Genomic DNA, 115343 nt, shown 5'->3' with positions numbered 1-115343 from the left:
GGCCCTACTTTGCCTGTTCCAAGCAGTCCGCTGTCCGTTGGGAAGAGTGTCGGCTTTGTTCCGGGGAAAACTTCCAAACAATCATACTCCGCATAACCCACTTTTTTCGTAAAACGAACTTTGTTTACCCCTGCCTCCAGGTATACATTGGCGGTTGCCATGCCCCAATTGTTCCAACCGGAATTAATCACATAGAAATTGGTTGCTCCGCCTCCATTGATCTGCAGGGAATCCAGAGCCCAACCGCCTATGCCTGTCCCCGTGCGGGCTGCCAGGACATAATAGCCGGCGTTCTCCACCGTAACGGTAAACTCAATATAACTGTCGAGGTTATCTTTGAATCCGACTTTCTTGCCGCCGGATGCGCTTGCCTCATCCACGACTCTCGGGCCGTTGGCCAGCAGCGCGTCTTCCGCTTCATATCGAGACCTGGACTGTTCCCCGGAAGGCAGTTGGATCGGAATATTGGGGTTTGCCGGTGTTCCGAAGTTAGGCGTGTTATCTGAATTCCAGATGAATTTTTGCGTTCGAATATTGCGGTCCCACCCGGCTCCCCGATGCCGTGCGGTATGATAAATAATCCAATCTTCACTTCCGTCAGGGGATTTCACGAAGCTGGCATGGCCCGGTGCATAGATACCGTTACCGCTTTGGAAGATTGGGGTATTCTTCTTTGTCCAAGAAGTCGGATCCAACAAATTGCTGGAAATGGAAGCCGTAATGAGTCCGAGACTGTAAGTATCCGTCCAGCTTCCGCTTGCCGAATATACCAGATTAATCGTATTGCCTTTCACGATAACTTCCGGACCCTCATTCACCTTAGGATCGGTGTTGGTCTCCCAAGGGTACGTGGGGGAAGAAATCAGCACCCTCTCCGATCCGATTGTCCAAGGATTGGTCATTTGGGCTATATAGAGGTTTTGTTTGACATTCGTCGTGCCTTCCCAACCGGACCAAATGAAATACTTGATGCCGCCTGCTTCAAGAACCGTTCCGTCAATGGCCCAGCGGTCCGTGGAGTCGGAAATCTTCCCTTTGAACGTCCACGTTCCGGTGAAAGGATCCGCACTCTCATTTTCAAGTACATACATGCGATGGCTCTCATTACGGCCGTCATCCGCCGCGAAATAGATATACCATTTGTAATCCAAATAATGAAGTTCAGGGGCCCAAATATTCTGACTGTAAGAAGTATTCGCCGGCGGAGTCCAGACCACTTTGGAATCTCCCGCATCCACCCCCGTAATGGATTTGGATCTCCACAGGGTCACATTGCCGCCTGTCGTTTTCGTGAAATAATACCAGCCATCGGGATGCTTCATCATCCAAGGATCGGCACCATCTTGCATGATCACGTTGAAAAAGTTGTTCGTTGTCGTCGCCTGCGCTCTAGCGACTCCTTGCGGCAATAAAACGGGAAGAGCCATTAACAAAACCATGATGCCGATCAGAAGATTTTTCACAGCCCGATTGTTCATTCCCATACCTCCTATTATTGTCTTCACTACTTATTCAACATCTCAGGTGAAAGTAACGCCTATTAAAAAAATTCATATTAACAATAAAAAAAGGATCTCACTTGGACAAGAGGGTTATTTTATCGTTTCAAGTTGCTTTCTGTTGTTCATTGTCTTTTCAGGTTTCTTTCACGGCAAAAGTGAAATCGCGGCATCCCTTAAGCAAACGTTTTACATATAGAAAGAGCCGCCCGGCGGGCGGCTCTCGTTCATTTTCGGTGCATCTTCACTTCGAGGAACAGCTCATTGTAATGAGCCAGCATACGTTTTCCGAGATTCCGATAGATCTCCAGCTTATTCGTCAATTCGGGCGCCGGGTAGAACCGCTCGTCCCCCGAGATTTCTTCGGGCAACAATTCGAGCGCCTTCATATTGGGAGTGGCGTATCCGACGTACTCGGCATTCCTTGCGGCATGATCGGGATCAAGCATGAAGTTGATGAACTTATGGGCTCCTTCAACGTTTTGGGCCGTCTTAGGAATGACCATGTTGTCGAACCACAAATTCGAGCCTTCCGAAGGTATTACATAATCCAGATTATCGTTCTCCCCCATAATTTCCGACGCGTCGCCGGACCAAACGACCCCTACTGCCGCCTCCTCGTTTGCGAGCAGCATTTTGATCTCATCTCCCACGATCGCCTTCACGTTCGGCATGAGGTCTTCCAGCTTGTGCCGCGCTTCCTGAAGATGAGTTTCATTCGTATCGTTCAAGGAATACCCCAAACTGTTCAGTCCAAGGCCGATGACTTCGCGGGCCCCGTCGACCATCAGAATTTGATTCCTTAGCGAAGGATCCCACAAATCGTTCCAGCTCGTAAGTTCCCTGCCGCCCAAAAGCTTGGAGTTGTACACGATGCCGACAGTACCCCAGAAATAAGGCACCGAATAACGATTGTCCGGATCGAAATCCAAGTTGAGATACCGCGGATCGATGTTGTTCAGATTCGGGAGTTGGGAATGATCGAGCGGCAGCAACAGATTGTCCTGGGTCATCTTGGCGATCGCGTATTCCGAAGGAACGGCAACATCGAAAGTCGTACCTCCTTGGGCGATCTTCGTCATCATGGCCTCGTTCGAATCGAACGTTTGATAGATCACCTTAAGCCCCGATTCATTTTCGAATTCTGTTATAAGCTCCGGGTCGATATAATCTCCCCAGTTGTAGATCGTCAGAGTATGGCCGTCGGACAATCCTTGGGCGGAGTTCAGCCGGGCAACGAGATACATCAGGACGAATGCCGCCGCAAACACGACAGTAAATAATCGGACTAGCGGTTTCACGGCAGCGGCGCCCCCCATCCCGGACGGCGATTTCCGCGGCGGTTCATCAAGTAGTAACCGACCACCAGCGCCAAAGTAAAGAGGAAAATCAGAGTCGAGAGTGCGTTAATTGACAAGGAGATGCCATGTCGGGCGCGCGCGTAGATTTCAACGGACAATGTAGAGTAACCGTTGCCTGTTACGAAGAAAGTAACGGCAAAGTCGTCCATCGAATAGGTCAGCGCCATGAAAAACCCGGCAAAAATGCCCGGACGGATGAATGGCAGGACGACCCTGCTCAGCACGTACCACCCGCTTGCTCCGAGGTCCCTTGCCGCATCGATTAAAGTAGGGCTCATTTCGCGCAGTCGGGGCAGCACCATCAGAACGACGATCGGAATGCTGAACGCAATATGTGACAGCAGTACCGATATGAAGCCCAGTTTGATTCCGGCCATCGTGAACAAAATCAGGAAGGATGCGCCGATAATGACGTCCGGACTTACGATCAGGACATTGTTCACGGTGAGCAAAGCGTTGCGGTTACGACGGCGGCGGATCCGGTTAATCGCCAGCGCGCCCATCACTCCGAATAGGGTGGAAATCGCGGCAGACAGAAGAGCGATCACAACCGTATTCAGCACAATGACGAACAGTCTCGTATCCTGAAAGACCTCTTGGTACCACTCGAAAGTGAAGCCTTCAAATCCGTGCATGGTTCCACCGCTGTTAAACGAGTAGAACAACAAATATAGGATGGGGGCATAGAGAATCAAGAAAACGACAAAGAGATAAGCATTGGCGGGTGTGCCGTTCCTGCTACGCATCCTTGACCCCCCTCTTCCGCTCGCCGGTTGCGATCATGACAAGCGCCATTACGATAATCAATACGACGGCGATCGCCGAGCCCATTCCCCAGTCCTGAGTGACCAGAAAATGCTGTTCGATGGCCGTTCCGAGCGTGATCACCCTGTTGCCGGCAATGAGCCGAGTGATCATAAACAAAGAAAGTGCCGGAATGAATACGGCTTGGCATCCCGCCTTTACGCCGCCCAGTGTCAAGGGAAAAATGACGCGCCGGAAGGTAATCCAGGCCGATGCTCCCAAATCGCGCGAGGCGTCCAGCAAAGAAGAATTCATATCTTCCAAAGCGTTGAAGATCGGCAAGATCATGAACGGGATAAAAATATACACCGATACAAAAATGAAGCTAAAATCGGTAAAGAGAATCTGATGCGTTCCAAGTCCCAACGTTTCCAGTATGGCATTCGTTAAACCGTACGTGCCGAACAAGCCGAGGAAGGCATATGTCTTCAGCAGCAGGTTAATCCAGCTCGGCAGGACGATGAGCAGCAGCCATAACTGCTTGTGCTTGGTACGGGTTAAGGCATAAGCGGTCGGATAGGCCACGAGCAAAGAAAAGAGCGTAATCAGCAAGGCGTACCAGAACGAGTATAGCGTCATTTTCAAATAAATCGGAGACAGAAACTTCTGATAGTTGGTAAAAGAGAACTTTCCTTCAATATCGAATAAGGAATAATAAACGATCAGCGCAATGGGTGCCGCAACAAAGAGCAGCATCCAAGCGGCATAAGGAATGAGATAGAAATTCCGCGTTCTTCCCGTCATGTGGAAGCGCCCCCGCTCTCGGAACTCTCATAGGCTTCCAGCCGCCGGTCAAATTCCTCTTCCGTTTCTCCGAAACGCATGACATGAATGGCTTCCGGATCGAAATCAAGGCCGATTTCCGCTCCCACATTAACCCTCTTGGTCGAGTGAACCAGCCATTCGTTGCCGGACTCATCGTAGCCGATGATTTCATAATGGACACCGCGGAAAAGCTGGCTGTCTACGCGCACCTTCATTTTCCCGCGGTCCGGTGTTGTAATTTCCAAATCTTCCGGCCGAATGACGATCTCTACAGGCTCGTCCGAAGAGAAGCCTCCGTCTACGCACTCGAAAGTCCTTCCGGCAAACTCTACCAGAAAATCACGGATCATGCGGCCGGGGACGATGTTCGACTCCCCGATGAAATCCGCGACGAATCGGTTGATCGGTTCGTCGTATATATCCGTAGGCGACCCTGTCTGTTGGATGATCCCATGATCGAGGACAAAAATTTCATCGGACATCGCCAAAGCTTCTTCCTGGTCATGCGTAACGAAAATAAATGTGATTCCCAAACGCCGTTGAAGCTCGCGAAGTTCATACTGCATTTCGGTCCGCAGTTTGAGATCCAGCGCGGACAACGGCTCGTCGAGCAGCAGAACCTCCGGCTCATTGACGATCGCGCGGGCGATTGCGACCCGCTGCCGCTGACCTCCTGACATCTCGGAGATGGCGCGTGTTTCGTATCCTTCAAGATTGACGAACCGAAGCGCTTCTTTCACTTTGGCGTCGATGTCGGGCTTTTTCCATTTTTTCACCCGGAGGCCGAACGCTACGTTCTCATACACGTTCAAATGCGGAAACAAAGCGTAGTCTTGAAATACGGTGTTGACTTGGCGCTCGTTGGCGGGAATGCGGTCGATCACCTTGCCTCGGAAGTGAATGTGACCTTCCGTCGGTTCTGTGAATCCCGCGATCAGGCGCAAAATGGTCGTCTTGCCGCAGCCTGAGGGTCCGAGCAAAGTGTAGAACTTACCGCTTTCAATTTCGAAGCTCACATCGTTCAATATCGTTTCGCCGTCGTATTGTTTGGTGACGTTCTCGAAGCGAATAATCGGTTTCTTGTTCATCGTCCCCTCCAAAAATCGTCATTCTCAATATTTAACCATAGAAATTATTATACAGCGCGCAAATAAAACCTCAATGCATTCTTGCTTATCCAGTTATTTCTGAGCAATAAAAAATCCGCGCAGCACGCGGATAATCATCATAATTAAGTAGATTTCATACGCTCAAGCGCTTCTCGTGCTTTGAGGACAGTCGGGTCGTCTTCCACCGTCTGCGTTTCCGCGCCGTAACGTGAATGCTCGTAACACTTGGTTATTTCCCACACTTCACGCGTCGCTTCGTGGCCTGTCAATTGCTGCGACTCAACACGCTGAGCATATTCCCGCGGTGTCTCACCTGGAGTGATCGGCCACCCTTTCGTTTCCAGCCATCTGAGCATTTGCTGGTAGATTTGCCGAATCGGTGCCGTTGTCGAGAGGAATTGCAGACTCGGATTCGCCGACCATCTCATCCGTTTGATCTGGACCTCCGGTTGAAATGTCGTTTGCCGCGCTGCTGCTTGCACTCTATTGTTGTTGTTGAATACATACCAAACGGCGACCACAGCCAGCATAACCGCGAGCAAGAAAGCCCAGTCCGGGATATTTGGCGCGTGGTAATCCCATTGGACCCTTTCAATTGCCTCTTGGTTTGGGCCGGCCTCGTTAGGCTGCTGCGGCTGAACTTTGGAGAAAACGCTCTGCATCCATACAATCAGGGGATCCAGCCACTTCATGAGCGGGACGATAAGGTAAAGCGGCCCAGTAGCCACGAATGGCCATGCGGCCATCACGAGCAGGACCGCCAGGATGAGCCCGGCCGGCAGAAGCGTGTTCCGGATCCGAAAATGCCAAGTTCCACGCAGCGTTCTTTGAACGAGCAGCAGCACAAACAACCGGATGCCGAAACATGAAATAGCTGCCAATGGAATCAAGACCGGTGACACGATGTCCCGAGCCGAGGCTGTGTGGAAACTGGGCACCGTAAGGAAGGGAATGACGATGGATTCCATCAGAAAATACCCTCGGCACAACCGCTCCATCGTCTCCTGTTGGTACAAGATCCCGCTTATGCGATGAATAAAAATGAAACCGATCACCGCAGCACCGATTAGAAACCAGGAAGTTCCCAGCCGTGCGATTATGGGTACAATCACTGCGACCACAAGCAATGCTCCTGCTGCCTCCGCGCCCCGGGATCCGAGGCTGCGATTCAACCATTTTATCAACCCTACACATAACAAAAGTAAGACTGGAAATATCAGAAATATCGTTATCTCGCCGAACTGCTTCATCATGCCGGAGAGCAGGAGCATCCAGCACAGGAGGACGCAACCTTCAAAGAACACGTACACCAAAGGAGACAATTCTCTCTGACTCATGAGGCCGCCTCCTTGTCTACTGCATCCGAATACGCAATATTCTCGGTTATCGCAGGAACGCCAGGCAGGTTCCATTTATTGTCGTCCCACAACATGTTATACACGATGAGGTTTTTATATTTTCGCTGCCATTCGTTGGCCGCCCTTACGGCTTCCGTATCCCAGTAGGAAGTCAACAGAAGCACGGTGTCTCCCAGCGCCGCATAGCGGGAGGCCGAGCGGATCAGATCCGCCATGGAGGACCTTGGGTGTTCGGATACGGAACCCATCCGGTTCGCCAAACGTGCCAATTGAACGGGACCTGAGGCAGCAGGTTCATGGAAGCTCATCGCCATGCTGTCATGCAGGTTGGTAAGCAATCCTACCGATGTTTCGTTCTCCATCAGCTTGGCGGAAATCTGCAGCAATCTTTCGCACATCGCGTCGAGGCGATGCTTATAGACGGTCTTCCAATACAAGTCGAACATTTGCCCGTTAAATAAGATCAATACTTTGGAAGAAGTCGTGTGACCAAATTGCTTCACCATCAGTTCTCCGGTTCTGGCGGTCGCGAGCCAATGAATTCCGCGCAGCGGGTCTCCCGCTTGATAAGGGCGAACCCCTACGAATAAACTCGGATCTTCGTGATAGAATCTCTTTGTACGGATTTCCCCGAGAAGCTCCGTCAACGTTCTCGGTAAGGCCACAGGCTGCAGGCGCCGCGGACGAACGACGGCGCGGGCATGTACATAGACGGTGCGGTATTCTTTGCGAAGGCCCAACGCATCCGTGAACTCGAGATCCGCCTCCTGCCACTGCGCTATTCCCCTGCGCACCGCATATACCGTGAACGTCACTTCAGCGATTTGGCGAGGCATTAAATAGAAGTGGACCTCGACATGATCCCGTCCGTCCTCTTCCCTTCCGCTGCGGATTTGCTCCGGCAGCTTCATCGACAGCTTGACGCGCGGGCAAGGCAGCCTCGTTGGGTTGCTGAACTTGCAGCGGATCGTAACGGGATCTCCGATATCTACAAATACGTCCAATGACTCCATCGCCACGGTAATGTGCGGATAAACCTTTCTTCCCCAATATTCCGGCGCCGCCCACAAGCAAAAGACGACGATCACCATCAAGAACCATAAAATTGTCCACATGGCACCGGTCTCCACTTCCGATTAGGGTGTAATGGCCAGCTCGGAAGGGACTGTAATCCGTTCCAAAAGCTCCAGCAGCGCCGACTCTTCCGTTTCCCCGCGCGCTCGGCGGTCGGGCGTAAGAACGACGCGGTGCGCAAATACGGGAACAACGCTATGTTTAATGTCGTCTGGGATCACAAAATCCCGTCCGTCCATCCAGGCCAGCGACTGGGACAGCGCCATCAGGGACAAAGCCGCACGAGGACTCGCCCCGATCAGGAACGTTTGCTCCTCTCTCGTAGCGCGTACGATATGCAGCAGGTAGTTTTGCACATCCGGCGTGAGCAGCACCTTTTTGCATTGCTGACGGATGCCGGCGAGCAGTTCCGGGGTGATGACGGGCTGCGGTTGTTCCGGCTGGGTACCCGTGCGGAATCTTTGAAGAATCTGCCGTTCTTCCTCGAGTGTAGGATAGCCTAATTTCACCTTCACGAGGAACCGGTCCAGCTGTGCCTCGGGAAGCGGGAACACTCCTTGGGATTCTAACGGGTTTTGTGTCGCAATAACGAAAAAAGGCTTCGGGAGAGTCAGAGTGCTGCCATCTATGCTGACTTGGCCTTCCGCCATCGCCTCCAGCAGCGCCGATGCCGTCCTTGGTGTGGAGCGGTTAATTTCATCGAACAGCAAAAATTGCGTGAAAATGGGACCTTTGCGCAGCTCGAACTCTCCGGTCTGCGGACGGTAGATCATGCCGCCGAGCAAATCCTGAGGCAGCAGATCAGGCGTCGCCTGCACGCGATGGAAGTCGGCTTGGAACGTCTGGGACAGCGCCTTTGCGAGCGTGGTTTTACCCGTGCCGGGGACATCTTCAAGCAGTACGTGTCCTTCCGCCAGAAGAGCGGCAACAATCATTTGAAGCGGTTGCTGCTGACCGATCACCTGCTTATGAATTTCTGTCATCATGCGGGAAATGAACTCTTTAGCCTGCTGTTCCGGCATATGAAGCCTCCTAAGAATGGCACGATTGGGAGTTTATATTAAAATCATCATACTGGACAGCAGCAGCCTTGTACATGTTACCTGATATGAAAAAAAGCTGCTTTGGCAGCTTTTTAGAGAATGGCAACACTTGACGCCTTATCTCACCATTAAAGATAATATGCCTGCCGCGATTAACGGTCCTACTGGCACTCCCTTTAAAAACGCGACGCCAATGACGGTTCCGATGATCAGCCCTGTAACGATCGCTGGCTGCACAGTCATTAAGTGCACGCCGCGTGCTCCCAAATATGCGACACCGATCCCTACACCGATTGCTGCAATCGACTTCCAATGGACGAAGGACTGCAAAAGCTGTTGCCAACCTACCGCACCCGTCGCGAACGGTGCCAAAATGCCAATCGTCAAAACAATGATCCCAATATTCAACCCGTTCTTTTGAATCCAAGGAAACGCTTCTTCCATTCGAGCCGACTTTAATAACAGCAAGAACAGGGAGGCAACCGTAATCGAATCATTTTTACTCAGAATTCCGAGTAAAGCCAGAAGCAGCAATATCATCATGGGCATATTCAAGTAATGCATAGAGCTTCCCCTTTCATTTCTCAGCTCATTTTACATTACTCTTTGTTCACATATAGTTTAGGACTGATACCTCCAAACAAAAAAGCAGCTCTTGGGCTGCTTTTGTTGCTGAGGGGGTATATCCTCCCTGTCGATATTCGGCAGATCATAGACAGTTACGCGTTCACGGCATACTTAGCCAGAACGTTCTCATAAGCGCTTCTAGGACGCAGTCCCACCAGCTTTTCCACCGGTTCACCATTGTGAAACAAGATCACGGTCGGCATCGACATCACCCCGAAATGACTTGATGTTAAAGGGGATTCATCGCAATCCACTTTCAGTATGGTAAGCTTCTCTCCATAGTTTTCCGACAACTCATCCAGAATTGGCAATAATACTTTGCAGGGCGGACACCATGTTGCACCGAATTCGACCATTGTCGCGCCGTCATTTCGGATCCCCGATTCAAAAGTAGCATCATTCACCGCTTGTACGCTCACTTACGTTCCTCCTCACTCTGATGTGTTCGTTCGAGCAAAATGGAGTCGATGCGGTCAATTAGATTTTGCTTGATGTGGCTTAACAATTGGATTTGCGCGTCGATTTCCTTGAGCTTCTGCTGGTAAATCGGCAGTACTTCGTCGCAAAAGGCTTCCTTGTTCTTCAGGACGCATTGCAGGAACCCGGCTATTTGTTCTGTCGATAGTCCAAGATTCAAATACAATTGGATCGTGCGAACTTGATCCACCACGAACGGCGAGTACTCCCGGTACCCGTTGTCATGGCGCAACGGAACAAGAAGACCTTGCTGTTCATAGTATCGAAGCGAGCGGATACTGACCCCGGTCCGTTTCGCCAATTCACCGATTTTCAACCTGCATCTCCTCCTCTCTGCTCGGGATGAACTCATTTTAAACCCTAACATCGATGTAAGAGTCAAGAGGAAATAAACCTGCGTTTAACCTAATCCGATCCAGTCAGAGCTTGCGACCGATTTCCAGCGATCTCTGACGGCATGATATTGATCGGATGGAAGCGGTCCCTCGGAGAGGAGACGGGAATTTTCATCCCACCGATTGGGATTGGCCGTACCGACAATGGCTGTATGCACACCTGGGGAAGATAAAGTGAAACGAAGAGCAGTTCCGACAGCCTCTGGTTCGGAATTTGTGAGAAAATCGTAGTCCAGTTTCCGTAACCGCTCCCAATAACGAAACTCGTACGCTTTCTCATCCGGTTTATTCGTATGCCGCCAAGCGACATTGGCGATTGGCCGTTTGATCACAACCCCCATTTCCCGCCGCATGGCCTTGGGGATCGTGAGTTCGAGCGCTTCTTGATCGGCGATGTTAAGCGATGTCATAAGCGAATCGAAAAAACCGGATTCTACCGCGTACTTGGCCGCTAGGTGGTCGCCGCTATAGCCGATGAAACGGGTTTTGCCTTTTTCCCGGGCGCGCCTCAATACTTCGATCACTTCGCCGCGGCGCAATACTTCTTCCGAACAGCTGTGAAGATGGATGACATCGATATAATCCGTTTTCAACCGTTTCAGACTGCGATCGATGCTTTGCTCCAGCATGGCCGGGTCCCAATCGGCTCCGTCAAGGCCGGATGCGTGACCGCATTTGGTAAACAAATAATAGTCGCTACGACGATGAGCGACGGTTTGGCCGATCAGCTCTTCGGAGTTCTTATAACACTCCGCCGTGTCGATTACATTGAGTCCCGCATCCAGCGCCCGTCCGAGCAATCGCTCGACTTCCGCCGTGCTTTTGCCTTCATAGCCGATTTCCGAACCGCCGAATCCCAGCACACTGACTTTCATCCCTGTCTTCCCGTAAGTGCGTTGTTCCACTGGAAGGCCCTCCCTTAACGAATGTGCCTCCAGTATAATCAACTCTATCAAAAATACAAAACCCAATCGTGTCCGGCAATTATTCATCCATTCGGATAACCACTTTCCCTTTGGCGCGCCCTTCTCCAAGATACCCGATGGCTTCCGCGGTTTCTCCTAACGGGTAGCACCGGTCAATCACCGGTACGATTTTGCCGGCTTTGAATAAATCCTTCAGAACATCTTGGTCCATGTAGTTCGGTTTATGTATGAGAAGTCTTATTTTCTTACACATGGTACGGCGAATAAACGGTCCTGTTAACAAGGCTTGGAAGATTCGTCTTGTTGCCCCTCCGATCATGACATAAGTGCCGTTGGGAGATAATGCGCGCTGGCAATCGAAAATCGACCGGTATCCCGCGACATCAAGAATCAGATCGAAATGCTGTCCGCCTCGGGTGAAATCCTCTTTGGTATAATCCATGACATGGTCGGCGCCAATTGCTCGCAGCATCTCTAATTTTCCTGCTTGGTCAACGCCTGTTACTTCCGCTCCGAAACATTTGGCTAGCTGCACTGCGAATGTGCCCACGCCGCCGCCGGCGCCATTAACTAAAACCTTGTGCCCTTCTCGAAGTTCTCCTAACCGAAGCCCCTGCAAGGCCAGCACTGCCGCTTGCGGGATGGCCGCCGCTTCCTCGAAAGACATTTCATCCGGCTTCAGGGATAAGGCATTTTCATGAACACATACATACTCCGCGAACCCTCCCCAACCGCATCCGGAAATGTCCCCGAACACCTCGTCACCCGGCTGAAACCGCGTAACTTTTGGACCAGTCGCTTCAATCCGTCCCGCGACATCCGCTCCGAGTATTTTATATTTCGGTTTTAGAAGCCCGCCAAGACGCGCCAAAAACGGTTTGCCTCTCACGAGATCCCAGTCCCAAGAATTTACGGAGGCAGCATGTATTTGAATCCGTACTTCATTTTCCTTTGGAACAGGTTTCTCTACCTCTTCGAATTTAAGAACGTCGGTGGTTCCGTATTTGGTGTACACAATCGCCCGCATGCCATCACTCCCTAAAAATTAAATAAAGCGCCAATTCGGATTGAACCGGAAGAGCCTTGCAGGCCTATGCCCGGCATCCTTCGTGAATTGATCCGTTTCCGTCACCATTCCGGCTATTTTCCTTCTGAAGGCGGCAGGAAGCAGTTCTTTTCCCAAAATCACCTCGTAAACCTGCTGGAGCTCAGACAAGGTAAAAAGTTCCGGCATGAGATTGAAAGCAATATCGGTATACTCGATCTTATTCCGGAGCCGCTTGACAGCATATTGGATCATTTTCGCATGATCAAATGCAATCCCATTGGATTCTATGAGGTCACTTTCTATCCTGGAGGACTTGCCAGTCTTCTTTTCCATTACTTTGACTGTCGCATCGAGGATGATTGTATCGTTGCTGAACGTCATTTTTACCAAATACTCGTTTGCGGCATCGTTCCCCTGCGTTGTCCTCTTCTCATCATGCAAACTGTATGTTAGGTCGAACCATCTTGCATCGGCTGCATCATCTCCAGCCTTTAATTCAAGCGACGTGCTGTCCACGAGTGCCATATACGAACAGCTCACAACCCGAGTTCGAGGATCCCTGTTCACTTCTCCCCAGGTATAAAGCTGTTCCATATATACATTGTCGATATTGGTTTCGGACCTTAGCTCGCGCAATGCAGCATCATCGACGCTTTCATCATGGGTTACGAAGCCTCCCGGCAAAGCCCATTGCCCTAAATAAGGGTGAACTCCTCTTTTCACCAGAAGCAGCTTCAATGACTTATTCGGAAGTTTTCTATAGTTTTCTTCTTGTTTATCCACCACAGTGAAAATGAGCATATCGACCGTAACCGACGGCCTAACGAAAATACTGGGATCGTAAGTCTGTAAAAACTCTTCTTCGGTAAGGCCCTGTCTGTCTCTAAGCGGAATTCGTTCCATGCGATCACCTGACATTCACTGAAATTTTTTGTTATTTTCATTTTGTTATTAACAAGTAGTTAATTTCATTTAATCTGGAAAGAAAATATTTGTCAATGTTTTCAATCCAACCACAAAGAAAATAGCATCGCCAACAAACATACATGAATGAAAACTGAAAGTTTGCTGAATGTCCGGAAGAATCGCTTAGAATGATTACGGCGTCACTGAAAAACAAAAAAACGCCCTTGATCGTCCTTTCGAACGAACAAAAGCGTTGGCCGGGATATGTATGACAATTGCGTGTTATTTGGGCTCTTTAACGAATCGCTTCCGATAATCGCTAGGCGTGTGCCCGAGGATTTTCTTGAATGTATTGCTGAAATAAGCCGTGTCCATGAAGCCTAACCGTTCGCCGATTTCGGTAATGCGCAGCGACGTATGCTCAAGCAGTCTGGCCGCTTCCTTCATTCTGACTGAGGTTACATAGTCCGTGAATGTCATCCCCGTGGTTTGTTTGAACAGTTTGCTGAAATAGCTCGGATTTAAATGCACGAATTTCGCAGCCTCAGCTGATGTTATGTCATATAAACGTTTGGTCTCGAGATAATATAGCACCTGCTCTACCGCGGACATTTCCTCCGGTATGATATCTGCGGCGGAACTCCCCTTGGGCGCGGATTGTTCCTTCCTCTTGATCCAAGCGCTGATGCATCTGGTCAACTCTTCCGCTTCCACCGGCTTCAATAAGTAGTCGATTACCCCCTCGCGAAGCGCTTGCTGCGCATACGCGAAGTCATCGTGGCCGCTGACCAGGATGACGTCGGTTGGATAACCGTTGCTTTTAATATCTTTCAAGAGCGCCAATCCGTCCATTACAGGCATTCGGATATCTGTAAGGACCAGGCTGGCTTCATTGGATTTAAGCCAATCCGAGGCTTCAAGTCCGTTAGAGGCTTCATGTACAATGAAGAGCGGCAGGTCCAACTTTCCAATGACTTTCCGTAATGCCGTACGAACCCATTTCTCATCTTCTACCAACAGGATTGAGTAAGATATCAGACATCACTCCTCGAACGATCGATCACTTGAACGACAGTCTTCCCGCGGCATCGTCTCGCTTAAATTAACACATTACAAAGAGTAAAAAAAGAGCACGCCTATGCAGGCATGCTCATGGGAAATTTCTGAGGCATTCACCATTCCGCTACGGTTCCGTCTTCTTGCCGCCACACGGGGTTTTTCCATTGATGACCGATAGCCGCCATTTCGCGGACTTTGTCCTCATCGACTTCAATACCGAGGCCCGGCCCGGTCAAATTTTTCACAAAGCCGTCCTTGTATTCAAACACAAGCGGATCCTTCAAATAATCGAGCAAGTCGCTTCCTTCGTTATAGTGAATCCCGAGACTCTGCTCTTGAATGAACGCGTTGGGCGTGCAGGTATCCAATTGCAGACAAGCCGCAAGCGCGATCGGACCGAGCGGGCAGTGAGGGGCGACCGCAACGTCATAGGCTTCGGCCATCGCCGCGATTTTCCGAGTCTCCAAGATCCCGCCCGCATGGGATAAGTCCGGCTGAATAATGTCCACAATGCCTTCCGCCAACAGTTCCTTGAAGCCCCATCGGGTGTACATCCGCTCGCCCGTCGCGATCGGACAAGAAGTATACCGGGCGATTTCCTTCAGAGCTTCATTGTTCTCCGGAAGCACCGGCTCCTCGATAAACATGGGACGGTACGGTTCTAATTCCTTGGCGAGAATTTTGGCCATGGATTTATGTACCCTGCCATGAAAATCAATGCCGATCCCCACGTCTTTGCCGACGGCCTCGCGAACGGCGGCAATTCTTGCGATGGCCGCGTCCACCTTGCCGATCGAATCGATATAATGGAGCTCCTCCGTCGCATTCATCTTGACAGCCGTAAATCCAAGCTCCACCTGCCGCTTGGCTGCCATGCCGACATCGCTCGGACGATCTCCGCCGATCCACGAATATACCCGCGTCTTCTCCCTGCAAGCTCCCCCGAGCAGATCATAAACGGGGGCATTATAGAACTTCCCTTTGATATCCCATAACGCTTGCTCGATTCCGGAGATTGCGCTGGACAGGATCGGGCCGCCGCGGTAGAAACCAGCGCGGTATAGAACCTGAAACATGTCTTCGATTTTCATCGGATCCCGGCCGATCATGTAATCGCTCATTTCCATGACCGCAGCACGGACGGTATCGGCTTTACCTTCTACAATCGGTTCGCCCCAGCCGATGATTCCTTCGTCCGTTTCGATTTTCAAAAACAACCACCGCGGCGGTACCTTAAACAGTTCCATTTTCGTGATTTTCATCGAGTCCACCTGCTTTCATAAAAATTGATCCCGGTATTCCTGCGGCGTCATGCCGAAGCTTTTCTTGAAAGCATGATTAAACGAATGCGGACGCTGGTAGCCCAAATGAGCCGCGATTTCGTAAATTTTGTCCGTACCCTTTTTGAGCATATATTCCGCCTTCTCCATACGAATTCGGTTCATATAATCGCTCAGATTTTCACCGGTTTCCAGCTTGTAGATTTTCGAGACGTAAACCGGATGCAAGAAGACGTGCTCGGAAATGGATTGAAGAGAAACGTCCTTGTGGATGTTCTGTTCCACGAAGTTTTGGATCTGTTTGATTAAGGATGATCGGGAATGATTCGTCTCCCGGTCGGCGTCCTCCCGGATACGTTCCAGTCCCCGGAAAGCCCATTCCTTTAATTCTTTCGCGGAACGGAACCTCGTTCCCTGCATCATGAGGCTGTAGTCGTCCCCGATGAGCGCGTTTAAGGTACGCCCGTTCTTATGCGCGATATAAGAATAAGAAGATGCGATGGAAAAATAGGCTTCGAGCAAATGTTCCGGGGAATCGGCGCACTTGCCTTCCATCTCGTGGAAGGCGGCTCGCAGCTTTTCTTCGGCGCTCTGCCATCTGGCGGCTTCGAGCAGATGGATCAGTGTCGGCGGCTCGTACAAGCTGTTCAACACCGGAACTTCAGCCTGCTCACCGGTCGGCTCGTCCAGCCGGATGAAAAGCTCTTTGACGCTGCCGATCCGCTGCCGGAAACAGGACACCGAGCGATCGTAAAGTTCCCGGATATCATCCGGGAACTCCCCCTGTCCGCTCACGAGAACGGAGATTTGACCGTTTAAATACGATCTCACCGTCGACTGCAGCAGCGAAGCGGTTCTTTCGAACCAAGCGGGATCGGGTGAAAGATTTGACATTCTAGGCAACATAACGAATACCAAATAATCGTGTGTGTCCTTTGTTTGCCAGTTTACATAATGTTCCCCGAACAACTCCTCGACGATATTGCCGATCGCGTATTCCATCAAGGACAAGCCGGTCGGGCTCATGTCCTGGAACTCCTCGAGCCGGATCATCATCAGTTCGAAGGATTCGGCAGGAATGGCGGGAAAGCCGAGCATGTCCATTTTTTCTCGCAGCTCGGCTTCCGGCATTCTTCGGCCGAGGAGGAGATCGTCAAGTAGACTTCCCCGAAGAACGGGCAAATTCTCTTTGAGCGTCTTGGCCAGCCGTTGATGGGACACGACCGCTTCCCATTCCGCATGCACCTTCTCAATCACTCTTCGGATCGTAGAGAGAAGCTCCGCTTCCTTCACCGGCTTCAGAAGGTAGTCTTCGGTCTGATGCACGAGCGCTTCTTTGGCATATTGAAATTCCGAATAGCCGGAAAGCAGGATACATTTGGTCTTCGGCCAGCGCCGCCGGATTTCGGCGATGAGCTGCAGGCCGTTCATCGCAGGCATTCGAATGTCGGTCATGACGATATCGATGGAGAATTGCTCCAGAATCGACAGCGCTTCCGGACCGGAATACGCCTTGTACACCTGCTCGACGCCGAGCGACTGCCAATCGACGGTGCTGTGGAAGCGGTCCACAACGTGGATCTCGTCATCCACGATCATCAGTTGTACCATTGTTACCCCCTTCCCCAGGACTGCCGGCTCCTGACGCTCCGGAGCTTCGTGTCCAATTCAAGATCACTCTTAATCCGCCTCCGGGAACGTGCTCGAATGTTAGTCCCGACGCTTCACCGAACTGATAGCTGAGCCGCTGATGCACGTTCCAGACGCCGCAGCCGATTTCCTCCGACATAGGCTCCGTCAGTTTGGCGCGCAGATGGGCTAATGCCTCTTCCGACATGCCGACGCCGTTGTCTTCGACGATTATCCTATTCAACTCGCCGTCCTGTTCTCCCGTGACCGTTATTTTTCCACCGTCCAGCCGGAATTCGATTCCGTGAAGGACCGCGTTCTCCACGATCGGCTGCAGAATAAGCCGGGGGACCCTTTCTTCCCACATCTCCTCTGGCACCGAAATCTCGTACTCCAACCGTACCATTCGCATCGTTTGAATGCTCAGATAGTTTTCGATCAGCTCGATTTCGTCCTTCAGGCGCACCGTTTGGTTTTCGACCCGGGTGGTGTAACGGTAATATTCAGCCAGGTTTTCACCCATCGCGATGACCGAATCCCAGTCTTCGACCTTGGCGGAATTGATCATGAAGAAAAGCGAATTATAGAGAAAATGCGGATTGATCTGCGATTGCAGCTGTTTGAGGGCGGCTTCGCGCGAACTGATTCTCTCCGCGTATACCACCTCTACCAGCTGCTGGATTTGACCGGCCATTTCGTTAAAGCGCTGGATGAGGTATTGGAACTCATTCTTCGCCCGGTAGTCGATCCTCGCCGACAAGTCTCCCCTCTTCATCCGTTGCACACCTCGGATGATGTTTTTGATGGGAATCTGCACGTGCCGGTACAACAGGAACGAAGCGAAGACGCCCATAGCCAGCAGTAGCGCGATCGAACCGTAGAACAAATTGCTGGTCTTGGCGATCGGAGACAAGATTCTCTGCTCGGGAACATAGTCCACCAAATACCATCCGAGCTGGCGGGATTTGACGTAGCTGACCAGGATCTCCTGATTTTCGATCACCATCCGCTGCTGCCCTGAGTCGGACAAGGCTTCACCGGACAAACGTTCCCGGATTTTATTGACTGTGTGCGGTTCGGAAGTGCTGTTCAGAATCGGTTCGTAGCCCAGATGATAAAGGAACGGGTCGCTCTGCTTATCTTTCTTGGAAACGTCCAAAAGGTTGCTGATATTCTGCACCGGAAACCGGACTTGATAAACCGCGTCTGCGTCGGCAAAAGTTCGAACCTTGCTCGGAACGCCGATTTCCCGGATGAAAGATCCGACCGTATCTCCCCGCGAAGAATCCTTCTCATAACTCCAGGCGGTATGGATCGGATCGCTCCAGGACCCCTGCCTGCCTGTTCCATGTAGAAAGATATTGGTAGAGATCACTTTATGACTGCTCGGAATGAACACCGTCAGGTCGTTCGACCAGCTGCTCGATACGCTCTGCAGACCGAATTTCTCCGCGATGCGTGACTCGGCTTTCAGCGTTTCGGCAGCCGATCCGCCCTCCCGGTCCACGAATTCGCGAATATGCGGGTCGAGACTCAAAATGACCGGGAACATGGAAAGATTCCCGATCGCCGAGTCCATCTGGTAGAGAAAGAAACTGAGCCGGTTGAGGTTCGAGGATTCGATCTCCTCCCGGATAACTTGATTGGCCGTACGGTTCGAGATTCCGTAGAGCAGCAGGATCGGGATCAAGAGAAGCAGAACCATGATGAGAATCTTGTTGAATATATTGAGTCGATACCGCACCATGATTCCGCCTTCCCCGTCATCCCTGCTGTCTATTGCGCCATCTTAACCTTTAACCGCTCCCGCCGCCAAGCCGCTGACGACATAACGCTGAGCCAACAGCGCGATAATGAGAACCGGAAGCGTGATGATACAGGCGGCCGCCATCAGAGCGCCCCAATTGATTTCCGAGTAAGACATAAAATTAAACACGGCAACCGGAAGCGGCTTCGTCTTGTCCCCTGCCAAAATAATCGAGAACATGAAATTGTTCCATGAAAAGATGAAGGACAGCAGCGACGCCGTAATCACTCCCGGTCCGGAGATCGGCATGATGACCCGCAAGAAGACCTGGTGATGATTGCATCCGTCAATGAGACCTGCTTCCTCGATCTCCTTGGGGAGCGCCTCGAAGAAAGAAATCATGATCCAAATAATGAACGGCAGTCCCACCAGCATGTGGCTCAGGATCAGCGCCGTGTAGGTGTCGACGAGATGGATTTTCGAGAACAGAATGAACCAGGGGATCAGGAAGGTGATCCCGGGGATGATCCTGGCCACCAGAATCACCAGGCTCAGCTTGTGCATGTGATGTCTCGCGATGGCATAAGCGGCCGGAAGCCCGAGCAGCAGCGCAAGCAACGTGGAGCCAAGTCCGATGATGAGGCTGTTCACGATGTACTTCAAGAAGTCGTATTCTTTAAAAACACTCGTATAATTATGTGTCGTCGGCTTAAAGAAAAGCAATTGGCCTTCCGACATAATTTGCGATTGGGTTTTGAAAGAAGCCAGCAGCATCCAAATAAAAGGGAACGCGAAGGCGAGCAATACGAGAGCCGTAAGCAGGCCGAAGATGAGCGCGGCTGTCCGTTTTCTTTTAGTCATACTGGCCCTCCATTCTCTTCCTCATCCAGATCATGAACAGTGTGAGGCCCATGACGAGTCCGAAGAACAGGACCAACAGAGACGAAGCCGTTCCGAGCTTGAAGTATTGGAAACCCAATACATAGCCGTAAATATTCAGCGTTTCCGTGGACAGGTTGGGACCGCCTTGGGTCGTGGCATAAATAATGTCAAACGTTTTCAAAACATCGATTAAGCGAAGCATAGCGGCGACCAAAATGGTCGGTTTCAGGAGCGGCAGCGTGATGGAGACGAATTTGCGCCATCTCCCCGCCCCGTCCACGTCCGCGGCTTCATAGGGTTCGCTTGGAATCGTAGCCAGTCCCGCCATGACGATCAGAGCGATCATGGGTGTCCATTGCCATACGTCTACAATAATCAGCGAAGAAAGTGCCTGATTGGGTGAGGCGAGCCACAGCAGCGGCTTCAGACCCATGGATTTGAGCAGCATGTTTGCCGCGCCGATCGTCGGTTCGTAAATGAGAAGCCATACCAATCCCATTGCCACCGGCGTGGCGACCATGGGCAGCAGAAATACGGTTTTGACAAAATTTTTACCCCGGAACTGCCTCGAGAGCAGCATAGCGATCGCCACGCCCAGGATCACTTCCAGCACCATTGCCACTAAGGTGAAAGAAATCGTATGACCTGTAGCCTTCCAAAATCTTTCTTGCGTCAGGAGGGTCTTATAATTATCGAACCCCACCCACTTCGGCGGGGTAATGGCGGACATGCTCCATTCGAAGAAACTGATCCTGACTGTATAAAGAATAGGAAAAAGCATCATGACCAGGACAAAAATAACGGCAGGGAGCACGTAAATCCACTTCAAGTTGCGGTCAAACCAGCTGGTGTACAAACCGGCTCTCTCCTTTCTCCTAGATCAAAAGGGTCATGTCGAATGACCCTTTTGATCGTTTGGCTGTTGTCAGCCTTTATTTGTTTTTGTCCTGATCGATGATCGCTTGCAGCGCTTCGTTGGCCTTGTCGGCTACCGGCTGGATATTCTTCTCGCCCGTCATGATCTTCTGGACGATTTCTCCGACGGCGTCGCGAGCTTCGCCAACGTTGATGACTGTCGGACGGTCATGGTCGACTCCGCCCTTGACGCTTTCCTTGATTACAGCAACAAGCTCAGGCGGGAATCCGGTTGTGCCTTCCGGGTTATCCCATACGGAGGCGCGCGCTCCGGGATTGCCTTTCTCTTGCGTCTTCAGCACGATTTCTTTGCTCGTCGCCCATTTGATGAATTCCCATGCCGCTTCTTTGTCTGCCGATTTGGCGTTGACCGCGAGGCCCCAAGAAGTGATGTTGTACGGCTTGGAACCAGCAGATCCGGCAGGGAACGGAGCGAATCCGACCTTGTCGGCGACCTGCGATTTCGCCGGGTCCGTGGCATTCTTATAAAGCGAGTTTGCATCGGTTAGGAAAGCGACTTTCCCTTGTCCGAAAATACCGAACGCTTGCGGCCAAGACATGTTGAGGACTCCGGGAGGACCGTAGTCTTTAAGCAGCGTTCCGTAAGTCGTAAACGCCTTCACCGCTTCAGGTGTATTGATCGTCGCCTTGTCGTCCTTCAAGAAGTCTGCGCCTTCCCCGTAAAGGAACGAGGAGACTTGGGTAACCAGCGGAGAGCGCTGCCCACGCGCAACGAAGCCGTACATTCCTTTGCTCGGATCGTGAAGCTTCTTGGCTGCCACGACCAGTTCATCGATCGTCTTCGGCACTTCGATACCCGCTGCTTGAAGCAGATCTTTGCGGTAGTAAAGAATTTCTTGCTCCGTAATGATCGGGATGCCGGCAATCTTGCCGTCCACCGTGGCCGTACCAACGGCAGATTTGGAAATGTCCGCAAAATCATAGTTCGGATCTTTGTTCACATACTCATCCAACGGATGAAGCCATCCGTTCTTGAAGAACAGCTTGCCTTCCTGGAGCGGACGGAACATGAATACGTCGGGAGTCTCCGAACCGGCGGTGAATTGTACGGTCAACTTCTGCGTGAGCTGATCCTCGAAGAAGCTTTCCACGTTCACTTTCATCCCGGTGGCAGCTTCGAAATCCGGAATCAGAGGCTTGATCGCCTCAGCCCACGGATGGTTTGCCGTTACCAGATTAATCGACTTGCCTTCGAACGGTTTGGCAGCCGCGCTGCCCGATGCGGCCGGCGCCGATGGCGAATTGCTTCCCGATGCCGAATTGTTGTCGGAGTTTCCGCCGCAACCGGCCAGAAGCGATGCGGCCAGCGCCAGCGTCAATCCGCCGCCGAACCAGCGTTTTCTACTCTTGTTCATTGTAACCCTCCATCTGTATGTTTGGATGCGCTTTCGTTCTTAGCATAAAGAACCATGTGGAGAGTGGATATAACGAAAACTTAAGATTGATAACAAGGAATTAATGACTTCGAGGAACCTCGCATACAAAAGACACCCCTTATAGTTTCATCGGTAACACTTAGCCGTGTTTTCCATGTCTACAATAAAGGGTGCTTTTTATGACGTATTGAGGTTATCCGGCAAAAATATGGCGGCCGATTTTCAACTTCTGAGGACGCGACCATATCCATTCGCTGGTTGCCGTGTCCGGATTGAAATAGTAAAGGGAGCCTTTGGAAGGGTCCCATCCGCGGACTGCATCCAGTGCGGCCAGGTAGGCGGAACGGTTCGGCGTCAACCAGAATTGGCCGTCGTTTACCGCGGTAAATGCCCACGGCTGGAATACAACGTCCTGAATATTGCTCGGGAACTTGCCCGACTGAATCCGATTCATGACGACCGCAGCTACGGCTACTTGGCCTTTATACGGCTCTCCTCGGGCTTCGCTGTAAACTACCCGGGCGAGAATGTCCATCTCCTTCAGGTTTAAGGAGTATTTTCTCAGTTGTTTCCACGTCTTGGCTCCTGCCACTCCGTCTACCGTCAGCCCGTAAGCTTTCTGGAACCGGATCAACGCCGACCGGGTATGAGCGCCGAAATGGCCGTCCAACGGCTGGTTAAAGTAACCCATCGCCTTCAATCGATACTGCAAGTCCCACACGTCGCCGTTCGAAGCACCGGCTTTCAACTTCGTTGCCGCATCGGCGGCAGGTATAGAAATCGAGGTGCCCGCAAGAAGGAGCACCAAGAGGATGGCGAAGATTTTCGTTTTCAAAATGATCGTCCCCCTTTGCTTGTAGCATTATAACGGGGAACGAAGGCCTAGGACAATGGTCACATTTTGGAAAGCCGGTCGTTTTCAAACGCGGAAATAAAAAAACAGTCGCCGGACGGGAAACTGACCAAAACTCCGACTTTCATATCTTTGCTGGTGAAGTCGTTGCGCAGCTCCTCCACATTGTCCGCATAAAACATCAGTGAAGGTGTACCAAGATTAGGCCGGACGAATTTTTCGCCACCCAATCTTTATTTGTGCAAAACAATGCTCGTTGCCGTGCCATCCGCTGGAGCGACTTCAATCCGGCAATGTAAATGGGAAAAAACAATTTAAACCATATGTACGGATCCTTACATGCGGGTAATTTTTTATAATGGAAGTAATTATCTTCAAGGAGGTCATTCTCATGAGAACGAAGACATATCGAGCCGCCATCCAAGCCGATAAGGGTGGAACACTTTTATGAAACTGTAAACGGTGTGCCCCCTTATAGGTGTTACTAAACACATAAAGGGGTATCTTATGTCATTTCCGGTAAAAAAATTTTTCTCCTATTACAAACCTTATCTCGCCGTTTTTATCGCGACATTGGCTTGCGCTTTCATTGCCACCGCTGCGGCCCTCGTATTCCCGCTGCTCGTAAGATATATCACGAAAGATGTGCTGGCGGGTGACTTGACCCAGGCCCTGAGCAAAGTGTACGAGATCGGCGGGCTGGCGCTTCTGCTCGTCGTGATTCAAAATGCCGCCTATTACTTCATGGACTACAAGGGTCATGAAATCGGCGCCCGCATGGAAAGCGATTTGCGCGCCGAGCTGTTCTCTCACCTGCAGATGCTGTCCTTCGACTTCTACGATAAGCAGAAGACGGGGCAACTCATGTCCCGGATCACGAACGATCTGCACTTGCTGTCCGAGTTGTACCATCACGGTCCGGAGGATTATATCAAATCCTTGGTTCGCCTGATCGGCTCTTTCTTCATTTTGTATTCCATTAATGCGCCGCTGACGATTGCCGTATTTTGCTTTTTTCCGATATTGGGCTGCTTGGCCTTCTATTTCAATAAAAGGCTGAACAAAGCTTTGCGGCGAAACAAAGAGCGGATCGGGGACGTCAACGCACAGGTGGAAGACAGTCTCGCAGGCATTCGTGTCGTTCAATCGTTCGCGGGTGAACGCACGGAGATGGAGAAGTTTAACCGGGAGAACCAACGGTTTCTGGACAGCCGTATTCATACGTATAAGACGGAAGCTGTTTTTTACAATGTGTTCGAGACTTTGCTGCAGCTGATTACGCTAACGGTTGTGTTCTATGGCAGCGTTAATATCGTCCATCAGCAGTTGGATTTAGCAGATTTGATTACCTTTCTGCTGTATATCGGTTTCATGATCGAGCCCATCCAAAAGCTGGCACATATGAGCACACAGCTGCAAGAAGGGATTACCGGATTCCAGCGCTTCATGGAAATCATGAATCTGAAGCCGACCATAGAGAACAAGCCGGAAGCGATCGTCTTGCCGGAAGTGCGGGGAGCAATCGAGTTCAGGCAAGTTACTTTTCGTTATGGGGACCGTTCGAATGATGTGCTCTCCAACTTGTCGTTTCGCGTGCAGCCGGGAGAGTTTATCGCCATCGTGGGTCCGTCCGGCGCGGGAAAAACGACCTTGTGCTCGCTCATCCCCCGTTTTTATGATGTGTCGGACGGAGAAGTGCTGCTGGATGGCGTCAACGTCCGCGATCTCGAGCTCACATCGTTGCGAAGCAACGTCGGACTCGTACAGCAGGACGTTTACCTGTTTGACGGGACCGTTCTGGATAACATCCGTTACGGGAAGCCGGAGGCCAGCGAAGAGGAAATTATCGAAGCCGCCAAGCACGCGAACGCCCATGAATTCATCATGAGCTTGCCGTTCGGCTATCATTCTGAAATTGGACAACGCGGTGTCAGACTCTCCGGCGGCCAGAAGCAGCGGCTTAGCATCGCTCGCCTGTTCCTGAAAAATCCGCCGGTTCTCCTCTTGGACGAAGCGACAAGTGCGCTGGATAACGAGAGTGAAAGTATTGTGAAAGAATCGTTGGATAAATTGGCTGAGGGACGAACGACGATCGTGATCGCACATCGGCTTTCTACAATCCGCAGCGCGCAAAGAATTCTCGTCCTGACGGAAGACGGAATCGTTGAACAAGGGACACACCACACCTTGCTGGCACGCGATGGTACGTACGCGAACCTATACGCCAAGCAGTTCGAATATCAAACGTAGATGTGCTCGCAAGAAAGGGCTGCCCCATGGGACAGCCCTTTTCGTTCAATTTGCCGCGGTTTGATAGGCAGCTTGTTTTAATCTTTCAATGTCCAGCTTGTTCATGGTGAACATCGCCTGCATGACGCGGTTCGATTTCTCGGCATCTTGGTCCTGCATCAACTCATTTAGAACGGTCGGAACGATTTGCCACGAGACGCCGAATTTGTCTTTAAGCCAGCCGCATCTTCCTTCTTCCCCGCCGTCTGCGGTCAGCTTCGTCCACAGCTCGTCGACTTCCTGCTGCGTCTCACAGCTGACGAAGAATGAAATCGCCTCGTTGAACTTAAATTGAGGGCCGCCGTTCAAGGCCATGAACGGTTGGCCTTCCAGTTCGAACGTCGCGGACATCAGCTGTCCGGCCGGTCCAGGCCCTTGTTCCCCAAAGCGGGTCACGCTCACGATTTTCGAATCATTGAAAACCGATACATACAGGTTAATGGCCTCTTCCGCTTGATCGATAAACCACAGATAAGGGGTGATTTTCTGAACCTTCTTCATTTTTCAGTCTCCTTTTATTTGGATTTTTGCCGTAAACTTATCAAGCGATTGATTCATGCCGATTTCGGCATATTTGGACATTTGTCCCGGCGTCCAGCCATGTTCCGTTATCTTCAGTTCGGTCCTGTTGCTGCCGACCGCTTTGAATTCGATTTCGAACTTCACTTCCTCCGGGAAATCCGGCGGCATGCCCGCTTGTGAAGGATGGATCGGATTCCCATCCTTGTCGGACAGACGTTGTGTAAACTCCAGACGCTCCAGAGGAACAATTTTGGTATAAACGCCTGTGGAAAAAAAATCCTGGCCGCCCTGTTCCTCCGGCGCTCGCATACAGAACAAGTATCGGCCGCCTTCGCGCAAGTCGATTTCGCATCGCGGGGAAGTATAATTCGCCGGCCCCCACCAAAGCGTCACCAGCTTCGGATTGGTCCAGCCTTGCCAGACCATCTCGACCGGGATGTCGAAAACGCGGGTGATGACGAGGTCCTGTTTGTTCGCGTTCGGGTTCATGATTCGGTTTCCTCCTGCCCGGTTTGCGCAGCGGCTTTATTCTGCATTTCAGCCTTCAAGACTGCTTCCAGCTTATCCAGTCGTCTGCTCCACCGCTGTCTCATGTTCTTGGTCCATTCTTCCAAATCCATCATCGTCTCCGTATTGATCCGATAAATCCGTTGCTGCGCCCTTTTTTCCACATGTACCAAATTCGCCTCGCGGAGAATCTTCAAGTGTTGGGAGATCGCCTGCGGACTGACTTCGAACCGGTTGTGGATCTCAGATGCGGGAAACTCGTCATGGTCGGCAAGCATCTCCATGATTTTGCGGCGGGTCGGATCGGCGAGTGCGGAAAATATATCGTTAGGCATACAGCTCGTGCTTTCCTCTCCTTTCGGTGTTCATGTGATCCCATGCGCTGTCGTTTCTTTTGCCGTATCGTTTGGATCGTTGATTTCACAATAAAGGATTTTCTTAATTAAGTCAATGCTTTATTACACACAAATTTATCGCCGAATTTCGTCGATTTCTTTCAACTGCGCCGGAGTAAGCGGTCCGAATTCCATCGCCTTCGCCGCTTCTTCCACCTGTTTGACGGTTTTTAAGCCGGGAATCGGGATCGTACAGCCGCTTTTGCCCCAAATCCAAGCAAGCGCACCCTGGACCAAGCTTCGTTGACCGGACGTCAATATTTCGCGCAAGGACTCCAGCATAGCCAAATATTCGGCTTTCGGCTTGCCGTTCTGAAAATAGAGAACCCATTCGTGCCGGCTCCCCCGCACGTCATCAGCCGGCAGTTGGGTCGCTGGATTAAACTTGCCGCTCAACAGTCCCATAGCAAGAGGGGAATTATTCACGCTGCTCAACTTATACTTCTCGCACAAATCCACCATATCGGATTCCCCGATCAGCACGTTAAAGGGATGCTGGATGGATGCTGCAGAAGAGCGCTTGGCGAATGCTTCAGCCCGCTCCGTATCGTCCGTGCTCCAGCCGTATGCGCGAATCCACCCTTTCCGTTCCAGTTGTTCCAGCGTATCGATTACAGAATCAAGCTGCTCGAACGGAACGCCTCCGGCGTGGATTTGGTATAAGTCGATATAATCAGTTGCCAGCCGTTTCAGCGAAGCTTCGCAAGCGGATCGGATGTAACTCGGTGTCACGTCCACTTTCGTGAAAACGTTGCGGCTAGCCGTATCGTAAGTGAAACCGAATTTGGTGGCGATGACCGCCTCATGCCGGCGTCCCTTCAAAGCTTGCCCGAGCACCTCTTCGCTATGCCCGGTGCCGTATACATCCGCCGTGTCGAAGAACTGAATGCCGAGCGTCAAAGCTCGTTCGATCGCACGAATCGATTCGCGATCATCAACCTCCCCCCAGCCATCCGGTAATCCGTCCAGCCAAAACGGACCGCCGATCGCCCAGCATCCGAATCCGAGCGGGCTCACCTCGATTTCCGATTTCCCCAGCCTTCTTTTTTGCATCATCTTTTACCACCCTTCCCTCACTGGATTTAAAGTTATTATAATGAGAGAAATTGGTTACTTTTAGCGCCACTTATCATGAATTTTTAGGAGCCAATCGGAGGTTTGCCATGTTCGGCATTTATGTGGATCGATCATCGGAAATGTCGGTAACGGCCCAGCTTTGCAGTCAAATCCGGCAAAAAATTGAGAGCGGCGAGCTGGTGACAGGAACGCGCCTTCCGCCTACCCGGAAATTGGCACAAGAATTCGGCATTGCGCGCAACGTCGCGATCGACGCGTATGAGCAATTGATCGCCGAAGGTTATTTAATCGGACAGACCGGCTCTGGAACTTTCGTGGCGGAAGGGATCCTGTCCATGGCTTCCGGCAATCACGGTGCAGCAAAGCCTTCCGATCGGGTCGCGAAATCGAGTCCGCTCGTTCATGAGGATACGATCCCGTTCTTGACCGGTACGCCTGATTTGCGGAGTTTCCCCCAAAAAGAGTGGGCCAAGTATTGGAAAGCGGCGGCGGAGGATAGTCCAAGTGTTCTTTTCGATTATGGAGATATTCGCGGAGAGGAAGATCTGAGGTCGGAAATTTCGGCTTATTTGTATCGAACGAGGGGGATGTACGGCTCTCCGGAACAGATCATGATCGTGTCCGGCTCTTCGGAAGGGTTCTCGTTGATCGCCAAAGCCCTGCGTGCGGAATTTGCAGCCATCTATCTCGAGGATCCGACGATTGAATTTACATCCAACATATTCAGACAGACAAACTATCGAATTACTCCGGTAGATGTCGACGAGACCGGTATGAAACTGCACGAAATCTCCTGCTTTCAGGACGGCCATTTGATGCTGCTCACGCCTTCTCATCATTTTCCGAGCGGCAGCATTTTACCGATCCAACGCCGGCAGCATGCGGTAAGGCTTGCTGAGAAAGCCGATTCCTATATCATTGAGGACGATTATGATGGCGATTTCCGCTTGAAAGGCGTACCCATTCCTCCGCTTTACACGTTAAATCCCGATCGGGTCATTTATGTAGGAACGTTCAGCAAGACGCTTGCTCCTGGACTGCGAATCGGCTTCCTGGTCCTTCCTCGCCGCTTGGTGAGCCATTTCGTGCGATTAAGGGAAGAACTGAACCTCCGTTCCCCCTCCGTCCCCCAAATCGCCCTCGCCCGGTTTATCCGGGATGGGCGATTGGATCGTCATATCCATAAAATGAAAGCCATCTACCGTAATCGCCGCACCTTGTTGATTGATGCTTTAAAGCGTCATTTTGGCGATGATGCCGTCATTCGAGGCGATGAAGCGGGGATGCATATCCAAGTGGAATTCCCCCTTGCCCCCGATAACATAGATTGGCTGCGGTCTGTGGAGTATGGAGTCAAGGTTCATGGTGTAGAAGACTATTGTTTGGTAAAAGGGCGCCGCACCCATCAAATTTTGCTGGGCTACGGAAATGTCCGTGATGAAGAAATTGACGAGGGAATCGGTAGACTGCACCGGTTTGTGCACGAATGGACGGACTACTTGTAGACGAGCCACCCCGCCCAAATCGCGAGCGCAACCCATACCAATATAAAAATGACGGCCATCGTCCAATTCTTCGGTTTCCCGTTCTTTCGTATTTCCTCCGCCTTCGCCTTGCAATCCGCCAACACGGGATCCGGTATCATTTTTAAAGCCAGCGCAATGCCAAGCGGAACCAAGATGAGATCGTCCAAATAGCCGAGTAACGGAATGAAATCGGGGATCAGATCGATCGGGCTGAAGGCGTAGGCCACGACTGCCGCGCCGAACACCTTGGCATACCAGGGAACGCGGGGATCTTTGTATGCCAAAAACAAGACAAAAATATTGTTTTTGATTTCTTTCGCTCTAGCCTTTAATCGTTCAATTACGCTCATCAATCCTCCCATCAACCGGCCTGTCTATTTATGATAAACCAGTGGAGCTTGACAATCCACGAAGCATATTCTGCTCATACGCGGAGAGGAGATGTGAACATGCCGAACGGGGTCATCATTTGGTTCACCGGACATTCGAAATCGGGCAAAACAACGCTGACCAAATCAATAGAGAAACTATTACAACACAGGGGCTGCAAGGCGATCCGGTTGGACAGCGATACATTGCCGATGGGCATCATCAAGCCGGAGGGTCACAGCTGGGAAGAACGACAGCAGCGGAAAAATGAAAATTTGATTTTCCTTTCGAAGCTGTTGATGGAGAACGGCTATTACGTCCTGATTTCCTCAGTCGGGAGATTCAGCAAATGGAGGGAATTGCTGAGAAGCCAAGTTTCCGACTATTTGGAAATTTACTTGAAGTGCCCGTTAGAAGTCCGTTTGCAAAGGGACGTTACCGGCAAATATGTCTCTCATCCCGATTATTTTCATGTTTATGAAGAGCCTGAAAATCCCGATTTGGCCATCGACACGAGTCGAGTCCCCATTCCCGAAGCCACAGAGCTCATCCTACGCCTGTTCACTGAGCGCGGCTATCTGCAAAACGGTGAATAAATCATCATTCATCTAGACAACCTGTCCAATCGTTCTCCTTCCATCCGAGTATACTATAGTACTTTGGTGAAAGGAGTTGCGGACTCATGAACCAGGGAATGGTCGTATGGTTCACCGGTTTGCCGAACTCGGGCAAATCAACGGTCAGCAGACTCGTCGCAGAGAAACTGGAAGCGATGGGATATGCGGTCGAACGTCTCGACAGCGATGAGCTTCCCCGTTCTCTGACCAAGGAGCTCAGCCCAGACTGGACAACCAGGCAAAAACAAAAATGTTCGAACCTCATCTTTATTGCCAAATTATTGTCGAAGTACAAGGTTATCGTCCTCATCGCCTCCGTCGGAAGATTCGAACAGATGAGAGTAGCGGCTCGAACCCAGATCGAGCGGTATGTAGAAATCTACTTAAAATGCTCTCTCGAAACTCGTCTGCAGCGGGATGACAAAACGAAATACGTGCGATATCCGGATACGATTCACTACTATGAAGAGCCCGCCTTGCCGGAAATGACCATTCCAACCGACCAATACTCGCCGGCCGAGTCCGCCTCAGCCGTCATTCAATACTTAATGGATCAAGGATACATTGCCGAACGGGACAATATGACGGAACATACGATGGATTAAATGAGGATAGGAATGGAGTCTGCCCGGATATGACGATTTATACGATCATTCCAAATCGCCTGTACGCGGGCGGAAAATTGGACCGTGGAGGCTGGCAATTTGTCGCGGAGCATATTCACGCCGTCTTAAACCTTCGCACCGAGCCGGATCAACCGCCAATTGACGTCACCGGACGATTGTTGTTGTGGGCGCCTATTTTGGATAAAGCCGCTCCTGATTTACACTGGGTCGTTGACAAGACCCGTCTGATGAATGTATTACTGGACAATGGAAACACCTTGTATGTTCATGACACGGCGGGCATTAATCGGCTGGGCTTTATTTTGACTGCATTCTACATGCAGAGATTCGGTTACAGCCGTGATACCGCGTTAGCGGTTCTTCGCCGGAAGAAGCCGGAACTGAATCCGAAGCCGCCTTATATGGCCTTGCTGTCTTGTTTTGAAAAGTATCTGCAAATGTTTGCCAAATTAAGGTATTCGATATGATACGAGCAGAAGTTCAATTAGACCCGGAGATCATTCAAACGCTGGTCCAGGAGCATTACGGACTTCCGGTTCTGTCGCTGCAAAAAGTAAGAGCGATCTATAAGGTGTTCACTCCTTACGGTGCGTTCGGCTTTAAGAATGCGGAAGAGCTTCCGGACTTGCCGTTGGTTGCCCGTTTACTTGACCGAATCCGACTGGGCGGATTTGATCGAATCCCTTCTTTTCTGCGTACGATCCGAGGAAGCTATCTTGTCATCCATGACAACCAAACTTATTTTATGGAAAAATGGGTCGAACTTCCCGAAGTCCCCAAGCTGAGTTACCCCAATTTGGCAAGCATTGGATGGGCTCTGGCCGATTTCCACCGATCCGCTCAAGGAATCATCCCCCCTACGGAAAGCCCCCGCTTCGAATGGGGGAAACGGAAAGGCTTCCTGGCGGAAGCGCTCCGAAAGCTACGACAATGGAAACGGTACAGGAACAAACCGGAGGAAAATAAAATACTAGATTTCCTGTTCTACCGGTGTAACTGGGCCCTGGAGTCTATTCGTTGCTGTTCACCGCAACGCTTGTCGGCCAGATGTCCGGACGCCGCTGTTTTATGTCACGCCGGATTGCATCATAAAAATATATTAGTCGACCATCAGAACAAGATATGGTTTATTGACTTTGAGACCTTGACGTATGCGGAACGGGTCATGGATCTTGCACAATTGCTGCAGTATCACGCAAGTGCTTATCGCTGGAACCCCGCCGTCGTCAACAGATTCCTTTATGCCTACATGTCTCGAATTCCTGCTCCGCTTGCGCCCGACGAATGGAAGTTGTTTTTTTCCTATCTCGCATTTCCTAGAAGATTTTATAACCGAATGGTCCGATACTTCGACAGCCTCGACCGCCCGCCGGAATTATTACTGAAGCTGCAGGAAACGATGGATCAGGATTTGGAGAAAGAATATTATCTGCAGAAGATTCAGGAATTTATCTCGTGAGAAGCGTCACATCCGAAAACGGTATCCGGCTCCCCACACCGTCTCGATAAACTGCGGGTTGGCCGAGTCCGTTTCGATTTTTTCCCGGATTTTACGGATATGGACGGTTACCGTTTGGGTATCGCCCATCGCGTCGATCCCCCAGATCCGTTCGAACAGCTGATCCTTGCTGAATACCCGGTTCGGGTGAATCGCCAGAAAATGCAGCAAATCAAACTCTTTGTTCGTGAGCGTAATTTCTTCGTCGCGGACGAACGCCCGCCGGGAATCCGGATCGAGCCGAAGGCCGCGGATTTCGACTTCGCTGGTCGCCCCTCGGCTTCCGATCAGCCGTTCATACCGGTTCATATGCGCCTTGACGCGCGCCACCAACTCGGCGGGCTTAAACGGCTTCGTCAAGTAATCGTCGGCTCCCAAACCCAAACCCCGGACGACGTCGATATCCTCTCGCCGGGCGGTGACCATTAAAATCGGGATGTCCATTTGTTCGCGGATTTGTTTGCAGACGTCGAAGCCGTTCATCTTCGGCAGCATGACGTCGAGCACGATGAGGTCATACTTCCCGGAAAGCGCCATCTCAAGGCCAACTTCCCCGTTGGCCGCAATATCGGTGTGAAATCCGTTGACCTCCAAATAGTCGCGCTGCAGTTCGGCAATGGTTCGCTCGTCTTCCACGATCAGTATTTGTTTCACGCTCTGTCACCTTCCTTCCTCACCGGCAGCAACAAAAGAATCCGCGTTCCTTGTCCATACTCGCTCTCCGCCCGAATCTCCCCGCCATGTTCCTCCATAATTTGCTTCGCGATGGCGAGTCCCAGCCCGCTGCCTCCGGTATCGGCGCTGCGGGACTGTTCCGCCCGGTAGAATCGGTCGAATACATAGCGGAGCGCTTCTCGTTCAATACCCGGACCGTTATCTTCAATTTGAATCCTCACGTGATGGCCATCGGAAGATGCGAACAACTGAATCCGTTTGTCTTCTTTGTCCATGTAATTTACGCTGTTCTGGATCACGTTGGACAGCACGCGTCTGAATTGGTCACGGTCGGCCAGCACCTGGGCGCTTGCTTCTAACCTGATTTCCGTTTCCAACCGGATGCGCATTTTCTCTAGCTCGAATTCCAGCTCGTCCGCCCAATCGGCTAAAAACGCGGCGATCGGAATCGGCTCGAACGAGAACGGCTGGCGTTTCAAATCCAGCTTGGAGTACAGGAAAAGCTGCTCGATCAGCCGGTCCATCTCCGCTGCCTTTGCCGAGATCGTGCGGACGTATTTCTCGATTTTGTCCGGAGAATCCGCCACACCGTCGAGTATGCCGTCGACATACCCTCTGATGGCGGTGATCGGCGTTCTTAAATCATGCGAAATATTCGAAACGAGTTCCTTGCGGTTTTCCTCATATTGAAGCTGAAGACGAATCGATTTCTCCAGCTGCGAACGCATCTCTTCAAACGCCACGCCCAGTTGGCCGATTTCGTCTTTCCCGCCGACGCCTACCTGAAATTCAAGGTCGCCTTCCTTAATTTTGCGGGTGGCTTTATGCAGCTTTCGCAACGGGCGGATAATGCTCTTTGACATGAAATAAGTCAACAAAGAGTTGGTCAAGATCAAGATGACCAAAAATGAGGTCAGCAAAATCGGCAAATACTTGCGTGAAAAATAAACGAGGGGCTGGACCTGTGTGACGACATACAGACTGCCGCTCTGACCGCTCTTTGGCACAAAGTCATATTGACTAAGCGAGAAAAACTCATTCCCGTACGACTTCGTGGACCATTCGTGCCGATATCCGGAATGATGAAATGCGGGCAGGCGGGATATGAGCTGCGTTCGTGTTTGAATAGCTTTGGACACGAAATACGGATTACCGTCGATGAGCACAATGACAAATTGGTCCCCGGTTTTCATTTCATCCGATAAAGTGGTCAGAAATCCGGGGTCGGTCACGAGCGCCGGGTTACGGGCAATCGTATGGTTGATCAGCTGATGATAGTCATGGTCGTCGATGCCTTCGATCTGAGTTTCATAGAAGCTTCTCAGATTTTGAAGATCGCCGCGAAAGACGAATACGAGCAGCAGCGCAGTCAACACAATGAGCACCAGCGGAACGACGAGCATCGCCGCATAGGAGAACAGCAATTTCAAACGGATGGACATCGGCTCTTATCTCCGCTTCAGTTAAACTCTTTGCGTTCAAACATAAAATATCCGAGCGTAAAAAACAAGATCATGCCATGGCCGGTGTAACTTGAAATTTGGCGGACGGCACGACCAAATAAAAGAGACTGATGAACCCCAGCAGCACGGCACTGGTCCAAAAAGGTGCCGCCGTATGCCCTCCCGCTGCCAGCCAGCTTCCGAGCAAAGGTCCGACGACAACACCCGCCCCTTCAATGGAGGTCAAGATTCCCCACCCCGCGCCCTGCGATTCCTGTGGAACATGGCGGGCCATCAACGCGTTCCAGGCCGGAAGCAGCGCAGCGTACGAACAGCCGATCACGATGGCGAGCGCCACCGCTTCGCCGAAAGATTGAGCGAAGCACAAACGCGCCAACGCCGCCGCAATTGCGCCAAATCCGGCGACCAGGAACCACTTTCCTCCGAACGAATCGAACAATTTCCCCATCGGAACCATTGAGACAACAGCGAACGCACCACCGGTCATCATGACGGCGGAGAATTCCGAATGCGTCAGTCCGAGCCGCTCTGTCGCAAATACCGTCAAGAATGGGACGAGCATGCCTCCGGCAGTCGTCTGCAGCAGCATGCCCGGCAGCAGGAATCCCGCTCCCTTGATTCCGTGCCACAACTGGTTCAGTTGCTGCCGCATCGGCATCATTTGCAATGATATCGAAGAAATCGGAACTTCCGTCTTCCGAACGACCAGCCAGCCGGCCGCGAAAGCAGCGGTCAATACGAGCATGGCCGCCTGATCTCCTAGATCCATCACAAAATTTAACAAAACGGGACCCAGTCCCAGGCCGGCGAGCCAATAAATGTACAACACGCCCATTTGCGAAGCTCGATTTTCTTCTTGTACCTGACTCAGGCAGACGAGCCAGACCGGTGAAAATCCGATCCCCAGCAAACACGACGCCGCAATGAGAATCCAACCGGCATGGGTGAACATCATCAGCGCGAACGCCGTCATCGCGAGCAAAAATCCGGCGTGCAGTACGACCTTGGCTGAGAAGCGATCCAGCAAAGCGCCCACGAACCCTTTGATCAGCGTATCGCTCAAATAATGAACCGACACGGCCAATCCGATCAGCGAAAGATCGAAACCCAACCGCGATACCGCATATTCGGGCAAAAAAGCGATCAAAAAGGCTCCCCTCACCCATTCCATCAGAAACAGAAGCACGGCGAGGCGAGTGAATACGCCCGGCCTTGCGAAAGCTCGTTTAATAATAGCCATGGGCGTGTGCAGCCTGCCTTTCCGCCGGTACTGCATATTTCCGCTTGCGATACGAATATTGTTCCATAATCATCAGCACGTCTGCTACGATGGACTCGGCGGCGTTAGGCCGATAAACGGCCTTCATCGCTCTCTCCATCCGTCTGCGGCCGGACTCGTGTTCCAACTGCCGAAGCCGCTCCTTCAATTCGGCCAAATCGTGGGCTGTATAAAGCGCGCTCTGAGAACGCAATACATCCGCGTTTCCTTCTTCTTGGCCGGGCAGCGGCCGGTAGACGATCACCGGCAGCGAAGCGGACAACGCCTCGGTCAATGTAATTCCTCCGGCTTTGGTCAACAGACAGGAGGACACCGCCATCAACTCTTCCATCTGCTCGACAAATCCCATGACACGGATTCGATTTTCACCTTCGTATGCCGTTTGCATTTCCTGCAGGAGCTTTCGGTTTTTGCCGCAAACGAGCAGAACATGGAATCCGGTATTTTCGAGTACGCCTTGGACCATTTTTCGAACATCGGAAAGTACGCCGTAAGCGCCTGCCGATATTAATACATAGCGGTTTTCAGGATTCAACCCGTATTTAGCGGACAAAGCCTGCTTATCCATAGGTTTACCGAACGCGTTCCGGATCGGAATGCCGCTGACGGCAATCCGGTTCTCTCCGATACCTGCGTCCGTCAGCGCCTGTTTCAATTGCTCCGTCGCGACAAAATACCGGTCGGTATGCGGATGAACCCATCTGCTGTGCAGCACATAGTCGGTCAATACGGTAAACGTCGGAATGCCGATCCCCTTTTCGCCGCACATCTCGGACATCGCCAAATAGGGAAACGTATGAATCACGGCATCCGGCCGCAGCTCCTCGATCACCTGCTTCATTTTTCTTTTCCCGATCGAGTGAAACAGCCGGCTGAGCTTCGGATCCGGATTCGCCCGGTTCGTCACCCGGTAGCTCCACCCGTACAGCTTCGGAAAATAGACGGTGCTTTTCAAATAAGTGAAGCGGGACAGCGCATTCCAATAAGGATGTGCCTCAGCCAACAAATCGATCATATGAATACGCTTGACTCCACGGGAAGCCAAAGTCTGTCTGATCGCTTTAGCCGCCTGGACATGCCCGTCGCCAAATGTCGAATAGATGATGACAATGCAAGGATCATGACTCACTCAGCCCACCCCTTTCTATTTCAACTAATAGGCCTTTAGTTTTACTTTATCGTCCAAAAGTAAAACCCGAGTGAATCAACTATTAAATGATTATTAACTTCGAGATTTCGGGTCCGTGTGCCGTTGCGGGGCGGAGGAGGCTTGTCCTATAATGAAGGCGCGTTTCGACACAACCTAAGGAGTGAAACTGCATGAACAGACGCTCGATCGCCAGACTCCTCATTCTGTCTCTTGCATTTGTTTCTGCTTGCACCGCAAAACAACCCGAGTCGGCCGGTCCGACCCAAACGTATGCCGCCGTCCCGACTCAAACCGCTGCCCGCCAAGTGAAAGCGGATCATATCGTGATCGTCATCGAAGAAAACCATTCCTACCGTTCCATCTACAACAACCCGAAGGCCCCGTACATGAATCAACTGATAAAAAGCGGCGCCAACCTGGCCAATCATTACGCCACACGGCATCCGAGCCAGCCGAATTATCTGGACCTTTTTTCCGGATCCAATCAAGGAGTCTTCACGGACAAAATGCCCAAAAAGACGTTCAACACCTCCAATCTCGCATCCGAATTGATCCAAAAAGGCTACACTTTCGGCGGCTATTCGGAAAGCTTACCGAAAATTGGATTTACAGGACCCTACGATTCCAAGTTCAAATATGCAAGAAAACATAATCCTTGGGTCAACTTCTCGAACGTCCCGTCCAGCGTCAACATGCCGTTCACGAGTTTTCCGAAAGATTATAACAAACTGCCGACCGTCTCCATTGTCGTGCCGAACCTGGACCACGACATCCACGACGGTACGGTCAAACAGGCCGACGACTGGCTGCGTAACAACTTGTCCGGTTACGTTAAATGGGCGCAGACGCATAACAGCCTGTTGATCCTGACATGGGATGAAGACGACATGAGCCAAAATAACCGGATACCGACCGTTTTTGTGGGGCCGATGGTGAAGAAAGGCGATTATAAGCAAAAAACGAACCATTATTCTGTCCTGCGAACGATCGAGGATATGTACGGACTGCCGGCGATCGGCACCAGCAAGAACGAAAAACCGCTCGCGATTTGGAAGTAGTTCATAAAAAGTTAAGAACCGGCCTGTATAGTAAGGGGAAAAATTGAAAGGAACCACACCCCTATGAACTTCAGTTTGTTTCAGACCATCAACGATTGGGCCGGCCGCTTCGTCTGGATGGACGATCTCATGATTTTTTGCGCGAACGATATTGTTTGGATCATGCTCGTGGTGTTGGCGGGACTATGGATGACAGGCAAAGCCGACAATCAGAAAGCCGTTTTTTACGCTTGTTTGACGGCTGCCGTTTCGCTGCTGATCGCAGCGTTCGCCATCTCTCCGGAAGTCAATCATCCGCGGCCGTTCGTCGGCCACTCCATCCATCAGCTGATTCCGCACGCGCCGGACGCTTCATTCCCGAGTGACCATGCGACGTTCGCATTTTCCCTTGCCTTCAGCCTGCTGTTCGTGAAGCGCAAAACAGGCGCGATCATGCTGGCACTCGCTGTGTTGACCGGATTCGCGAGAGTTTATGTGGGCGTGCATTATCCCGCAGATATTGCTGGGGCCATGGCGCTGTCCTTTCTGGTCGGCTACGCGGTTTGGAAGCTGAACGGCCGTGCCGACGCGCTTCCCATGTTCTTTATCCGAATCTACCGGAAACTTACCGCGAAAGTGACGTTCCTGCCCCGTCCATAACGAACACGAAGCCCCGCCTTTCGGCGGGGCTGCTCTTTTCGTCTTATTCCTGCTGTTCGCTCTTCTCAAAGTGATGGATCGGGCGGATTTCCACTCGCCATCCAAACTGCTCTCCAACCGCTACTTGAATGGCGGGATGCAAAGAAGCGACCCGGATCGCGTCCTCCATATCCCTTGCTTCGATCACGAACACGCTGCCGATCGTTTCCTTGGCTTCGGCGAACGGCCCGTCCGTAATCTTCACCTTTCCTTTCACCCGCTGCATGCTTTTGGTTTCCTTTCCCAGTCCTGCATCCATGATCACTTGGCCGCTCTTGTAAAAATCCTCGAGATGCGGCTCGCATTCGCTCATCACCGCGTTGATCTCCTGTTCCGGACGGGCATCCATTTTCGCTCGGTCGAAGTACCCCACACATAGAAATTTCACTTCGCATTCTCCTTTCAACTTTAGGATCGGGCACGTAAATCTGGCCTCTATGAAAGCGACGAACGGTAAACTGCGTAATCGACACAGACAAGCTTTGAAGTTGAAAAAAATCGGACGAACGTTGCCCGGGCATGTGAAACGGTCCATACTCCGACGCCCCGTCGCTAATATGATGTAAAGATTCACATCGGATTGGCGGAGGTGGAACATTGGACAGCATCAGTCATTTGACGATTGGCGCCACATTGGCCGGGCTTCTCGCGAATATATTGGACAAATACTCCTTTTCAATATCTATGGCTTTCGGCAGCCGCCGGATATTTCCTTCACCTTGTACTGGATTTGTTGAACAGCTATGGCATGCAAGCCGCCTATCCCTGCCATCCGCACAGAATGGCATATCTGTCAGGATGAAGCTTAAGGTGAGCAGAAATGCGTAACTATACGGCATTAGGCGATTCCATTACATTCGGCCAAAATGCCAGTTCTCGCTCCAAGGCGTACCCTTCGAGAGTCACGTCGATGTTGACGGCCCATGGAATTCAGACCCGTCTCACCGTGATCGCCGAACCCAGTTGGACAAGTGCCGACCTCGAGGCGGTAATCGCCGCGAACCCATCAGCCGTTGCGTGTTCCGACTGGGTAACAATCTGGATCGGCGGAAACGACCTGATTCCATACGGCTTGTCCATGATTGGAGGGCAAGAGGTGCCGATACAAAAGATCATGAACCGTTTTCAAAGTAGACTAGATCGAATCATCCGAACGGTCCGTGCCGTGGGCGCGAAACATATCCTATTGAGCACCCAATATAATCCGTTCCCGAACAGCAATATTGCGGTCAATGCCATTGGCGTCTTGAATAGGCTGATCGCTTCGTCCGCGGGAAAGTACCGCTGTCAGATTGCCCGCACCGACCAATGGTTCGCCGGTAACGAGCCCCTTCTTATATCCGGTTACCGTGACGGGCGGATCGAGGATGTCGCGCGCGGTTACGCGCCGGTACATCCGAATGATGAAGGCCATGAAGTCATCGCCAAGGGACTATTTTCCATGATATATCCGCTGATTCGCCGTTAAATGAACAGGCTGCCGTTGTCGGCAGCCTTTTTGATGTCGGTCAAGAGAAGAAAAACGGTTTGTTCGCGTTTTGATACGCGGGTGTGACAAGGCCGTGAAAATTGAAAGTTGTCGGTTCCCCGCATTTATGGCAATAGGCTGCCGTGGGCGGATTGACGCACCCGCAGCCCTTTTTCAGTATCCCGGGTTCGTCAATGCAACGGTTGACCAGCGGAGCGCCGCAATCCGTACAATACGCATCCTTCTCCCCGGGCAGCTTGGCGCAGCGGACACACGGTTGAATTTCTTTATCGGCCACCTAGCTCCTCCCCTTCTATAGTGCTTGACCTTGGACCGAGGAAGTCGGCTGATTTTCAGTAATCGGATTATCGACAACGTCCTGATCGAACAAGGTCGAAACGATGTTCGCTTGAAAGTTCACGCCAAACAGCTGGCCGTTCGCGAAGTTGTTTTTGCCATCCTGGCTCCATCCGTTCTGCGAAATTTCCCCGACAGCGATCGCGCTTCCGCGGTTGACGGAATTGACATTGATCGCTCCTGCCGCCAATGAGATAAAAACTGCCAAGCTTTCACCCCCCGAATGATGCGGAATCGGTTATATAGCCGTCTATTCGGGGTTTTCTTGCGTAATCCGAATATTTTTAACGACCGGAGAAGTATCAAGGATCGTCCCTGCCGTTTGAACCGGCGCGTCGACCCCATCATTATCGAATGTGATATTGGCCATACGGTTGACATGATTGATCCCCTGATGTTTTCCTCCACCGTAATTGTTTTTGCGGGTTGACCTCCAACCCAGCTGTATATTTTCGCCCAGACCGATCGCTGAACCGTTGTTTAAAGACTCGGCACGAAGGGATTGAAACGCGACGGAGGCTTGCTGAACGCTGTTCGGTTGCTCGGTCAACGCGATATGCCGGATATCTTGCACGGGAGCATCCACGATATCGGAATCCTGAACGATACTTAAAGAACGGGTCAAACAGCTGTTCTTCAAGACGCCGAAACCATAGTTGCTTTTTCCGCAACTGCTCCAGCCCCATGCCTGATTGGTGCCGATAAAGATACCCGAAGTATCTTCAATGACGTTTACCACCAATTTGTTCAAGATCACGTTCGCTTTTTGCTGCGGCAAAATCACTTCATTACCTCCCCTCCGCGAGTGGAGAGACTTCTGCCCATATTGTATTCCGGAAAGCCCAAAGGTTGCTTGATCGCCTAATAAAAAGACGCCGTTATTACCGGCGCCTGTGCTGATCCGTTAAGTTCGAACCCACTAACTCCTGTCTCGAATAAAAATTTCCTTTAACGGTTCGATGTCTTTGGATTTCGGCATTCGAATTTCCAATATTCCGTCATCAAAACGGGCTGTTGCACTAGAAGCCTTCACGTCGGCCGGCAATAATACCTCTTCGGTCCCGTGCGGGCCTTCAATATTTAATTTGCGCTTATTCAGGAACAGCCGGATGTCGGCGGGTACAACCCGCTCAGGGAAACGGCACCGCACGAAAACGGCGCGGTGGGTCTCAAAAATTTCGAAGTTGATCCTGCCGCTGGAATGCAAGGATGCACTGCCTAAGTCATTGAACAAGGTCTTTGGCATAAAACGGTTGATCGTATCCTGCACAAACCCTTCTACATCTCTAGGGTTCAATCCGTCACCGCCGAAAGGCATTTGATCCAACAACGATTTTTGGAATTGCCGCCAATTGAGCGCCCATTGCTTCCAATCGCCGTTCATATGTTCACTGCCCTTCCTCCATTCGATTACTTCACTTTATGTCGGCGTGACCGGATAGGATACCGCGCAGCCAATCGGGAACTTCCGAATCCGAGAGGTTCAGCATGTCTACAAAGTCCGAGTCGCTCAGCAGCGAGCGAATACCGGCTACCAAATTCCGGTCTCCGCTTACCGAACCGAAACCTTGCGTCAATTTTTGGTGATTTTCAAATGCCGTGGGCCAGTTATTCCCCATATTGATACAAGACGCGTTCTCCACCGATCCGATCCGAATGGAGCCGATCACGAATTGCGGAGATAAGAACGAGGACATGTTCGTCACCTCCGATTGTTCAAGCGGAAGCCGGATGGCGTTCGGGTAATGCCGGGTTCGCTTGCCGGTTCCTTGCTGACCTTCTTCTCAACCGTTGCTGTAGATTGCGGACTGATTTTCGTTCCGAAATTGTTGCCGAGATTCAGGGAACCGCTGAGATGCTCGATATCCAATCCGTCCAGCCGGAATTCAAGATTCTCCAGAACCGGCTGGTGAATATGCACGTGCTCGATCGTGACCTGCGGAAACTTGCTTTTTATCGTTTCCAGCGATTCTTCCAAGCGGCGGAACCTGGTCTCCAGACTTTGATATTGGGCTCGGACATCTTCCGCAAGCGTGATGTCGCGGTTCGGTTTCTTTCTACGGAAAGGGTTCATCACAGCATTACGGATTGTCTTTCGAGCCGGTATCCATACGGTCCCGGTCATCCAGCACACTCACGATATCCATAATATGAGAGTCTTCGCCGCCGATCGATCCGAAAGCCTGATTGCTTTTGGAAATATGCTTAAACTTGTAAATCCGGTTGCTGCCCGCGAACACACCAGAGGAAGAGGAAATGGTATCGATCCGGAACTCACTGAAAGATATCCGGCACATGTCTATACCTCCCTTACTTGCTCATCAACTGAATTCAACAGGGACATCTGTTTGTGCAGCCTGTATATCCATCTGCATTTCTACCAACAGCAGCCCTCTATGATACCGGGCATGGATCCCTTCTTTGGTGACAGGCTTAGGCAGCATCAAGTGCCGTCGAAATGTTCCGAAAAACCGTTCCTTAAGGGTGATCCGATTTTCGGTGACGGGATAAAGACAAGGGATTTCACCCGTAATGCATAATGTTTGTCCTTCCAAATCGAGGCGGATTTGATCTGGACTGTCCAGACCGGGGATCTCGGCGATGACGACTACGGTTGTCGAGGTATGGTATACGTCTATACGCGGGCCTCTGTTGGGGATCAGTTCGCCGATTTCGTGCCAGAAGTCTTCTCCGAGCACATCCACGGATTGGCTGAACAAATCTTTGGGCTTGTTTTCTTTTTCCTCACTCATTTCGCTTCCTCCCTGCCTCTTTCATATTTATGCCATATGTAAGCTAAACATGAAAAAGCCCGCCTCCCAAGGGAGAAGCGGGTCAAATCAGATTCGCCGGATACGGGTGTTTTAACGACGCTTTACCGGCTTATAGACTGCCTTGATAAAGTCGCCGAATACATCGTGACTGAAAGTAAAACCGCGGCTCAAATAAAAATTCAACGCCGCATCGTTGCCGTTGGAAATATAGATAAATACGAGATCGACATCCGGAAAGCTCTCCAGCCATTCCATGGCCTTTTCAAACAGCTTGGTGCCAAGACCCATATCGCGATAACCGTCACGTAAGTATAAGTTGCTCAAGCATCCGATCTTTTGGGGAAGCTCAATCCACTCGGGATAAAAGCCCTGGGGATTTTCCACATTTTCAATGGGAGCCCACTGCGGGTAAGAACCAGCATTTTTTTCCACTATATCTACCGTCGAAAACACATAGCCCACCGGTATACCGTTGTCTTTTACGACAATAACCTGACTTTCCAACGCACTTTCGTAGCTTTTTTTCATTCTCGTGTCGAAGTTCATGCTGTCGAATGCCTCTGGCGCCAGAACCGCTTTCGATTTCTGAAACGCCATGAGCTCGTTGCACAGCTCTCTGCAAGGCTCAATGTTTCCGTCACGGACGAATTCGATGGTTATGTTTTTCATATCTGCTCCTCATTGCCCTTCGACCAAGTCTAAAATACCTTTCGTATCCTTCACTATAGCAAACTCTTCATGCAGACTCACTAGCGCAAGTTGATGGATTTCTTCTGCTTGCGGCTCCTAAGTGTACTGTTTACTGCGTTTGTTAAACATCAACCAGAACAGCAAGAAACCGATAAAGGAAAACAGCGCCATCGTTCGATACAGGGCGGGGCCGCCATATTCATCCATGAGCCAACCGCCGAGCGTAGACCCGATGATGCCGGAGACGCCGAAAAACATGACCGAAAACACGGTCTGCCCCGTCGATTTCCATTGCTCGGGTACGATCGTATACAGATATTGAATGCCCGACACATAAAATAGGACGAACGTGACGCCCTGAAACATTTGCAGCGCAACAAGCATATACGGATCCGTCACCCAAGCGCTGAGCAGAAACCGAAGCGTGTACAGAGCGGCAGCGGCCGTCATGAAAGACACCTCACGGCCCGCCTTAATCATTCGTGCGCTTAAGGCGAAAAACAGCGTCTCCGTGAGGGTCATGACGAACCAAGCGAGCCCGGTGAGCCGCATGCCGCCGCCCAGACGGTCCATATAAAGGCCGATGAACTGATCGTTCATTTTTTGGGAGATGGCGACAATCAGAACGAAGAGAAAGAACGTCAACGAATGAGATTGCGTAAAGAAGCCTCTCAGTTGATGGAAGGCCGGACGTTTGGCGGAAGCTTGGACGTCTGCCATTCCGAACGCCAGGATCAACGTAACGGTTCCATAACTCATGAAGATCCAGGATAGACTGCTGATCCCCCAATGGCCTGCAATATAACCTGTCGCCAGAGAGGCAAAGGCGAATCCGAGAGCGCCGAACATACGAACGGAACCGTAGCTGATGCCCTGATGCCGGGCGGTTTGAAAATTAAGACTTTCGACCAAAGGATCCGTGCCCAGGAAAAACAAATTCATCAGAGCGACCATCATCGTATACATCCATAATTGCTCACTTTGAAAAACAAGGAATCCTGCGATGATGGAGGCCGAAATCAGCAGTAACAAAACTTTGCGGATCGTGCGAAACCGGTCGCTGACCATCCCCCAAATAGGCTGGGAGAAGATGCTGATGAAGCTGCCCATCCCGAGAATGAAGCCCAAATGGGTGTCGCTGAAACCGGCTTTCGTGCCGTAGACCGGCATGAAAGACAAGAAAAGCGAGAACAAAGAAAAGTAAACAAAGTTGAATCCTCTCAGGCGCCAAGGGATCGACATGCTGTGCTCCTTTAGTAGTGGCGTGACACTTTTCAATCGCCTAATATCTTTATGATTTATGATATAAAAAAACGAGTTTCAGAGCACGCAAAAACAAAGGGCTTCCCCGCAAAAAATGCGGACCCCGCATGAGGGTCCGCATTCCGCCATTTAGTTCCTGCCTGCTGCGTCATCCTGTTTCCCATAAGTTTCTTCTAAAAAACTTACAGACTGTCGAATTAAAGCTCTCAACACATCAAGATCGATATCCGCGGCTTTATTGATATATACACAAGCTTTTCCAGCGGTATGTTTTCCTAATTTCTTCAACAATTCCGCCCGTTCGTGATCGCCTGTTGCAAAATATAAACTGATTTTCCCTTTTCGAGGTGAGAAACCAACTAACGGCGCGTCGCCTTCATGCCCGGATTCATATTTGTAATGATACGAGCCGAATCCAATGATGCTGGGTCCCCACATTTTCGCGGTATAGCCTGTCGTTTCAGTATAAATATCTAATAGTCGATAAGCGTCCTCACGTTTTTGGGGACTTTCCACATTGGCAATAAACTCGATCACACTGCTGTCCGTTACTTTTGTCTTAAGTTCGTACATGAAGCATTTATCCTTTCCAACTATTCTTCCAGCAGACGGCCGATCTCCCAGTGGTATCCGAACGGATCTGCCAAGCGCCCTACTCGCCAGCCGTGCGACTCTTCGACCGGGTAAATCTCCGACGCGCCGGCTGTTAGAGCTTGCCCGAACACCGCATCAGGATCCGGCACCGTCAAGATCATCCGGATCGTTCCGTTACCCGGAGATTCTGGATTGAAGGAAGAATCCCCGCTCACCCAAAACTCCGCCCCGTGAATCGATAGCCTGGACACGCCGGATCCTTCCGGGTCCTCCAGGCGATACACTTCTTCCGCACCGAAAGCGAATATGTAAAATCGAACAGCTTGCTCGGCGTTCCGAACCGTCAGCCACGGAGCAATCGAATACGCTTGATTTCCATCCATCACAGCCCACCCCCGTATTTAGTTCCTATTATCATTTTCCACCTTCCCGGCTGAATTCCTGCATGAACGTACAGGCGGATCGGAGACAGTGGAATACACTGTTAAAGCGATTGATAGGGAGTGAGGTGATAGAAATGCGAAGAAAAAACGAGACTGTGCGAATCGAGGATGTGAAAGAATGGATCGATCAACCCGTTGCCGTAATTCTTCACGACGGCAGTTACTATATCGGGCGATTGAGACAGGTGAATGATAAAACGGTCACGCTTGCCGGCTACAAAAAGCTGGGGAAGTTACCCAAGTCTGCTCGTGCACGTTTGGATAAAACGAAAATTTCCGCTTTTTTTCCCGGGAATGTGCCTTTTAGTCCCTGGGGAGCCGGAGGATGGCCGCAGCCGTTCGGCTTTTCTCCTGCAGGAATGTTCCCGCCGGCAGGCGGAGGTGCAGGCAAAGGCGGCGGAGGGCTGTTGGGAGGAATCGGCGGTTTTTTCGGAACAATGAGAAAAATATGGCCGGGCATTCAGTTCGGCATGGGACTCGTGAAAACCATTATGCCGATCATGGGCAAACTGCTGTAAAAACTGGAGGCGCCTCACAGCGCCTCCAGTAACCATGTTTAAGCCCGCGGGCTTATTTCCGATTCTCCGTCGATACGTGGAAGGTAACCCCAAACTTGTCCTTCACCATGCCATATGAGGGGCTCCAGAATGTTTCCTGAAGCGGCATCAACACTTCTCCGCCTTGCTGCAATTTTTCGAAAATCTGTTTCGCCAAGCTCGCGTCGTCAACCATAACGGCGATCGTCACTTGGTTGCCGATCTGATGAGGGTTTCCGGGAAACGTATCGGAAATCATCATCATGGAATCGCCGAACTGCAGTGCGGCGTGCAAAATAAGATCCTTCGCTTCATCGGGAATCGGGTGGTTCGCATCCGCCGGCATATCGCCGAAGGATTGAACCATCAGCACTTTCGCATTCAACGCTTCCTCGTACCACGCGACAGCTTCCTTCCCATTTCCGTTCGTGATCAGGTACGGACTCAGACTCATTGACATAACCTATCATCTCCTTTGTTCTACCGGAATCTATCTTGCTCTCACACCTCACTATCGTAACAAAATTACCCATTTGATTCCAGCAGGCGGGATGAACCGGCCCAGCTTAACTTTTATAACGAATGTTAATGCCTTTTTCAGACAGCCGCTCCGAAATTTTGTCTCTTTTATTCGTTTTCAGATTAAGTTTCCAATCCGCATTTAATAAATCGATCGTCTCCTCGCGCAAATCCTCATACTTCTTCTTTCTTTTTTTGTACTGCGCCGCCAGGTTTCTAGCCGACAGGAACAGACCGGCCAGCATCGCGATGTACACCGCCGACATCGACATCGATAAGACAGATAAGGCATTTTGGATTGTCGCAGACTTTAAGCGAAACAACCAGCTTAATACAAAGACTCCGACTACGATCCCGCAGATGACGACAGCCGCATATTGGGCTTTCACCTGGTCGTATTTCTTCTTTCGCTTGACGAGTTCGTTCAAAATCATTTTAGTATCGTTCGAGATGTCCAAATCATCGAAATCGCCGGGAATCGCGCTCATCCCCATCACCCCGTTATAGAGTCCGGTTGCACGATTATGTATATGAATGAACAAAGCCGTGCATGTACACGGCTTTCAGCTGCTAAGCCTGCTTCTTTTAAGATGCGACACGATGTCAATGACCGTATCCAGCGGGTCCTCTTCCGTATTGCGCGCAAGTTCTGTGTTTTGCAATGCCTGGCCGATCTGTGTACAAACCCATTGCCAGATCGTTTCCGTTTTGTCCCTCATCACGATGTCCGTCAGCACCGCTTCAAACGCCGTCTTCACGAAGCGATCTCTTCCATCGGTTCTCGTTCCGACGTCATGCGAACGTGAAACCAATCGTTGTATTTGATTTCATATATTGTTTTCTCCATGATGTTCGCTTCCTCCGTCCACGGATAATATCCAGCGCAATGAAGCGCACCAAATTACGGAAGCTTCGCTCAATACCCCGTCCACCTCCGCTAAAGAAAGCAACGAGAACGACATCCAAATGAAATCCGAGCGGGCGGCTTTCCAGCACAATGACAGCATCGCATCGGAGAAGCTTCGCGGCGGCAAAGCGGATCGGATCTATCCCGACCCGTAACACGGCAGTAAAAACAGTTCGGGCCCAGGCCCGAGCTTTTTTATTTCGTTCGACCGTTCTGTAATAGTTGCAGCAAATAACTTTTGAGATCCACAATCCGGCGTCGATGAGGCATTGCGTCGGTACCGCAAATAATTAATGGGATTAAAGATTCTATCCGATGAAACGTTCCGTGCCCGCCGCCGCCCCGGTGAGCCGGCGAACTGTGACCGGCTAGTTCATATCCCGGTTTGGCGGTCACGACTATGAAATTACCTTTATGCGAATGCAGGGAAGCCCACAGTCTTCGCAATCCGTCCGGATATTCCCCGTATTGCAAACGGCCGTTTAGGTCTTGCGAGAGATCCAGTATTTTATGGTTCCCTTCTATCTCCCATGACTGATCGTACAGATCCGTCATCTTGCCATTGGACCGATAACGCAGTTCGCCGGATTCACCGACTTTCCATACTCGTACCCATTCCTTCTCTTTCCAAGCCACCAAGTCAATGCGGGACTCGGCTCTCAGAAGCTCCGCCATCTCTCTTAGCTGACGGTCGGCACCCTCCTGCAGGGAGTACACATAGGCCATCGTCTCGTTCACGGCTAAGACGACTTCCGTCTCGCGGTCAACAGCAGCTCCGGGTTTTAAGATGTGGTATGGTTTCAACAGTTCCGGAAGCTGCACGACCGGATCTTCATGTGACGGTACAATGGAGGACACACCGCTGTCACCTGTCACCATGATTACCGCCTGCTTAAGCGCTTGTTCCTTGGAACCGAATGCTTCCAACAAGGCATTAAGATGGCCGTCCAGCTTGATGACCGCCTTCAAATCAGGAGGACCTTTCCGGTGAATATGTTGATCCATGTCCGATAAATACACATACAGAAAATCCGGCAGCTGCCCGTTCTTGACCAAATGAGCCACCGTTTCGACCGCGTATTGATCATTAAACCCTAGTTTCCTGAAGAGTCCGTCGGGGAGATGTTTTTCTTCAGGAAACGGACTGTCTAATGCGCCGAAAGCCAGCACATCCGGTCCCTTTACGGTTATTTCTTTCGGCAATGAAGTGAGCGGTGAAAAATAGGCGGGCAAAGATAGCGTATGGCTTGCGATTCCGCGGTATATGATTCCGTTCACGGAACCGGATTTGAGTCCGCGTTCGGCCAATTCTTCGTAAATGGTGGCGGTGCTGGGATTCAAATGCTTGCCGTTCAAATTCCGGATGGCATCGATGAGCACTTGATCGATTCCTTGCCTGAGGATTTCCATTGGGCCTGTTCCATAATTGACGATTCTCTGTTCTTCCGCACAATACCAGATCAAGCCCGGAACGCCGTGCTCGTCCGGATACGTTCCTGTAAGCAGAGAACTGTCGATGGTGACCGACATTGTCGGGAACGCACTGACCAAATCCTTATAATACTGACCATGCTCAACCAAAAATTGCAAAGCCGGCAGCTCCTTGCGCTTGATCCCTTCGTCAACCGCTTGATACATCAAGGAGTCGGCGACAATGAACAGGACTTTTTTATGCTTGTCCATGGCGATCACCTTTAATCGTTTTGCTTAGAATACCCGATTTTAGAAATTAACCATTAACATGAGCAAAGGGCAGCCCGACCGCTGGTCGGACTGCCCTTTGAGCGTTCTTAATCGATTCGGATGACGGATTTAATAAAGCCGTTCGGCTTCGATTTGATCGCGTCGTAAGCCGCATCCACTTCTCCTAGGCTGTAGACGTTCGTTACCAGGTCCTTCATATTGAAAAGTCCGGCGGAGATCAGCTTCAAACCCGCTTCCATCTGTTTCACATGTACCTGATACCGGCGCTCGTGGGCGTTGATCACTGAGATCGCTTTCCAGTTCCAAAGCTCCATGTTGACGTTCCGCATGCCGCCCTGATGATAACCCACCACCGACAACGTCCCGTGTACGGCCGTCATATCGCCCGCAAGCTGCAGACCTCCTTGCGAACCGGTCGCTTCGACCACTACGTCGATTCCTTTGATGCCTTGATCCATATGCGCCCACTCGGTGACTTTATACTCCGGCTTCACGTTTTCCGGTGTGTAACACTCAACAGCACCGAAGCGGCGGGCTTGCTGAAGGCTCTCCTCCCGCATATCGACCGCGATAATGCGGCCCGCGCCTTTCAGCCGCATCAGCTGAAGGAATCCAAGTCCCATGAAGCCCGCGCCGATTACCGCCACATCGTTTCCAAGCGACACCGGCGTGCGGTCCGCGCCGCTCATCAGACAGGACAACGGCTCGCCCATGGCCTCCAAATCATCAAGACCGTCGGGAACCTTGACGATTTTGCGGTAATCCGCCTTCGCGAATTGCGCGAACGCATTTTGAATGAGACCCGTCACACGATCGCCTTCTTGAAATCCTGTGACGCGCGAACCGACTTTTTCAATGATCCCGACCGGCTCGTGACCGAATATCGGACGCTGCCCGCCGGCTTCCAGCCAACCCGCTCCTTCGATCCAAGGATGAAGCTCTGACGCGCATACCCCGCATACTTTTACGCGGATCAGCACTTCTTCCTCGCTGATCGACGGTATGTCCACCTCCACCATTTCGTTCTTTTGGGGTCCGACAAGTGCACTCGCTTTCATTTTCATCCGATTTCTCTCCTCTGCTTGGATCGATGGCTTTTCTCCTACTGTGAATCATGATGATCGATAATAAAAATTCTCGCGTTGTACCGTTCCGGAATTGAAACGCTCAGCTGCGCCGCAGCCTCATGCCACCGCCATTCACAGACGCCGTTCGAAGGGTAACCGAGCCGCACGGATACTTTTCGGCCGGCGGCGTGAGGCATGGGCAGCAGGCACTCTTTCGTGCTGCCGACAAGCCTCCATACCGCCAAGCAGCTCCTGTCCGGAAGGCGCAGTCCCAATGCTGTCCAGCCATCGGTAAATCCTCTTATTTTCCTAGCGGAAATGCTTTATGCGGTTCGTTGATAAACGGCCTTGCCTTTTACGTAGGTGGCGTGGAGCTGCAGTTCTCCGTCGAGAATCAGAAAGTCTGCGTCTTTGCCGACGTTGAGCGACCCTTTCCTGTTGGCCGCGCCGCACTCCGCTGCCGGCACGAGAGTGAAGGCAGCAAGAACCGTCTCAAGCGGAAGCCCAGTGAAATCGATCACATTCCGCAGCGCCTGGATCATCGTGAGGGTACTGCCTGCCAGCGTATCGCTGCCGGTTAAGGTGATCATCCCTCCCGCCATCGTACTGCCGCCATATACGCCGTCAGGCAAGCCAGCGTAGACCACTGAATCCGTAATGACGCACACTTTTTTCGGAGTCTTGACGTCGAATAACATTTTGACCACGGCAGGATGAACATGTACTCCGTCGGCGATCAGTTCCGTAGTAAGCTCCGGAATCATCAGCCCGGCTCCCGCGACACCCGGATCGCGGTGATGAAGCGGGCGCATCCCGTTAAAATGGTGCGTCGTGTGACGGCACCCCAAGGCGACCGCATTTTTCACTTCTTCGAATGTGGCGTCGGAATGACCAATCGATACCTGGACGCCTTGTTCGAGCAGCCAAGCGGCCAATTCGAACCCGCCCGGAATTTCCGGCGCAAGCGTGACAAGCCGCATGGCGCCTCCGGCCGCTTCAAGATAGATCCTCATCTCGTCGATGCTTGCGGGACGAAGATCCGACGTTTGAAACGCCCCTCTCCGCTTGTCGTTCAGAAACGGGCCCTCCAAATGTACGCCCGCGATTTCCGCTCCCCCGACTCCGAGGGACATGGCTTTCCGAATGTTATGAAGTGCCGCAACGATCTCCTCTTGGGTACCGGAAGCCGTTGTGGCCAGGAAAGTTGTGGTGCCGTGGGCGGCAAAGTACCGACTCATTCCGTCCAGTTGCTCATAAGCCGGCTTCATCACCTCAAATCCGTTCCCGCCATGCACATGCACATCGATCAGGCCCGGAATCACTTTCCGCCCCTGCAGATCGACGAACCGCTCGCCTTCCTTCGGACGAACCGGCCCGAACTCCGGTCCAATGTCTTGAATCAAACCATCTGCGCTGACTCGCATATATCCGTTTTCGATCACGCCCTGCTCTGTATAGAAGCTGCCGTTCATCCAGACTGTAGATGACATGGCCGATCCTCCTTTAGGTTCCAGCGGCAGCCAGCCGCTCTGCCGCATGATGGGCGGCACCGAGAATGCCGGCACTGTCGCCGAGCGTACTGCCGACAATTTGCATATAGGCCCGATAGTGTGGAAATTGACCGTATAAGTACGTGCGAAGCGGAGCCAACAAGAAAGCCTCGGACCGCGAAAGTCCGCCGCCGATCACAATCAGCTCCGGATTCAAGAGCGCGATGACGGTTGCCAGCTTTTCACCTAATGTTTCAGCTACAAACCGAAACAATCCAATCGCATCCTCGTCCCCCGCCTCGCAGGCTTGATGCACTTGATAAGGCGTTACGGGACGAGGAGCTTCCGCCAAAGCGGAGAGTCGGTCCTGGCGAAGCATCTCGTCCGCCAGACGGGAAATGCCGATCGCCGAAGCGATCGTTTCCAGGCAGCCCACTTTTCCGCAGGCACATACGGCGGTATTGCCCCGCACCGCGTCATGACCGATTTCGCCTGCACAATAATCGGCTCCTTGCACGACCCGCCCATCGGTTACGGACGCGGCTGCGATTCCGGTCCCCATAGCGACGCATAGGATGTCTTTTTTCCCTTGTCCGGCACCGGCGTATAGTTCGCCGCGCGCTATGGTGCGCAGGTCGTGATCGGCATACACGGGAATCCCGAGACGAGCGGTCATCTCCCCGGCCAGCTTTACGTTCAACCAGCCGAGATTCGTGGCGTCGTGAACGATTCCCGCCCGATTGTCCACTTTGCCGGGTACGCCGATCCCGACGCCGGCGACATCTTGCAGTCGAAACCCGCCGTCCAGTACAGCCCGGCGAATTTCAGCCGCTAGAAGGTCCAAATAGCGGGATGGCCGATCCGTCCTGCCCGGCGTCTCGGAGATCGTCGGAACTGAGGTCTCGTCTCCCGTAAGCCGACCGTTGCGCACGAGACCTAGCTTCGTATTCGTTCCCCCAATATCGACGCCCACGAAAAGTTGCATCGTTTCACCACCTTTAAGCCGTCGTCCACCCTACAGTTTTACTGCGGAATTCGTCTCCGAAGACCGGCGGATCGCCTCTAGCATTCGAACGATTTGCATTCCCTGCGCGGCATCGATGACAGGCTGTTTACGGGTCAGCACGCAGTCGATAAAATGATTCATTTCCTCTTGGTAAAAATCGTTTTCTTGTACCTTTAAGCCATACGAAACCGGAATGCGGTCGCTTTCTTTGAACATCGTAAACGGGTCGAGGCTTGCCCCGCCTTTCGTGCCGAACAGGTCGATCTTCATCGCGTCGTCCTCGCTTCCGTTCACAGCCCAGCTGGCTTCGATCGTGAGTGCGGCGCCGTTTTTGAACGTGATGTAGGCGCTGCCCAAGTCCTCCACGTCGTATACCGGATTTTCCTTGTTGTCCTTGGACATGGCGGAGTAAAAACCGACCCCTTCCGTTTCGAACGGTGCGACTTTTCGGAACAGCTTGCCCACAACCAAGTCCGGCTCCGGCTTGCCCATCATCCACCACACGGCGTCAAGCGCATGTACTCCGATATCCATCATCGGTCCACCGCCGGATTGCGCGAAATTCGTGAACCAGCCGAAAGGAACTCCTCTGCGGCGAAGAATGCGGGCTTTGGCAAAATAGATTTCACCGAGGTCGCCGGATTCGACAATTCCGTGAAGGGCACGGCAATCGTAGCGGAATCTCGCGCTCATGCCGACCATTACGATCCGGTCGCCGGCAGCGGCTTTCTCGCGCAGTTGTATGGCCTGCTCGGAGGAGACGGCCATCGGTTTCTCGACCAGTACATCCAGGCCGTGATCCAAAGCCAGCATCGCAAGCTCGACGTGACTCTCGTTAAACGTCGCGATACTCACGGCATCAAGCTTCTCGCTTCGGAACATCTCCAACGCGGAACCGTACGCGGGAATGCCGCCCAGCTGATCGGCCACCTCCTTGGCGCGTTCCAGGTCGAGGTCCGCGATGGCCGTAATCTCCACCTGCGGATGATTCTGATATTTCGGTATGTGAAACATATGCGCGATCATGCCGATTCCGACGATCCCCACTCGAACTTTTCGCATCGTTAGCACCTCGATTGATCATTTTTAACTGCTTTAAACAAAGAGAGCATTTAGGCGTTCTCGGCTGTGTAAAAACGTTTTGACAAATGGTTAAGAAAACGTTTACATCTAATTTAACTGAAGGTATGAACAACTGTCAACGCGTTCTTTGCCGGTCAAGAATCGGCGTCATCGTCCGATTTTTCATCGAACTTGACCTAAAAAACGGCAGTTAAAAAGTGAGATCGCTCCGTTTTTCTGAGCGATCCCGTGTTACCGATTTATAACGGTTGGTCGATTTTCCAGATCATCGAACGGTCCACATCCCGTATTCGGGATTTACCGGAGATGGCTAACTGCAGTTCCGTTTCGGCCGTCAAATTGAGAATGACCTGCTCGACGCCGGCTTGACCGCCTACTGCCAATCCGTAAATATAAGGACGGCCGATTTGAACCGCTGTAGCCCCCAGCGCGATGCCTTTCAAGATATCGGCTCCCCGCCGGAAACCGCCGTCCACTATGATGGGTACTTTGTCCGACACAGACTTAATAATCTCCGGTAATGCCTCGATCGTACCGATTGCGCCGTCCAGCTGTCGTCCTCCGTGATTGGATACGATGATGCCGTCGGCGCCGTGTTCAATGGCGAGAAGCGCGTCGTGCGGATGGGTGATACCTTTGAGCAATATGGGCAGCTTCGTCCAATCACGCAAGGTGGAAAAATGTTTCCAGCTCAAGCGCGTATTGTTGCCTTCGGATAACGCTTTGAGAACCGCCTGCTTAAGGTCATCCTCCGGAGACTGCTTTAATTGTGAAAGAAAGACGGGATCGGAAAAATAGTTGGCCATGCCGTGCCCTTCCAAGAAAGGAAGATAGGCATTGTGTAAATCCGTCTCCCGCCAGCCGAGAAGCGTAGAATCCACCGTTACGACAATCGCTGAATAACCCGACTGTTCTGCGCGTCGGAGAAAGCTGCGTGTAAGTTCTTCATTTCTCGGAGGATAGAGTTGAAACCAACGAAGCGCCTCGCCCATCGTATCTGCAATTTTTTCCATACTCGTGCTGGACACATTGCTAAGTACGTACGGGACGCCTAATTTGGCGGCGGCTTTGGCCACAGCCATTTCCGAATCAGGATGAAATATCGAATTTACACCAATAGGCGCCAAAAGGAACGGAACGTTCGCTTTCCTTCCGAGCAGCTCGATCCCGATGTCGGTTTCGGATACATCGCAGCAAATTCTCGGTTGGAGCCGGTATTGCCGTAAACCTCTCAGGTTCGCCTCCATAGTATCGCCTGCTCCGGCCCCACCGAACACATAACCGAACGGACCGGCTGCGAGCAGTTCCCGGGCTTTTGCTTCCCAATCCGTGAAGGAGACCGGAAATTGTTTTGCACGTTCATCTCCCAGCTCATAAAAACTCATTTGAATCTGTTCACTACGGTGCACCGGCGCTGCTCCTTCTTCGTGAGATCAAACCCCGACCCAAGTGCCACTTATAATGTACCACATTGGATTTCGGTCATTCGGAAGTCGAAAGGTTGGTCCCTTGCTATGGCTTAGTTAGGAGCGGAAATGGCATTCGCCGCATTCTCGATCTTGAGCCCGATTTCGCTGGAATCCCTGCCTCCCCCGGATGATTTGGCGACCACACGCAAATGGTACAGGCCATTATGAAACTCATCTGTATCAACCCAGAACGGCTCGGACAGCTTGTTGCCGCGGAATAACTCCGTTTTGCCCAGCGTTACCGTGATTTGTTCGATTTGCTCCCCCTCGGGTGCCGAGACTTCCAAGTTGAGCTTCAGCACGTTGCTTACCTTTTGCCGATCCAGCAGACCGTAAATATTGACCGCGGGTTTCGGAGCCGGAGCGACGAATACCCCCTCGATCCATAGTTGTCCGTTACTCCTTTCTTGCTTGCCGTAGGCGGGCACGATCACGATAACAGCCGCACTGTCGCCGGGTAGACGGAAAGAAGCTTTCCCCTTCACCCGCGTTGCCGCGAACTGTCCGCTTACCGTGTCGTATAAGTCGACAAACTCGTCTCCGAGATCGGTGATCTCGACTGTTTCCTCCGAACGGAAAGGGTTAAAAAACAGAAAGGTCGGATAAGCTTCCCGGTGATAATAATCGGTCTTCAGGCAGTCGATCTTCAAAATCCCTTCCACGTTCGTTAATTCCATCAACCCGCCCATAAATCCGACATGCCCGCCGCTGTATAGGGAGAAATCGAGTGGTCCCCATCCCACCACGGTCGGATCACCGCTGGCGTAAGGCGTTTTGCCTTCATACTCTTTACGAATCCCCTCGTAAGGAATGACATGATCGGGATCGCCGTCCCAATCCGCACACGACTGGTTTTCCGGCGGGAGAGCGTCCGTTCATCGCGAACACATATCCGCCGAAGTCATTCAAATTCCCCACCAGACCGTGCATGTCGTAATTCCCCCAACGTTCGGTACACATTCCCCAGTTGGGCCGGATCACCACCTGCAATCGAGCTTTATACCCAGCAAATGACATCGTTCGCACAACTTTACTCGGTAACCCGCAGCGGTTCCGATCACAATAAATGAGGGCCTGCTACAGGTTACTACAAAGGATAAGGAGCAATCACAGTGAAATATCGCTTTTTATCACTTGCTTGCGTCGTAGGGATGTCGGCGGTCCTGTTTACCGGGTGTACGGCAAATAACAATGGAGTGGGCACACGGGGTATTGGCCGCGCAAACACCGGACTGGGCGTCCACCCGAATGCCACAACGATGGACGGCCGTGGAGGGTCCGTGTACCGGAACCTGACCGCTGCTGATGGAGTCAACCGGACAGGCACTACGGGAATGACCGGCGGAACAACAGGAATGACCGGCTTTGGCACCGGCGGCACTGGCACAACCGGCACCTTCGGTTTATCCGATCATCGCCAGTTGGGCATTCTCAACTCGGAAGTGCTTCTTCTCGGCAATGTGATGATCGTGGGATCCGATACCAACACGAGAACCGCAGGACGTGCAGGTAACGTAACCCGTACACGGTCCATGCTGACTACGGGTACGCAAAGCGCGGGCAACAACGGGAGGGTTACCTCCGGACAGACGGGGGTCGGCGCAACGGGTTCGGTCGGTATAGGCGGTTATGGGGCGACGGGTACTGTCGGCGCCGGCAGAACGGGAACCGGTGGTTTCGGCGTATCGGGCGGCCTCGGTGTTGGCAGAACGGGCACTCGAGGTCTCAATGCAACGGGTAACCTCGGTGCCGGTGGAATGGGCACTTCCGGAGTCGGCGGAATGGGCGCCACCGGGTTCGATACAATGGGAACCGCATCTGCGACAGGAGATACCGCACAAATGCTGCAAACTCAATTTGGTCAATCTTTCCGTGTCATGAGAGTAAGCGACAGAAGAGCGATTGACGCGATCCATCGCGTAAAGCGGAACCTGTCTTCCGGCACATCCTTAAGTATGAACTCTAGAGCGGTCCTGAAAGACCTGCAATATATTCTCAATAACGCTTCCGATGTCAATACAGCAAACCGTGCCGCCGGCGGGAGGGGCACTGCAGCCGGCGCAGCCAGCCGGTAACTTCACGTCACGAAGAAGGGACTGCTTTTGGGGCAGTCCCTTTCTAGTTTCGCCGTCTGATGTTGCTCATGACAAATCCGCTTTCCGGCAATGTAGGCATTTTGCTCAAACGATAACTTAAATCTTGATCCGGAACATCGAAATCAATTTTGTGGATCAGGAATTCGAGTGCGGCTTTCATCATTTCCACCGTAATCCCCTCTCCCGGACACCTGTGACCTTTCGCCGGGTCTCCGCCGCCTTGGGGAATGAATGCAAACAAGCTGCCGATCCCATTCTGAAATCGGTCCGGACGGAATTGTTCAGGCTTGTCCCAAATCCGGGGGTCATGATTCGTACCGTAAAGGTCAAGCATTACGAGCGTTCCCTTCTCGAATGCACATCGATTCCAAATAAAATCTTGGCGTACTCTGGCGCCTACGAACGGAGCGAATGGGTAAAATCGGCGCACTTCCTGAGCGAACCTTTCAAAGTCGCCGTCGTCGCCCGATTTCAATTGAAGTCTTGACTCCGGATGTTCAATCAACGCCAAAGCCGAAAACGTAATAAACGTTGCAATCGCAACAATCGGTCGTAGAACGTTAATTAATTCCACCGCAGCCATTTGGGTATCCAGCTGTCTGCCGTCCAGTTCTTGATGAAATGCCATGGCATTAAGCGCCGAACCTTCCTCTGCCTTCAAACGGCCTGAACGGACATTGTCGATGATCTCCCGGATCCATTCTTCCGTTTTCGTTCTTGCTCTTCTCCCCTTCCAATGACGCGGCCCGATCGCCCCGAAGGCGTCGACCATCGCATAGAAATCTTCAGCCCGTTGTTTGGCTTCCTCTTCTTGCAGCGGCACACCGGCCCATTGGCACGCGATGCGGCATAGGATTTCTTTCGCCTCATCGAAAAGCACCACCTGACCCGCCGCCTCCCATTTGCCGATCGACGCCTGCCATTGTGCGCTGGCGAGCCGGGCCAGTCTTTCTTGATGCGGCGGAGTCATCAGAGACATGAAAAGAAGCTTACGGTGAATATGCGCTTCGCCATCCATCGACTGGACCGCATTCACGCCGAACAACGATTTTTGAATCCGTTTCGGTGCGGCTCCGTGACGTTGAAACCGTTCCGGATCGTAAAATACCCGGGCCGCTTCTTCCCCGCTCATGCAGATAACCTTTTGTCCAAGCAAACGGGCTTCGAACAGATCGGTCCCGTACCGCCGCAATCGGTTTTGGATGAACAGATAACCTTCCCGCAACAGAGCAAGACTGTTATCGAGACTTTTGTCATGCGGGATTTGATCGTTTATCGCCATGCGTTCATCATCTCCTTGAATGTCCCTGCGCGTTTTCAGTATTCAAACGTACTCCTCGTTTTAAACATGCCTGCAGGCAGTACATCACAATTGTCCGGAATACAAAAAAATCCGCCCCGGCATACGCCGGCGGCGGAATGTGCTTGTTATACCATAACCTTGCAAATATCGTTCGTGAACGCCACCGGATCCTGGATCGGCAGCCCTTCGATCAGCAGCGCCTGATTGTAGAGCAAATGGGTGTACAAGCTCAGCTTCTCCCGATCGTGCTCGTAAGCCGTCTGCAAAGAACGGAAAACTTCGTGGTTCACATTGATCTCCAGTACTTTGTCCGCCTCAATATCTTGGCCGCTCGGCATCGCGCGAAGCACTTTTTCCATCTCGATCGAGATTTCACCCTCGGTGGACAAGCAGACCGGGTGGGACTTGAGACGTTTCGAAGCTTTCACCGCTTTCACTTTGCCGGCGAGCAAGTCCTTCATCGCTTCGAACAGTTCCTTGTTCGCGTTCTCTTCCTTGCCGGACGGATCATCGCCGGCGTCTGAATCAATACCCAGGTCTCCGCTCGATACCGATTTGAACTCTTTGTCTTTGTACTTCATCAGTACCTTCGCCGCAAACTCGTCGATATCGTCTGTGAAGTAAAGAATCTCGAAGCCCTTGTCGGCCACAACTTCGGTCTGCGGAAGCTTCTCAATGCGGTCGTACGAATCCCCTGCTGCATAATAAATGTACTTCTGGTTCTCCGGCATTCCGGATACATATTCGTCCAGCGTCACCAGCTTCTTCTCCTTGGAAGAATAGAACATGAGCAGATCCTGCAGCTCGTCTTTGTTAATTCCGTAATCGCTGTACACGCCGAACTTCAGCTGTCTGCCGAAAGATTTGTAAAATTGCTCGTACTTCTCTCTTTCGTCCTTCAACATGCTTTGCAGCTGGCTTTTGATCTTGTTCTTGATATTTTTGGCGATGAGCTGCAATTGCCGGTCATGCTGCAGCATCTCGCGCGAAATGTTGAGGGACAAATCCTCCGAATCGACCATGCCTTTCACGAAGCTAAAGTAGTCGGGAAGGAGGTCCGCGCATTTATTCATGATCAGCACGCCGTTGGAGTACAGCTCGAGCCCTTTCTCATACTCCTTCGTATAATAGTCAAACGGCGTTTTTTCCGGAATGTACAAAATCGCTCGATACACGACCGCGCCGTCCGCGCTGATATGAAGATGCTTGAGCGGTTTGTCGAACCCGTAATGCTTGTCAAAATAAAACCGTTCGTAATCCTCGGTCGTCAGCTCGTTTTTGTTTTTCCGCCAAATCGGGACCATGCTGTTGATGGTCTGTTCTTCGGTCACTTCTTCGAATTCCTTGCCGTCACTGCCTTCCTTGGGCATGTGCGTTGTGACGTCCATCTTGATCGGATAGCGGATGAAGTCGGAGTATTTCTTAATGATGGACCGCAAACGGTACTCTTCCAGATACTCGTCGTAATTATTGTCTTCCGAGTTGTTTTTGATTTTCAAAATGATCTGCGTACCTACCGAATCTTTCGCACTGGGCTCGATGGTGTATCCGTCTGCACCCTTCGATTCCCACTTATACGCTTCTTCGCTGTCAAGTGCTTTGCTGATGACCGTCACGGTGTCAGCGACCATGAATGCGGAGTAAAAACCGACGCCGAACTGGCCGATGATGTTGTGACCGTCCTTCGCTTCGTTCTCGCGCTTGAACGCGAAAGAGCCGCTCTGCGCGATGACCCCCAGGTTATTTTCCAGCTCCTCTTTGGTCATCCCGATTCCCGTGTCGGTAATCGTCAACGTACGGTTCGGCTTGTCGGCCGCGATCTTTATGTAATAGCTGTCCTTGTCAAAGACCAATCGATCGTCCGTTAACGCCTTGTAGTAGATTTTATCGATGGCGTCGCTGGCATTGGAAATCAGCTCTCTCAGAAAAATCTCCTTCTGCGTATAGATGGAGTTGATCATCATTTCAAGCAGTCGTTTTGATTCGGCTTTAAATTGCTTTTTGGCCATGAGTTAGCGCTCCTTCCCCGAGTTGTTAGCACTCCAGCCTCTGGAGTGCTAATGCTACGGTTATTTTACACTCGCTCGCCCATAAGCCGCAACCCCCCTATCATAATTGCTTCGTGTGGAACGTATCGCCGCCATATATATCACCGGATTGAACCCCTTTATAAAACCAGCGTTTTCTTTGCTCGGAGGTCCCGTGTGTAAAAGTTTCAGGCACGACATAACCTTGGGCTTGTTTCTGCAGCGTGTCGTCGCCGACCGCGCTTGCTGCGTTAAGCGCCTCGTCTACGTCTCCTACTTCCAGCACACCCATTCCCTGCTCATGATGGGCCCAAACGCCCGCTAAATAATCCGCCTGCAATTCCAGCCGGACGGAAAAGTCGTTGGACCGTTGGTTGCCGACGCCTTCCATGGTGCCGAGCAAATTCTGTACATGGTGTCCCACCTCGTGCGCGATCACATAAGCCATGGCAAAATCCCCGGGTGCCCGAAATTTTGTGCGGAGTTCATCGTAAAAGCTGAGGTCGATGTACAGCTTGCGGTCGCCGGGACAGTAGAATGGACCGGTCGCCGAGCTCGCCGTCCCGCAGGCAGACTGGACGTTATCGGTAAACAGCACCAAGGTCGGCTTCTCATACGTAAGCCCTTTTTCCTTGAACAGCTCCGTCCAAACGGTCTCCGTATCCGCCAGGACAACCGAGACGAATTGCGTCATTTGTTTCTCCTGCTCGGTTTGCTGATAGGGGACGGACGTGTCGGCGCCGGTGGTCGTCAATTGACTGAGCAGCTGGCCGGGGTTGCCGCCAAGCAAAGTGACGAGCAGCAAGATGACCAAGCCTCCAATTCCGCCTCCTATTATCGTTTTGCCGCCGCCTATCCCTCTGCGGTCTTCCACGTTCGTGCTTCCTCTCCTGCCCATCCATTGCATGATGTCTCCTCCCCTGCTCCACGAAATCTAGACGTTATAAGTGATTTACCCGCGATCGGTCGATTCAGCCGTCCCTGGAAAAAAGAGGACGGCCATAAAAGAAAAAAAGCAGCCTATTCGGCCGCTTCTTCTCTCTTGTATTCTCGTTAATCATGAAAGTCGAGACCGGAATGTACCTCTTTCACATAACCGGCCCGAATCACGAAATCGCCGAAATGTTCGCCTTCCTGCCTTTCATCCGCATACCGGCGAATGATGGGACGGAGACTCTCTAAAATTTGTTCTTCCCCGATATTTTCCCGATAAAGCTTGTTCAGTCGATCTCCGGCAAATCCCCCGCCCAAATACAAGTTGTATTTGCCGGGCGCTTTCCCGATCAACGCAATTTCCCCTAAAGCCGGACGAGCGCATCCGTTCGGACAGCCGGTCATGCGAATGACGATGTCCTGCTCCCGCAAGCCGGCCTCTTCCAGCATCGGTTCGATCTTCGCCAGCAGAGAAGGAAAGTAACGTTCCGATTCGGCCATGGCCAAACCGCAGGTAGGCAGCGCCACGCAAGCCATGGAGTTTCTGCGCAGGGCGGATTGGCGGGTGCCGTCGGTGAGCCCGTACTGCTGCATCAATTGTTCCAGCTTCCGCTTATGCTGACTCGTTACGTTTCCGATGATTAAATTCTGATTGGGCGTCAGCCGGAAATCTCCCGTATGAACTTTGGCGATTTCCCGCAGTCCGGTCAAGATCGGGTATTCGTCTTCATCGATAATTCGCCCGTTCTGGATAAACAAGGTGTAATGCCATTTGCCGTTGCTTCCTTTCACCCAGCCGTATCGATCCCCGTTATGATCAAAACGGTACGGCCGCGCTTCGTTCAGACTCCAACCCAGCCGCCGGGTTAATTCGTCCGTAAACCAGCCCAATCCGCGTTCATCGATCGTATATTTGAAGCGGGCATGCTTGCGGACGGAACGGTCACCGTAATCCCGTTGGATCATGACGGTTTTCTCCGCAACGTCGATGACCTGTTCCGGCTTACAAAATCCGATTACTCGAGCGAGCTGGGGGTACGTCTTCGGATCTCCATGCGTCATGCCCATTCCTCCGCCGACCGCCACGTTAAACCCTTTTAGCTTGCCTTCTTCGACAATCGCGATAAAGCCAAGGTCTTGGGACAACACATCCACATCGTTGGACGGCGGTACGGCCACGGCGATTTTAAACTTTCGCGGCAAATAGACGGGACCGTAAATCGGCTCCTGCTCTTCCCCTTCCTGGCTGTCGAATACTTTCTCTTCGTCCAGCCAAATCTCGTGGTAAGCGCGCGTTCTCGGCAGCAGATGCTCGCTGAGCCGCTTCGTCCACTCGTACACTTCCAGGTGAACGACCGACTGATCCGGATTCGGGTTGCACATGACATTGCGGTTCACGTCTCCGCATGCGGCGAATGTCGTGAGCAGCGCGTCGTTGACTTCCCGAATCGTTTGTTTCATGTCCCACTTGATGATTCCGTGCATCTGGAACGACTGACGGGTGGTCAAGCGCAGCGAGCCGTTGGCGTATTGCCCGGCCAGCCGGTCGAGCGCCAGCCACTGTTCCGGCGTGACGATCCCTCCGGGAGCGCGCACACGCAGCATGAACTGATAGGCGCGTTCCAGCTTTTGACGCTCGCGTTCGTTCCGCAAATCGCGATCGTCTTGCATATAGCTGCCGTGATGTTTCATGAGCCGGTTATCGTCTTCCGGGATGGAAGCGGTAATCAAGTCTTGGAACGTTGTGGCGAGTGTGCCCCGCAAATAATGACTTTTGCGCTTGATATGCTCCACTTCGCTTGGCGGGGCATCCTGCTTCCGATCGAACGGATCCTGTGGCATTCGGCTACTCCTCACTTTCTCCCGGGCGTCTCAATAGACGTCGCGTTGATAACGTCTCTGCTGCTGCATTTCGGTCAAATAAGCGGCTGCCTCCTCGGGACTTTTGCCGCCCTCCCGCTCGACTATGGCCATCAGTGTTGCATGAACGTCATGCGCCATATGCTTTTCGTCACCGCATACGTATAGGTACGCGCCTTCCTCCAGCCATTGATAGAGCTCGCGGCTTTTCTCCAGCATCCGGTGCTGCACGTAAACCTTGCGGTCCGTATCGCGGGAAAATGCGACATCCATGCGGGTCAGCACGCCTTCGCGCAGCCACTTCTGCCATTCGATCTGATAGAGGAAGTCCGTGCGGAAATGCTGATCCCCGAAAAACAACCACGTTTTCCCTTCCGCGCCGGTCTCTTCCCGTTCTTGAAGGAACGCACGGAAAGGAGCGACACCCGTGCCCGGACCGATCATTAGGATCGGAATATCCGAGGCGGGCGGGAGTTTGAAGTTCGGGTTCTGATGCACATACACCCGCAGCTTGTCGCCCGGCTGAATTCGCTCCGCGCACTGCACAGAACAAACGCCGTAGCGGTCGCGGCCATGCGCTTCGTAGCGTACGGCCCGGATCGTCAGGTGCGCTTCATCCGGATAAGCCTTCAAGCTGCTCGCAATGGAATAAAGACGCGCCGGGATCTTTCTCAAAATCTCGACGAATGGGCCGGCCGGTATGCCCAGAGGCGAGAAATCCTGCGCCAGGTCCACCAAGTCGCGGCCATGCATATACGCTTTGAGCTCCTGCTCTCGCCCCGGTTCAAGCAGCTCCCGCAGTCCGCTGCCAGGAGATAATTGCGACACTTGCTCCAGGAGCGGCCTAGTCAACACGGTAATTTCAAAATGCCGAAGCAGCGCTTCGCGCACCGGACGCTTATCTCCTTCCTTATTCACCGGGACGAGCTCTCCGGAATTCCACCCCATAGCTTCGATTAACGCATCCACCAATTCAGGGTGGTTTTCCGGGTAGACGCCCAGACAGTCGCCAGGCTCATATTGCAGATTGGAGCCTTCAAGGGAAATCGCAAGATGACGTGTTTCCCGGGCGGATCCCCGGCCGTTCAGGTTCATATTTTCCACCACTTCGGCCTCGAAAGGGAACGTTCTGGAATATCCCGGTTGGCCGGCGGTTCCGGGAGCTTCAGCTGGCATTATCACTGTGCTTTTGGCCGGTGCCTGCGAGAAACCGCCCAATGCGTTCAGCACCTGCTCGAACCATTGTGCCGCAGCATCGTCAAAATCCACGTCGCAATCCACGCGCGGGCACAGCCGTTCGCCGCCTAATTCTTCTAAACGCTGATCGAAGTCTTTGCCCGTCTTGCAAAAAAATTCATAGGACGTGTCACCCAACGCCAACACGGAATAACGCAAGCCTTCCAATCGAGGCGCCCTCTTGCTGTGCAGAAAATCATAGAAAGTGAGCGCGTTGTCCGGCGGATCTCCCTCCCCGTGGGTGCTTACCAGCATCAACAGGCACCCTGCCTTCTTGAGATTGCCCGGCTTATAGTCGCTCATGGAAGACAAATGGACGGGATAACCCCGCTCTTCCAACTGCCGGGACAGCTTTTTCGCCAGCCCTTGGCTGTTGCCGGTTTGGGAGCCGAATAGCACCGTCACTTCCTTCGGTCGAGCCGCCTGGCCGCTGGATGCCTGTAACGGCGAAACCCCAGGGGCGGTTTGCGGCGCAGCCCCCTGCAGTGCAGCGAGATAACCGCTCAGCCACATTCTCTGGTTCTCCGTTAGAGTGGGCACAAGCCGGTTAAGAAGCTCAATTTGCTCTTGATTGAACGGACTGTTCGTGACCTGAAGCTGCAAAGATATACACCTCGTTCTGCAACAAAATCGTGCTATAATGGAACAAGCCTATTAAACTTTCATAATCCCTCATTCGTCGTTGGGAGTGTCTAGTGATGAATTACCCGATGTGCCAACTATGCGGACAATCGACATCGCCAATCAAAAACGGTGCTTGTGAAACTTGTATCGAGGAATACGACACCATTCGAAATTACATCGAGCAGCATCCGTCCGCCAACATGATGGAAATTTCGTACGCCACCAAAATCTCCATCAAGCGGATCAATCAGTTCGTCGACAAAGGGAAGTTTATTTTAGTCCAGAAAGAGGAATAAAGGCTTAAAAATCCACCGTGGTGAGCAGCGAATTGATTCCAATGCCGGCCCGGCTCCCTTCGCCTGCCGCCACCACCAGCTGGGCGGGAATTATCACCGATGCGTCTCCCGCCGAAAACACATTTTCCACGTTGGTTCTGCCGAAATCGTCGGACTCGATTCCCCCGTGCTCATTGAACCGGCAGCCCAGATGCTCACCGAACGGAGCAGCCTGCGTCCAGTGCGGCGACACGAATCCGCCGGTTCTCGCTTCTTCCTCACCGCCTTCGAATACCACGCTTTGCAGCTTCCCTTCATGCCCCTTCAACGACCGGATTCTTGTTTCATTCACCCGTATATTTTTGCTCGCCAGCTTTTCTTTCTGTTCTGCCGTCAACACGGCATGGCCGTTCGTGCACAGCAGAAGACTCCGGCTCCATTGATAGGTCGTTTTGGCCAAATCGAAAGCATGCTCGTTCTCCGCAATGACGACCAGCGGCTCGTCTTTTCTCTCCCATCCGTCACAATATGGACAGTTGAACAAGCTTTTCCCGTAAAATGTATGAATGTCCGGAATATCCGGAAGCGTCTCCTTTAAGCCTGAGGCCAATAAGACGGTACGGGCTTCATACAAGTCCCCGTTCTCGGTCCGGATCCGAAAGTTCTCCGACGCCTTGGCCACTTCCGTTACGGTAACCTGCCGAAATTGTACGGAAGGATATCGGGTCAACTCCCGGTGCGCGATTGCCCGGAGCTCGGCCGGAGGGATGCCGTCCCGCGTCATAAATCCGTGAGCTTCTTGGGTGACGGCGTTCCTCGCCCGGTTATTGTCGAACAATACGACGTTTCTTCTGGATCTTCCCAGCACGAGCGCCGCGTTTAACCCCGCAGGCCCTCCGCCTATGATCGCGCAATCGTGAAGCATCGACAAACTCCTTTCATCTACTCATTTTCAATATCGGAACGGCACTCGTTCAAAGCCCGCTGCGCCAGCATCCGCGTCACCGCATCTTCCATCGGCGGATTGTGCAGGCCGGCCCGTACATCCCGGTAATACCGTTCCAGCGGCAGCGATCGCGATAAGCTGGAGCCGCCGACTATTCTCATCGCTTGATCCACAATCGAAAGAGCTGCGTTGGTGGCCAGCGTTTTGGCGGTTCCGAGTTCCGGTTTTAACGCCGCACGAATCTCGGGAAACCGGTCCCAGCGCTCCGCTGTCGAATATAAGAACGTTCGAGCCACGATCAGTTCCTGTTCCATATCCCCGATCAATCGTTGGATATGCGGCAAATCGGCGATCGGACCCGGTAAACTATTGGGCCGATAGGACGCGGCAAAACGAAGGGTGAAATCGCGGGCGGCCCAGGCCACTCCCAAGTAACAAGCGGGAATATGGAGCAGCCAGCCTGCGCCGTCGTCCGGCGCCTTCGCGTTCTTGCTCTCCCCTGGACCCCGAATTACACGATCATCCGGCACGAACACGCCGTCCAAAATCACGTCATGACTTCCGGTTGCCCGCATGCCGATCGTGTCCCAAGTTTCCTCGATTCGCACCCTGTCAGATTTCTCGACCAGAAACTCGCCTGTGGCATCTGTGTCCGCGATGCCTGCGGTAACTGTAAAGCGGCGAAGAATCGGACTTAACGTGCTGTAGGTTTTGCGCCCTGTCAGGATCCAGCCTCCGTCCGTCTTCACCGCTGTCGTCTGCGGTTTGCCTCCCCGGCTGGGGCTGCCTGTTGCCGGTTCGCTCGCGAAACTGTTGATCATGTCCCCGTGATTTGTCACATCTCGGCACAAGCGCTCATATAGAGAGGGCGGCCATGTTCGCACTGTGCGCAAGTGGAGCATGATCCCGACATGCCATCCCACCGCCAGAGCGGTAGAGCCGTCCCCCCGTGCCAGCCGTTCCTGCGACAGCACCATTTCGTAAAGCGTGCACTCCTCACCGCCGTACTCCGCCGGAGCGGTAAGCTTTAAATAGCCTTCACTTTTCAAGTCTTCGAAATTCTCAAACGGGAACGAAGCGTCCCGGTCGTGCTCCGCCGCTCTGCCGGCGAACAGCCTGGACAAGCGTTCGGCCCGTTCTGCGATGCGGGCTTCCCGCGGACTTCGAACGAAGGGATCGTTATGGAACATGTTGATGTCACCACCCGTTAAAACCGATAAAACCAACCGGTTTTAAATGATATTGTAGAACATTCCAATGCTGCAGACAAATGCCTTTTTTCATTTTGTAAAACGAAGAGCCATTCCTATTAACCGGAATGGCTCTTCAGGATGCGCGAGGAATCAATGAGCGGACACGGATATTGCGGCCGCACTCCCCGTTTTGACTTTCATACGGTGCCAATCGAGCCTGAAATACCGCCAGCTGTTGGCAATCGCCGTTAAAACGATAAGCGAACATAAAGCGGTCCACGCGCCGACCTGGCCCAGATCCCATACTTGTGTCAACAAAATCGTGCCCGGTATAAACAGCACCCAGTTAAAGAACAAGGCCGTTCTCGATAAAAAATTCGTATCTCCTACTCCCCGAAGTCCGCCGCCGAAAATAATGCCGGCCCCGGTGAACAGTTGGACGAATGCCGCCAAATGGATCAGCGAAAGGGCGGTGCTGTAGACGGCCGCTTCCGTTGTATACAGCTTGGCGATCGGCAGTGCGAACATAAAAAATACGATCGAGATCATCGACATAAAGATCAGTCCCAAATAGACCGTCACCACGCCGAATCGACGGGCTTCCACCCCGCGGCCTTTGCCGATTTCCTGGCCGATTCCGATCGTGGCGGCGGAGCCGAAGCCGTTGGCCGGCATGAAGCCGAACGACAAGATGTTCAAAGCGATCTCGTTCGCGGCGATGGCGGTCGTCCCCAGCCTGGTAATGCAGGCGGTAAATACGAACATGCCCAGGCTGTTTGACAACTCCGTCACACCGAGCTTCAGGCTTTCGAACAACATCAGCTTGACCTGTTGCCTCTCCACCGGTACCCATTCCCGGGTCTGATAGCTCCCGTTCATAATCCGATAGTATACGAGAACGCATAGCAGAAAAGTAACCAGTTCGGCGATCACCATGCTCCAAGCGGCGCCCTGAAGGCCAAGCTCAGGAAAACCGAACATGCCGTAGGTCATCGCGAACGTAATCGACACGACCAGACCGCTGTTAATCAGCGATAAGGTCATCGGGGTTCGTGTATCCCCAATGGCGCGCATGTAGGCAAAAAACACCGTGTTGAACATCCCGAAAATGAGTGCGATCATCCGCACTTGCAAGTAATCGGCGCCCAGCGACAAAATCTCTTGGTTCGACCCCATCACAAGCAGGATGCCATACGGAAGAACAAAACTTCCGGCCAGCAGTAAAATCCCCTGCCCCGCAGTAATCAGAAGCGCGATCTGCATCCTCTGATTACCTTGCCGCATGTTCTCCGATCCGTAGTTTTGAGCGACCAAGAAGTTAATGGCTCCTTGTACCCCAGAGAACATCGCCCACATGTTATACATGATAATATTCACGATGCCGACCACGGCAATGGGCGCTGCGCCCAATTTACCGACGATCATCAGGACGAGGAGTCCCGTAAAAGTCATCGACGAAAAGGTGGCGATCGAAGGAATCGCCAAACGAAGAATTTGTTTCACCAGTTGCATAGAATCATTCTGCCCTTTCGCCTGTCACCGCTCTTGGGTGTCTGAAAAATATTGTTCAAGCCCCTCTGCTATAGCTTCCTAGCATATCCTATCATATTTGCATGAAAAATTATTCATTCAGATTCATCGTTATAAAATTTGTTTTTTCAATCCGCGCAATTCCGTTTAATTAACTTAAATGAAAGCGCGTACAATACGCGATTCATCTATTAATGGGGGGTAATCGAATGAGCAGAATAACGTCTTGGTTGATGTCGGTGATCCTGACGGTTTGTCTTCTCATAACGGGATGCAGCGGTAAGTCTGGAGGCGATTCAGGCGGTTCCGGCGGTAAAAAAACGTTGAATATCGCGCTGTGGGATGAGAATGTGAAAGGTTTTCTGGATGAAACAATCGCTATTTATAAAAAAGATCACCCCGACGTCAATGTGAAAGTCACGTATACCCCCTGGGTGGATTACTGGACCAAACTGCGGACCAGTCTGGCCGGCAAGGGCGGGCCCGATGTGTTCTGGATGAACGGTCCGAATATTTTCGCATACGCCTCTTCCGGCTTGATCAAGAACTTGAAGCCGCTCATAGAAAAAGACAGCTTTGACACCTCCGTCTATACGCCGGCGCTGGTTGATTTATATACCTATCAAAACGATCTTTACGGGATTCCGTATTTCCTGGATTCCGCCGCCCTCTTCTACAATAAGGAGATTTTCGATAAAACCGGCGTCAAGTATCCGGATGAAACGTGGACATGGGATACAATCATGGAAAATGCCCCCAAGCTGACCGACAAACAAAACGGCGTTTACGGCTTTATCGCGCCGACCTCCAGTCAGAACGGTTACTACAACTTTATTCATCAAGCCGGAGGCTATGTGATCAGCCCGGACCGTAAAAAATCGGGCATCGATTCTCCGGAAGCACTGGCTGCCTTCGAATGGATGGACAGCTTCATGAAGAACGGCTATTCTCCGAACGCTCAGCAGCAAGTGGAAACGGAAGCCCTCCAGATGTTCGGCTCGGGCAAAGCGGCCATGTTCCCGGCGCTCTCGGTCAACAGCCCGCAGTTGCACAAAATGCTCGGAGACAAGCTTGCGGTTGCACCGTTCCCTGCAGGTAAGCAAAAAGCGTCGATTGTACACGGGCTCAGCTGGGTGATCAACAATAACACCGCCAACGAGCAAGAAGCGTGGGAGCTGGTGAAAGTACTTACGAGTAAGGAAGGCAATGAACTGCTCGGAAAATCCGGCTTCAGCATACCCGCTTACAAGGGAACGGAGGAAGGCTGGCTGAAGTCAATTCCCTCCCTTAATTTGAAGGTTTTTGTAGATTCGTTGGAGTTTGGCGTCCCCTATCCGGTGTCCGAGAAAACGGCGGAATGGCAAACCGTCGAAACGAAAGAGCTTCAGGACGCCTTCCAGGGCAAGAAGCCTTATCAAGCAGCGCTCCAAACAATCGCCGATAAAATGAACCAAATTCTCGCATCAGAGGGCAAAAAATAGAATATCTCAGGCAGGTGAAGGAGACTCCTTCACCTGCTTTTCGGAAAGGTGGTGCAGGCATGGGCAGACTGGCCGTCCGCGAAGCGATGTGGGCTTATTTATTCATCGCTCCGGTTGTCCTCGGACTCGCTGTTTTTTATATGGCCCCCGCTGTCGCTTCGTTCTACTTGTCGCTTACACAATGGGACGGGTTATCTTCACCGTCCTTTATCGGTCTGGAGAACTTCGTGGAGTTAGCCCAAGATGAAGTCTACCTGCGCTCTTTATGGAACACGCTGCTCTATACGTTCGCAACGGTGCCTTTAACTTGCGCGCTGGCCTTGGTTCTGGCCGCGCTGCTGAACACCTCGATTAAAGGCATGACTGCCTACCGGACGATTTATTTCATACCCGTCATCACGATGCCCATTGCGGTAGGCATGGTTTGGAGATGGCTGTACAACTCCCAGTACGGTTTGATTAACTATGTCCTCGGGTCCCTTCATCTACCGCAGCCGAATTGGCTCTTCGACGAAAGGATTGCGCTGATGTCCATCGTGATCATTAGCGTCTGGAGCGGCATCGGTTATAGCGCGGTCATCTTGTTGGCCGGTCTTCAAGGAATCTCGCAAAATTACTATGAAGCTGCCGATCTTGACGGTGCGAGTAAAATCTATCAATTTTTTAAAATCACGATTCCGCTGCTTGGGCCCAGTCTCTTTTTCGTGCTCGTCATTTCGTTTATCAATTCCTTTCAAGTATTTGACCTGGTTTATATCATGGTTGGACGAAACGACTCGCTGCTGGACGCGACGCGTACTGTGGTGTACAGCGTTTGGGAGAACGGCTTCAAGTTTTTCAATATGGGCTATGCCTCGTCGCAGGCATTCGTACTCTTTGTCGTCATTTTGCTGTTTACGATCGTTCAAATGTACTTCCAGAAAAAATGGGTTCACTATCAATAGGAGGGAGGAACGAAATGGTTCAGTTGGCAGCGGATTCTCTGAAACGCCGTTCGGGACATTTATGGGTACACGCCGTGCTACTGCTCGGCAGTGTGTTCATGGTCGTTCCTTTTCTCTGGATGCTGTCCACATCCCTCAAAACTTATGCAGAATCCATGCAAGTGCCGCCGGTGTGGATTCCTTCCGATTGGCATTTTGATAATTACTCAAAGGTGCTGGAAACCGTGAATTTCACCCGGTATTATTGGAACACGTTTTTCATGACGGCCGGACGAACGATCGGGCAGCTGCTGCTTTGTTCGCTCGCCGCCTATGCTTTTGCTTGTTTGCGGTTTCCCGGCAAGTCCATCATATTCGTTGCGATGCTCTCTGTATTAATGATTCCGTCGCAGGTCGTCATGATTCCGAGCTTCGTCATCATGCGCAATCTGGACTGGCTTGACACCTTCTATGTGTTAATTATTCCCGGTATATTCAGCGCTTTCGGAACGTTCCTGCTCCGTCAGTTTTTCATGGGTTTGCCGAAAGAATTGGAGGAAGCGGCCAAAATTGACGGAAGCAGCTACTTCGGCATCTACTGGCGAATTTATTTACCTCTGTCGAGCTCTGCGCTCGTATCTTTGGCGATTTTCACGATTCTCGCCTCCTGGAACGACCTTCAGTGGCCCTTGATCATGACGAGTGAAGAATCTATGCGGGTTCTATCCATCGGGATATCCAGCTTCCAAGGTCAGCATGCGACCGATTATCCGCTGCTGATGGCTGCGGCGGTGATGGCCACCATACCGATTATCTTGATCTTTATTTTCTTTCAACGATATTTTATCGAAGGGATAGCGATGAGCGGCATTAAAGGGTAGCGGCATGAAAAAAGATCATCCCCGTCGGCGTGACGGGGATGATCTTGTGTCCTGAGTTCATGTCTAATCTTTGTGCTTCTTTACCTTCTTTTCCTTCTTTTTCTTGTCGTGCTTCGGTTGGTCTTCATTCTTGCGGCCGTTCCCTTGTCCCTTCTCGTTGATCTTGGAATTCTCCTCTTGCTTGTTATCTTTCGGTTTTCCTTCCGGCTTCGTTCCCCCTGCTCCCGGCGGCTGCTTGAAATTCGATATCGGCTCGTCCTTCAACGCCAAGGTCATCATTTCTTTGAAAACGAGAGCCGGATATTGTCCGCCGCTGGTCGACAAGTAGTGCTTGCTGTCCGTGGCGTCATAACCCATCCAGACCGCGCCGACCAATTGAGGGGTATACCCCACGAACCAAACGTCTTTGGAGCCTCCGTCGATGCCTTCGAACTCCTTTAGAGGAGGCAGCTGCGTCGTTCCGGTTTTCCCGGCCGTCGGGCGCTGCAGCGCAGCACGCTTGCCCGTGCCTTCCCGGACCACATCCTGCAGCAGCTCGGTCATCTGATAGGCATCTTGTTGGGTCATGACCGTCACGGACTGCGGATCGGCTTTCGCCAATACTTTGCCGTCGGCGGTCGTGATTTTGAGGATCGTATGCGCCGGCGTCACTTTCCCCAGCGCGGGAAAAACGCTGAACGACTGGGCCATCTGCACGGGGGAAACGCCCTTCGAAAGCCCGCCCAATGCCATGCCGAGATTCGTGTCCTCTTGCGTCAGCGGAATGCCGAGTTTGCTCACGAACGCTTTGCCGGTCGATACGCCGATTTCATTCAGCAGCCATACCGCCGGGATATTCCACGAATGTACAAGCGCATCATGAAGGGTCACTTGTCCGCGATACTGATGATCCGCGTTTTCGGGCCGGTAACCGCCGATGTCGAGCGGTCCGTCATACAGCAGGGAACCGGCTTGATACCCTCTCTGGATAGCCGGCGCGTACACCATGACCGGCTTGAACGCGGAGCCCGGCTGTCTTTGCAGCTGTGTGGCGTGGTTAAAGCCGCGAAAGGTGTGCTCGCCCCGCTGGCCGACGAGGCCGCGAATTCCTCCGGTGTAAGGGTCTAAAATGACCGCGCCGCTTTGCACGAGTTGATCCGGCGCGCTCGGCGGGAACAAGCCGTCGTTCCGGTAAGCCGCTTCCATCGCTTCCTGGACTTTCGGGTTCATCGTCGTGTAAATGCGCAAGTTTCCGGCCATTAGTTGACGTTCCGTAAACCCGTATTTTTGGATCGCTTCATCGATGACCGCATCGGCATAGGAGCCGTACTTCCCTTGAATGCCGCCGCTCTTCGCGCGAGGGTCGGCCAGACGGACCGGCTCGGCCTTTGCTTGAATGAACTCGTTGTCGGTGATGAAGCCTTCTTTCCTCATCAAGCCCAGTACCAGATCCCGCCGTTCGATCGCCAGCTCCTTGTTCCGGAATGGGGAATAACGGCTCGGCGCTTTCGGAAGCGCGGCCAGCATCGCGCTCTCGGCCAGCGTGAGTTCCTTGGCATTCTTGCCGAAGTATCGTTTCGCCGCGCGCTGGATGCCCCACTGGCCTTCCCCGAAATAGATTTGGTTCAAATACATTTCCAAAATCCGGTCTTTGCTGTACGCCGCTTCGATTTTGAACGCGTAGGCCGCTTCCGTGAGCTTGCGGGTGAACGTTTTGGTGTCGGACAAAAACACGTTTTTGGCCAGCTGCTGGGTAATCGTACTGCCTCCCTGTACGGCGGCGTTTTGTTTGGCATTGGCGAAAGCGGCGCGGATTATGCCCGGTACGTCAATGCCTTGATGATCGTAAAATCTCCTGTCCTCTACGGCGATGATGGCTTCCCTCATGGACTTCGGGATTTGATCAAGCGGGACCGGTTCATATTTCACGGACGAAATTTCCGATACCGGTTTGTTGTGGATATCCATCAATTGTGTGGGTGAAGCCGTCGGTATGGCCAGCCTGTCGATATCCAGAGACATGATCCATAATCCGATCACCGCCGCGTCGATGAGCAGCAGCAATAAAAGCCCAACCACCAAATGCCGGATACGTAAACGTGGAATTCGCCTCTTTTTTTGAGGTGCGGGCGGGTCCGGCGTTTCATGTCGCTCCGGCGGCTCCGTTGCTGCGCGCGCCAGAGGTTCGCCCGTCCACTGAAATGACTTCGGTCGACTCATAAAACATCACCTTATGTTTGACGATATTCTTTACCTCGGAGAAATGTCCGGATCACTTGAAACTGTTCATCCAGCAACACGAGATCGGCATCCGCGCCCACGGCGATTTTTCCCTTGTGCGGTATGCCCAGCAAATCGGCCGGTGTCGTGCTGGCCATCCGGACGGCATCCTCCAAAGGAATGCCTAATTGAACGGTGTTTCTCAGCGCTTCATTCATGGTGACCGTGCTGGAGGCTAGCGTGCCATCTTTTAACTGCGCCACGCCCGCGGATACGGTCACGTGATGCCCGCCGAATTCGTACTCTCCGTCTCCAAGGCCCATGGCTTGAAGCGCGTCGGTAATGAGGACCATGCCGTCTGCGCCTTTGATCCGGTGCATGAGACGAACGATGGCGGGATGCAGGTGAACATGGTCCACGATCGCTTGGAGGCTGACATCCGGCTGTTCGAACGCGGCCACAATGAGACCCGGATCGCGATGGTGGATGGGCCGCATCCCGTTGAAGCAGTGTGTCATATGCGTCGCGCCCAGCCGGAACGCTTCCATGGCCTCTTCGTAAGTGGCATCGGAATGTGCGACAGCAACAATGATGCCATGTTCGCGCAAAAAGCGAACAAGCTCCATGCCTCCGGGCAGTTCGGGAGCGACGGTAACCATTTTCAGCAAGGATCCCGCCGCTTCGATCACCTTCTCCATCTCATACAAGTCGGGGTGCAGAAGGAATTTTTCGTTTTGCATGCCTTTCCGTTTCACATTCAGATAAGGGCCTTCCGCATGAATGCCGGCGATGAAAGCTCCCGGCTCGCGCCCGGCCGTTCTCTTGACGTTCTCGATCATCCGCAGCAAATCTTCGAGCGTCGAACTGACCGAAGTCGCGAGGAACGAGGTGCAGCCGGTTGCCGCGCATGTTTCGGACACCGCCTCGATGCTCCGCAAAGTGCCGTCCATCATGTCATATCCGCTTGCACCGTGAATATGGACGTCGATCATGCCGGGAATGAGCAGCTGTCCTTTTCCATCTAAGATCTCCTCGCCAGAGGAAACCACAGGCAGATTCTCCCCGATCTCGGCAATGCGGCCGTTCTCGATGCGCAGGCAACCGTTGTCGACGATCCCGTGTTCCGTAACCATCCGTACATTCGCGATCCATTCCTGCAACGCTCAACACCCCGTTTTTATTAGACTTGAGCCTCTTCCCGTTCCTCGCCCAAATACGTCTGCAGCACATAATACTCGCGATACAGCTTGAGCAGTTCCGTCTCTTTATCGCGAATCATGGTGGACAGCTCCTCGAGCCGGGTATGCACATCCCGCGTGTCCTCCGAGCTGAGCGGCATGACGCCGCATCCGAAATTTTCGTACGCCCACTGGTTCGCCGCGATCCGGCCTTCGTTCCGGTAAATATTCGTGAAAGCCGCAAAAATCGCGTTGATTATTTGCCGTCGCTCGTAACTCAGCACGCCCAAACCGTTTTTCGCATAAGACACCGCCATCATCAATTGAAAATCATTGAGCTTGCCCCGGGTGCTCTCCACGCGCTCGATTTCCGAGATGAAATCCGGGTAAACGGATTGAAAGGCTTGTGCTTCCGTTTGCATTTGTTGTATGGAAATAGAAGATGGATTGATCAAGTTGGTCACTTCCTTGTCGCTTGTTTGCTCCTGTTTCTCCAATGAATTACCCTTTAAGCAGCACAACTAATATCCAAAAGGCGGAAACGCATCATGTATCGTCTCACTTACTTGTCCGGCAGCTTCAAAGTAAAAGGTTATTTGGCTTATCCGGACGGCTTTCATTTTCATGCCGAAGACTTGAAGGATCGCCTTCGCAGCCATTTCGGCACGGGGGATCTGCCAGTTACGGAACTGGCTTGCTGCATCCGTCGGGAGACCCGGGACATCCGTTCACACAAATGGCCGGTCTTCATCTACTGTCGCGGCGGAATCGGCAAAGTGGGCAGCGTGAAGACGGATTGGCTGGAGCAAATCAGCACAATCGGACGGCATCTCGTGTTTGCTCCCTGCTATCGCGGAGCGGAAGGCGGAGAAGGGCGGGACGAATTCGGGGGAAACGATCGGGAGGATGTGCTCTCGGCCTATCGATTTCTCGAGAGCTTACCGTTCGTGGATGCGAACCGGATAACGGTGATGGGATTTTCGCGCGGCGCCGTGAATGCCGCCTTGACGGCCGTGCATATGGCGAACGTACGCAAATTGGTTTTGTGGGGCGGTGTGTCCGATTTGGCGCAAACCTACGAAGAGCGAATCGATTTGCGCAGAATGCTCAAACGCGTCGTGGGAGGCACGCCGGTCCGGAAACCGGAAGCGTTCCGGTCGCGCTCTCCCCTCTATGTGGCCGATCAATTCAAGTGCCCGGTATTGATTATGCATGGAACCGAAGACGTGCAAGTCGATTATCTTCACGGAATCAACATGTATCACAAATTGCTCGAAAATGGCGTCAATGCGGATCTGCACCGCTATGAAGGGTGTGGGCATCATCTCCCTCAGGCTGTGCATGTTCATGCGATCCAACGGATGTTCGATTGGATCAACAAGTGAATCAGCGCGCTGTTCCCATTTCGGCGTCGGGATCGGCGCCTTTCGTTTCTTTACCGGCCACAAGCACGGTAACGGCGCCGATCAGAATGGCGGCGAAAAACAACCAGAAAATCGAAGTCACATCCATGTTTGCGGCGATCAGCATACCGACCAGATACGGACCGATTACGCCTCCTATACGGCCGAAGGAAGCGGCAAGCCCCACTCCGGTCGATCGGATGGGCGTGGGGTACAGCTCAGGCGTGTAAGCATACATAGCCCCCCAGGCGCCCAGGTTAAAGAAAGACAGGCATACGCCAGCGGCGATCAGCATGCCTTGCGTGTCGGAGTTGCCGAACCAGACCGCGCTGATAGCAGTCAGTATCAGGTAAGTGACCAGCACAAATTTGCGGCCGAATTTCTCGATAAAATAAGCGGCCGTAAAATATCCCGGAAGCTGCGCCAGCGTCATGATCAGTACATACTGAAAACTTTTGATCATGTCGAAGCCTTTGCCCATAACGATACTCGGCAGCCACAAAAATATACCGTAATAGGAAAATACAACGGTAAACCACAATACCCATGCCACAATCGTCGATCGCCGGTGCGGCGAAGACCATACGGACGCAACGCGTTCGCCGAATGGCATGGCCGCGCTCCGCCGGCCCAAATACTTCGGAGATTCCGGGATCGCCCTTCTCAAATAAATGGCATATAAAGCCGGCACCGCACCGATCACGAAAGCCATTCGCCAACCGTAGTGCGGAATAACGAAGTACGCGATCAGCGCCGACACAATCCATCCGGCCGCCCAGAAGCTCTCCAGCCACACAACCGCCCGCCCCCGCTCCCTTGCCGGTACGGATTCCGACATCAGCGTGGAAGCGACGGGAAGCTCTCCTCCCAGCCCGAAGCCTGCGACGAACCGCAAAAGGCACATGACGAAAAATCCTGTGGCCAACGCGGACAAGCCGCTGGCTGCACAGAAGATCACGAGCGTCCACATGAGAATGTTACGTCTGCCGTAACGGTCGGCCAGAATGCCGGCAACCGCGGCTCCCGCCGCCATGCCGAGCGAATTGATCGCACTCAGAAGCCCCTTCTCGTCCGGGCTGAGATGCCATTCCACCGCCAGTGCGGTCAGGACGAAAGAAAGCATGCCGACTTCCATTGCATCGAACAGCCAACTGAGACCGGCGCTGAGAAGCAGTTTTCTTTGCTGCGGATGCCGCAAGAGCTCGGGTACTGTCATATGCAACGTTCCTTTGCGGGAGGTTTCATTTTAGCTTTTGCAAACAGACCTCCCCCATCTTACCACACTTACCCTATGTAATCACGGTTGATGATGGTCTTCACCAACGACGGCCATTTCGGATTGGCGGGACAATATTTTTTGGCGATTTTTTCAATCGTAGTATAGCCTTTGCCTATGTAATTCCCGGAGATGAGCTGCCCGAATTTCTCGACGCTGGCCACCTTCGTTTTGAAACGGAGATATCCGGTGCCGTTGCTGGAGTTAAGACCGAACAAGTTGTTCCGTGTTTTCGCGACCCGGCTTTTGCCGTTCCCGCTTTCGAGCCTCATCACGGCAATGGTGAAATACGCATTGATCCCATACTCGGCCTCCACATCGAGAATCGCTTTCTCCAGTCCGTGACCCGCGAGGCCGGTGCCTTTGAAAAGGGACCCAATCTCTTTCTCCGATAAGCCGGACGGGGAACGAACCTGGGAGACCGGCTTGCCCGGCTTCTTGTCAACAGAAACTGCGGGTTCCGGAGGCGCGGGAGGCGGAGCATGCTTTTCCTGTTTGCCGGCCGGTCTGGCGTAAGCTCCGTGTATAAATCCTCCTCCTTCGAGTCGTAACCATCCTTTTCCGGCTTTGCCGACGACCGATAATTGGGTTCCTCTCTTCACCACTTGCAGTATTTTCGATTTGCTCGACGAGTCTGCGCGCACATTCAAGAAATAAGCGGTCGTGACATAGGGGGCGGATACGGTTTCCTTCTGCCCGGATGCGGAGGTTGCTGCTGCTGCATGATCGGCGTGGACGGTGCCGAAGTATACCCAAACGGCGAAAAATACGGCAAAGTATACTCCGGTTAAAGGCATTTTCTGCGTTACATTTTTCAGCATGCGACCACTCCTCCTATTCGAATTTTGAGAAAGTTTACACTGATTGTACTGAGAAGCAACCAAAAAGCTTGTCAAAAGCTCGGAGCGTATTCCAAGTTTATTTGTCGCAATAGCAAATAAACCCCGCCGTTTCGGTCGAGGGATAGGAAATCCAAATTAATAAAATTCTCATTTTCGTGCGCCGGGAAACTCGATTCACGCAGGTTTAAGGGGTAATAACAGGTTGGGAATACTGTTACTGGTCGATCGCGTCTAACATCCTGCAAGTAACGGGGTACCTGAATGAAAAATTACCGGCAATGGCTGCAAAAACTGAAGCGAAACAAATGGGTGTCCGTGCTGAAGCGGTATAAGGTACTGCAAATTGTTGTGCCTGCGGCGGTCATTGCGTTCGTCTATTGGCAAGGACGCCATGAGATCCGGCGGATCGACTGGGCCTCCACGCTGCATTTCATACGGAGCATCACCCCCATCAATATGGCGTGGCTGATTCTGTTTTCGCTCGTTGCCGTCGCGGTGATCAGCGGCTACGATTTCATTATCCGGCGCCATTTCCGATTGCCGATCGGGCCGTGGGCGACATTCCGTTATTCCTGGATCGCAAACACCTCGAACAGCGTGATCGGATTTGCGGGTATCGCCGGCGCCAGCCTCCGAACGATCCTGTATCGCAAACGGGGAATCCCGATGCCGACGATCGCCGCATCGCTCGCGTATTTATCGACCATTACGATTACGGGTCTTTCGCTGTTGGCATGGGCTGGCATTCTCGGTATTTTGCCTATCCAAGGCGTGCTGAACGCCCATCCGTGGACGCGTTACATCGTTTGGGCGGACGCTTTGTTTCTGCCTGCTTTTATCATCGTGCAAAGAACCCGCTGGTTCGCCAAATGGTTTAATCGCGACAGAGGCTTGCTGGATTGGGGGACTATCGGGGTTTCGATCGGCGTATCTTTGCTGGAATGGCTGCTGGCCGGCATCACCTTCTGGCTGATTTCCACTTATTTTCTACCAGGAATTACAGTGAGGGAAGCGCTTGGCATCTACACGGTGGCCGTGGTTACCGGTCTGGTCAGCATGGCTCCAGGCGGCATCGGCGGATTCGACCTGACGGCGCTGCTCGGTCTCGGACTGCTCGGCTACGATCCGGTAAAAACAGCCGCCGTCCTGGTGCTGTTCAGGCTGTTCTACTACATCGTTCCGTGGGTCATCGGTCTTGTGATGGCGGCCTTCGAGTTTGCGAAGGACCGATTCGCGGGTTCGGCTCGAGTCGACGGCGTGGAACCCGTGCTGAACCGGTGGCAGAAAATATGGCAGCGGCCGGGTCAATGGGAGAACGCCGGAGAGATCGGGGCATGGGCGCTCGGCAAGCTGGTGTTTGCAGGCGGCTTCGTCTTGCTGCTGTCTGCCGCCACTCCGCGGCTGTTATACCGTTTGCGTATAGCCGATGCGTATTTGCCGCAGCCGTTTATGCAATGGTCCCATTTTTTGAGCGTGATCGTCGGATTTATGCTGATTATCTTGTCATGGGGAATCTCGCACCGGCTGGAAAGAGCGTACTGGTCGTCGGTGATCCTCCTTGTTTCCGGGGCCGTGTTCACGTTCGCCAAAGCGTTCGATTTCGAGGAAGCTCTCTTTTTGCTGATCGTCCTCGTCCTGCTGTGGATTTCAAGGGGGGAGTTCCATCGGTCCGCGGTTCGAATCACCCGCCGGGATGTTGCGGCATGGGGACTCAGCACATTGACTGTGCTTCTTGTCTACATCGGAATCGCGACGGGGACCGTTCCCCGCATTTTTCACCATTTGCCGCCGGAAATCCGCGCTTCATCGTGGATGAATCCGACGAGACATGCGATCACGGCAGTTGCGGCGCTGGCGGTATCCTGGTTTTTGGTCTCACTGCTGCTGATCTTAAGAAAAAGGTGAATGATACATGCCCGAAGTGAAAGTCATGCTTTATAACATGCACCATGGGGTTGGATCGGACGGGAAACCCAATCTGGAGAGAATCGTGGATCTGGTCCGCGAGACCGGTGCCGATCTGATCGGATTCAACGAAGTGGACCGTTTTTTCTCCCGCAGAAGCGGGTACGCCGATCAATTCGGCTGGTTTTGCGAACAATTGCAGCTTCAGTGCGCCTTCGGAGCGTCGATTACGAGAAAAAAAGGGGATGTCATTCGGGAATACGGCAATGCGCTGTTTTCACGATTTCCGATCTTGTCTCATCGCAATCACGGCCTTCGCTCGCGGAGACTGGCGGTCAGCGAACCGCGCGCCTTGCTGGAGGCGGAAATCGATTTGGGGAATACCGGAACCGCCAAAATATTTTTGACGCATTTAAGCGTCGTCCCGTTATTACGTAGAATCCAATCCTCTTTAATAGCGGAAAGGCTTAAACGTGAATCGGGGTCCGTCATTTTGATGGGCGACATGAACATGACGCCGGGATCCGGGACCTGGCGCGGGTTCAGTGAGATTCTCACCGACACCGTGCGAGCTGTTCGGGATACGCCTTTGTTTACATTTCCGTCCATCGTTCCGCTCACGCAGAAAGACTACATTTTTACCAGCAGCTCGATTCGAATCGAAAATGTGGCCGCCCTCTCGGATTACCGGTATACTTCGGATCATTTGCCTCTGCTGGCCACATTGCGCTTATAAAAACAAAAGAGTCTGTTGAATATGCTCAACAGACTCGATTCGAATATGCATCTTAAATTTTTAACATACGAAGTTTCGACCGGTTGATCCATCGGATCTTCTTCTCATGCTGAAGATGACGGTGGCTGTCTCTCCTCGGCGCAGCGGCCTCGGCTTGACAATACCCGACATTCATCCGTTTCGAATCGGCATGATAAAAGCCGGTCCGGAAAATCACTTGCTCATTGGACGAATCGTGCGTTTGTTTGCATCGAATGCAATAGTACATGGTGTCTAGTCCCCTCATGGTTCCTAATGACTATGTCCAAGCTTAAATAGCATAGCCGATCAGGAGGAATTTGTAAACGGTTTCAGCAAAAACAATTTTTGCGCTGAGCTGCCGAATTTCGACATTTTTGATTCCGTTAACGTTTATTTAACCCCAATTGCGTAATGATGAAACCCTCTTCCTGACTTTTTTCCTAAACGACCCGCCTTTACATATTTGCGCAGCAGTGGACACGGGCGATATTTAGGATCTTTGAACCCCTCGTATAAGATTTCCATGATGGACAAGCAAGTATCGAGTCCGATAAAGTCGGCGAGTTCGAGCGGGCCCATCGGATGATGCATGCCAAGCTTCATGACGCGGTCCACCGATTCCACGGATGCGACTCCTTCATAAACGGCATACACCGCTTCATTGATCATCGGCATCAAAATCCGGTTCGAGACGAAGCCCGGAAAGTCATTCACTTCCACGGGCGTTTTCCCCATCTTTCGTGTAAGCTCCTCAGCCGTATCATAGACCTGCTGAGAAGTTTCGAGCCCCCGAATAATCTCGACCAGAGGCATTACCGGTACGGGATTCATGAAATGCATGCCGATTACCTTGGAGGGACGACCTGTTGCCGCGGCAAGCTCGGTGATCGGCAGTGCAGAAGTGTTGGATGCAAAAATGACGTGCGCGGGACAAATGACGTCCAATTTGCGAAGCAGCGAGGCTTTGACCTCCATGTTCTCGGTAATGGCTTCGATCACCACATCTGCACCGGCCGCATGTTCCAACGAGGATACTGCGTGAATCCGGCTGATCGTTTCTGTTTTTTCTTGGGCGGCAAGCTTGCTTTTCTCCACTGAGCGCGACAAACGAGAGGATATGGCGTTCACTCCTTGCTCGATGAGCTCCGGTGATACATCGTGCAGGAGCACTTGGAACCCGGCTGCCGCGGCCACCTGCGCAATGCCGTTGCCCATCTGCCCTGCGCCGACGATCATGATAACCGGATCGGACACTGCTTCGCCCCCTTTCCTTCGAAATACTGCTGTGCGATCCTAGTTAAACGTCCACGCGCAGCAGCAAGGCATCCCCTTGTCCGCCTCCGCTGCAGATCGCGGCGATGCCGTACCCGCCTCCGATTCTCCTCAGCTCATGGACGAGCGTCAGCACGATTCTTGCGCCGCTGGCTCCGATCGGATGGCCCAGCGCAATCGCTCCTCCGTTCACGTTCACTTTCTCCTCGTCCCAACCCAGCATTTTGCCGGTTGTGAGCGGTACAGACGCGAACGCTTCGTTTACTTCGAATCGGTCGATTTGCGAGAGTGGTACCGATGTTCGCTGCAGCAGCTTTTGAATAGCCAATCCGGGCGCAGTTGCGATGTACGGCGCCTCTTCACTCACGGCGGCATGGCCGACGATCGTCGCCAGCGGCTTGAGTCCCCGGGACAATGCGTCTTCCCGGGACATCAAGACGAGCGCGGCCGCTCCGTCATTCACACCCGGCGCGTTGCCCGCGGTAATCGTTCCTTCCTTCTCCAAAGCCGGAGATAGACGCGTTAATTGATCCAAACTGGTATCCGCGCGCGGCGCTTCGTCATGCCGGATCAGGATGTCATCCGCTTTGCTTTTCACCAGCACCGGTACGATTTCATCATCAAAAAAGCCCTTTTTTATTGCATGTACGGACCGTTGATGGCTGCGAAGGGCCCATTCGTCTTGCTCTGTCCGTGTGATCCCGAACGCTGCCGCCGTGCGGTTGCCATGTGAAATCATATGAACGTTCGAGAACGCGCACTCCAGCCCGTCATGCAGCATCAAATCCAACGACTGTGCGTGTCCCATCCGCGATCCCCAGCGGGTGTCCGGTATAATATATGGTGCGTTGCTCATGCTTTCCATGCCGCCCGCGACGAGGATGTCGGCGTCTCCGGAACGAATGATTTGATCGGCCAGCGTGACGCTTCGGTGTCCGGACGCGCAGACTTTGTTGATCGTCTCGGCCGGCACGCTCCAGTCCAAACCCGCCAGCCTTGCTGCCTGACGCGATGGATTTTGGCCGGCGCCGCCCTGCAGCACCATGCCCATGAGCACTTCTTCAATGGAAGAAGGATCTGCTCCTGAACGCGCGATGGCTTCCCGAATTGCGATGCCGCCAAGCTCTGCGGTTTTCAGCGATTTCAGCCCCCCGCCGAATTTGCCGAATGGGGTACGAGCACCGCCAACAATGACGCATTCTCTCATCGCATCTCTCCTTCGGAAACGAAATTAATTAACGACATTAATAAATTGGAGTGTCCGGTTCATATTGCTCTAAGTAATGCTTCACCCGTTGTAGAAACCGGCCGCACACCATTCCGTCGAGAATGCGATGATCGAGCGAGAGGCACACATTGGCGATGGAGCGAATGGCCACCATGTCCTGCCCGACGACGACAGGCTTTCGCACAACCGACTCGAACGTCAGGATCGCAGCTTGCGGCGGATTGATGATCGGAAAAGACAGCACGGAGCCGAAAACGCCGGTGTTGTTGAACGTGAACGTGCCGTCCTGCAGATCGCTCAGCGTCAACCGACCGGCTTTGGTCCGTTGGACAAGGCCGTCCAGCTCCATCGCCAACCCGGCGATTGTTTTGCGGTCCGCGTGGCGGATAACCGGCGCAACCACAGATTCTTCCGTACCGACGGCCACTGAGAGGTGAATGTCTTTTTTCATCATAATCCCGCCCGAATCCCATGAGGAATTCAAGATCGGGTAATCTTTAATGGCATTAATAACCGCTTTGATCACGAACGGCGTGATCGTCAAGCGTACCCCTTCTTTAGAGGCAAAGCGTACTTTCCAACGCTCCCGGAGGTCGACGAGACGACTCACGTCCGCTTCGATCGTCATCCAAGCATGAGGAATGCTCGACGCGCTTTCGCTCATACGCCTGGCAATCGTTTGCCGAAGACTGCTGAGGGGAACCGTATGTGTTTGGCCATCCGCCTGAGCGTCCGCTGGCAGCTTCGAATGCCGCGAGACGGATGCATCGGCTGCGGCCGGCTTGGGATCGTCCCTGTTCCTCACATAGGCGAATACGTCCTTGCGACTAATTCTTCCGCCAAGCGCCGTCCCTTTGACCTGGGTCAGATCCACCCCGTGAAGTTTCGCCAAATGGAGTACTGCGGGAGAATATCGAGCCCGATGTGCGGCCTGTTCATTCGACTGGAGCTTTGCGGTTGCCTTTTGTGCCGGCTCAGACGACGCCTTCTCCTCCCGAATGAGACACATCGAGGAGCCGACCGGCGCTGTCTCCCCCTCCGGCACCAAGATGCGGACAAGCGTACCTTCGAGCGGCGACGGCATTTCGACATTGACCTTATCCGTTTCCATCTCGCATAAAACCTCGTATTCCTTCACTTCATCACCAGGCGACTTCAACCATTTGACGACCTTCACGGATACGAGGCTTTCTGCCAAATGCGGTACCACCACGGGTGTTCCGTCTTCCGGCTGCATCCCTTCCTCCCTCCCGATCCGTGCTAAAGTTCCGCCAATCGGCGCATCGCTTCCTTTACGCGATCGGCCGTAGGCAAGAAAAATTTCTCGAGCGTTGGAGACATGCCGACGGCGGGTATATCCGGCGGGCAAAAACGAATGACCGGCGCGTCCAATTCATAGAGCAGCTGCTCGGCGAGTATTGCGGCTGCTTCGGCACCCACGCCGCCGGTTTTGTTGTCCTCATGGAAAATCATGATTTTACCGGTTTTAGCCGCCGCCTCCAGAATCGCAGGCTGATCCAAAGGCTGAAGCGTCCGCAAATCCAGCACGTGTACGCTGATATCTTCCTTCTCCAGCTCATCCGCCGCCTTGAGCGCATGATGAACGGCCATTCCGTACGCGATGACTGTAATGTCGCCGCCTTCCCGTTTCACCGCCGCTTTGCCGATCGGCACGGTGTAATCCTCGTCCGGCACTTCGTCGGAGACATAGAGATAACATTTTTTATGTTCAAAATAGAGCACCGGATCGTTGTCCCTGATGGACGCTTTCAGCAGCCCTTTCGCATCGTAGGCGGATGACGGCGCCACAATTTTGAGCCCGGGCGTTCCGAAGAACACGGATTCGGGGCACTGCGAATGATATAGGCCGCCTCCTCCCGTGGCACCGTATGGCGCGCGAATTACGACGGGGCAATACCAATCATTGTTGGAGCGATAACGGATTTTGGCCGCTTCACTGATAATTTGATTCGTCGCCGGATAAATGAAATCTGCAAACTGAATCTCGGCAATCGGTCTCATGCCCCCCATGGCCGCCCCTATCGCCACACCGACAATGGCGGATTCCGTGAGCGGCGTGTCCAGCACCCGCCATTCGCCGAACCGGTCGCGCATCCCTTTGGTCGCGTTCATCACGCCGCCTTTGCCGATATCCTCACCCAGCACGAACACATTGTCATCCCGCTGCATTTCCTCGCTCATGGCCGTTCGGATCGCTTCCAAATACGTCATGACCGGCATCCGTCGTCACCCGCACTTTCCGCATAGACGTGGAGCAACGCTTGCTCGGGCGCCGGATATGGCGCCTGATCGGCATATTTTGCGGCTTCGTTCACTTCCCGGTTCACATGGTCGGTTACGTGACGATCCAGCTCCTCGTTCAAAATGCCGCAGTCGAACAAATAACGCCGGAAGCTCGCGATTCCATCCTGCTCCCGGTGATATTCCACTTCTTCCTTGGTCCGGTACAGCATGTCGTCATCTGAAGTAGAATGAGGCGCAATCCGGTACATCACCGCTTCGATGAGCGTCGGTCCCGCACCGCGGAGTGCGCGTTCCCTCGCTTCCTTCACCGCACGGTAAACCTCCAGCGCATCGTTGCCGTCCACTCGAACACCGGGAAAGCCGTAGCCTGCGGCCCGATCGACGACACGTCCGGCTACCTGGCGATGCTCCGGGACGGAGATTGCATACCGGTTGTTCTCGCACATGAAGATAACCGGCAATTTAAATACGCCGGCAAAATTAAAGCCCTCGTGCACATCGCCCTGGTTGCTGGCGCCTTCCCCGAACGTGACGAAAGCGACACAGTTCTGCTTTTTAATTAATGACATTAACGAAAAGCCCACAGCGTGCAGCACCTGCGTGCCGACGGGACTGGAAGCGGTCACGATATGATGCTTGCGGTATCCGAAATGCCCGGGCATTTGACGGCCGCCGTTCACATCCTCGGCTTTCAGGAACAGCGCCAGCATCAATTCCCGCACGGTCATGCCGACCGACAGCACTAAGGCGTAATCGCGGTAATACGGCAAAAAGTAATCATGCTGTTTTTCCAGCGCGAAAGCCGCTCCAACTTGGGCCGCCTCCTGCCCGATGCTGGAGATGTGAAAGGCGGTTTTGCCGGATCGTTGAATCAGCGTCGCGCGCTCGTCGAATTTTCTCGCCAGCAGCATGTTCGTGTACATCTGCAGCGTTTGCTCGTCCGTTAATCCGAGCTGCCGGTGTCTTCCGGCATGCGGGGAAGACATGTCGCCACCTCCACGCTACATATTCCTTCTGTACTGACCTCCCACCTCATAAAGCGCATGCGTAATTTGGCCCAGACTGGCCACTTTCACGGTTTCCATCAATTCGGCGAAAATATTGCCGCCGGATAGCGCCGTCTGTTGCAGCTTCACCAGCGCGGCAGGCGCTTCCGCGGTATGCCGGGCCTGAAATTGCCGCAAGTTCCGAAGCTGCTGCTGCTTCTCTTCGAGCGAGGCGCGGGCTAGGGGAATATTCAGATCGGCTCCCTGCGGCCGATTCGGATTCAAGAACGTGTTCACGCCGATAATCGGCAGCTCGCCGCTGTGCTTCAACGATTCGTAGAGCATTGATTCGTCCTGGATTTTCCCTCTTTGATACTGCGATTCCATCGCGCCGAGCACGCCGCCTCTGTCGCTTAAGCGATCCAGCTCCTGCAGCACGGCTTCCTCCACAAGATCCGTCAATTCCTCCACGAAGAACGAACCTTGCAGCGTGTTTTCATTTTTGAGCAGCCCGAACTCGTTCGTCAGAATAAGCTGAATGGCCACGGCTCGGCGAACCGATTCCTCCGTCGGCGTCGTGATCGCTTCGTCGTACGAATTCGTATGGAGCGAGTTGCAATTGTCGTGAAACGCCAATAACGCCTGCAGCGTCGTTCGGATATCGTTGAAATCGATCTCCTGCGCGTGGAGGGAACGACCGGACGTCTGGATGTGATATTTCAGCTTCTGGCTTCGCGCATTGGCCTGGTATTTGTTCTTCATGACCGCCGCCCATATTCGGCGCGCCACCCTGCCGATCACCGTATATTCCGGATCCAGGCCGTTGCTGAAAAAGAACGACAGGTTAGGGGCGAAATCGTCTATCTTCATGCCGCGGGACAAGTAATATTCCACGTACGTAAATCCGTTGGCCAGCGTGAAAGCGAGCTGGGATATCGGATTGGCGCCCGCCTCGGCGATGTGATAGCCCGAAATGGAGACCGAGTAATAATGGCGAATCTGATGATCGATAAAATATTGCTGGATATCGCCCATCATCCGGAGTGCGAACTCGGTCGAAAATATGCACGTGTTCTGCCCCTGATCTTCCTTCAAAATATCAGCCTGGACGGTTCCCCTCACCGATCGCAGCGTTTCTGCGCGCAGCAGCTCGGCTTCCTCGGCTGAAGGTGCCCTGCCGTTCACTTCATGGAACTTCTCCAGACGACCCTCTATCGCCGTGTTCATGTACATGGCGAGGAGAATCGGCGCAGGCCCGTTAATCGTCATGGAAACGGACGTCAGTGGATCACACAGGTTGAAGCCGGCGTACAGCTTTTGCATGTCGTTCAAAGTGCAGACGCTCACGCCGCTTTCCCCGATTTTGCCGAAAATGTCCGGCCGCTCATCCGGATCTTCTCCATAAAGCGTAACGGAATCGAAAGCGGTGCTCAGCCGCTTCGCCTTGTCGTTCTGCGACAAATAGTGAAAGCGCTGGTTCGTGCGTTCCGGCGTCCCTTCTCCGGCGAATTGCCGCTTCGGATCTTCCTCTCTGCGTTTAAAGGGGAAGACGCCTGCTGTATAGGGAAATTCTCCCGGCACATTTTCGAGATAGAGCCAGCGAACCGAATCGCCCCGATCCCGGAATTTCGGCAAGCTGATCTTCGGAATCGCGAGCCCGGACAGACTGGTCATATACGTCTCCTCATATCGCTGCCGAACTTCCGGCCAACGGGCCAGCAGCTCCCGCGTCTGGGGGTGCATACGCTTTTCGTTAGCAGCCAGGCAGTTCTCCAGTTCCTTCAGTATCTCCTCAGAGGCGTTCGCCTCCCGAAGCGCTGCGAGAGCCCCTTCAAACTGATGACTTGCGGCTGCACACGCGGCTTCTCGTTCCACAAAAGCGCGATAGGATCGAACGGTCTGCGCGATTTCACCCAGGTAACGGACGCGCTCGTTCGGAATGATCCTATGATTTTCTCCGTCAGGATCCGAAGAGAAATCGGGCGGCAGCCACTGTGACCCGCATTTTCGATTGAGCGTATCGATAAGCGCGGAGAACAAAGCGTTCACGCCGGGATCGTGAAACCGGCTGGCCATCGTGCCGTAGACCGGCATGGCGTCTACCGGCCGATCAAATAACGCATGATTCCGTTGGTATTGCTTCTTTACATCTCGCAGCGCGTCCGCCGAGCCTTTCCGGTCGAATTTGTTGATTGCGATCAAGTCGGCGTAATCGAGCATATCGATTTTTTCCAATTGAGAAGGGGCGCCGTATTCACTGGTCATGACGTAAACGGACACATCCGCGATTTCCGCGATCCGGTTGTCTCCTTGCCCGATCCCGCTCGTCTCTACCAGAATCAGGTCAAAGCCGGCCGCTTTCACGATCGGAATCACTGGACGGAGAGCATCGGACAGCTCATGACCCGAAGCCCGCGTGGCTAAACTTCTCATATACACCCGGTCCGAATGGACGGTGTTCATGCGGATCCGGTCTCCGAGCAAGGCGCCGCCCGTACGCTGCTTGGTCGGATCCACGGAGAGGACCGCGATCGTCCGGTCCGGATATTGCCGCAGAAACCGCCGGATCAACTCGTCGGCCAAGCTGCTTTTCCCGGCTCCTCCTGTACCGGTCAAGCCGACAACTGGGCAGCCGCGGCCGGCGCCGGTGGCGGTATCCGCTCTCAACATTCCGCTCTCTACGGCCGTAATCCACTGCGCCAGATGCCGTTGATCCGTCTGTACTGCGGCATCCCCTTGCGGCACAAACCCTTCAACGGTCGAAAAATCGCACTCTTTCATCATGACATCGATCATGCCCTGCAAACCCAGCTCTCTGCCGTCGTCGGGCGAGAAAAGCCTCGCGGCTCCATACTTGTGCAGCATGGCGATCTCCGAAGGAAGAATGACGCCTCCTCCGCCGCCGTAAACCCGGATACTGCTCGCCCCTTTTTCCCGCAGCAAGTCGATCATATAAGTAAAATATTCGACATGTCCGCCCTGATAAGAGGAAACCGCGATCCCCTGCACATCTTCTTGGACGGCGGCCCGCACGACTTCGTCGACCGACCGGTTGTGGCCGAGATGGATCACCTCCGCTCCGCTTGCCTGAAGGAGCCGCCGCATGATGTTGATCGAAACGTCATGGCCGTCGAACAACGCCGATGCGGTAACAAATCTCACTTTGTGACGTGAAGGTTCGTTCATGCGCGAGGCCACCGCAGCTCCTCCTTTCTTCAATCCGCCAGCAGCATGCGGGAGAGGATCAGCCGCTGAATCTCGTTCGTGCCCTCGTAAATTTGCGTAATCTTCGCATCCCGCATATACCGCTCCACCGGAAAATCTTTCGTATACCCATAACCTCCGAATATTTGCACCGCTTCCACCGTCACCGCCATCGCGGTATCCGAGGCAAACAGCTTGGCGATCGCCGACTCCTTGCCGTAGCTCAACCCTTCGCTCTCCCTCCACGCCGCTTGATACGTCAGCAGTCTCGCCGCTTCAATTCGAGCCGCCATGTCGGCCAGCTTGAACGCCACCGCCTGCTGCTGCCCGATCGGCTTGCCGAACTGCACGCGATGCTTCGCGTAGGCGACGGAAGCGTCCATGGCGGCTTGCGCGATCCCGACTGCCTGCGCGGCGATGCCGTTGCGTCCGCCATCCAAAGTGCGCATGGCGATCGTAAAACCTTCTCCCTCCAGCCCCAGCAAATTTTGATACGGTATCCGGCATTCATCGAAAATAATCTCCATCGTGGGAGAAGAGCGGATCCCGAGCTTTTTCTCTTTTTTCCCGAAAGTGAACCCGGGCGTTCCTTTCTCCACGATAAACGCGCTGCAGCCCTTATGCTTAAGCCCGGGTTCCGTCATCGCGAACACGACGTAAATTTCGGCTTCCCCGGCATTCGTAATGAACATTTTCGATCCGTTCAGCACATAAAACTCGCCGTCCCGGGTGGCCGTCGTTCGCATCGCACCGGCATCGGAGCCCGACCCGCTCTCGGTCAGCGCATAGGCGCCGAGCTTTCGGCCCTCCGCCATCGGACGCAAAAAACGCTGCTTCTGCTCCTCCGTGCCGTACGTAAAAATCGGCCAACCCGCAAGCGATATATGAGCGGACAGCGTAACGCCCATTGAGGCGCATGCCCGCGACAGTTCCTCAACAACCAGCACATACGTGACGTAGTCGGCGCCCAGTCCTCCGCAGGCTTCCGACCAGGGAATGCCCGCCAAGCCCAGCCCGCCCATTTTTTCGAACAGTGTCCGGTCGAATCGTTCTTCCTCGTCGCGAATGGCGGCGCTGGGGGCGATTTCGTTTTCGGCGAAGTCCCGGACCATGGAACGGATCATTTCCTGCTCCGTCGTTAAAGCAAAATCCATGGACTTTCCTCCCTTCCGGCACGACAGGTGCATACATACGCAAAGGCTCCACCGACATCCATCAGCGAAGCCTTTGACGTCCTTTACGGTTTAATCGGGAGGAGATTCATCTGGCAGTAAAGCATGGAAAATCTTCGATTCCATCGCTTCATAATCTCGGTAACGAATCGTGTCATACAGCTCTTCACGCGTTTGCATGTTGGCCAGCGCGGCCTTCTGCGTTCCGGTTTGCGCAATTTCCGCCAATACCCGTTCAATGGCTTTGGCCGCCGCCCGCATCGAACTGACCGGATAGATCACCATCCGGTAGCCCCAGCTTTCGAACTGATCCGCGCGAAAATATGGGGTTTTCCCGAATTCGGTCATGTTCGCGAGCAGCGGAGCTTTCACGTATTCCGCAAAGCTTCGAAACTCTTCTTCGCTTTCCAGAGCCTCCGGGAATATCGCATCCGCCCCGGCGGCGAGATACAGGTCAGCCCGCTTGATCGCGGCTTCCAAGCCTTCCACGCTTCTGGCATCTGTACGGGCGACGACGAATAAATTCGGGGCCGCCGTCTTGATCGTTCCGATTTTTTGCGCCATTTCGGCTGCGGGAATCAATCGCTTGCCGTCCAAATGTCCGCATTTTTTCGGCATTTCCTGATCTTCGATCTGCACCGCCGCCGCTTTGGCCTCCACCATCTCCTTCGCCGTTCTGGCCACATTCAGGATCCCGCCGAATCCGGTGTCGATATCGACCAGCAGAGGCAGTCCGGAGGCGCGCACCAGCTCCCGCGCCCGCTCTGCAACCTCTGTCGAATAAATCAGGCCCAGATCCGGGAGTCCTCTGCTAGCAGTATACGCGGCCCCGGATAGATAAATGGCTTTAAAATCGTGCCGCTTGGCCAATTGTGCCGTCAGTCCGTCGTGCGCTCCGGGAAGACGCAAGATCGGCCCTGATTCGACCAGCTTTCGAAAATCCTCGGCCAACCTCCATTGATTCGGTCCATCTTCCACCAACCAAGACATACATACCTCCGGTCAAATGACGAAATACGCCATAAATTCCGTTACCGGCGTTCGAATCAAACGCTCCTCGTCCAGCATGAGGTTCAATATATCCTCCGCTTTCTTACGCGGGAAACGGGTCAGCAAGTTAGTCGTAAATTTATCCACAACTTTCGGCAGCCCTTCTTCCCGTCTTTTCCTGTGGCCGATCGGATACTCGCATACGACCTTTTTCGTCATGGTCCCATCGTGAAAATGGATCCGAACCGCGTTAGCGATCGAACGTTTGTCGGGGTCGAGGTAATCTCGGCTATATTGTTCATTTTCCGTGACGACCATTTTCTCTCGCAGGCTGTCGATTCTCGTATCGGCCGCGGCTTCTTCTTCGTAGTGCTCCGCGGTTAACGCGCCGTGCAGCAGCCCGACGGCGACCATATATTGCAGACAGTGGTCACGGTCCGCCGGATTGTGCAGCGGCCCTGTCTTGTCGATGATGCGGATGGCGGATTCCTGTGTCGTGATTTCAATTCGGCTGATCTCATCGAGACGCCCGCGCACCAAGGGATGCAGCCGGAACGCGCATTCTACCGCAGTCTGTCCGTGAAACTCTGCAGGGAACGATATTTTAAACAGTATATTTTCCATCACATACGTGCCGAGAGGGCGGCCCAGCTTCAGTTCCCGGCCTCCCAGCAGCACATCTTGGAATCCCCACGTCTTCGCCGTAAGCGCCGTGGCATAACCCATTTCCCCTGCCTTCGACAGGAAGGCCAGCCTCACCGCGCGGCTCGCCGCATCGCCGGCAGCCCACGATTTGCGTGAACCGGTATTCGGCGCGTGGCGATATGTCCGTAAACTCGCTCCGTCGATCCAAGCCTGGGATAGCGCACTCAGCAGCTGCTCCTTGCTGAAGCCAAGCAGCACGACGGCAACCGCTGTGGAAGCCACCTTCACAAAATGCACATGGTCCAATCCGACACGGTTCAAGCTGTTCTCCAGCGCCAACACGCCTTGGATCTCATGCGCTTTGACGGCCATCGTCAACACGTCCTTCATACTAAGCGGCTGTTGGCCTTCGGCCAACCGGCAGCGGCTGACATAATCGGCGACAGCCAAAATACTCCCAAGATTGTCGGATGGATGCCCCCACTCGGCGGCAAGCCATGTATCGTTGTAATCCAGCCATCGGATCATGCAGCCGATATTAAACGCCGCCTGTACCGGATCCAGCTCGAACTGGGTACCCGGCACCCGCGCGCCGCCGGGCAGCCAGGCGCCCGGAACAACCGGCCCGAGCAGCTTGGCGCATTCAGGGAAACGCAAAGCCAGCAAAGCCGTGCCCAGTGAATCCATGAGCACATACCGGGCAATACGGTAGGCCTCTCCGCTTTCTACGACGTAATCCAACGTGTAATCGGCGATTTGCTCCAGCAAAGGGTCGAACTTCATACGATTTGAGGCGGGCGCAAATTTCTGGGACCTTTATAGAGCACCCGCGGCCTGAAAAGCCGGTTGTTTTCGTGCTGCTCCAACACATGCGCACTGATGCCGACGGTTCGTGCGGCAAGAAAGACGGGCGTAAACAGCTCGGTCGGAATGCCCAGCAAATGAAAGACAGGCGCCGCGTAATAATCGAGATTCGGGTACAAATTTTTTTCACGTTTCAGGACGAACTCGCCTACCACGCATTTGTCGTACAGCTGGAGCTCGTTTTTTTGTTTGGCCAAGTGTGCCAATGCTTCTTTCATGAGCATCGCCCGCGGATCCGGCTTGTTCATGTACACCCGGTGGCCAAAGCCCATGATACGTTCTTTGCGCGACAGTTTCTCCAGAATTAACGCTTCCAGCTCCGCCTCCGAGCCGGCTAGCTGCAGCATGTTCATCACCGCTTCGTTCGCGCCTCCGTGCAAATTGCCTTTGAGCGACGCGGCGGCGCCGGTGAGCGCGCCGTACATATCCGATTGTGTGGACGCGATCACCCGCGCCGCGAAGGTCGAATTCGGCATCTCGTGTTCGCTGTACACCATGAGGCATTGGTCGAAAACGTCTGCTTCTATCGGTAAAGGGATTTGACCGGTTATCATATATAAGAAATTCGCCGTATACGTCAGGTCCCCGCGCGGTTGGATGAGCGGCTCATTGCGGACGGCGTGATAGCCGTTCGCCACGATTTGCGGCACCTTGGCGAGCAAACGGATCGCCCTCTGGTAATTCGCATTCACAGAACGGTCGTCCAGATTGGTTTCAAAACAGGCCAAAGCGGAAATGCCGGTTCGCAGCACATCCATCATATGGGCGTTAAGGGGAAGAAGCTGTAACACGGAAAACAACTGCACCGGCAACTCGTACTCCGATTTGATTTTTTGTTCCAGTTCATTGCGCCTTTCCGAGGTCGGGAACCCGCCGTCCAGCAATAGAGCCACGAGATCCAAGTACTTGGCGTTTCGGGCGAGATCCATCAGATCGTAGCCGCGAATCACGATCTCTTCGTTCTCGACATCCAAATAGGAAATCTGTGTCTCACTGGCGATGACATTTTCAAGTCCGGGATAAAACGTGTCGTCCATCTGTGTTTCTCCCTTCTTTCGCAAACCTCGCTTTCGAAACGTTCAGTCGGCCAAAAGCATCCGGGAAATGACCAGGCGCTGAATCTCGTTGGTCCCTTCGTAAATTTGCGTGACCTTGGCATCGCGGAAATAACGTTCCACCGCTGAAGTATTCGTGACGGGATCCTGAGCAAGCAGCTGCACGGCATCTGAAGTCACGCGCATGGCGGTATCGCTCGCAAACAGCTTCGCGATCGACGAAAATGTGCGGTAGGGCAGTCCGGCGCTTTTCCTCCACGCCGCTTGATAGGCCAGCAGTCTTGCCGCCTCAATATGAGCGGCCATTTCGGCCAAAATCGACTCCATCGCGATTTCAGGCGCCGCCTGTTTACGGCTTTTCGTCCATGTAATCGCTGCGTCAAACGCCGCCTGAGCGATACCCAAGGCTTGTGCGGCAATCCCGATCCGTCCCCCGTCCAATGCCGCCAGCGCGATTTTGAACCCTTCTCCTTCCTGTCCCAATAAATGGAATGCCGGCACGCGGCAGTCTTCGAAAATCAGTTCGCGTGTCGACGAGGAGCGGATTCCCAGCTTTTTTTCTTTTTTGCCGACATGAAAACCCGGCGTGCCCTTCTCGATGATAAACGCGCTGCATCCTCTCGTACGCTGCTGAAAATCGGTCACCGCGAACACGATGTAAAGGTCTGCTTCCCCCGCATTGGTTACAAATATTTTGGTGCCGTTCAAAATATAACTGCTGCCTTGCTTCACCGCGCTCGTTCTCATCGCCCCGGCATCCGAGCCGGAGCCGCTCTCGGTCAGACTGTAAGCGCCGAGCATCGAACCTTCCGCAACAGGCAGCAAAAACTTTCTTTTCTGCTCTTCCGTGCCATACTGGAACAAAGTCCAGCCGACTAGCGAAGTATGTACCGACAGCATAACACCCGTAGACGCGCATACTTTCGACAGTTCTTCGATCACGCCTGCATAAGCGACGAAATCCAAGCCGCGTCCTCCGTGCGAACGAGGCAATGGAACACCGGTCAACCCGAGTTCTCCCAGTCTCGCAAACAATCCGCGGTCAAAGCGTTCATGTTCATCACGCTGCGCTGCTCCGGGTGCCAGTTCATGCTCTGCAAACTCTCGTGCCAGGTGGATCACGGAACGCTGCTGTTCGGTAAAATGAAAATTCATGCGACTGCCTCCTCCTACACTGCCGTCACTTCCATCTTATGCGGAGGTTATTCTTGTTCCGGAACAAAAAAAAGAGCCCGCGAATCAGGCTCTTCTTGTAAAGGTTCGATTTTTTTAAAACCTAGGGAGACGGGAAAGGTTGTTGCTGGGTTCGCCATCCGGGTAAGAACGGAGCGTTTTTTGTCCTTCTCGGTTGCGTCCCGTGTTCACGTCTTCGATTAATCCGGCCTCCGCCATGCCGATCGCGGTGGCGACGTCGACAACCGAGCCGTCTTGAAACATGACGGCGGCAATGTTTCCGTCCTGATACCGAACCGCTTGAATGAACGCCTTGTTCGGATCGATTGTGTGCGGACCTGCCCCGTATTGCGTGCCGTCGCGCATGAAAGTTCCGAACTGAACCGGCTGCCCGTTCGGGCCATAGCCGGTGAATCCGCCTTGATATCCCACGTTTCGGGCGTCCGCATTGTTGATCCCTGTATTCCGCTGACCGAATGGGGCATTCGGATTGCCAGTGGAACCAGGTGCCGGCATGCCGCCTTCGAACGTTTGGCCGCCGCCGTTATTGCGGGCTTGCGTCATGAACGCCTGCTGGCCGGCAGAACCGAACTGCGGTACCGGCTGTCCGTTAAAAGCAAAGTTCCCGTTGTGCGTCGGTTCGACCGCGTTTTGGTATCTGGTGTCAGGCCCCCAATGCTGCCCGTAAGCTTGACCTTGCCCAGACCCTTGTCCCTGCCCGAAGCCTTGCACCTGTTGACCGTAACCTTGCCCAAACCCTTGAACCTGTTGACCGTATGCCGAGCTCTGCCAATTTCCCTTGCCTTGCTGTCCGTATCCTTGACTTTGCCAAAAACCTTGGCCTTGTCCGAATCCCTGAAAACCGGTTTGTTGCTGCTGCACGCAGAATGCACCTCCTGCGTATAGGTTCCTCCCAGAAGTTGGCGGTTATGCAGTTTTTCTTTATTTCACATCACATACTTTTGATAGTCGCTTTTCATAATATTTTTCACGAGAGACGCCCATTTCGGATTCGCGGGGCAATATTTTTTTGCGACCTTCTCGACAGTCGTGTAGCCCTTTTTCAAATAGACGCGGTTGATAATATCACCGAACTCCCTTACAGAGTCCCCCTTGGTCCGGAAACGGAACGCCAGCTCGTTTTGCCGCCCGTCGATCGCGTTCAGACCGAACAAATTGTTTTTTTCTTTTGCCAACCGGCTTGTCCCGTTCCCGCTTTCCAGTTTCATCACGGCGATCGTGAAGTAAGCGTTAATTCCGTACTTTTCCTCGATTTCGAGAATCGGATCCTCCAGCGCTTGTCCGGACAGCGCGGTATCTTCGAACATGCCGGCAATGTGTTCTTTCGTAAGGCCTGAATCGGACAATACGGCGGAAGTCGGTTTGGCAGGGTCCGCTTCCGTTGCCGGAACCGCCGGTTCCAACGTGTCCGCGGACGGAACGGTGTCCTGACTTGACGCAAATACTTCCGTTGGCGCATTCTCCTTCAAGTTCACTTCTTTCTCGTATTTATGAATCGTTTCGTCGGTCTCCGCATTCTCGTTCCACGAAATGTACACCGGCTGTTTGACGAGAAAGCTTTGGTGCTTTTGGAAAGCGCTTTCCGATATGGAAATGACGCGTTCCTCCGACCGGTCGTACAGGAAGATCGCATAGTACAGAACCATGCACAGAACTAAACCTATGGATACTACATAAAAAGAAGATTTCCGGCTGAGATAAGTACTGATTTCGATCACTCCTTATAACGTTACATTTTGTATACTAGGATTGTACAGATAGTTCGCCGAAAAGCTTGTCAAACTATCTGTAACTTTTAAACAAGTTTTTGTCGTTTAAAAACAAAAACACCCGAAACGCCTCGCGCATCGGGTGCAAGATATGCTGTTATGTGCCTGTATGATCAACCATTCAACCAATTTAGCAAGTGAGGAAACATTTTTTTCGCTTCCTCGTAACCTTGCTGATAGAGCTGCTCCAATTTTGTTTTATTTTGCTCCACCCTGCCGACCCTCAAAGGCAAATCGGGGCGAATAATGAAGGCTGAGCCGTCTTTGGCCTGTTGTTCGACATAAGCGACCGTTTCATTATAAACCTCGTGCCTTCTCAGCATGACCTCGATGAAGTTGGGATATTGGCCGTATCCTTTGCGCAGCAGCCATCTCATGCGATTCGCGCTTTTCACATACCCTTCATTCCGCGTCAGGATGAGGACGTTACGGCGGTAACCGTCCTTCTCCGCTTGCCGGATCGGGATCGGATCCGAAATCCCTCCATCCATCAGCTTTTTCCCTTCGTATTCGACGATCGGCGCAAAAAACGGCAACGAACTGGAGGCCCGAAGCACCGTCAGCATGTCCGGATCCTGTTTGTTTTTAGAGAAATACAAAGGCTCTCCGGTCTCGATGTCGGTCGTGCCGACGACCATTTCCTCTTCGGCTTCCCGGAATGCCTTGAAATCGAACGGAACGAGCTTGTTCGGTATTTCTCCGAAAATGAAATCCATGCCGAACAGCTCTCTTCGAATTAGGAGCTTGCGCCAAGACAAATAACGCGAATCTCCGGCGAAGTCGATGTTCACCTTTTTGTTGCGGCCTCTCTGTCTGGATAAATAACTGACCGCCATGCATGCACCGGCGGACACTCCGATTTGATAAGGAAAATACAAATCCCGTTCCGCAAAATATTCCAATACGCCCGCGGTATAAAGCCCCCGCATGCCTCCGCCTTCCAATATCAAGCCCGTCGGTTCCATTGCCTTCTCTCCTCGCCCTTGCACACTTCTTCAATTATAGAACGGTTCGATCAGAATCGACAACAAGTGTACTTTCCTTTTCCAGTTTTGGCATTGGATGCATAATCGAACCTGTGGCAGGTGAAGATAAGCGGGATAACAGCACTCGATCGTCAAGGCAGGTGACCTGTTCATGCGTCCGAAAAAAGGATCATCCAATAACGAATCTGATAACGGATCTACAGATGATGGGACTTCCCAAAAAGAAACCGGAACTCGTTACGATACAGTCGAATTCGAGTTTTTGTCCGAGCTGGATACCCTTCCCTTGTCCGACAATTTGGAGGAGAACAAAAAGTTTCTAAAGCGGATTTTTACCGACTGTTCGGATGTGGTCAACCGTCCTTTCACGATCGAAAAGGATATTCCTGCTTTGGCCTTGTTCGTAGACGGATTGGTCAAAACGGAGCTCGTGGAAAATGCCCTGGAAAACCTCATGATCTTCGAAGGCCGGGAGCCGGATGTGGAATCGCTCATGAGCCGCTCCCTGCCCGTCTCGCAAGTGAAGACAACGGAAAATTACGGAGAGTTTCTGGAAGGGGTATTGAACGGGGACACAGGCATTCTCCTTCATAGCAATGCCAAAGGCCTGCTTCTCGGCATACGCGGTCCGGCCGGACGCTCCGTGAACGAGCCGGAAACCGAAGGCGTAGTTCGGGGACCGCGGGAGGGCTTCACCGAAAATTTGCGGATCAACACTTCTTTGATCAGGCGTCGTATCAAATCGCCGCACATGAAAACGAAACCGTTCGTGTTGGGACGGCGAAGCCAAACACCCGTTGCGCTCATATATGTTGAAGGTCTCACCAATCCCGGCTTAATTGAAGAAGCCATCGGCAGAATCGAGAAAATCGACGTCGACATTATGGTAGAATCCGGTTTTCTCGAAGAGTTCATCCAAGACAACGCCTTCTCCCCGTTCCCGCAAATGCAGGTCTCGGAAAGACCCGATACGGTGGCGATAGCGCTCATGAATGGACGCATAGCCATCGTGATCGACGGGACGCCCATGGTCCTTCTGCTGCCGACGACGTTTTATCAACTGCTGCAGGCGTCGGAAGATTATTACGAACGGTTCCAAATGGGCACGCTCATTCGTTGGCTGCGCTATGTATTCTTGTTTATCTCCCTGTTTATGCCCGGCCTTTACGTGGCGATCACGACCTATCACGCGGAGCTGATTCCGACCACCCTCCTGTTCAGCATTGCGTCGGCACGTGAGCATATTCCGTTCCCGGCTGTCGTCGAAGCTTTGATCATGGAAGTCACCTTCGAAGCTTTAAGGGAGGCGGGCATTCGGCTTCCGAAAGCCGTCGGTTCGGCGGTCGGCATTTTGGGCGCCCTCGTGGTCGGGCAAGCTGCGGTAGAAGCCGGCATCGTGTCGGCGCCGATGGTCATCGTCGTGGCGATTACCGGTATCGCTTCTTTTACGATCCCAAGCTTTAACGGAGCGATCGCCCTCCGCATGCTGCGGTTTCCCTTCATCGTCATGGGCGCGATGTTCGGCGTTTACGGAATTTTGATTGCGCTAATGATTCTCATCGGACATATGGCCAACCTTCGTTCGTTCGGAGTTCCCTACTTGTCGCCGATCGGTCCGATGAATCCGGCCAGTTTGACCGATGTCTTCATCCGCTCTCCGAACTGGTCCATACAGAGAAGGCCCGGGTTCTTGAATGTGTTGGACGATGTTCGGGTCAAAGGTTCGCTGACGAAGAGCATTTGGAGACAGCGCGGCCAAAAAGGAATCGATGTGAACCACGGCCGCAACGACGAATCTTCCGGAGATGGGCAAGATGAAAAATAAACTTCGGCTGCTCTTCATAATGATAGCCGTGGCTGTCGTTGTACCGCTTACCGGCTGCTGGGACCGGAGAGAAATCAACGACGTCGCCTTTATCCTTACAACCGCGTACGATTTGGAGCCGGACGGAAACTTTCGGGTCACCGTGCAAATCCCTTTGGCGGGGCAATTAGGCGGCGCGAAAGGCGGCGGCGGCGGTTCCGGCGGTGACAAAACCTACTATATTGATTCCGACACCGGTCGGACGATCCGGGAAGCCTCCGCCAAAGTACAAGCCAGATCCTCACGGCGTTTGTTTTCCGCCCACCGGCGTGTAGTCATCATTGGGGAAGATCTTGCGCGCACACACGGTATTCGCGATCTATTTGAAGCCATCTCGCGTTTCACGGAAAACCGCATTACCTCCTATATGATTGTATCGAAGGGCAAAGCTGCGGATCTGCTCAACACCGATCCGCCGTTAGAGCGGTTCTCAGGTGAAGCGATACGCGAGATGGCCAAGGCGCAGGGCCGCGCGGTCATCAATATCAAAAATGTCGCTCAAGAGCTCAATACTCCCTACAGTGATCCGGTTATTCTCTATTTGGGAAAAAAAGAAACGGAAGGCGGGTCCGATAAGAAAACGGAAATCCAGTTGCTCGGTTATGCCCATTTCAAACAGGATAAAATGGTGGATACGTTCGAAAAAGACAAAGCGAACGCCCTCAACTTACTCCGAAAACATTCTCGTCCGTACGATATTGTGATTCCTTTCGGACAAAAGCATATCAGCCTGGAAATGACCGATGCAAGAACAACGATTCGGCCGGTCTTCAAAGCTAAGAACAACGTTACCTTTCAAATTAAAGTATGGAGCAAAATGGCCGTGATGGAAAACTTGTCGGGCAGCGATCTAACCGATCCCGTTATCTTCCGGCAAGTGAGAGATAAAGCCAGCGAATCGCTTCGGCAAACCCTGTTGGAAACGCTGAAGCAAATCCAAAAATACAAAACGGACCCGATCGATCTGGGAAAGCATATTTGGAGAAGTCATCCGGGGAAATGGCAATCCACGTATCGGCATGATTGGCGGGATCGGATGGATAAGGCGGATTTCGACCTTCAGGTTCAAACCGATATTATTCAGATCGGATATATCTCTTCCAACATAGCCGAGGTGACCCGAGAGTAATGATATTCCTTGTTGCATTTGCCGTAGTTTGGCTGGTTTCGCTGTTCGGAGACTACATCAAATGGAAAGATCGCAAGGTGAAAAACGTGAGCAAGCCGCTGTACGTTTGTTTAAATGCCGCCACTTTGCTTCTCTATATTGCATATGCGGCCAATGTCCGTATTCCGATGCCAACCACTTTCTTCATTCGTTATGTAGCCCCATGGATCAATACACTTGTGCGAGGTACTTTTCATGCGTAGATATCGGATAAGCCAGCGTCAATTCGGATGGCTGATCGTTTCTTATCTCGTGACCAGTGCGATTATCAATTTGCCGCAGCAATTGAGCAGGATCGCTGCCCAGGATGCCTGGCTCACCCAATGGTTCCCATTGTGTTACGGCATCTGCGTTTGTTATGTATTTTATCGTCTGGCCAAGCTCTTTCCGGGCAAAAATTTTTTCGAGATCAGTACGGAACTCGCCGGGAAATGGGGCGGCGGCTTTCTCAAACTGATATTTCTGCTGCATATGTGGTTTATCTTCGCTCGGGATTCGATGCTTTTCATGGGATTTATCAAGACCAATTTGCTGCTGCGGACGCCCTATGAGATCACACTTCTTCTGCTCTTCATTGTTCTCGTCTACTACGGGAAAACGAGTGTGGAGGTTTCCGCGCGTGTTAACGATATCTTTTTTGTTTTCCTGGCTTTGATGGTTTTTGCCTTGCCTCTTTTGTTGAGCAACGAGATGAGTATTACCCAGTTGGAACCCTCGGTGGTGGAACCCGCAGGAGATATCGGTTTAGCCGGGTTGATGTCCGCATCTTATTATGGGGACATCGTGGCGTTCGCGGCTTTTCTCCCGGGCATCACGAACCCGAAATCGCTGCTCGCCGCTTTCCGGCACGGCCTATCTCTTACGGTGCTTTTGATCACTTGGTTGATCGCGACCGGGATCACCGTGCTGGGGGCCGATATTATGGCCAAAGAGAATTTTCCCACCTATGCGATGGTTCAACAAATTCACATCACCGACTTTCTTGACCGTGTGGAAATATTCGAATTCAGTATTTACTTCCCGTCGTTCGTGATCAACCTGACGATTACGTTTTTTGCGGTTCTCATCGGGCTCACCAGCTTCACCAAATCGAACAATTATCAATTTTACAGCCGGTCGGCCGGATTGTTCATTCTCCTCACTTGCGAGTTCGCGTTTAGCGGAACGCCGGATGTCGCCATCTTCGCCAACTATGGCTTTCCCGTGTATATGTACGCCGTTCAGCCGATTGGCCTGCTGATTCTTCTGCTGCTGGCTTGGAGAAAGTCGAAGCCTTCCGATACCGCAGCCGGTCAACGCACCGAACAAGAGAAAAAAAGCGAGCGCTCCTGGAGAATATGGATGCGGGTAACGCATCTCTGGATTTTGTTTGGATTGGTTTGTATCGTCGCGGGCATGTGTTTGTCTAAAGACTATCAATGGGCGGCCAGAATCTGCGCCGGCGGCTACGCCGTGTCTCTGTTCGGCACCGTCATTTCCACCTATATGGAACAAAAGCGGTCCATTGAACAACAAACGGGAAGCGCCGCATAATCCAGGAACTCCGTGGAACGGTTGATGAAACTTTTCCTATCGTTTATCGTAGATAATATTTGATTTTTTTATTTTTTTAAGGAGCTGACCTATGGCCGGCATCAAAATTGTAACCGACTCCACAACGGATTTGCCGAAGGAACTGCTGGAGCAGCATCGGATCGAAGTGATTCCTTTATCTGTCTTTGTAAACGGAGAATCGTACCAGGACAACGTAACGATTTCACCGATTGAATTTATCCGTAAAATGAAAAACTCCGAAGAGCTGCCTAAAACGTCGCAGCCTCCCATCGGAGTATTCGTGGATACGTATGACCGGCTGGGTGCGGATGGCGACAAAATTTTGTCCATCCATATGTCCGGCAGCTTGAGCGGAACCTACTCCACGGCTTGCGCGGCGGCCCAGATCTCAACGAGCGACGTGACGGTGGTCGACTCCCTCATGATTTCGCAAGCGCTCGGCTTTCAGGTTGTCGAAGCCGCACAGCTGGCGGAACAAGGCCATTCGATCGAATCTATTGTGGGCCGGTTGAAACAGGTGCTCAAGGAGACCAAATTGTTAGTCGTTCTCGAGACGCTCGAAAATTTGATCAAAGGCGGACGCGTCGGCAAAGCGGTGGGTTGGTTAAGCAGCGTGCTCAAGATCAAGCCGATCGCGATGCTGGAGAAAGGCGTATATACGCCTCTTGCCAAGGTCAGAACCACTTCGCACGTACTCAAAACGCTGATCGAGCGCTTCGAGCAAGATATCAAGGATAAAATCGTCGGCGGGATCGGGATTTCTCACGCCGATAATTTGCCGCTGGCCGAGCGGCTTCGGGAAGAAATTGCACGGATCACATCGGCTCCCGTCATGATCCGGCCGGCTACACCGGTCATTACGACGCATACCGGTCCGGGCGCGATTGGCTTTATGTATTATACGAAATGACCGCTATTGTACATCAAAATTAAAATATTTGGCCGGAAAAGGTTCTTTTTGCAAGGTGTAATGCCACCATTCCTTGCTGTATGATTTAAAACCATGCTTGATCATGACGTTTTTGAGCAAGTCCCTGTTGGCCTTCTGTTCCGCGCTGATTCGCTTCGTTCCATGGCTGGATATCTCGTCCAACAAATCAAAAGGCGATCCCATGTCGAGTTCTTTCCCGCTCTTGGTTTCCACGATCGTCAGATCCACGGTACTTCCTCTGGAGTGGCCCGATTTTTTGGCGAGATAACCGAGCTTGAACAAATTCCTTTTATCCACGTTCGGATAAAAGGTTTTTTTCATTTTCGTATCGCCGGCATCCTGGGACCAACGAATAAAGTGGTCGACCGCTTTCTGCGGACGGTAAGCATCGTAAACTTTCAAATGATAGCCCTTTTTCTCAAGTTCATCGTTCACTTTTTTGAGCGCCTTGGCAGTTTCAACCGTCATGATCGGCAGCGGCGCCCAGTAACCGTCGATCCGCGTGCCCGCAAAGTTATACTCGCTATAATAGCGGATATCGAATTCGGCTGTTGGCATCACTTCGTCCAAATATACGAAACCTTTCGGCAATTGACGCTTCTTCGTGAACTGCTCTTCCGCGGCGCCGGCATTGGCAACGGTAACGACCAGCAGTGCAAGCGAAACAGCACCGACCGTAAGTTTCTTCCAAAAGCTCATGATCGACATCATTTCTGTTATCTCACGCTCCTAAACCTTTCCCCAATAAACGTCACACACATAATCGAAGAACACCCGGCCTTTCTTCTCATTCCGATCGAATATGGAGCGGAGTTCCGCCATCATTGGTTCGAAATTCGGGTCCCCTTCCGGAGGGCTGTAGGAAGACGACTGCAGCCGGCCTTTCAGACCGTTGAAGTCAAAAATTTGCCGGTTTGGAAAATGCGCCTCCTGAAAAGAACCTGCTTGGAAAAAAAGACGAATCGTTTCTCTTGAAATGTTTTGATGATTCACTTGTCCGTAATCGGTTCCAAACTTGTGAAGCAACGCCTCATACTCTTCAAGAAATTGGCTGCCATGTGTGAGCCGTGTGTTCCAAAGAAGCGCCGCTTTCCCGCCGGGTTTCAAGATTCTCCGAAACTCCGTTTGTGCCGCACTGCGGTCAAACCAATGAAAGGCTTGTGCGCATACGATGAAATCGACCGATTCGTCCGCCAGTCCCGTAGCCTCCGCGGAACCGCGCACACCCCGAAACCTTGAATCGCTGCCAAATGCACTTTCCGCTGCCTCCCGCATGTTATCGTTGGGTTCGACAGCGATCAACCTGCTGCCGCGCTCCAAAAGCAATCGCGAGAAAATACCCGTGCCCGCGCCGACATCGGCAACGACAGCATCCGGACGAAAGCCGGCAGCGTCGTACAAATAATCGATCGCTTCCTTCGGATAACTTGGACGATATTTCACGTAGGTATCGACCCGGTTCGAAAAACGTTCTTTATTGTCCAAATGCCTTCACCCTCTCGTCTGTCTCTTCCATGATTATACATTGATTCGGCGCGCTTAAAGCACGAAAATATGCACATGCTACCTCTGACGCCATGGCAAAGATCGGAGGAAATAATGTGCGTATTGTGGTGTGGAGTTTCATCCTGGGCATTCATTTCCTATTTCAAGCCGCGCCGGAAATCCAAGCAACCCCGGTGGCACACGGAGTGATCGTTCCCCCTGTCCCCACAGACGGGAATGACACGTATCAGCCGGAGGCACTGCGTCGCGGCGGAGGTTTTCGATCCGGGAGGATCGGTTATAATCCCGGCGTCACTCCCGGCAGAACCGGAGTTACCCCGGGAACTCCGGGAAGAGCGGTCCGCACGCCCGGAGCCGCCACGCCGGCGCCGCGAACCGGGTTCGGAGGCTTGGGCGGCTTGTTCGGCGGTTTCGTTGCCGGCTCCCTCCTCGGACATCTGTTCAACCCGTTCGGCTTCGGCGGTGCGCCCGGCGGCTTTTCCTTGATCGGCCTTCTGTTCTGGGGCGTGATCATTTACTTGCTCTTCCGCCTTTTCCGCCGGCGTTCCGGCACCCGTTAAATGCAAAAAGCGACTCGCGTAGAGTCGCTTTCTTTTCGATCAGGTCACTTGTTCCGCATAGTCCGCTACTCTTTCCCAAATGCTGTCCAGCGTGAGACTTAAGTTGGAACCGCGCTCCGGATGAATGTAGCGGTCATCGTTGCGAAAATAATGTTCGTGCCCTCCCAACACCGTGATCGAGCCGATGAGTCCGGGCGCGTATTTCATTTTGTCCCAATACCGGACGCCAAGCCTGTTGCGGGCCCATCCACCCCATCTGCCCAGACGTGTGATCGGGTCCACCCGGTGTCCCTGATCGTCCACCGCAACGAAATAACTGACCTTCCGACGATGCTCCGGACGGATCGGTACCTTGGGAGAGCCGACCTGCACGACCCGAAAATCCGGAATCACCCCTTCCTCGCTCAACTTGACCGCTGCTTGATACGCCGCGACCGAACCTCCGCTATGGCCGATGAACAGCACCGGCCGGCCGGCAGACAAGGTTCGGACCTGTTCCGCCGCATCCCGGCCGCCGGATCGGAGCAAGCCGCGCAAACCCGCCAAATCCGCACCGACTTCCATCACTTGCCGAATTAATCGAACAGAGTGGTCGCCGTAAGGAAAAAGCTCACGAATGACCGGATCACGGCCCTCCTCCTGAAAACGCTGCTGAAGCTCCCTTTTGCATGCCGCAAAAATGCTTCTGGAAGAACCGACTCCCGCAAGTAAATAAATGTCCCATTCCGTGGCAAGATTCAGTTCAGACAACCTTGTCACCGCCCCATATCGCACCGCTGACTGTATGGCTTTTTTACACCTCACTCCATACTATGACGCGCACGCTCCCATTCTTTCTTCGTCCACTGCAAATGCTCCATTAAATACTTCACGAATGCCTCATCCCGAACTAACCACGCCTGATGGTCGCGTTTCACGAACCGTTCCGCTTCCCGGAAGGAGCCGAAATATTGGGGCAGTGTCTCGCCGTTATGGTCGATGCGCCAATCCCGGCCGGTGGAGAAAATATAGAATTGCTCGGCTTCCCGGTCTTCATACAAATTTCCGTAATCCGAACCTTTGACGTTATACCGGTTGCGATTGGCGTCCGGCCGGATGGGTTCCATGCCGAACGGTGCATGCACATATTTGGCGTACGCCTCAGCCGTCAACGTACAACCGGAAGCTTTGGCATGCCCCCCGCCGCCGTATTGACCGGCAATTTCTGAGACGTCCACCTCATCATGGATGGTACGGAGGCTCATTCTACGCCCGCCCACGTTCAAGATCGCGATATAGTCCAGATGCGGATTCTCCTTGCCGAGCTCGCTGGAAAGCTCCGAGTGATAATTCTCCGCATGTACGATCCCCACACAACGTTCGTCGATGAACGTCTGGACCAGTTCCCGTCTTTTGCGCCGGATGTAGCGTTCGATTTTTTCCTCTTCCAGCTCCAGGAGTTTTTGTTCGAACTCCGTGAAAGCAAACCCTTCAGGCTGTTTCATTCGATCCGTCATGTCTTCTTCGAACTCGTCGAGAGAGGTCATGAAAAACAGGTGGTTCAGCTGAATGGCCCGCGGGTTGTCGTTGGCTTCCCATTCCCAGGTATCATATTGGCGAATCAATTCCACGAACTGAGTGAGCGCCTCTGTCGGCTGGAGCAGGCCTTGCTGGCTCAAATAATCGAAAAACAGCGATGTGGCAGACGCGAGACGCCCATCGTCATAAGCTACTCTGACGTTCGCCCAAGGGTATTGATTCAAATGCAGAGAGGATTTGTGGTGATCGATCAGCTTCACGTTCAAGCCGGCTTCCTCGTATTGGGAGAGCCGGCCGGCGTTCTCCTCATGTACGGATAAGTCGGTGATGAACAGCGTGTCGTTCTTTTTTCTTTTATTTTGTCTGCGTTGCAGGAATCGGTGAACCTCCGGGTTTAAGCTGTCCACCGAGTTGTACCGGATTTCCACATTGTCGCCGAAGGCGCAGCGGGCCACAATGCCGCACCCGATTCCGTCCAGATCGTTATGTGTAAACAAATAGTACATGTACGGCTCCCCCGCTTATTGGTAACTGATTTCCGCGTCTAGTTTATCCGTTGCCCTATCCTCATCATCCGGATCGCGTTCCCAGTAGCTGCCTTTATCGAAATAATGCCGGCATACTTCATTCAACGAATGAAGGGCTTCGATAAATCCGACGAGGTCGCAGGTATGAAAAGTATCGTGCAGCTCGCGGTTTTCTTCCGTTACCGAATACACATGGAGCTCCATGCACCCGTCCCAACGTACGTTCACATCCAGACGTCGGTCCTCAGTTTCCAGCTCGAGTGCCGCTGTACCGCCGTCCGCGTCGCGCACATGACGTGCCTTAATCGTCCACATATGGAAACCACCGCCTTCAGGGGTAGCATGCCCATCAGTAACGCAATCAAACGTTCACTTCCTGCAGATTCTGCACCTTGAACAAACGGGCATATGCCCCGTCCTCCCGCATCAATTCGTCATGCGTGCCGATTTCCTTAATCTCGCCGTGCTCCACAACAACGATCTGATCGGTATGCGTAATGGTGGACAAACGGTGCGCCACGATCAGCGTCGTCCGGTCCTTGGCCAACCGGTCCAGCGACTCTTGAATGAGATGCTCAGACTCGAGGTCCAGTGCGGATGTCGCTTCGTCCAGCACGAGAATTTGCGGATTTTTTAAGAAGACTCGGGCAATCGCAATACGCTGCTTCTGACCTCCGGACAATTTCACTCCTCGTTCGCCGATTTCCGTATCGTATCCATGGGGCAATCCTTTAATGAATTCCTCCGCATTGGCCGCAACGGCTGATTGCATCATTTCCTCCTCCGAGGCATCCGGTTTTCCGAACAAAATGTTTTCCCGCACCGTCCCGCTAAACAAGATGTTATCCTGCAGAACCATGCCGATATGACCGCGGAGACTATGAAGCGTCATGTCGCGGATGTCGGTGCCATCGACAAGGATTTGTCCCTCTTCCACATCGTAAAACCTGGGAATCAGGCTGATCAGGGAGGACTTTCCGCCTCCGCTCATGCCTACGAACGCCACGGTGTCGCCCGGCTTGATTTTCAGTGAAATGTTTTTCAGCACCCAACCCGATTCCGGATTGTACCGGAAAGATACGTCGCGGAATTCGATGGAGCCGGCCACTTTCTGGAGCGGTTGGGCATGCGGCGCGTCGGTAATATCGTAAGGCTCATTCATCAATTCTACGACACGGTCCAAGGAAGCACTGGCTTGGGTTAGTTCCGTAGATGAATTCACCAACCGCCGAAGCGGGTTATACAACCGGTCCAAATATCCGAAGAAGGCGACGAAAGCGCCCAGCGTGAGATCCTGTTTCATCACTTGATAAGCGCCGAAAAACAACACCGCCAGCGGTGCGATATCCGTCAGCGTATTGATGATGCCGTTGGTGAGCGCATTCCACTTCGTCAGCGACAATGCGCGGCGAAGAAATACCCGGTTTTTCTCGTCGAACCGGTTTTTTTCCACTTGTTCCAACGTAAAACTTTTGATGACCGGGATTCCGTTCACTCGTTCAAACAAATGCCCCTGCAACTCTGCAAGCGCTTGGGATCTGGATTTCGTTAATGCCCTTAAACGTTTGTACAGCTTCTTTACCGATACGGCATAAAACGGAAACACAGCGATTGCGACCCAGGTGAGATCCGCATTCATGTGGAACATGAAGCCTAGTGCGATCGTGAGCGTGAACAAATCGAGCCACACATTCATGAGGCCCGTCTCCACGATGTTCTTGGTCTGTTCCGCATCGTTCATCATGCGGGAGATGATTTCCCCGGACCGGTGATTGTGATAATAAGTCAGCGAAAGTTTTTGAATATGGTCATACAGCTTGTTCCGCATGTCGTACAGGATCCGGCTCGTGGTCATCTGAGCGAAATACTGCCTGAAATATTCGACCGGCGCACGGACGACGACAAAAAGAGCGAATGCGCCAGTCATCACGAGCATCAGCCGGTTCGTCTTATCGGCCAGAGGCAGCGTGCTGAGCAGCAGATCGTCCACGATATATTTCATGATCAACGGAAGCGTTAGCGGAATTCCGAATTTCAGCATGCCGAACACCACGGTGAGCAGCACGATTTTCCAATAGGGTTTGACGAATTGCAAATATAGTCGAAAGCTTGTCATGTTAGACTCCCATACTTTGTATTGAACACTCAACCTATTATAATTCATAAACGCAAAACAAGCCGCCGAAGTACCGGCAGCTTGTTTTGCCTCGCTTGTTCATTTTTACAGCTTCGTATCCTCCACACCGTTTAACCAGTTCTCGATGTCGCCCATCACGGAAACGACACAGCCGTCTTTGAACGGAGAGATCAGACCGGCCACCTCGACCAGCTCCAAGAACGACTTGCTTCCGCCCTGCTTGCACAGCTTCAAATAATCCGCCCAAGCCGCTTTGTAGTCCTCGTTCATGCGCTTCCAGAATTGGAACGCGCAAATTTGCGCCAGCGTGTAATCGATATAATAGAAAGGCGAGCGGTAAATGTGCTGCTGCTTCTGCCAGAAACCGCCGCGCTCCAGGTAATCGTTGCCGTCGTAGTTGCGGTGAGGCAAATATTTTTTCTCGATTTTGCGCCATTCGGCTTTGCGCTCGTCCGGCGTCGCTTCAGGATTGCTGTATACGAAGTGCTGAAATTCATCCACCGCCACTCCGTACGGAATAAACAGGAGCGCACCGGACAAATGGTCGAAGCGGTATTTCGCCGTGTCTTCTTGGAAGAACAGTTCCATCCACGGCCAGGTGAAAAACTCCATGCTCATCGAATGAATTTCGCATGCTTCATACGTTGGGAATCCGTATTCCGGCACTTCGAAGCCGCGGCTTTCGTACACCTGGAAGGCATGGCCGACCTCGTGCGTCAACACGTCGATATCCCCGGAGGTGCCGTTGAAGTTGGAGAAAATGAACGGAGCCTTATAATCCGGCAAATAGGTGCAGTAGCCCCCGCTTTGCTTGCCTTTTTTGCTGACAAGGTCCATCAGCCCGTTGTCCCTCATGAACGTATAGAAGGCGTCGGTTTCCGGCGACAATTCCTTATACATTTTCGCGCCGTTCTCCACGATCCATTCCGGATCTCCTTTGGGCGTGGCGTTGCCAGTCTTGAAGCTGAAATTCTCGTCGTAATATTTCAATTGATCGACGCCAATGCGGTTGCGCTGACGCTCTTTGAGCTTGGTCGTGACCGGAACCATATATTGCGCCACCTGGTCCCGGAAGTTCTTCACCATGTCCGCATTGTAATCCGTGCGGTTCATGCGTGCGTAACCGAGTTCGACGAAATTGTTGAAGCCCAGTTTCTTGGCGATTTTCGTACGAACCTTCACCAGGTCGTCGTAAATACGATCCAGTTCCTGTTCATTTTCGGCCAAAAATCCGTATCTCGCTTCTGCAGCCCGGTGTCTCATGTCCCGGTCCGTCGACTCCTCGAAAGGCGTGAGCTGGGCCAGCGTACGCTCCTCCCCTTCGAACGGGATTTTGGCGGATGCGATGAGCCGGCTGTATTCCGTGGACAGCTTGTTCTCCTGCTGCAAATCTTCGATAATCTCGGGACTGAATGTCTTTAGTGACATTTCGGCCAGGCTGAACAGTTGAGCGCCCCATTTGGCTTCCAGCTCCTCTCTGAACTTGGAGGCCGTCAAGGCGCGATAAAAATCCGTTATGTATTCTTGAAAGATCGGATTGACCTCATCGAAGTAAGCTTGCTCCGCCTTATAGAACTCATCCGTAGTATCGATGGAATGCCGTATGGAAACGAGCGTCTCTTGCGTGTAGTAGGCATTGCGCAATTGGTTGATCGATTCCATTACCTCGTTTTGTTCGGTAACGCTTTCAGCATTGTTAAAGGAGTCGAGCAATTCCTTCAATTGCTGCCCGATCTGCTTCACATCCGGACGTTCATAATGATAATCCTGGAATTTCATGAATCCGACCATCCTCTCTTTTCTTAACTCCTTACCTTGCTCCATATTTATCATACCTTAAAGGAATTGCGGTTTTCCACCGTATCAGAGCGAAGCGGATGCCTTCCCGAGAAGATTGGCCAAGAGCTCATAGTCGGGCGAATCACCTTCACGGATTTTCAGCCATTTCCGCTCAGCTGGGCCTTCAAAAGCTTTCGGGACTTCAAGACCTGCTGCATTCATAATCATAAAGGCAATGGCATCTTTAGAGGGCGAGATCACCGCAGCATAATGGCCGTTCTTCAAGAAATGCGGCTTCTTGTATTGGATGCGCTCTTCAACAGTAGGAATCGTTTCACGGACAATCCGGCGAAGCCGGTTGCAAACTTCAACTTGCCAGGGTTGATTCATGTTCTCGATAAATGAGGTGACTTCTTGGTTCATAGATTTGTTCTCCTTTCCAGGTGAGAGCATACGAAATGGTAATTACGGGTAATTTCCGTGCCTACAATATACCATAATTGGAGTACTGTAGACCGATTTATAATATAGTTAATTTGATAAATCCAACGATATTGAGGAGGACTCATATGGCCAACTTGTTTAGCGGCGTTTTCGGCAATTATTCGGAAGTTTCTGTACAAGAATTGACCAATCATTACGGGATATATTTGATGCCGCAAGAGAAGATTCGAATGGGATTCAAGTTGATCCGGGATACGTTCATCATAACGGACGAGCGGATGATCTTCATCGATCACCAAGGCGTAACCGGCAAAAAAACAAGGGTCGCTTCCATCCACTTGGATTCGATCTATGACGTGACGATGGAAACCGCAGGGACGGGCTTTGACGACAGCGAATTGACCATTCACTACATTACATCACCATATTACAAATCGACGAATTTGCAGGTCGCTTCCTATAAATTCGAGTTCGGCAAAAAATTTCATTTGCAGCCACTCTATGTTGCATTGGTCTCTCTGGCTCATGAAAACCATAAACGTTTGAACTATTGAAACTTGATAATTGGGAACATATGTTCTACAATTTGGTTAGCATTTTGGTA

At 52.6% G+C, this 115343-nt stretch carries 117 protein-coding genes (1 of these 117 only partly in view); 26 read left to right on the top strand and 91 right to left on the bottom strand.

Features of this window, described 5'->3' with window-relative positions; genetic code table 11:
• From E5161_RS01515 to sleB, 22 genes are all read right to left on the bottom strand, one after another.
• Positions 1 to 1478 carry the 5' portion of a family 43 glycosylhydrolase gene (locus E5161_RS01515; RefSeq protein ID WP_169306545.1) on the bottom strand. 589 nt of this gene lie to the left of the window's left edge, so the window shows 1478 of its 2067 coding nt (coding positions 1-1478); the start codon lies at positions 1476 to 1478; its stop codon lies beyond the left edge, outside the window.
• 248 nt (positions 1479 to 1726) lie between these two features.
• The gene (locus E5161_RS01510; protein ID WP_136775824.1) at positions 1727 to 2800 is read right to left on the bottom strand and encodes an ABC transporter substrate-binding protein; all 1074 of its coding nucleotides are present in this window, start codon (positions 2798 to 2800) and stop codon (positions 1727 to 1729) included.
• A complete protein-coding gene (locus E5161_RS01505; RefSeq protein WP_136775823.1) occupies positions 2797 to 3606 on the bottom strand; it encodes an ABC transporter permease in 810 nt (269 codons plus the stop codon). Before E5161_RS01505 ends, E5161_RS01510 begins: the two co-directional genes overlap by 4 nt.
• The gene (locus E5161_RS01500; RefSeq protein ID WP_136775822.1) at positions 3599 to 4408 is read right to left on the bottom strand and encodes an ABC transporter permease; all 810 of its coding nucleotides are present in this window, start codon (positions 4406 to 4408) and stop codon (positions 3599 to 3601) included. The genes E5161_RS01505 and E5161_RS01500 overlap by 8 nt, the downstream gene beginning before the upstream one ends.
• Positions 4405 to 5517: an ABC transporter ATP-binding protein gene (locus E5161_RS01495; protein ID WP_136775821.1), complete on the bottom strand. Its 1113-nt coding sequence runs from the start codon at positions 5515 to 5517 to the stop codon at positions 4405 to 4407. Before E5161_RS01495 ends, E5161_RS01500 begins: the two co-directional genes overlap by 4 nt.
• 143 nt (positions 5518 to 5660) lie before the next feature.
• A complete protein-coding gene (locus tag E5161_RS01490) occupies positions 5661 to 6659 on the bottom strand; it encodes a DUF4129 domain-containing protein (protein WP_211246667.1) in 999 nt (332 codons plus the stop codon).
• A 212-nt stretch (positions 6660 to 6871) separates the two neighbouring features.
• On the bottom strand, positions 6872 to 8011 hold the full coding sequence (locus tag E5161_RS01485; protein ID WP_136775819.1) for a DUF58 domain-containing protein: 1140 nt from the start codon (positions 8009 to 8011) through the stop codon (positions 6872 to 6874).
• Between the two features lie 21 nt (positions 8012 to 8032).
• Positions 8033 to 8992, bottom strand: coding sequence for an AAA family ATPase (locus E5161_RS01480; protein WP_136775818.1), 960 nt, complete (start codon positions 8990 to 8992; stop codon positions 8033 to 8035).
• Between the two features lie 138 nt (positions 8993 to 9130).
• Positions 9131 to 9577 (bottom strand): DUF441 domain-containing protein, encoded by a 447-nt coding sequence (locus E5161_RS01475; RefSeq protein ID WP_136775817.1) that lies wholly within the window; start codon positions 9575 to 9577, stop codon positions 9131 to 9133.
• A 155-nt stretch (positions 9578 to 9732) separates the two neighbouring features.
• Complete coding sequence (locus E5161_RS01470; RefSeq protein WP_136775816.1) at positions 9733 to 10059, bottom strand: thioredoxin family protein; 327 nt, start codon at positions 10057 to 10059, stop codon at positions 9733 to 9735.
• Complete coding sequence (locus E5161_RS01465) at positions 10056 to 10433, bottom strand: MerR family transcriptional regulator (RefSeq protein ID WP_136775815.1); 378 nt, start codon at positions 10431 to 10433, stop codon at positions 10056 to 10058. Before E5161_RS01465 ends, E5161_RS01470 begins: the two co-directional genes overlap by 4 nt.
• Positions 10434 to 10517: 84 nt before the next feature.
• Positions 10518 to 11417, bottom strand: a complete 900-nt coding sequence (locus E5161_RS01460; RefSeq protein WP_136775814.1) for an aldo/keto reductase — start codon at positions 11415 to 11417, stop codon at positions 10518 to 10520.
• 79 nt (positions 11418 to 11496) lie between these two features.
• On the bottom strand, positions 11497 to 12465 hold the full coding sequence (locus E5161_RS01455) for an NAD(P)-dependent alcohol dehydrogenase (RefSeq protein ID WP_136775813.1): 969 nt from the start codon (positions 12463 to 12465) through the stop codon (positions 11497 to 11499).
• Positions 12466 to 12483: 18 nt separating this feature from the next.
• The gene (locus E5161_RS01450) at positions 12484 to 13389 is read right to left on the bottom strand and encodes an NUDIX hydrolase (protein WP_136775812.1); all 906 of its coding nucleotides are present in this window, start codon (positions 13387 to 13389) and stop codon (positions 12484 to 12486) included.
• A 285-nt stretch (positions 13390 to 13674) separates the two neighbouring features.
• A complete protein-coding gene (locus tag E5161_RS01445) occupies positions 13675 to 14409 on the bottom strand; it encodes a response regulator transcription factor (protein WP_281279832.1) in 735 nt (244 codons plus the stop codon).
• Positions 14410 to 14564: 155 nt separating this feature from the next.
• A complete protein-coding gene (gene dgoD / locus E5161_RS01440) occupies positions 14565 to 15713 on the bottom strand; it encodes a galactonate dehydratase (protein WP_136775810.1) in 1149 nt (382 codons plus the stop codon).
• Between the two features lie 15 nt (positions 15714 to 15728).
• Positions 15729 to 17342 (bottom strand): response regulator transcription factor, encoded by a 1614-nt coding sequence (locus E5161_RS01435; protein ID WP_136775809.1) that lies wholly within the window; start codon positions 17340 to 17342, stop codon positions 15729 to 15731.
• On the bottom strand, positions 17317 to 19107 hold the full coding sequence (locus E5161_RS01430; RefSeq protein ID WP_136775808.1) for a sensor histidine kinase: 1791 nt from the start codon (positions 19105 to 19107) through the stop codon (positions 17317 to 17319). Before E5161_RS01430 ends, E5161_RS01435 begins: the two co-directional genes overlap by 26 nt.
• 42 nt (positions 19108 to 19149) lie before the next feature.
• The gene (locus tag E5161_RS01425; RefSeq protein WP_136775807.1) at positions 19150 to 19968 is read right to left on the bottom strand and encodes a carbohydrate ABC transporter permease; all 819 of its coding nucleotides are present in this window, start codon (positions 19966 to 19968) and stop codon (positions 19150 to 19152) included.
• A complete protein-coding gene (locus E5161_RS01420; protein WP_136775806.1) occupies positions 19961 to 20845 on the bottom strand; it encodes a carbohydrate ABC transporter permease in 885 nt (294 codons plus the stop codon). Before E5161_RS01420 ends, E5161_RS01425 begins: the two co-directional genes overlap by 8 nt.
• Positions 20846 to 20921: 76 nt before the next feature.
• Positions 20922 to 22280 (bottom strand): ABC transporter substrate-binding protein, encoded by a 1359-nt coding sequence (locus E5161_RS01415; RefSeq protein WP_136775805.1) that lies wholly within the window; start codon positions 22278 to 22280, stop codon positions 20922 to 20924.
• A gap of 214 nt (positions 22281 to 22494) precedes the next feature.
• Positions 22495 to 23136: a spore cortex-lytic enzyme gene (sleB, locus tag E5161_RS01410; RefSeq protein ID WP_425456422.1), complete on the bottom strand. Its 642-nt coding sequence runs from the start codon at positions 23134 to 23136 to the stop codon at positions 22495 to 22497.
• Between the two features lie 525 nt (positions 23137 to 23661).
• On the opposite strand from sleB, the gene E5161_RS01405 reads away from it, so the two are divergent.
• Positions 23662 to 25404 carry an ABC transporter ATP-binding protein gene (locus E5161_RS01405; protein ID WP_136775803.1) on the top strand — a complete coding sequence of 581 codons (1743 nt, stop codon included), beginning with the start codon at positions 23662 to 23664 and terminating at the stop codon, positions 25402 to 25404.
• A 45-nt stretch (positions 25405 to 25449) separates the two neighbouring features.
• Here E5161_RS01405 and E5161_RS01400 read toward each other — a convergent pair whose 3' ends face one another.
• From E5161_RS01400 to E5161_RS01385, 4 genes are all read right to left on the bottom strand, one after another.
• Entirely contained in the window at positions 25450 to 25944 is a 495-nt protein-coding gene (locus tag E5161_RS01400; protein WP_136775802.1) for a VOC family protein, read from the bottom strand.
• Between the two features lie 3 nt (positions 25945 to 25947).
• Positions 25948 to 26454 carry an SRPBCC family protein gene (locus E5161_RS01395; RefSeq protein ID WP_136775801.1) on the bottom strand — a complete coding sequence of 169 codons (507 nt, stop codon included), beginning with the start codon at positions 26452 to 26454 and terminating at the stop codon, positions 25948 to 25950.
• Positions 26451 to 26807, bottom strand: coding sequence for an ArsR/SmtB family transcription factor (locus tag E5161_RS01390; RefSeq protein WP_136775800.1), 357 nt, complete (start codon positions 26805 to 26807; stop codon positions 26451 to 26453). The genes E5161_RS01395 and E5161_RS01390 overlap by 4 nt, the downstream gene beginning before the upstream one ends.
• 135 nt (positions 26808 to 26942) lie before the next feature.
• Positions 26943 to 27923, bottom strand: a complete 981-nt coding sequence (locus E5161_RS01385) for an aldo/keto reductase (RefSeq protein WP_136775799.1) — start codon at positions 27921 to 27923, stop codon at positions 26943 to 26945.
• Positions 27924 to 28030: 107 nt separating this feature from the next.
• Here E5161_RS01385 and pdxR point away from each other — a divergent pair, with 107 nt between their 5' ends.
• A complete protein-coding gene (gene pdxR, locus E5161_RS01380) occupies positions 28031 to 29449 on the top strand; it encodes a MocR-like pyridoxine biosynthesis transcription factor PdxR (RefSeq protein ID WP_136775798.1) in 1419 nt (472 codons plus the stop codon).
• On the opposite strand, the gene E5161_RS01375 is transcribed toward pdxR, so the two are convergent.
• Positions 29440 to 29820 (bottom strand): YkvA family protein, encoded by a 381-nt coding sequence (locus E5161_RS01375; protein ID WP_136775797.1) that lies wholly within the window; start codon positions 29818 to 29820, stop codon positions 29440 to 29442. The two genes, pdxR and E5161_RS01375, sit on opposite strands and share 10 nt — an antisense overlap.
• A gap of 99 nt (positions 29821 to 29919) precedes the next feature.
• Between E5161_RS01375 and E5161_RS01370 the strand changes: the two genes are divergently transcribed.
• From E5161_RS01370 to E5161_RS01355, 4 genes are all read left to right on the top strand, one after another.
• Positions 29920 to 30435 carry an adenylyl-sulfate kinase gene (locus E5161_RS01370; RefSeq protein WP_169306543.1) on the top strand — a complete coding sequence of 172 codons (516 nt, stop codon included), beginning with the start codon at positions 29920 to 29922 and terminating at the stop codon, positions 30433 to 30435.
• Between the two features lie 86 nt (positions 30436 to 30521).
• On the top strand, positions 30522 to 31061 hold the full coding sequence (locus E5161_RS01365) for an adenylyl-sulfate kinase (RefSeq protein ID WP_136775795.1): 540 nt from the start codon (positions 30522 to 30524) through the stop codon (positions 31059 to 31061).
• 29 nt (positions 31062 to 31090) lie between these two features.
• Positions 31091 to 31549, top strand: a complete 459-nt coding sequence (locus E5161_RS01360) for a protein-tyrosine phosphatase family protein (RefSeq protein WP_136775794.1) — start codon at positions 31091 to 31093, stop codon at positions 31547 to 31549.
• On the top strand, positions 31546 to 32541 hold the full coding sequence (locus tag E5161_RS01355; RefSeq protein WP_136775793.1) for a phosphotransferase: 996 nt from the start codon (positions 31546 to 31548) through the stop codon (positions 32539 to 32541). Before E5161_RS01360 ends, E5161_RS01355 begins: the two co-directional genes overlap by 4 nt.
• Before the next feature lie 6 nt (positions 32542 to 32547).
• Here E5161_RS01355 and E5161_RS01350 read toward each other — a convergent pair whose 3' ends face one another.
• The 4 genes from E5161_RS01350 to E5161_RS01335 all read right to left on the bottom strand — a co-directional run bounded on the left by E5161_RS01350 (position 32548) and on the right by E5161_RS01335 (position 37126).
• Positions 32548 to 33234, bottom strand: coding sequence for a response regulator transcription factor (locus tag E5161_RS01350; protein ID WP_136775792.1), 687 nt, complete (start codon positions 33232 to 33234; stop codon positions 32548 to 32550).
• Positions 33231 to 34697, bottom strand: a complete 1467-nt coding sequence (locus E5161_RS01345) for a sensor histidine kinase (protein ID WP_136775791.1) — start codon at positions 34695 to 34697, stop codon at positions 33231 to 33233. Before E5161_RS01345 ends, E5161_RS01350 begins: the two co-directional genes overlap by 4 nt.
• Before the next feature lie 70 nt (positions 34698 to 34767).
• Positions 34768 to 35958 carry an MFS transporter gene (locus E5161_RS01340; RefSeq protein WP_136775790.1) on the bottom strand — a complete coding sequence of 397 codons (1191 nt, stop codon included), beginning with the start codon at positions 35956 to 35958 and terminating at the stop codon, positions 34768 to 34770.
• Complete coding sequence (locus E5161_RS01335) at positions 35945 to 37126, bottom strand: MGDG synthase family glycosyltransferase (RefSeq protein WP_136775789.1); 1182 nt, start codon at positions 37124 to 37126, stop codon at positions 35945 to 35947. Before E5161_RS01335 ends, E5161_RS01340 begins: the two co-directional genes overlap by 14 nt.
• Positions 37127 to 37317: 191 nt before the next feature.
• Between E5161_RS01335 and E5161_RS01330 the strand changes: the two genes are divergently transcribed.
• Positions 37318 to 38205, top strand: coding sequence for an alkaline phosphatase family protein (locus E5161_RS01330; RefSeq protein ID WP_136775788.1), 888 nt, complete (start codon positions 37318 to 37320; stop codon positions 38203 to 38205).
• A 63-nt stretch (positions 38206 to 38268) separates the two neighbouring features.
• On the top strand, positions 38269 to 38844 hold the full coding sequence (locus tag E5161_RS01325) for an undecaprenyl-diphosphatase (RefSeq protein ID WP_136775787.1): 576 nt from the start codon (positions 38269 to 38271) through the stop codon (positions 38842 to 38844).
• 43 nt (positions 38845 to 38887) lie between these two features.
• On the opposite strand, the gene E5161_RS01320 is transcribed toward E5161_RS01325, so the two are convergent.
• Positions 38888 to 39271 carry a YciI family protein gene (locus E5161_RS01320; protein ID WP_136775786.1) on the bottom strand — a complete coding sequence of 128 codons (384 nt, stop codon included), beginning with the start codon at positions 39269 to 39271 and terminating at the stop codon, positions 38888 to 38890.
• Positions 39272 to 39505: 234 nt separating this feature from the next.
• On the opposite strand from E5161_RS01320, the gene E5161_RS21375 reads away from it, so the two are divergent.
• Together E5161_RS21375 and E5161_RS01310 are read left to right on the top strand one after the other, a co-directional pair.
• Positions 39506 to 39685, top strand: a complete 180-nt coding sequence (locus E5161_RS21375; RefSeq protein WP_136775785.1) for a metal-dependent hydrolase — start codon at positions 39506 to 39508, stop codon at positions 39683 to 39685.
• 18 nt (positions 39686 to 39703) lie between these two features.
• Positions 39704 to 40351, top strand: a complete 648-nt coding sequence (locus E5161_RS01310; RefSeq protein ID WP_136775784.1) for an SGNH/GDSL hydrolase family protein — start codon at positions 39704 to 39706, stop codon at positions 40349 to 40351.
• A gap of 40 nt (positions 40352 to 40391) precedes the next feature.
• Here the strand turns inward: E5161_RS01310 and E5161_RS01305 are convergent, their stop codons facing one another.
• From E5161_RS01305 to E5161_RS01250, 12 genes are all read right to left on the bottom strand, one after another.
• Positions 40392 to 40649, bottom strand: coding sequence for a hypothetical protein (locus E5161_RS01305; protein ID WP_136775783.1), 258 nt, complete (start codon positions 40647 to 40649; stop codon positions 40392 to 40394).
• A gap of 15 nt (positions 40650 to 40664) precedes the next feature.
• On the bottom strand, positions 40665 to 40916 hold the full coding sequence (locus E5161_RS01300) for a hypothetical protein (RefSeq protein WP_136775782.1): 252 nt from the start codon (positions 40914 to 40916) through the stop codon (positions 40665 to 40667).
• 42 nt (positions 40917 to 40958) lie between these two features.
• Positions 40959 to 41492: a hypothetical protein gene (locus tag E5161_RS01295; protein ID WP_136775781.1), complete on the bottom strand. Its 534-nt coding sequence runs from the start codon at positions 41490 to 41492 to the stop codon at positions 40959 to 40961.
• A 135-nt stretch (positions 41493 to 41627) separates the two neighbouring features.
• The gene (locus E5161_RS01290; RefSeq protein WP_136775780.1) at positions 41628 to 42092 is read right to left on the bottom strand and encodes an Hsp20/alpha crystallin family protein; all 465 of its coding nucleotides are present in this window, start codon (positions 42090 to 42092) and stop codon (positions 41628 to 41630) included.
• Positions 42093 to 42123: 31 nt separating this feature from the next.
• Complete coding sequence (locus tag E5161_RS01285) at positions 42124 to 42405, bottom strand: hypothetical protein (protein WP_136775779.1); 282 nt, start codon at positions 42403 to 42405, stop codon at positions 42124 to 42126.
• 5 nt (positions 42406 to 42410) lie between these two features.
• The gene (locus E5161_RS01280; protein WP_136775778.1) at positions 42411 to 42833 is read right to left on the bottom strand and encodes a hypothetical protein; all 423 of its coding nucleotides are present in this window, start codon (positions 42831 to 42833) and stop codon (positions 42411 to 42413) included.
• A complete protein-coding gene (locus tag E5161_RS20640; RefSeq protein WP_169306542.1) occupies positions 42790 to 43005 on the bottom strand; it encodes a hypothetical protein in 216 nt (71 codons plus the stop codon). The genes E5161_RS01280 and E5161_RS20640 overlap by 44 nt, the downstream gene beginning before the upstream one ends.
• 24 nt (positions 43006 to 43029) lie before the next feature.
• Entirely contained in the window at positions 43030 to 43461 is a 432-nt protein-coding gene (locus tag E5161_RS01270) for an Hsp20/alpha crystallin family protein (protein WP_136775777.1), read from the bottom strand.
• Between the two features lie 111 nt (positions 43462 to 43572).
• Positions 43573 to 44079, bottom strand: a complete 507-nt coding sequence (locus E5161_RS01265; protein WP_246042055.1) for a GNAT family N-acetyltransferase — start codon at positions 44077 to 44079, stop codon at positions 43573 to 43575.
• A gap of 189 nt (positions 44080 to 44268) precedes the next feature.
• The gene (locus tag E5161_RS01260; protein ID WP_136775775.1) at positions 44269 to 45414 is read right to left on the bottom strand and encodes an MFS transporter; all 1146 of its coding nucleotides are present in this window, start codon (positions 45412 to 45414) and stop codon (positions 44269 to 44271) included.
• A 150-nt stretch (positions 45415 to 45564) separates the two neighbouring features.
• A complete protein-coding gene (locus E5161_RS01255) occupies positions 45565 to 46008 on the bottom strand; it encodes a DUF1801 domain-containing protein (RefSeq protein WP_136775774.1) in 444 nt (147 codons plus the stop codon).
• A 20-nt stretch (positions 46009 to 46028) separates the two neighbouring features.
• Entirely contained in the window at positions 46029 to 46412 is a 384-nt protein-coding gene (locus E5161_RS01250) for a VOC family protein (RefSeq protein ID WP_136775773.1), read from the bottom strand.
• A 134-nt stretch (positions 46413 to 46546) separates the two neighbouring features.
• Here E5161_RS01250 and E5161_RS01245 point away from each other — a divergent pair, with 134 nt between their 5' ends.
• Positions 46547 to 46990 (top strand): hypothetical protein, encoded by a 444-nt coding sequence (locus tag E5161_RS01245; protein WP_136775772.1) that lies wholly within the window; start codon positions 46547 to 46549, stop codon positions 46988 to 46990.
• A gap of 52 nt (positions 46991 to 47042) precedes the next feature.
• Here the strand turns inward: E5161_RS01245 and E5161_RS01240 are convergent, their stop codons facing one another.
• The 11 genes from E5161_RS01240 to E5161_RS01190 form a co-directional block, all read right to left on the bottom strand.
• Complete coding sequence (locus tag E5161_RS01240; protein WP_136775771.1) at positions 47043 to 47468, bottom strand: VOC family protein; 426 nt, start codon at positions 47466 to 47468, stop codon at positions 47043 to 47045.
• A 106-nt stretch (positions 47469 to 47574) separates the two neighbouring features.
• Positions 47575 to 48015 carry a DUF2663 family protein gene (locus E5161_RS01235; protein WP_169306541.1) on the bottom strand — a complete coding sequence of 147 codons (441 nt, stop codon included), beginning with the start codon at positions 48013 to 48015 and terminating at the stop codon, positions 47575 to 47577.
• A 75-nt stretch (positions 48016 to 48090) separates the two neighbouring features.
• On the bottom strand, positions 48091 to 48285 hold the full coding sequence (locus tag E5161_RS01230) for a hypothetical protein (RefSeq protein ID WP_136775769.1): 195 nt from the start codon (positions 48283 to 48285) through the stop codon (positions 48091 to 48093).
• A gap of 344 nt (positions 48286 to 48629) precedes the next feature.
• Positions 48630 to 50117, bottom strand: a complete 1488-nt coding sequence (locus tag E5161_RS01225) for an alkaline phosphatase family protein (RefSeq protein ID WP_136775768.1) — start codon at positions 50115 to 50117, stop codon at positions 48630 to 48632.
• 107 nt (positions 50118 to 50224) lie between these two features.
• Entirely contained in the window at positions 50225 to 51202 is a 978-nt protein-coding gene (locus E5161_RS01220; protein ID WP_136775767.1) for a zinc-binding dehydrogenase, read from the bottom strand.
• Between the two features lie 38 nt (positions 51203 to 51240).
• Positions 51241 to 51450 carry a hypothetical protein gene (locus E5161_RS01215; protein WP_136775766.1) on the bottom strand — a complete coding sequence of 70 codons (210 nt, stop codon included), beginning with the start codon at positions 51448 to 51450 and terminating at the stop codon, positions 51241 to 51243.
• Positions 51451 to 51528: 78 nt separating this feature from the next.
• Entirely contained in the window at positions 51529 to 52695 is a 1167-nt protein-coding gene (gene nagA / locus E5161_RS01210) for an N-acetylglucosamine-6-phosphate deacetylase (protein ID WP_169306540.1), read from the bottom strand.
• 13 nt (positions 52696 to 52708) lie between these two features.
• Entirely contained in the window at positions 52709 to 53680 is a 972-nt protein-coding gene (locus E5161_RS01205; RefSeq protein WP_136775764.1) for an ROK family protein, read from the bottom strand.
• A 30-nt stretch (positions 53681 to 53710) separates the two neighbouring features.
• Positions 53711 to 54763, bottom strand: coding sequence for a Gfo/Idh/MocA family protein (locus E5161_RS01200; protein ID WP_136775763.1), 1053 nt, complete (start codon positions 54761 to 54763; stop codon positions 53711 to 53713).
• A gap of 260 nt (positions 54764 to 55023) precedes the next feature.
• A complete protein-coding gene (locus E5161_RS01195) occupies positions 55024 to 56193 on the bottom strand; it encodes an alpha-hydroxy-acid oxidizing protein (protein ID WP_246042054.1) in 1170 nt (389 codons plus the stop codon).
• A gap of 110 nt (positions 56194 to 56303) precedes the next feature.
• On the bottom strand, positions 56304 to 56999 hold the full coding sequence (locus E5161_RS01190) for a hypothetical protein (RefSeq protein WP_136775762.1): 696 nt from the start codon (positions 56997 to 56999) through the stop codon (positions 56304 to 56306).
• 366 nt (positions 57000 to 57365) lie between these two features.
• Between E5161_RS01190 and E5161_RS01185 the strand changes: the two genes are divergently transcribed.
• A complete protein-coding gene (locus tag E5161_RS01185; RefSeq protein WP_136775761.1) occupies positions 57366 to 58328 on the top strand; it encodes a hypothetical protein in 963 nt (320 codons plus the stop codon).
• A gap of 43 nt (positions 58329 to 58371) precedes the next feature.
• Here E5161_RS01185 and cypC read toward each other — a convergent pair whose 3' ends face one another.
• The 5 genes from cypC to E5161_RS01160 form a co-directional block, all read right to left on the bottom strand.
• On the bottom strand, positions 58372 to 59625 hold the full coding sequence (gene cypC, locus E5161_RS01180; RefSeq protein ID WP_211246679.1) for a CYP152 family fatty-acid peroxygenase CypC: 1254 nt from the start codon (positions 59623 to 59625) through the stop codon (positions 58372 to 58374).
• Between the two features lie 152 nt (positions 59626 to 59777).
• A complete protein-coding gene (htpG, locus tag E5161_RS01175; RefSeq protein WP_136775759.1) occupies positions 59778 to 61661 on the bottom strand; it encodes a molecular chaperone HtpG in 1884 nt (627 codons plus the stop codon).
• A gap of 100 nt (positions 61662 to 61761) precedes the next feature.
• Positions 61762 to 62586 (bottom strand): KPN_02809 family neutral zinc metallopeptidase, encoded by an 825-nt coding sequence (gene ypfJ / locus E5161_RS01170; protein ID WP_136775758.1) that lies wholly within the window; start codon positions 62584 to 62586, stop codon positions 61762 to 61764.
• 146 nt (positions 62587 to 62732) lie between these two features.
• Positions 62733 to 64454, bottom strand: a complete 1722-nt coding sequence (cysI, locus tag E5161_RS01165) for an assimilatory sulfite reductase (NADPH) hemoprotein subunit (RefSeq protein WP_136775757.1) — start codon at positions 64452 to 64454, stop codon at positions 62733 to 62735.
• A 30-nt stretch (positions 64455 to 64484) separates the two neighbouring features.
• Positions 64485 to 66311 carry an assimilatory sulfite reductase (NADPH) flavoprotein subunit gene (locus E5161_RS01160; RefSeq protein WP_136775756.1) on the bottom strand — a complete coding sequence of 609 codons (1827 nt, stop codon included), beginning with the start codon at positions 66309 to 66311 and terminating at the stop codon, positions 64485 to 64487.
• A 95-nt stretch (positions 66312 to 66406) separates the two neighbouring features.
• Between E5161_RS01160 and E5161_RS01155 the strand changes: the two genes are divergently transcribed.
• A complete protein-coding gene (locus E5161_RS01155) occupies positions 66407 to 66628 on the top strand; it encodes a hypothetical protein (RefSeq protein ID WP_136775755.1) in 222 nt (73 codons plus the stop codon).
• 4 nt (positions 66629 to 66632) lie between these two features.
• Here the strand turns inward: E5161_RS01155 and E5161_RS01150 are convergent, their stop codons facing one another.
• From E5161_RS01150 to E5161_RS01140, 3 genes are all read right to left on the bottom strand, one after another.
• On the bottom strand, positions 66633 to 67532 hold the full coding sequence (locus E5161_RS01150; protein WP_136775754.1) for an NAD(P)/FAD-dependent oxidoreductase: 900 nt from the start codon (positions 67530 to 67532) through the stop codon (positions 66633 to 66635).
• 17 nt (positions 67533 to 67549) lie between these two features.
• Complete coding sequence (locus E5161_RS01145; protein WP_136775753.1) at positions 67550 to 68743, bottom strand: acyl-CoA dehydrogenase family protein; 1194 nt, start codon at positions 68741 to 68743, stop codon at positions 67550 to 67552.
• Between the two features lie 153 nt (positions 68744 to 68896).
• Complete coding sequence (locus E5161_RS01140) at positions 68897 to 70258, bottom strand: MATE family efflux transporter (protein ID WP_136775752.1); 1362 nt, start codon at positions 70256 to 70258, stop codon at positions 68897 to 68899.
• Between the two features lie 227 nt (positions 70259 to 70485).
• Between E5161_RS01140 and E5161_RS01135 the strand changes: the two genes are divergently transcribed.
• From E5161_RS01135 to E5161_RS01125, 3 genes are read left to right on the top strand one after another with little or no spacing between them, the layout of a single operon-like run.
• On the top strand, positions 70486 to 71757 hold the full coding sequence (locus E5161_RS01135; protein ID WP_136775751.1) for an ABC transporter substrate-binding protein: 1272 nt from the start codon (positions 70486 to 70488) through the stop codon (positions 71755 to 71757).
• Between the two features lie 59 nt (positions 71758 to 71816).
• Positions 71817 to 72701, top strand: coding sequence for a carbohydrate ABC transporter permease (locus E5161_RS01130; protein WP_136775750.1), 885 nt, complete (start codon positions 71817 to 71819; stop codon positions 72699 to 72701).
• Between the two features lie 14 nt (positions 72702 to 72715).
• On the top strand, positions 72716 to 73561 hold the full coding sequence (locus tag E5161_RS01125; RefSeq protein WP_136775749.1) for a carbohydrate ABC transporter permease: 846 nt from the start codon (positions 72716 to 72718) through the stop codon (positions 73559 to 73561).
• 63 nt (positions 73562 to 73624) lie between these two features.
• Here the strand turns inward: E5161_RS01125 and E5161_RS01120 are convergent, their stop codons facing one another.
• The 3 genes from E5161_RS01120 to E5161_RS01110 are packed head-to-tail and all read right to left on the bottom strand — an operon-like array spanning position 73625 to position 77435.
• Complete coding sequence (locus E5161_RS01120; protein ID WP_136775748.1) at positions 73625 to 75760, bottom strand: transglycosylase domain-containing protein; 2136 nt, start codon at positions 75758 to 75760, stop codon at positions 73625 to 73627.
• A gap of 11 nt (positions 75761 to 75771) precedes the next feature.
• Positions 75772 to 76920 (bottom strand): N-acetylglucosamine-6-phosphate deacetylase, encoded by a 1149-nt coding sequence (gene nagA, locus E5161_RS01115; RefSeq protein ID WP_281279829.1) that lies wholly within the window; start codon positions 76918 to 76920, stop codon positions 75772 to 75774.
• Positions 76921 to 76940: 20 nt separating this feature from the next.
• Positions 76941 to 77435, bottom strand: coding sequence for a hypothetical protein (locus E5161_RS01110; protein ID WP_136775747.1), 495 nt, complete (start codon positions 77433 to 77435; stop codon positions 76941 to 76943).
• 51 nt (positions 77436 to 77486) lie between these two features.
• Between E5161_RS01110 and E5161_RS01105 the strand changes: the two genes are divergently transcribed.
• A complete protein-coding gene (locus tag E5161_RS01105) occupies positions 77487 to 78323 on the top strand; it encodes an alpha/beta hydrolase family protein (protein ID WP_246042053.1) in 837 nt (278 codons plus the stop codon).
• 1 nt (position 78324) lies between these two features.
• On the opposite strand, the gene E5161_RS01100 is transcribed toward E5161_RS01105, so the two are convergent.
• Entirely contained in the window at positions 78325 to 79557 is a 1233-nt protein-coding gene (locus tag E5161_RS01100) for an MFS transporter (RefSeq protein ID WP_136775745.1), read from the bottom strand.
• Positions 79558 to 79625: 68 nt separating this feature from the next.
• Positions 79626 to 80438 (bottom strand): glucosaminidase domain-containing protein, encoded by an 813-nt coding sequence (locus tag E5161_RS01095; protein WP_136775744.1) that lies wholly within the window; start codon positions 80436 to 80438, stop codon positions 79626 to 79628.
• 282 nt (positions 80439 to 80720) lie between these two features.
• Between E5161_RS01095 and E5161_RS01090 the strand changes: the two genes are divergently transcribed.
• Both E5161_RS01090 and E5161_RS01085 read left to right on the top strand, forming a co-directional pair.
• Complete coding sequence (locus E5161_RS01090) at positions 80721 to 82364, top strand: lysylphosphatidylglycerol synthase domain-containing protein (protein WP_136775743.1); 1644 nt, start codon at positions 80721 to 80723, stop codon at positions 82362 to 82364.
• 7 nt (positions 82365 to 82371) lie between these two features.
• Positions 82372 to 83100, top strand: coding sequence for an endonuclease/exonuclease/phosphatase family protein (locus E5161_RS01085; RefSeq protein ID WP_136775742.1), 729 nt, complete (start codon positions 82372 to 82374; stop codon positions 83098 to 83100).
• A 52-nt stretch (positions 83101 to 83152) separates the two neighbouring features.
• On the opposite strand, the gene E5161_RS21370 is transcribed toward E5161_RS01085, so the two are convergent.
• The 15 genes from E5161_RS21370 to E5161_RS01010 all read right to left on the bottom strand — a co-directional run bounded on the left by E5161_RS21370 (position 83153) and on the right by E5161_RS01010 (position 100730).
• The gene (locus E5161_RS21370) at positions 83153 to 83368 is read right to left on the bottom strand and encodes a DUF3973 domain-containing protein (protein WP_169306539.1); all 216 of its coding nucleotides are present in this window, start codon (positions 83366 to 83368) and stop codon (positions 83153 to 83155) included.
• Between the two features lie 143 nt (positions 83369 to 83511).
• Complete coding sequence (locus E5161_RS01075; protein ID WP_425456441.1) at positions 83512 to 84357, bottom strand: 3-hydroxybutyryl-CoA dehydrogenase; 846 nt, start codon at positions 84355 to 84357, stop codon at positions 83512 to 83514.
• Positions 84358 to 84418: 61 nt separating this feature from the next.
• The gene (locus E5161_RS01070) at positions 84419 to 85600 is read right to left on the bottom strand and encodes an acetyl-CoA C-acetyltransferase (protein WP_136775739.1); all 1182 of its coding nucleotides are present in this window, start codon (positions 85598 to 85600) and stop codon (positions 84419 to 84421) included.
• 37 nt (positions 85601 to 85637) lie between these two features.
• On the bottom strand, positions 85638 to 86858 hold the full coding sequence (locus tag E5161_RS01065; protein ID WP_136775738.1) for a dihydrolipoamide acetyltransferase family protein: 1221 nt from the start codon (positions 86856 to 86858) through the stop codon (positions 85638 to 85640).
• Between the two features lie 23 nt (positions 86859 to 86881).
• On the bottom strand, positions 86882 to 87862 hold the full coding sequence (locus E5161_RS01060; RefSeq protein ID WP_136775737.1) for an alpha-ketoacid dehydrogenase subunit beta: 981 nt from the start codon (positions 87860 to 87862) through the stop codon (positions 86882 to 86884).
• The gene (locus E5161_RS01055; RefSeq protein ID WP_136775736.1) at positions 87850 to 88872 is read right to left on the bottom strand and encodes a thiamine pyrophosphate-dependent dehydrogenase E1 component subunit alpha; all 1023 of its coding nucleotides are present in this window, start codon (positions 88870 to 88872) and stop codon (positions 87850 to 87852) included. Before E5161_RS01055 ends, E5161_RS01060 begins: the two co-directional genes overlap by 13 nt.
• A 15-nt stretch (positions 88873 to 88887) precedes the next feature.
• Entirely contained in the window at positions 88888 to 92058 is a 3171-nt protein-coding gene (gene icmF, locus E5161_RS01050; protein ID WP_136775735.1) for a fused isobutyryl-CoA mutase/GTPase IcmF, read from the bottom strand.
• A 29-nt stretch (positions 92059 to 92087) separates the two neighbouring features.
• Positions 92088 to 93230, bottom strand: a complete 1143-nt coding sequence (locus E5161_RS01045) for an acyl-CoA dehydrogenase (protein ID WP_136775734.1) — start codon at positions 93228 to 93230, stop codon at positions 92088 to 92090.
• Between the two features lie 90 nt (positions 93231 to 93320).
• A complete protein-coding gene (prpB, locus tag E5161_RS01040) occupies positions 93321 to 94238 on the bottom strand; it encodes a methylisocitrate lyase (RefSeq protein ID WP_136775733.1) in 918 nt (305 codons plus the stop codon).
• A gap of 12 nt (positions 94239 to 94250) precedes the next feature.
• Positions 94251 to 95666 carry a bifunctional 2-methylcitrate dehydratase/aconitate hydratase gene (locus tag E5161_RS01035; protein WP_136775732.1) on the bottom strand — a complete coding sequence of 472 codons (1416 nt, stop codon included), beginning with the start codon at positions 95664 to 95666 and terminating at the stop codon, positions 94251 to 94253.
• The gene (mmgD, locus tag E5161_RS01030) at positions 95663 to 96784 is read right to left on the bottom strand and encodes a citrate synthase (RefSeq protein WP_136775731.1); all 1122 of its coding nucleotides are present in this window, start codon (positions 96782 to 96784) and stop codon (positions 95663 to 95665) included. Before mmgD ends, E5161_RS01035 begins: the two co-directional genes overlap by 4 nt.
• A 42-nt stretch (positions 96785 to 96826) precedes the next feature.
• Positions 96827 to 97957 (bottom strand): acyl-CoA dehydrogenase family protein, encoded by a 1131-nt coding sequence (locus E5161_RS01025; protein WP_136775730.1) that lies wholly within the window; start codon positions 97955 to 97957, stop codon positions 96827 to 96829.
• A gap of 114 nt (positions 97958 to 98071) precedes the next feature.
• Positions 98072 to 98857 carry a DUF3892 domain-containing protein gene (locus E5161_RS21015; RefSeq protein WP_246042052.1) on the bottom strand — a complete coding sequence of 262 codons (786 nt, stop codon included), beginning with the start codon at positions 98855 to 98857 and terminating at the stop codon, positions 98072 to 98074.
• Positions 98858 to 98922: 65 nt separating this feature from the next.
• On the bottom strand, positions 98923 to 99642 hold the full coding sequence (locus tag E5161_RS01015) for a glucosaminidase domain-containing protein (protein ID WP_136775729.1): 720 nt from the start codon (positions 99640 to 99642) through the stop codon (positions 98923 to 98925).
• Between the two features lie 236 nt (positions 99643 to 99878).
• Entirely contained in the window at positions 99879 to 100730 is an 852-nt protein-coding gene (locus tag E5161_RS01010; protein ID WP_136775728.1) for a patatin-like phospholipase family protein, read from the bottom strand.
• A gap of 172 nt (positions 100731 to 100902) precedes the next feature.
• On the opposite strand from E5161_RS01010, the gene E5161_RS01005 reads away from it, so the two are divergent.
• The 5 genes from E5161_RS01005 to E5161_RS00985 all read left to right on the top strand — a co-directional run bounded on the left by E5161_RS01005 (position 100903) and on the right by E5161_RS00985 (position 106247).
• Entirely contained in the window at positions 100903 to 102576 is a 1674-nt protein-coding gene (locus E5161_RS01005) for a spore germination protein (protein ID WP_136775727.1), read from the top strand.
• Complete coding sequence (locus E5161_RS01000) at positions 102566 to 103744, top strand: Ger(x)C family spore germination protein (protein ID WP_169306538.1); 1179 nt, start codon at positions 102566 to 102568, stop codon at positions 103742 to 103744. The genes E5161_RS01005 and E5161_RS01000 overlap by 11 nt, the downstream gene beginning before the upstream one ends.
• Positions 103744 to 103986: a hypothetical protein gene (locus tag E5161_RS00995; RefSeq protein WP_136775725.1), complete on the top strand. Its 243-nt coding sequence runs from the start codon at positions 103744 to 103746 to the stop codon at positions 103984 to 103986. Before E5161_RS01000 ends, E5161_RS00995 begins: the two co-directional genes overlap by 1 nt.
• Entirely contained in the window at positions 103979 to 105316 is a 1338-nt protein-coding gene (locus E5161_RS00990) for a GerAB/ArcD/ProY family transporter (RefSeq protein ID WP_136775724.1), read from the top strand. The genes E5161_RS00995 and E5161_RS00990 overlap by 8 nt, the downstream gene beginning before the upstream one ends.
• A gap of 91 nt (positions 105317 to 105407) precedes the next feature.
• Entirely contained in the window at positions 105408 to 106247 is an 840-nt protein-coding gene (locus tag E5161_RS00985; RefSeq protein ID WP_136775723.1) for a DegV family protein, read from the top strand.
• Positions 106248 to 106250: 3 nt separating this feature from the next.
• Here E5161_RS00985 and E5161_RS00980 read toward each other — a convergent pair whose 3' ends face one another.
• Entirely contained in the window at positions 106251 to 106967 is a 717-nt protein-coding gene (locus E5161_RS00980; RefSeq protein WP_211246666.1) for a M15 family metallopeptidase, read from the bottom strand.
• A 30-nt stretch (positions 106968 to 106997) separates the two neighbouring features.
• Positions 106998 to 107753, bottom strand: coding sequence for a class I SAM-dependent methyltransferase (locus E5161_RS00975; RefSeq protein WP_136775722.1), 756 nt, complete (start codon positions 107751 to 107753; stop codon positions 106998 to 107000).
• A gap of 116 nt (positions 107754 to 107869) precedes the next feature.
• Between E5161_RS00975 and E5161_RS00970 the strand changes: the two genes are divergently transcribed.
• Positions 107870 to 108334 carry a hypothetical protein gene (locus tag E5161_RS00970; protein ID WP_136775721.1) on the top strand — a complete coding sequence of 155 codons (465 nt, stop codon included), beginning with the start codon at positions 107870 to 107872 and terminating at the stop codon, positions 108332 to 108334.
• Positions 108335 to 108373: 39 nt separating this feature from the next.
• Here the strand turns inward: E5161_RS00970 and E5161_RS00965 are convergent, their stop codons facing one another.
• From E5161_RS00965 to E5161_RS00940, 6 genes are all read right to left on the bottom strand, one after another.
• A complete protein-coding gene (locus E5161_RS00965; protein WP_136775720.1) occupies positions 108374 to 109084 on the bottom strand; it encodes a hypothetical protein in 711 nt (236 codons plus the stop codon).
• Positions 109085 to 109134: 50 nt separating this feature from the next.
• A complete protein-coding gene (locus tag E5161_RS00960; RefSeq protein WP_136775719.1) occupies positions 109135 to 110358 on the bottom strand; it encodes a DHH family phosphoesterase in 1224 nt (407 codons plus the stop codon).
• A 15-nt stretch (positions 110359 to 110373) separates the two neighbouring features.
• Entirely contained in the window at positions 110374 to 110694 is a 321-nt protein-coding gene (locus E5161_RS00955) for a hypothetical protein (protein WP_136775718.1), read from the bottom strand.
• Between the two features lie 46 nt (positions 110695 to 110740).
• On the bottom strand, positions 110741 to 112495 hold the full coding sequence (locus E5161_RS00950) for an ABC transporter ATP-binding protein (protein WP_136775717.1): 1755 nt from the start codon (positions 112493 to 112495) through the stop codon (positions 110741 to 110743).
• Between the two features lie 105 nt (positions 112496 to 112600).
• Positions 112601 to 114295 carry a M3 family oligoendopeptidase gene (locus tag E5161_RS00945; protein ID WP_136775716.1) on the bottom strand — a complete coding sequence of 565 codons (1695 nt, stop codon included), beginning with the start codon at positions 114293 to 114295 and terminating at the stop codon, positions 112601 to 112603.
• An 84-nt stretch (positions 114296 to 114379) separates the two neighbouring features.
• On the bottom strand, positions 114380 to 114718 hold the full coding sequence (locus E5161_RS00940; RefSeq protein ID WP_136775715.1) for a DUF1801 domain-containing protein: 339 nt from the start codon (positions 114716 to 114718) through the stop codon (positions 114380 to 114382).
• A 146-nt stretch (positions 114719 to 114864) separates the two neighbouring features.
• Between E5161_RS00940 and E5161_RS00935 the strand changes: the two genes are divergently transcribed.
• Positions 114865 to 115293: a PH domain-containing protein gene (locus E5161_RS00935; RefSeq protein ID WP_136775714.1), complete on the top strand. Its 429-nt coding sequence runs from the start codon at positions 114865 to 114867 to the stop codon at positions 115291 to 115293.
• The last annotated feature ends 50 nt before the right edge of the window (positions 115294 to 115343 follow it).

This window comes from Cohnella pontilimi (assembly GCF_005049045.1).
GTDB lineage: Bacteria > Bacillota > Bacilli > Paenibacillales > Paenibacillaceae > Cohnella > Cohnella pontilimi.
The sequence above is the reverse complement of the archived record's forward strand: the minus strand, read 5'-3'. Positions and strand labels throughout refer to the sequence as shown.

What these genes read in the sequence shown, in the direction of transcription:
- E5161_RS01085 (WP_136775742.1), top strand. Translation starts at nt 82,372, where the DNA reads ATGCCCGAAGTGAAAGTCATGCTTTATAACATGCACCATGGGGTTGGA.
- E5161_RS01255 (WP_136775774.1), bottom strand. Translation starts at nt 46,008, where the DNA reads ATGTACGAACTTAAGACAAAAGTAACGGACAGCAGTGTGATCGAGTTT.
- E5161_RS01325 (WP_136775787.1), top strand. Translation starts at nt 38,269, where the DNA reads ATGAACTTCAGTTTGTTTCAGACCATCAACGATTGGGCCGGCCGCTTC.
- E5161_RS01240 (WP_136775771.1), bottom strand. Translation starts at nt 47,468, where the DNA reads ATGTCAATGAGTCTGAGTCCGTACCTGATCACGAACGGAAATGGGAAG.
- E5161_RS01340 (WP_136775790.1), bottom strand. Translation starts at nt 35,958, where the DNA reads ATGGCTATTATTAAACGAGCTTTCGCAAGGCCGGGCGTATTCACTCGC.
- E5161_RS01070 (WP_136775739.1), bottom strand. Translation starts at nt 85,600, where the DNA reads ATGAGAGAATGCGTCATTGTTGGCGGTGCTCGTACCCCATTCGGCAAA.
- E5161_RS01360 (WP_136775794.1), top strand. Translation starts at nt 31,091, where the DNA reads ATGACGATTTATACGATCATTCCAAATCGCCTGTACGCGGGCGGAAAA.
- E5161_RS01395 (WP_136775801.1), bottom strand. Translation starts at nt 26,454, where the DNA reads ATGAACCCGAACGCGAACAAACAGGACCTCGTCATCACCCGCGTTTTC.
- E5161_RS01055 (WP_136775736.1), bottom strand. Translation starts at nt 88,872, where the DNA reads ATGTCTTCCCCGCATGCCGGAAGACACCGGCAGCTCGGATTAACGGAC.
- E5161_RS01400 (WP_136775802.1), bottom strand. Translation starts at nt 25,944, where the DNA reads ATGAAGAAGGTTCAGAAAATCACCCCTTATCTGTGGTTTATCGATCAA.
- E5161_RS01365 (WP_136775795.1), top strand. Translation starts at nt 30,522, where the DNA reads ATGAACCAGGGAATGGTCGTATGGTTCACCGGTTTGCCGAACTCGGGC.
- E5161_RS00960 (WP_136775719.1), bottom strand. Translation starts at nt 110,358, where the DNA reads ATGTACTATTTGTTTACACATAACGATCTGGACGGAATCGGGTGCGGC.
- E5161_RS01270 (WP_136775777.1), bottom strand. Translation starts at nt 43,461, where the DNA reads ATGAGTGAGGAAAAAGAAAACAAGCCCAAAGATTTGTTCAGCCAATCC.
- E5161_RS01415 (WP_136775805.1), bottom strand. Translation starts at nt 22,280, where the DNA reads ATGAACAAGAGTAGAAAACGCTGGTTCGGCGGCGGATTGACGCTGGCG.
- E5161_RS01125 (WP_136775749.1), top strand. Translation starts at nt 72,716, where the DNA reads ATGGTTCAGTTGGCAGCGGATTCTCTGAAACGCCGTTCGGGACATTTA.
- E5161_RS01135 (WP_136775751.1), top strand. Translation starts at nt 70,486, where the DNA reads ATGAGCAGAATAACGTCTTGGTTGATGTCGGTGATCCTGACGGTTTGT.
- E5161_RS00995 (WP_136775725.1), top strand. Translation starts at nt 103,744, where the DNA reads ATGATATTCCTTGTTGCATTTGCCGTAGTTTGGCTGGTTTCGCTGTTC.
- E5161_RS01145 (WP_136775753.1), bottom strand. Translation starts at nt 68,743, where the DNA reads ATGTTCCATAACGATCCCTTCGTTCGAAGTCCGCGGGAAGCCCGCATC.
- E5161_RS00985 (WP_136775723.1), top strand. Translation starts at nt 105,408, where the DNA reads ATGGCCGGCATCAAAATTGTAACCGACTCCACAACGGATTTGCCGAAG.
- E5161_RS01265 (WP_246042055.1), bottom strand. Translation starts at nt 44,079, where the DNA reads ATGGCGTTTCAGAAATCGAAAGCGGTTCTGGCGCCAGAGGCATTCGAC.
- E5161_RS01035 (WP_136775732.1), bottom strand. Translation starts at nt 95,666, where the DNA reads ATGAAGTTCGACCCTTTGCTGGAGCAAATCGCCGATTACACGTTGGAT.
- htpG (WP_136775759.1), bottom strand. Translation starts at nt 61,661, where the DNA reads ATGGCCAAAAAGCAATTTAAAGCCGAATCAAAACGACTGCTTGAAATG.
- E5161_RS01505 (WP_136775823.1), bottom strand. Translation starts at nt 3,606, where the DNA reads ATGCGTAGCAGGAACGGCACACCCGCCAATGCTTATCTCTTTGTCGTT.
- E5161_RS01130 (WP_136775750.1), top strand. Translation starts at nt 71,817, where the DNA reads ATGGGCAGACTGGCCGTCCGCGAAGCGATGTGGGCTTATTTATTCATC.
- E5161_RS01235 (WP_169306541.1), bottom strand. Translation starts at nt 48,015, where the DNA reads ATGAGCGCGATTCCCGGCGATTTCGATGATTTGGACATCTCGAACGAT.
- E5161_RS01150 (WP_136775754.1), bottom strand. Translation starts at nt 67,532, where the DNA reads ATGCTTCACGATTGCGCGATCATAGGCGGAGGGCCTGCGGGGTTAAAC.
- E5161_RS01155 (WP_136775755.1), top strand. Translation starts at nt 66,407, where the DNA reads ATGAATTACCCGATGTGCCAACTATGCGGACAATCGACATCGCCAATC.
- E5161_RS01200 (WP_136775763.1), bottom strand. Translation starts at nt 54,763, where the DNA reads ATGCGAAAAGTTCGAGTGGGGATCGTCGGAATCGGCATGATCGCGCAT.
- ypfJ (WP_136775758.1), bottom strand. Translation starts at nt 62,586, where the DNA reads ATGCAATGGATGGGCAGGAGAGGAAGCACGAACGTGGAAGACCGCAGA.
- E5161_RS01330 (WP_136775788.1), top strand. Translation starts at nt 37,318, where the DNA reads ATGAACAGACGCTCGATCGCCAGACTCCTCATTCTGTCTCTTGCATTT.
- E5161_RS01450 (WP_136775812.1), bottom strand. Translation starts at nt 13,389, where the DNA reads ATGGAACGAATTCCGCTTAGAGACAGACAGGGCCTTACCGAAGAAGAG.
- prpB (WP_136775733.1), bottom strand. Translation starts at nt 94,238, where the DNA reads ATGTCTTGGTTGGTGGAAGATGGACCGAATCAATGGAGGTTGGCCGAG.
- E5161_RS01120 (WP_136775748.1), bottom strand. Translation starts at nt 75,760, where the DNA reads ATGAGTCGACCGAAGTCATTTCAGTGGACGGGCGAACCTCTGGCGCGC.
- E5161_RS01285 (WP_136775779.1), bottom strand. Translation starts at nt 42,405, where the DNA reads ATGTCCTCGTTCTTATCTCCGCAATTCGTGATCGGCTCCATTCGGATC.
- E5161_RS01205 (WP_136775764.1), bottom strand. Translation starts at nt 53,680, where the DNA reads ATGCAACTTTTCGTGGGCGTCGATATTGGGGGAACGAATACGAAGCTA.
- E5161_RS01405 (WP_136775803.1), top strand. Translation starts at nt 23,662, where the DNA reads ATGTCATTTCCGGTAAAAAAATTTTTCTCCTATTACAAACCTTATCTC.
- E5161_RS01385 (WP_136775799.1), bottom strand. Translation starts at nt 27,923, where the DNA reads ATGATGCAAAAAAGAAGGCTGGGGAAATCGGAAATCGAGGTGAGCCCG.
- E5161_RS00940 (WP_136775715.1), bottom strand. Translation starts at nt 114,718, where the DNA reads ATGAACCAAGAAGTCACCTCATTTATCGAGAACATGAATCAACCCTGG.
- dgoD (WP_136775810.1), bottom strand. Translation starts at nt 15,713, where the DNA reads ATGAAAATCACGAAAATGGAACTGTTTAAGGTACCGCCGCGGTGGTTG.
- E5161_RS01250 (WP_136775773.1), bottom strand. Translation starts at nt 46,412, where the DNA reads ATGGATGGAAATCAAGCGTATTCGATTGCTCCGTGGCTGACGGTTCGG.
- E5161_RS01140 (WP_136775752.1), bottom strand. Translation starts at nt 70,258, where the DNA reads ATGCAACTGGTGAAACAAATTCTTCGTTTGGCGATTCCTTCGATCGCC.
- E5161_RS01370 (WP_169306543.1), top strand. Translation starts at nt 29,920, where the DNA reads ATGCCGAACGGGGTCATCATTTGGTTCACCGGACATTCGAAATCGGGC.
- E5161_RS01310 (WP_136775784.1), top strand. Translation starts at nt 39,704, where the DNA reads ATGCGTAACTATACGGCATTAGGCGATTCCATTACATTCGGCCAAAAT.
- E5161_RS21370 (WP_169306539.1), bottom strand. Translation starts at nt 83,368, where the DNA reads ATGTACTATTGCATTCGATGCAAACAAACGCACGATTCGTCCAATGAG.
- mmgD (WP_136775731.1), bottom strand. Translation starts at nt 96,784, where the DNA reads ATGGACGACACGTTTTATCCCGGACTTGAAAATGTCATCGCCAGTGAG.
- E5161_RS01485 (WP_136775819.1), bottom strand. Translation starts at nt 8,011, where the DNA reads ATGTGGACAATTTTATGGTTCTTGATGGTGATCGTCGTCTTTTGCTTG.
- E5161_RS01290 (WP_136775780.1), bottom strand. Translation starts at nt 42,092, where the DNA reads ATGAACGGCGATTGGAAGCAATGGGCGCTCAATTGGCGGCAATTCCAA.
- E5161_RS01090 (WP_136775743.1), top strand. Translation starts at nt 80,721, where the DNA reads ATGAAAAATTACCGGCAATGGCTGCAAAAACTGAAGCGAAACAAATGG.
- icmF (WP_136775735.1), bottom strand. Translation starts at nt 92,058, where the DNA reads ATGAACGAACCTTCACGTCACAAAGTGAGATTTGTTACCGCATCGGCG.
- E5161_RS01060 (WP_136775737.1), bottom strand. Translation starts at nt 87,862, where the DNA reads ATGCCGGTCATGACGTATTTGGAAGCGATCCGAACGGCCATGAGCGAG.
- E5161_RS20640 (WP_169306542.1), bottom strand. Translation starts at nt 43,005, where the DNA reads ATGTGCCGGATATCTTTCAGTGAGTTCCGGATCGATACCATTTCCTCT.
- E5161_RS01475 (WP_136775817.1), bottom strand. Translation starts at nt 9,577, where the DNA reads ATGCATTACTTGAATATGCCCATGATGATATTGCTGCTTCTGGCTTTA.
- E5161_RS01065 (WP_136775738.1), bottom strand. Translation starts at nt 86,858, where the DNA reads ATGCAGCCGGAAGACGGAACACCCGTGGTGGTACCGCATTTGGCAGAA.
- E5161_RS01500 (WP_136775822.1), bottom strand. Translation starts at nt 4,408, where the DNA reads ATGACGGGAAGAACGCGGAATTTCTATCTCATTCCTTATGCCGCTTGG.
- E5161_RS01100 (WP_136775745.1), bottom strand. Translation starts at nt 79,557, where the DNA reads ATGACAGTACCCGAGCTCTTGCGGCATCCGCAGCAAAGAAAACTGCTT.
- E5161_RS01480 (WP_136775818.1), bottom strand. Translation starts at nt 8,992, where the DNA reads ATGCCGGAACAGCAGGCTAAAGAGTTCATTTCCCGCATGATGACAGAA.
- nagA (WP_169306540.1), bottom strand. Translation starts at nt 52,695, where the DNA reads ATGTCATCTACAGTCTGGATGAACGGCAGCTTCTATACAGAGCAGGGC.
- E5161_RS00935 (WP_136775714.1), top strand. Translation starts at nt 114,865, where the DNA reads ATGGCCAACTTGTTTAGCGGCGTTTTCGGCAATTATTCGGAAGTTTCT.
- pdxR (WP_136775798.1), top strand. Translation starts at nt 28,031, where the DNA reads ATGTTCGGCATTTATGTGGATCGATCATCGGAAATGTCGGTAACGGCC.
- E5161_RS01245 (WP_136775772.1), top strand. Translation starts at nt 46,547, where the DNA reads ATGCGAAGAAAAAACGAGACTGTGCGAATCGAGGATGTGAAAGAATGG.
- E5161_RS01045 (WP_136775734.1), bottom strand. Translation starts at nt 93,230, where the DNA reads ATGGATTTTGCTTTAACGACGGAGCAGGAAATGATCCGTTCCATGGTC.
- E5161_RS00990 (WP_136775724.1), top strand. Translation starts at nt 103,979, where the DNA reads ATGCGTAGATATCGGATAAGCCAGCGTCAATTCGGATGGCTGATCGTT.
- E5161_RS00945 (WP_136775716.1), bottom strand. Translation starts at nt 114,295, where the DNA reads ATGAAATTCCAGGATTATCATTATGAACGTCCGGATGTGAAGCAGATC.
- E5161_RS01105 (WP_246042053.1), top strand. Translation starts at nt 77,487, where the DNA reads ATGTATCGTCTCACTTACTTGTCCGGCAGCTTCAAAGTAAAAGGTTAT.
- E5161_RS00950 (WP_136775717.1), bottom strand. Translation starts at nt 112,495, where the DNA reads ATGACAAGCTTTCGACTATATTTGCAATTCGTCAAACCCTATTGGAAA.
- E5161_RS01260 (WP_136775775.1), bottom strand. Translation starts at nt 45,414, where the DNA reads ATGTCGATCCCTTGGCGCCTGAGAGGATTCAACTTTGTTTACTTTTCT.
- E5161_RS01075 (WP_425456441.1), bottom strand. Translation starts at nt 84,357, where the DNA reads ATGATCGTCGGCGCAGGGCAGATGGGCAACGGCATTGCGCAGGTGGCC.
- E5161_RS01280 (WP_136775778.1), bottom strand. Translation starts at nt 42,833, where the DNA reads ATGACCGGGACCGTATGGATACCGGCTCGAAAGACAATCCGTAATGCT.
- E5161_RS01225 (WP_136775768.1), bottom strand. Translation starts at nt 50,117, where the DNA reads ATGGACAAGCATAAAAAAGTCCTGTTCATTGTCGCCGACTCCTTGATG.
- E5161_RS00955 (WP_136775718.1), bottom strand. Translation starts at nt 110,694, where the DNA reads ATGTGGACGATTAAGGCACGTCATGTGCGCGACGCGGACGGCGGTACA.
- E5161_RS01430 (WP_136775808.1), bottom strand. Translation starts at nt 19,107, where the DNA reads ATGGTGCGGTATCGACTCAATATATTCAACAAGATTCTCATCATGGTT.
- E5161_RS01495 (WP_136775821.1), bottom strand. Translation starts at nt 5,517, where the DNA reads ATGAACAAGAAACCGATTATTCGCTTCGAGAACGTCACCAAACAATAC.
- E5161_RS01435 (WP_136775809.1), bottom strand. Translation starts at nt 17,342, where the DNA reads ATGGTACAACTGATGATCGTGGATGACGAGATCCACGTTGTGGACCGC.
- E5161_RS01375 (WP_136775797.1), bottom strand. Translation starts at nt 29,820, where the DNA reads ATGAGCGTAATTGAACGATTAAAGGCTAGAGCGAAAGAAATCAAAAAC.
- E5161_RS01390 (WP_136775800.1), bottom strand. Translation starts at nt 26,807, where the DNA reads ATGCCTAACGATATATTTTCCGCACTCGCCGATCCGACCCGCCGCAAA.
- E5161_RS01345 (WP_136775791.1), bottom strand. Translation starts at nt 34,697, where the DNA reads ATGTCCATCCGTTTGAAATTGCTGTTCTCCTATGCGGCGATGCTCGTC.
- E5161_RS01355 (WP_136775793.1), top strand. Translation starts at nt 31,546, where the DNA reads ATGATACGAGCAGAAGTTCAATTAGACCCGGAGATCATTCAAACGCTG.
- E5161_RS01455 (WP_136775813.1), bottom strand. Translation starts at nt 12,465, where the DNA reads ATGCGGGCGATTGTGTACACCAAATACGGAACCACCGACGTTCTTAAA.
- cysI (WP_136775757.1), bottom strand. Translation starts at nt 64,454, where the DNA reads ATGCCACAGGATCCGTTCGATCGGAAGCAGGATGCCCCGCCAAGCGAA.
- E5161_RS00980 (WP_211246666.1), bottom strand. Translation starts at nt 106,967, where the DNA reads ATGAGCTTTTGGAAGAAACTTACGGTCGGTGCTGTTTCGCTTGCACTG.
- E5161_RS01000 (WP_169306538.1), top strand. Translation starts at nt 102,566, where the DNA reads ATGAAAAATAAACTTCGGCTGCTCTTCATAATGATAGCCGTGGCTGTC.
- E5161_RS01010 (WP_136775728.1), bottom strand. Translation starts at nt 100,730, where the DNA reads ATGGAACCGACGGGCTTGATATTGGAAGGCGGAGGCATGCGGGGGCTT.
- E5161_RS01425 (WP_136775807.1), bottom strand. Translation starts at nt 19,968, where the DNA reads ATGACTAAAAGAAAACGGACAGCCGCGCTCATCTTCGGCCTGCTTACG.
- E5161_RS01005 (WP_136775727.1), top strand. Translation starts at nt 100,903, where the DNA reads ATGCGTCCGAAAAAAGGATCATCCAATAACGAATCTGATAACGGATCT.
- E5161_RS01015 (WP_136775729.1), bottom strand. Translation starts at nt 99,642, where the DNA reads ATGGTTCTGTACTATGCGATCTTCCTGTACGACCGGTCGGAGGAACGC.
- E5161_RS01025 (WP_136775730.1), bottom strand. Translation starts at nt 97,957, where the DNA reads ATGAATTTTCATTTTACCGAACAGCAGCGTTCCGTGATCCACCTGGCA.
- E5161_RS01095 (WP_136775744.1), bottom strand. Translation starts at nt 80,438, where the DNA reads ATGCTGAAAAATGTAACGCAGAAAATGCCTTTAACCGGAGTATACTTT.
- E5161_RS01220 (WP_136775767.1), bottom strand. Translation starts at nt 51,202, where the DNA reads ATGAAAATGAAAGCGAGTGCACTTGTCGGACCCCAAAAGAACGAAATG.